This is a genomic window from Pseudomonas sp. B28(2017) (genome assembly GCF_002113025.1).
In the GTDB taxonomy this organism is placed as follows: Bacteria; Pseudomonadota; Gammaproteobacteria; order Pseudomonadales; family Pseudomonadaceae; genus Aquipseudomonas.
In genome coordinates, this window is sequence record NZ_NEJH01000009.1 from 57018 (window position 1) to 168846 (window position 111829).

At 59.5% G+C, this 111829-nt stretch carries 110 protein-coding genes and 7 pseudogenes (2 of these 117 only partly in view); 61 read left to right on the forward strand and 56 right to left on the reverse strand.

Annotation, left to right across the window (positions count from 1 at the left end; all coding sequences use genetic code 11):
* The 3 genes in view from glcF to yghX are tightly spaced (at most 54 nt apart) and all read left to right on the forward strand, a layout consistent with a single transcriptional unit that may run on beyond the window.
* Positions 1 to 167: the 3' end of a glycolate oxidase subunit GlcF gene (gene glcF / locus CAF65_RS20735; RefSeq protein WP_085717965.1), read on the forward strand. Its footprint begins 1051 nt before the window's first position; only the last 167 of its 1218 coding nucleotides appear in the window; its start codon lies beyond the left edge, outside the window; it ends in the stop codon at positions 165 to 167.
* A 19-nt stretch (positions 168 to 186) separates the two neighbouring features.
* Positions 187 to 588 carry a heme-binding protein gene (locus tag CAF65_RS20740; protein ID WP_085717966.1) on the forward strand — a complete coding sequence of 134 codons (402 nt, stop codon included), beginning with the start codon at positions 187 to 189 and terminating at the stop codon, positions 586 to 588.
* A 54-nt stretch (positions 589 to 642) separates the two neighbouring features.
* Complete coding sequence (gene yghX, locus CAF65_RS20745; protein ID WP_085717967.1) at positions 643 to 1530, forward strand: YghX family hydrolase; 888 nt, start codon at positions 643 to 645, stop codon at positions 1528 to 1530.
* A gap of 123 nt (positions 1531 to 1653) precedes the next feature.
* Here yghX and CAF65_RS20750 read toward each other — a convergent pair whose 3' ends face one another.
* The gene (locus CAF65_RS20750) at positions 1654 to 2307 is read right to left on the reverse strand and encodes a peroxiredoxin (protein WP_085717968.1); all 654 of its coding nucleotides are present in this window, start codon (positions 2305 to 2307) and stop codon (positions 1654 to 1656) included.
* 110 nt (positions 2308 to 2417) lie between these two features.
* Positions 2418 to 3362, reverse strand: coding sequence for an aldo/keto reductase (locus tag CAF65_RS20755; RefSeq protein WP_178076727.1), 945 nt, complete (start codon positions 3360 to 3362; stop codon positions 2418 to 2420).
* Between the two features lie 128 nt (positions 3363 to 3490).
* On the opposite strand from CAF65_RS20755, the gene CAF65_RS20760 reads away from it, so the two are divergent.
* The 4 genes from CAF65_RS20760 (at position 3491) to CAF65_RS20775 (ending at position 6789) form a co-directional block, all read left to right on the forward strand.
* Positions 3491 to 4279 (forward strand): alpha/beta hydrolase, encoded by a 789-nt coding sequence (locus CAF65_RS20760; protein WP_085717970.1) that lies wholly within the window; start codon positions 3491 to 3493, stop codon positions 4277 to 4279.
* Between the two features lie 133 nt (positions 4280 to 4412).
* The gene (locus CAF65_RS20765) at positions 4413 to 5042 is read left to right on the forward strand and encodes a hypothetical protein (protein ID WP_085717971.1); all 630 of its coding nucleotides are present in this window, start codon (positions 4413 to 4415) and stop codon (positions 5040 to 5042) included.
* Positions 5043 to 5061: 19 nt separating this feature from the next.
* The gene (locus CAF65_RS20770) at positions 5062 to 5727 is read left to right on the forward strand and encodes a metalloregulator ArsR/SmtB family transcription factor (protein WP_085717972.1); all 666 of its coding nucleotides are present in this window, start codon (positions 5062 to 5064) and stop codon (positions 5725 to 5727) included.
* Between the two features lie 201 nt (positions 5728 to 5928).
* Complete coding sequence (locus CAF65_RS20775) at positions 5929 to 6789, forward strand: CAP domain-containing protein (protein ID WP_085717973.1); 861 nt, start codon at positions 5929 to 5931, stop codon at positions 6787 to 6789.
* Between the two features lie 435 nt (positions 6790 to 7224).
* On the opposite strand, the gene CAF65_RS20780 is transcribed toward CAF65_RS20775, so the two are convergent.
* The gene (locus tag CAF65_RS20780) at positions 7225 to 7857 is read right to left on the reverse strand and encodes a PQQ-binding-like beta-propeller repeat protein (RefSeq protein WP_085717974.1); all 633 of its coding nucleotides are present in this window, start codon (positions 7855 to 7857) and stop codon (positions 7225 to 7227) included.
* Positions 7858 to 7892: 35 nt separating this feature from the next.
* A complete protein-coding gene (locus tag CAF65_RS20785) occupies positions 7893 to 9113 on the reverse strand; it encodes a helix-turn-helix domain-containing protein (RefSeq protein WP_085717975.1) in 1221 nt (406 codons plus the stop codon).
* Between the two features lie 84 nt (positions 9114 to 9197).
* Here CAF65_RS20785 and CAF65_RS20790 point away from each other — a divergent pair, with 84 nt between their 5' ends.
* Both CAF65_RS20790 and CAF65_RS20795 read left to right on the forward strand, forming a co-directional pair.
* Positions 9198 to 9956, forward strand: a complete 759-nt coding sequence (locus CAF65_RS20790) for a DUF899 domain-containing protein (RefSeq protein WP_085717976.1) — start codon at positions 9198 to 9200, stop codon at positions 9954 to 9956.
* 245 nt (positions 9957 to 10201) lie between these two features.
* Complete coding sequence (locus CAF65_RS20795) at positions 10202 to 10474, forward strand: DUF2790 domain-containing protein (RefSeq protein ID WP_085717977.1); 273 nt, start codon at positions 10202 to 10204, stop codon at positions 10472 to 10474.
* 62 nt (positions 10475 to 10536) lie between these two features.
* Here the strand turns inward: CAF65_RS20795 and CAF65_RS20800 are convergent, their stop codons facing one another.
* The 5 genes from CAF65_RS20800 to CAF65_RS20820 all read right to left on the reverse strand — a co-directional run bounded on the left by CAF65_RS20800 (position 10537) and on the right by CAF65_RS20820 (position 16638).
* Complete coding sequence (locus CAF65_RS20800; protein ID WP_085717978.1) at positions 10537 to 11469, reverse strand: LysR family transcriptional regulator; 933 nt, start codon at positions 11467 to 11469, stop codon at positions 10537 to 10539.
* A 64-nt stretch (positions 11470 to 11533) separates the two neighbouring features.
* Positions 11534 to 12484: an aldo/keto reductase gene (locus CAF65_RS20805; RefSeq protein ID WP_085717979.1), complete on the reverse strand. Its 951-nt coding sequence runs from the start codon at positions 12482 to 12484 to the stop codon at positions 11534 to 11536.
* Between the two features lie 23 nt (positions 12485 to 12507).
* A complete protein-coding gene (locus CAF65_RS20810) occupies positions 12508 to 13986 on the reverse strand; it encodes an efflux transporter outer membrane subunit (RefSeq protein ID WP_085717980.1) in 1479 nt (492 codons plus the stop codon).
* A gap of 19 nt (positions 13987 to 14005) precedes the next feature.
* Positions 14006 to 15502 carry a DHA2 family efflux MFS transporter permease subunit gene (locus CAF65_RS20815; protein WP_085717981.1) on the reverse strand — a complete coding sequence of 499 codons (1497 nt, stop codon included), beginning with the start codon at positions 15500 to 15502 and terminating at the stop codon, positions 14006 to 14008.
* Positions 15502 to 16638, reverse strand: a complete 1137-nt coding sequence (locus CAF65_RS20820) for an HlyD family secretion protein (RefSeq protein WP_085717982.1) — start codon at positions 16636 to 16638, stop codon at positions 15502 to 15504. The genes CAF65_RS20815 and CAF65_RS20820 overlap by 1 nt, the downstream gene beginning before the upstream one ends.
* 260 nt (positions 16639 to 16898) lie before the next feature.
* Here CAF65_RS20820 and CAF65_RS20825 point away from each other — a divergent pair, with 260 nt between their 5' ends.
* Complete coding sequence (locus CAF65_RS20825) at positions 16899 to 17525, forward strand: TetR/AcrR family transcriptional regulator (protein ID WP_085717983.1); 627 nt, start codon at positions 16899 to 16901, stop codon at positions 17523 to 17525.
* Positions 17518 to 18039, forward strand: a complete 522-nt coding sequence (gene mug, locus CAF65_RS20830) for a G/U mismatch-specific DNA glycosylase (protein WP_085717984.1) — start codon at positions 17518 to 17520, stop codon at positions 18037 to 18039. Before CAF65_RS20825 ends, mug begins: the two co-directional genes overlap by 8 nt.
* 153 nt (positions 18040 to 18192) lie before the next feature.
* Here the strand turns inward: mug and CAF65_RS20835 are convergent, their stop codons facing one another.
* Positions 18193 to 19275, reverse strand: a complete 1083-nt coding sequence (locus CAF65_RS20835) for a sterol desaturase family protein (RefSeq protein ID WP_085717985.1) — start codon at positions 19273 to 19275, stop codon at positions 18193 to 18195.
* Positions 19276 to 19352: 77 nt separating this feature from the next.
* Positions 19353 to 20015, reverse strand: a complete 663-nt coding sequence (locus CAF65_RS20840) for a hypothetical protein (RefSeq protein ID WP_085717986.1) — start codon at positions 20013 to 20015, stop codon at positions 19353 to 19355.
* A gap of 151 nt (positions 20016 to 20166) precedes the next feature.
* Here CAF65_RS20840 and CAF65_RS20845 point away from each other — a divergent pair, with 151 nt between their 5' ends.
* Both CAF65_RS20845 and CAF65_RS20850 read left to right on the forward strand, forming a co-directional pair.
* On the forward strand, positions 20167 to 20538 hold the full coding sequence (locus CAF65_RS20845; protein ID WP_085717987.1) for a DUF3302 domain-containing protein: 372 nt from the start codon (positions 20167 to 20169) through the stop codon (positions 20536 to 20538).
* A gap of 3 nt (positions 20539 to 20541) precedes the next feature.
* On the forward strand, positions 20542 to 21501 hold the full coding sequence (locus CAF65_RS20850) for an HlyD family secretion protein (protein ID WP_085717988.1): 960 nt from the start codon (positions 20542 to 20544) through the stop codon (positions 21499 to 21501).
* A 22-nt stretch (positions 21502 to 21523) separates the two neighbouring features.
* Here CAF65_RS20850 and CAF65_RS28570 read toward each other — a convergent pair.
* Both CAF65_RS28570 and CAF65_RS28575 read right to left on the reverse strand, forming a co-directional pair.
* Positions 21524 to 22012: pseudogene (locus CAF65_RS28570) on the reverse strand (methyl-accepting chemotaxis protein); the annotation flags it as partial.
* Complete coding sequence (locus CAF65_RS28575; protein ID WP_143492143.1) at positions 22012 to 22242, reverse strand: hypothetical protein; 231 nt, start codon at positions 22240 to 22242, stop codon at positions 22012 to 22014. The pseudogene CAF65_RS28570 and the gene CAF65_RS28575, both read right to left, overlap by 1 nt.
* A 276-nt stretch (positions 22243 to 22518) precedes the next feature.
* Here CAF65_RS28575 and CAF65_RS28840 point away from each other — a divergent pair.
* The 3 genes and pseudogenes from CAF65_RS28840 to CAF65_RS20870 all read left to right on the forward strand — a co-directional run.
* A pseudogene (locus CAF65_RS28840) lies at positions 22519 to 22821 on the forward strand (IS110 family transposase); the annotation flags it as partial.
* Positions 22822 to 22950: 129 nt separating this feature from the next.
* Positions 22951 to 23331 (forward strand): annotated as a pseudogene (locus CAF65_RS20865) (serine hydrolase domain-containing protein); the annotation flags it as partial.
* Positions 23332 to 23779: 448 nt separating this feature from the next.
* Positions 23780 to 24472: a formyl transferase gene (locus CAF65_RS20870; RefSeq protein ID WP_256578685.1), complete on the forward strand. Its 693-nt coding sequence runs from the start codon at positions 23780 to 23782 to the stop codon at positions 24470 to 24472.
* 356 nt (positions 24473 to 24828) lie between these two features.
* On the opposite strand, the gene CAF65_RS29105 is transcribed toward CAF65_RS20870, so the two are convergent.
* The 8 genes from CAF65_RS29105 to CAF65_RS20905 all read right to left on the reverse strand — a co-directional run bounded on the left by CAF65_RS29105 (position 24829) and on the right by CAF65_RS20905 (position 31774).
* Positions 24829 to 25266, reverse strand: coding sequence for a hypothetical protein (locus CAF65_RS29105; protein WP_158090072.1), 438 nt, complete (start codon positions 25264 to 25266; stop codon positions 24829 to 24831).
* Positions 25267 to 25650: 384 nt separating this feature from the next.
* Positions 25651 to 26670 (reverse strand): AAA family ATPase, encoded by a 1020-nt coding sequence (locus CAF65_RS28850; RefSeq protein ID WP_256578687.1) that lies wholly within the window; start codon positions 26668 to 26670, stop codon positions 25651 to 25653.
* A gap of 96 nt (positions 26671 to 26766) precedes the next feature.
* Positions 26767 to 27261 (reverse strand): hypothetical protein, encoded by a 495-nt coding sequence (locus tag CAF65_RS28855; protein ID WP_256578688.1) that lies wholly within the window; start codon positions 27259 to 27261, stop codon positions 26767 to 26769.
* A gap of 27 nt (positions 27262 to 27288) precedes the next feature.
* On the reverse strand, positions 27289 to 27810 hold the full coding sequence (locus CAF65_RS20885; RefSeq protein ID WP_085717991.1) for a 4Fe-4S single cluster domain-containing protein: 522 nt from the start codon (positions 27808 to 27810) through the stop codon (positions 27289 to 27291).
* Positions 27811 to 28443 (reverse strand): DUF2997 domain-containing protein, encoded by a 633-nt coding sequence (locus CAF65_RS20890; RefSeq protein WP_085717992.1) that lies wholly within the window; start codon positions 28441 to 28443, stop codon positions 27811 to 27813.
* Between the two features lie 2 nt (positions 28444 to 28445).
* Entirely contained in the window at positions 28446 to 29438 is a 993-nt protein-coding gene (locus CAF65_RS20895; RefSeq protein WP_085717993.1) for a hypothetical protein, read from the reverse strand.
* A 789-nt stretch (positions 29439 to 30227) separates the two neighbouring features.
* Complete coding sequence (locus CAF65_RS20900; RefSeq protein WP_085717994.1) at positions 30228 to 30713, reverse strand: hypothetical protein; 486 nt, start codon at positions 30711 to 30713, stop codon at positions 30228 to 30230.
* Positions 30714 to 31003: 290 nt separating this feature from the next.
* The gene (locus CAF65_RS20905; RefSeq protein WP_085717995.1) at positions 31004 to 31774 is read right to left on the reverse strand and encodes a DeoR/GlpR family DNA-binding transcription regulator; all 771 of its coding nucleotides are present in this window, start codon (positions 31772 to 31774) and stop codon (positions 31004 to 31006) included.
* Between the two features lie 264 nt (positions 31775 to 32038).
* On the opposite strand from CAF65_RS20905, the gene CAF65_RS20910 reads away from it, so the two are divergent.
* The gene (locus CAF65_RS20910; RefSeq protein WP_085717996.1) at positions 32039 to 33319 is read left to right on the forward strand and encodes an HAD family hydrolase; all 1281 of its coding nucleotides are present in this window, start codon (positions 32039 to 32041) and stop codon (positions 33317 to 33319) included.
* 173 nt (positions 33320 to 33492) lie between these two features.
* On the opposite strand, the pseudogene CAF65_RS28180 reads toward CAF65_RS20910, so the two are convergent.
* Positions 33493 to 33615: pseudogene (locus CAF65_RS28180) on the reverse strand (lytic transglycosylase domain-containing protein); the annotation flags it as partial.
* Positions 33616 to 33707: 92 nt separating this feature from the next.
* Here CAF65_RS28180 and CAF65_RS29110 point away from each other — a divergent pair.
* Complete coding sequence (locus tag CAF65_RS29110; protein ID WP_371919021.1) at positions 33708 to 34046, forward strand: cupin domain-containing protein; 339 nt, start codon at positions 33708 to 33710, stop codon at positions 34044 to 34046.
* On the opposite strand, the gene CAF65_RS20920 is transcribed toward CAF65_RS29110, so the two are convergent.
* From CAF65_RS20920 to CAF65_RS20950, 7 genes are all read right to left on the reverse strand, one after another.
* The gene (locus CAF65_RS20920) at positions 34043 to 35110 is read right to left on the reverse strand and encodes a GGDEF domain-containing protein (RefSeq protein WP_085717998.1); all 1068 of its coding nucleotides are present in this window, start codon (positions 35108 to 35110) and stop codon (positions 34043 to 34045) included. The two genes, CAF65_RS29110 and CAF65_RS20920, sit on opposite strands and share 4 nt — an antisense overlap.
* Positions 35111 to 35235: 125 nt before the next feature.
* Entirely contained in the window at positions 35236 to 36651 is a 1416-nt protein-coding gene (locus CAF65_RS20925; RefSeq protein ID WP_085717999.1) for a cytosine permease, read from the reverse strand.
* Between the two features lie 323 nt (positions 36652 to 36974).
* Positions 36975 to 38015 (reverse strand): ABC transporter substrate-binding protein, encoded by a 1041-nt coding sequence (locus CAF65_RS20930; RefSeq protein ID WP_085718000.1) that lies wholly within the window; start codon positions 38013 to 38015, stop codon positions 36975 to 36977.
* A gap of 35 nt (positions 38016 to 38050) precedes the next feature.
* Complete coding sequence (gene argE, locus CAF65_RS20935) at positions 38051 to 39220, reverse strand: acetylornithine deacetylase (RefSeq protein WP_085718001.1); 1170 nt, start codon at positions 39218 to 39220, stop codon at positions 38051 to 38053.
* The gene (locus tag CAF65_RS20940) at positions 39213 to 39887 is read right to left on the reverse strand and encodes a DUF1028 domain-containing protein (RefSeq protein ID WP_085718002.1); all 675 of its coding nucleotides are present in this window, start codon (positions 39885 to 39887) and stop codon (positions 39213 to 39215) included. The genes argE and CAF65_RS20940 overlap by 8 nt, the downstream gene beginning before the upstream one ends.
* A gap of 10 nt (positions 39888 to 39897) precedes the next feature.
* On the reverse strand, positions 39898 to 40308 hold the full coding sequence (locus tag CAF65_RS20945; protein ID WP_003201555.1) for a RidA family protein: 411 nt from the start codon (positions 40306 to 40308) through the stop codon (positions 39898 to 39900).
* A complete protein-coding gene (locus CAF65_RS20950) occupies positions 40308 to 41669 on the reverse strand; it encodes an NAD(P)/FAD-dependent oxidoreductase (RefSeq protein WP_178076728.1) in 1362 nt (453 codons plus the stop codon). The genes CAF65_RS20945 and CAF65_RS20950 overlap by 1 nt, the downstream gene beginning before the upstream one ends.
* 277 nt (positions 41670 to 41946) lie before the next feature.
* Here CAF65_RS20950 and CAF65_RS20955 point away from each other — a divergent pair, with 277 nt between their 5' ends.
* From CAF65_RS20955 to phnE, 6 genes are all read left to right on the forward strand, one after another.
* Positions 41947 to 43323: a pyridoxal-phosphate dependent enzyme gene (locus tag CAF65_RS20955; RefSeq protein WP_085718003.1), complete on the forward strand. Its 1377-nt coding sequence runs from the start codon at positions 41947 to 41949 to the stop codon at positions 43321 to 43323.
* Complete coding sequence (locus CAF65_RS20960) at positions 43320 to 44498, forward strand: PLP-dependent aspartate aminotransferase family protein (RefSeq protein WP_085718004.1); 1179 nt, start codon at positions 43320 to 43322, stop codon at positions 44496 to 44498. The genes CAF65_RS20955 and CAF65_RS20960 overlap by 4 nt, the downstream gene beginning before the upstream one ends.
* A gap of 213 nt (positions 44499 to 44711) precedes the next feature.
* Positions 44712 to 45563: a putative selenate ABC transporter substrate-binding protein gene (locus CAF65_RS20965; RefSeq protein WP_085718005.1), complete on the forward strand. Its 852-nt coding sequence runs from the start codon at positions 44712 to 44714 to the stop codon at positions 45561 to 45563.
* Entirely contained in the window at positions 45560 to 46357 is a 798-nt protein-coding gene (locus CAF65_RS20970; protein WP_085718006.1) for a phosphonate ABC transporter ATP-binding protein, read from the forward strand. The genes CAF65_RS20965 and CAF65_RS20970 overlap by 4 nt, the downstream gene beginning before the upstream one ends.
* Positions 46351 to 47178, forward strand: coding sequence for an ABC transporter permease (locus CAF65_RS20975; RefSeq protein WP_085718007.1), 828 nt, complete (start codon positions 46351 to 46353; stop codon positions 47176 to 47178). The genes CAF65_RS20970 and CAF65_RS20975 overlap by 7 nt, the downstream gene beginning before the upstream one ends.
* Complete coding sequence (gene phnE / locus CAF65_RS20980; protein ID WP_085718008.1) at positions 47175 to 47942, forward strand: phosphonate ABC transporter, permease protein PhnE; 768 nt, start codon at positions 47175 to 47177, stop codon at positions 47940 to 47942. Before CAF65_RS20975 ends, phnE begins: the two co-directional genes overlap by 4 nt.
* Positions 47943 to 48027: 85 nt before the next feature.
* Here phnE and CAF65_RS20985 read toward each other — a convergent pair whose 3' ends face one another.
* Entirely contained in the window at positions 48028 to 48408 is a 381-nt protein-coding gene (locus CAF65_RS20985; protein ID WP_218191727.1) for a hypothetical protein, read from the reverse strand.
* Positions 48409 to 48717: 309 nt separating this feature from the next.
* Between CAF65_RS20985 and CAF65_RS20990 the strand changes: the two genes are divergently transcribed.
* Complete coding sequence (locus CAF65_RS20990) at positions 48718 to 49068, forward strand: BON domain-containing protein (protein WP_085718010.1); 351 nt, start codon at positions 48718 to 48720, stop codon at positions 49066 to 49068.
* A gap of 133 nt (positions 49069 to 49201) precedes the next feature.
* Here the strand turns inward: CAF65_RS20990 and CAF65_RS20995 are convergent, their stop codons facing one another.
* Complete coding sequence (locus CAF65_RS20995) at positions 49202 to 50041, reverse strand: helix-turn-helix domain-containing protein (protein ID WP_085718011.1); 840 nt, start codon at positions 50039 to 50041, stop codon at positions 49202 to 49204.
* 106 nt (positions 50042 to 50147) lie between these two features.
* On the opposite strand from CAF65_RS20995, the gene CAF65_RS21000 reads away from it, so the two are divergent.
* Positions 50148 to 50462, forward strand: a complete 315-nt coding sequence (locus CAF65_RS21000) for a DUF2834 domain-containing protein (RefSeq protein ID WP_085718012.1) — start codon at positions 50148 to 50150, stop codon at positions 50460 to 50462.
* Positions 50459 to 50887, forward strand: a complete 429-nt coding sequence (locus tag CAF65_RS21005) for an MAPEG family protein (RefSeq protein WP_085718013.1) — start codon at positions 50459 to 50461, stop codon at positions 50885 to 50887. Before CAF65_RS21000 ends, CAF65_RS21005 begins: the two co-directional genes overlap by 4 nt.
* Before the next feature lie 257 nt (positions 50888 to 51144).
* Here the strand turns inward: CAF65_RS21005 and CAF65_RS21010 are convergent.
* From CAF65_RS21010 to CAF65_RS21025, 3 genes and pseudogenes are all read right to left on the reverse strand, one after another.
* Positions 51145 to 51336 (reverse strand): annotated as a pseudogene (locus CAF65_RS21010) (transposase); the annotation flags it as partial.
* A 13-nt stretch (positions 51337 to 51349) separates the two neighbouring features.
* Positions 51350 to 53860 (reverse strand): bifunctional diguanylate cyclase/phosphodiesterase, encoded by a 2511-nt coding sequence (locus tag CAF65_RS21015; protein WP_085718014.1) that lies wholly within the window; start codon positions 53858 to 53860, stop codon positions 51350 to 51352.
* A gap of 1032 nt (positions 53861 to 54892) precedes the next feature.
* Positions 54893 to 55822 (reverse strand): malate dehydrogenase, encoded by a 930-nt coding sequence (locus CAF65_RS21025; protein ID WP_085718016.1) that lies wholly within the window; start codon positions 55820 to 55822, stop codon positions 54893 to 54895.
* 1305 nt (positions 55823 to 57127) lie between these two features.
* On the opposite strand from CAF65_RS21025, the gene CAF65_RS21040 reads away from it, so the two are divergent.
* Positions 57128 to 57568, forward strand: a complete 441-nt coding sequence (locus tag CAF65_RS21040) for a DUF2628 domain-containing protein (RefSeq protein WP_085718019.1) — start codon at positions 57128 to 57130, stop codon at positions 57566 to 57568.
* A 302-nt stretch (positions 57569 to 57870) separates the two neighbouring features.
* Here the strand turns inward: CAF65_RS21040 and CAF65_RS28385 are convergent, their stop codons facing one another.
* Complete coding sequence (locus tag CAF65_RS28385; protein WP_178076726.1) at positions 57871 to 58122, reverse strand: hypothetical protein; 252 nt, start codon at positions 58120 to 58122, stop codon at positions 57871 to 57873.
* On the opposite strand from CAF65_RS28385, the pseudogene CAF65_RS28185 reads away from it, so the two are divergent.
* Positions 58045 to 58200: pseudogene (locus CAF65_RS28185) on the forward strand (IS5/IS1182 family transposase); the annotation flags it as partial. The gene CAF65_RS28385 and the pseudogene CAF65_RS28185 sit on opposite strands and share 78 nt — an antisense overlap.
* Before the next feature lie 327 nt (positions 58201 to 58527).
* Here CAF65_RS28185 and CAF65_RS21045 read toward each other — a convergent pair.
* Positions 58528 to 59487: an AraC family transcriptional regulator ligand-binding domain-containing protein gene (locus CAF65_RS21045; protein ID WP_085718108.1), complete on the reverse strand. Its 960-nt coding sequence runs from the start codon at positions 59485 to 59487 to the stop codon at positions 58528 to 58530.
* 69 nt (positions 59488 to 59556) lie between these two features.
* Here CAF65_RS21045 and CAF65_RS21050 point away from each other — a divergent pair, with 69 nt between their 5' ends.
* The 4 genes from CAF65_RS21050 (at position 59557) to CAF65_RS21060 (ending at position 61720) form a co-directional block, all read left to right on the forward strand.
* Positions 59557 to 60411: a sterol desaturase family protein gene (locus tag CAF65_RS21050; protein WP_085718020.1), complete on the forward strand. Its 855-nt coding sequence runs from the start codon at positions 59557 to 59559 to the stop codon at positions 60409 to 60411.
* Positions 60408 to 61004: an NADPH-dependent FMN reductase gene (locus CAF65_RS21055; protein WP_085718021.1), complete on the forward strand. Its 597-nt coding sequence runs from the start codon at positions 60408 to 60410 to the stop codon at positions 61002 to 61004. The genes CAF65_RS21050 and CAF65_RS21055 overlap by 4 nt, the downstream gene beginning before the upstream one ends.
* 214 nt (positions 61005 to 61218) lie before the next feature.
* Positions 61219 to 61347 carry a hypothetical protein gene (locus CAF65_RS28860; protein WP_256578693.1) on the forward strand — a complete coding sequence of 43 codons (129 nt, stop codon included), beginning with the start codon at positions 61219 to 61221 and terminating at the stop codon, positions 61345 to 61347.
* A gap of 163 nt (positions 61348 to 61510) precedes the next feature.
* A complete protein-coding gene (locus tag CAF65_RS21060; RefSeq protein WP_256578699.1) occupies positions 61511 to 61720 on the forward strand; it encodes a helix-turn-helix domain-containing protein in 210 nt (69 codons plus the stop codon).
* On the opposite strand, the gene CAF65_RS21065 is transcribed toward CAF65_RS21060, so the two are convergent.
* From CAF65_RS21065 to CAF65_RS21080, 4 genes are all read right to left on the reverse strand, one after another.
* Positions 61696 to 62601, reverse strand: coding sequence for a hypothetical protein (locus tag CAF65_RS21065; protein WP_085718023.1), 906 nt, complete (start codon positions 62599 to 62601; stop codon positions 61696 to 61698). The genes CAF65_RS21060 and CAF65_RS21065 overlap by 25 nt on opposite strands.
* 633 nt (positions 62602 to 63234) lie before the next feature.
* Positions 63235 to 64086, reverse strand: a complete 852-nt coding sequence (locus CAF65_RS21070; RefSeq protein ID WP_178076729.1) for an AraC family transcriptional regulator — start codon at positions 64084 to 64086, stop codon at positions 63235 to 63237.
* Between the two features lie 256 nt (positions 64087 to 64342).
* Positions 64343 to 64630, reverse strand: a complete 288-nt coding sequence (locus CAF65_RS21075) for a putative quinol monooxygenase (RefSeq protein ID WP_085718025.1) — start codon at positions 64628 to 64630, stop codon at positions 64343 to 64345.
* A gap of 770 nt (positions 64631 to 65400) precedes the next feature.
* A complete protein-coding gene (locus tag CAF65_RS21080; protein ID WP_085718026.1) occupies positions 65401 to 65862 on the reverse strand; it encodes a hypothetical protein in 462 nt (153 codons plus the stop codon).
* A 263-nt stretch (positions 65863 to 66125) separates the two neighbouring features.
* Between CAF65_RS21080 and CAF65_RS21085 the strand changes: the two genes are divergently transcribed.
* Entirely contained in the window at positions 66126 to 66491 is a 366-nt protein-coding gene (locus tag CAF65_RS21085; protein WP_085718027.1) for a hypothetical protein, read from the forward strand.
* A 169-nt stretch (positions 66492 to 66660) separates the two neighbouring features.
* On the forward strand, positions 66661 to 67926 hold the full coding sequence (locus tag CAF65_RS21090; protein WP_085718028.1) for an epoxide hydrolase family protein: 1266 nt from the start codon (positions 66661 to 66663) through the stop codon (positions 67924 to 67926).
* 19 nt (positions 67927 to 67945) lie between these two features.
* Here the strand turns inward: CAF65_RS21090 and CAF65_RS21095 are convergent, their stop codons facing one another.
* The gene (locus tag CAF65_RS21095) at positions 67946 to 68962 is read right to left on the reverse strand and encodes a succinylglutamate desuccinylase/aspartoacylase family protein (RefSeq protein WP_085718029.1); all 1017 of its coding nucleotides are present in this window, start codon (positions 68960 to 68962) and stop codon (positions 67946 to 67948) included.
* Between the two features lie 115 nt (positions 68963 to 69077).
* Here CAF65_RS21095 and CAF65_RS21100 point away from each other — a divergent pair, with 115 nt between their 5' ends.
* Both CAF65_RS21100 and CAF65_RS28870 read left to right on the forward strand, forming a co-directional pair.
* A complete protein-coding gene (locus CAF65_RS21100; RefSeq protein ID WP_085718030.1) occupies positions 69078 to 69281 on the forward strand; it encodes a TetR family transcriptional regulator in 204 nt (67 codons plus the stop codon).
* A 108-nt stretch (positions 69282 to 69389) separates the two neighbouring features.
* Positions 69390 to 69617 (forward strand): annotated as a pseudogene (locus tag CAF65_RS28870) (TetR family transcriptional regulator C-terminal domain-containing protein); the annotation flags it as partial.
* Here the strand turns inward: CAF65_RS28870 and CAF65_RS21110 are convergent.
* The 6 genes from CAF65_RS21110 to CAF65_RS21135 form a co-directional block, all read right to left on the reverse strand.
* Positions 69573 to 70577 carry a DMT family transporter gene (locus CAF65_RS21110; RefSeq protein WP_085718032.1) on the reverse strand — a complete coding sequence of 335 codons (1005 nt, stop codon included), beginning with the start codon at positions 70575 to 70577 and terminating at the stop codon, positions 69573 to 69575. The pseudogene CAF65_RS28870 and the gene CAF65_RS21110 sit on opposite strands and share 45 nt — an antisense overlap.
* A complete protein-coding gene (locus CAF65_RS21115; RefSeq protein WP_085718033.1) occupies positions 70577 to 71275 on the reverse strand; it encodes an ABC transporter permease in 699 nt (232 codons plus the stop codon). The genes CAF65_RS21110 and CAF65_RS21115 overlap by 1 nt, the downstream gene beginning before the upstream one ends.
* A gap of 18 nt (positions 71276 to 71293) precedes the next feature.
* Positions 71294 to 72007, reverse strand: coding sequence for an ABC transporter permease (locus tag CAF65_RS21120; protein WP_085718034.1), 714 nt, complete (start codon positions 72005 to 72007; stop codon positions 71294 to 71296).
* Positions 72008 to 72157: 150 nt separating this feature from the next.
* Entirely contained in the window at positions 72158 to 72940 is a 783-nt protein-coding gene (locus CAF65_RS21125) for a transporter substrate-binding domain-containing protein (RefSeq protein WP_085718035.1), read from the reverse strand.
* Between the two features lie 27 nt (positions 72941 to 72967).
* A complete protein-coding gene (locus tag CAF65_RS28970) occupies positions 72968 to 74971 on the reverse strand; it encodes an aminotransferase class I/II-fold pyridoxal phosphate-dependent enzyme (protein ID WP_085718036.1) in 2004 nt (667 codons plus the stop codon).
* A gap of 156 nt (positions 74972 to 75127) precedes the next feature.
* Positions 75128 to 76576: an MFS transporter gene (locus CAF65_RS21135; RefSeq protein WP_371919022.1), complete on the reverse strand. Its 1449-nt coding sequence runs from the start codon at positions 76574 to 76576 to the stop codon at positions 75128 to 75130.
* A gap of 73 nt (positions 76577 to 76649) precedes the next feature.
* On the opposite strand from CAF65_RS21135, the gene CAF65_RS21140 reads away from it, so the two are divergent.
* Both CAF65_RS21140 and CAF65_RS21145 read left to right on the forward strand, forming a co-directional pair.
* Complete coding sequence (locus tag CAF65_RS21140; protein WP_085718038.1) at positions 76650 to 77534, forward strand: LysR family transcriptional regulator; 885 nt, start codon at positions 76650 to 76652, stop codon at positions 77532 to 77534.
* 230 nt (positions 77535 to 77764) lie between these two features.
* Positions 77765 to 78184, forward strand: coding sequence for an organic hydroperoxide resistance protein (locus tag CAF65_RS21145; RefSeq protein ID WP_085718039.1), 420 nt, complete (start codon positions 77765 to 77767; stop codon positions 78182 to 78184).
* A gap of 116 nt (positions 78185 to 78300) precedes the next feature.
* Here the strand turns inward: CAF65_RS21145 and CAF65_RS21150 are convergent, their stop codons facing one another.
* Together CAF65_RS21150 and CAF65_RS21155 are read right to left on the reverse strand one after the other, a co-directional pair.
* Positions 78301 to 78753, reverse strand: coding sequence for a cupin domain-containing protein (locus CAF65_RS21150; protein WP_085718040.1), 453 nt, complete (start codon positions 78751 to 78753; stop codon positions 78301 to 78303).
* A 210-nt stretch (positions 78754 to 78963) separates the two neighbouring features.
* On the reverse strand, positions 78964 to 79491 hold the full coding sequence (locus tag CAF65_RS21155) for a helix-turn-helix domain-containing protein (RefSeq protein ID WP_085718041.1): 528 nt from the start codon (positions 79489 to 79491) through the stop codon (positions 78964 to 78966).
* Positions 79492 to 79590: 99 nt separating this feature from the next.
* Here CAF65_RS21155 and CAF65_RS21160 point away from each other — a divergent pair, with 99 nt between their 5' ends.
* A complete protein-coding gene (locus CAF65_RS21160; protein WP_085718042.1) occupies positions 79591 to 80223 on the forward strand; it encodes an isochorismatase family cysteine hydrolase in 633 nt (210 codons plus the stop codon).
* Entirely contained in the window at positions 80223 to 81788 is a 1566-nt protein-coding gene (locus CAF65_RS21165; RefSeq protein WP_085718043.1) for an aldehyde dehydrogenase (NADP(+)), read from the forward strand. Before CAF65_RS21160 ends, CAF65_RS21165 begins: the two co-directional genes overlap by 1 nt.
* Positions 81789 to 81858: 70 nt before the next feature.
* Here the strand turns inward: CAF65_RS21165 and CAF65_RS21170 are convergent, their stop codons facing one another.
* The 4 genes from CAF65_RS21170 to CAF65_RS21185 all read right to left on the reverse strand — a co-directional run bounded on the left by CAF65_RS21170 (position 81859) and on the right by CAF65_RS21185 (position 88168).
* Positions 81859 to 83277 carry an efflux transporter outer membrane subunit gene (locus CAF65_RS21170; RefSeq protein ID WP_085718044.1) on the reverse strand — a complete coding sequence of 473 codons (1419 nt, stop codon included), beginning with the start codon at positions 83275 to 83277 and terminating at the stop codon, positions 81859 to 81861.
* Positions 83277 to 86468 carry an efflux RND transporter permease subunit gene (locus tag CAF65_RS21175; protein WP_085718045.1) on the reverse strand — a complete coding sequence of 1064 codons (3192 nt, stop codon included), beginning with the start codon at positions 86466 to 86468 and terminating at the stop codon, positions 83277 to 83279. The genes CAF65_RS21170 and CAF65_RS21175 overlap by 1 nt, the downstream gene beginning before the upstream one ends.
* Positions 86469 to 86480: 12 nt before the next feature.
* Positions 86481 to 87722 carry a multidrug efflux RND transporter periplasmic adaptor subunit MexE gene (gene mexE / locus CAF65_RS21180; protein WP_085718046.1) on the reverse strand — a complete coding sequence of 414 codons (1242 nt, stop codon included), beginning with the start codon at positions 87720 to 87722 and terminating at the stop codon, positions 86481 to 86483.
* Positions 87723 to 87874: 152 nt separating this feature from the next.
* Complete coding sequence (locus CAF65_RS21185) at positions 87875 to 88168, reverse strand: LysR family transcriptional regulator (RefSeq protein WP_085718047.1); 294 nt, start codon at positions 88166 to 88168, stop codon at positions 87875 to 87877.
* 146 nt (positions 88169 to 88314) lie between these two features.
* Here CAF65_RS21185 and CAF65_RS21190 point away from each other — a divergent pair, with 146 nt between their 5' ends.
* Positions 88315 to 88878: a TetR/AcrR family transcriptional regulator gene (locus CAF65_RS21190; RefSeq protein WP_085718048.1), complete on the forward strand. Its 564-nt coding sequence runs from the start codon at positions 88315 to 88317 to the stop codon at positions 88876 to 88878.
* A 130-nt stretch (positions 88879 to 89008) separates the two neighbouring features.
* Complete coding sequence (locus tag CAF65_RS21195) at positions 89009 to 90091, forward strand: redoxin domain-containing protein (protein WP_085718049.1); 1083 nt, start codon at positions 89009 to 89011, stop codon at positions 90089 to 90091.
* Between the two features lie 148 nt (positions 90092 to 90239).
* Here CAF65_RS21195 and katG read toward each other — a convergent pair whose 3' ends face one another.
* Entirely contained in the window at positions 90240 to 92444 is a 2205-nt protein-coding gene (katG, locus tag CAF65_RS21200; protein ID WP_085718050.1) for a catalase/peroxidase HPI, read from the reverse strand.
* 331 nt (positions 92445 to 92775) lie between these two features.
* Here katG and CAF65_RS21205 point away from each other — a divergent pair, with 331 nt between their 5' ends.
* Positions 92776 to 92982, forward strand: a complete 207-nt coding sequence (locus tag CAF65_RS21205) for a hypothetical protein (protein ID WP_085718051.1) — start codon at positions 92776 to 92778, stop codon at positions 92980 to 92982.
* 62 nt (positions 92983 to 93044) lie between these two features.
* Here CAF65_RS21205 and CAF65_RS21210 read toward each other — a convergent pair whose 3' ends face one another.
* Together CAF65_RS21210 and CAF65_RS21215 are read right to left on the reverse strand one after the other, a co-directional pair.
* On the reverse strand, positions 93045 to 93242 hold the full coding sequence (locus tag CAF65_RS21210; RefSeq protein ID WP_007976534.1) for a YbdD/YjiX family protein: 198 nt from the start codon (positions 93240 to 93242) through the stop codon (positions 93045 to 93047).
* A 14-nt stretch (positions 93243 to 93256) separates the two neighbouring features.
* Positions 93257 to 95314 (reverse strand): carbon starvation CstA family protein, encoded by a 2058-nt coding sequence (locus CAF65_RS21215; protein WP_085718052.1) that lies wholly within the window; start codon positions 95312 to 95314, stop codon positions 93257 to 93259.
* A 300-nt stretch (positions 95315 to 95614) separates the two neighbouring features.
* Between CAF65_RS21215 and CAF65_RS21220 the strand changes: the two genes are divergently transcribed.
* From CAF65_RS21220 to CAF65_RS21305, 17 genes are all read left to right on the forward strand, one after another.
* A complete protein-coding gene (locus CAF65_RS21220; RefSeq protein WP_085718053.1) occupies positions 95615 to 96979 on the forward strand; it encodes a cache domain-containing protein in 1365 nt (454 codons plus the stop codon).
* 33 nt (positions 96980 to 97012) lie between these two features.
* Positions 97013 to 97645 (forward strand): response regulator transcription factor, encoded by a 633-nt coding sequence (locus tag CAF65_RS21225; protein WP_085718054.1) that lies wholly within the window; start codon positions 97013 to 97015, stop codon positions 97643 to 97645.
* A gap of 140 nt (positions 97646 to 97785) precedes the next feature.
* On the forward strand, positions 97786 to 98187 hold the full coding sequence (locus tag CAF65_RS21230) for a hypothetical protein (RefSeq protein WP_085718055.1): 402 nt from the start codon (positions 97786 to 97788) through the stop codon (positions 98185 to 98187).
* Positions 98188 to 98394: 207 nt separating this feature from the next.
* Positions 98395 to 98985 (forward strand): amino acid synthesis family protein, encoded by a 591-nt coding sequence (locus tag CAF65_RS21235; protein ID WP_085718056.1) that lies wholly within the window; start codon positions 98395 to 98397, stop codon positions 98983 to 98985.
* A 44-nt stretch (positions 98986 to 99029) separates the two neighbouring features.
* On the forward strand, positions 99030 to 99863 hold the full coding sequence (locus CAF65_RS21240; protein WP_085718057.1) for an alpha/beta fold hydrolase: 834 nt from the start codon (positions 99030 to 99032) through the stop codon (positions 99861 to 99863).
* Positions 99860 to 101341 carry an aldehyde dehydrogenase gene (locus tag CAF65_RS21245; protein WP_085718058.1) on the forward strand — a complete coding sequence of 494 codons (1482 nt, stop codon included), beginning with the start codon at positions 99860 to 99862 and terminating at the stop codon, positions 101339 to 101341. The genes CAF65_RS21240 and CAF65_RS21245 overlap by 4 nt, the downstream gene beginning before the upstream one ends.
* A 12-nt stretch (positions 101342 to 101353) precedes the next feature.
* A complete protein-coding gene (locus CAF65_RS21250) occupies positions 101354 to 101839 on the forward strand; it encodes a flavin reductase family protein (protein ID WP_085718059.1) in 486 nt (161 codons plus the stop codon).
* A 58-nt stretch (positions 101840 to 101897) separates the two neighbouring features.
* On the forward strand, positions 101898 to 103349 hold the full coding sequence (locus CAF65_RS21255; protein WP_085718060.1) for an NAD-dependent succinate-semialdehyde dehydrogenase: 1452 nt from the start codon (positions 101898 to 101900) through the stop codon (positions 103347 to 103349).
* A gap of 19 nt (positions 103350 to 103368) precedes the next feature.
* On the forward strand, positions 103369 to 103758 hold the full coding sequence (locus CAF65_RS21260; protein ID WP_085718061.1) for a carboxymuconolactone decarboxylase family protein: 390 nt from the start codon (positions 103369 to 103371) through the stop codon (positions 103756 to 103758).
* An 89-nt stretch (positions 103759 to 103847) separates the two neighbouring features.
* Positions 103848 to 104600, forward strand: coding sequence for a GntR family transcriptional regulator (locus tag CAF65_RS21265; RefSeq protein WP_085718062.1), 753 nt, complete (start codon positions 103848 to 103850; stop codon positions 104598 to 104600).
* Position 104601: 1 nt separating this feature from the next.
* The gene (locus tag CAF65_RS21270; RefSeq protein WP_085718063.1) at positions 104602 to 105165 is read left to right on the forward strand and encodes an NUDIX hydrolase; all 564 of its coding nucleotides are present in this window, start codon (positions 104602 to 104604) and stop codon (positions 105163 to 105165) included.
* Between the two features lie 949 nt (positions 105166 to 106114).
* Positions 106115 to 107467: a UDP-glucose/GDP-mannose dehydrogenase family protein gene (locus CAF65_RS21280; RefSeq protein ID WP_085718065.1), complete on the forward strand. Its 1353-nt coding sequence runs from the start codon at positions 106115 to 106117 to the stop codon at positions 107465 to 107467.
* A 141-nt stretch (positions 107468 to 107608) separates the two neighbouring features.
* The gene (locus CAF65_RS21285; protein WP_085718066.1) at positions 107609 to 108355 is read left to right on the forward strand and encodes a sugar transferase; all 747 of its coding nucleotides are present in this window, start codon (positions 107609 to 107611) and stop codon (positions 108353 to 108355) included.
* A complete protein-coding gene (locus tag CAF65_RS21290; protein WP_085718067.1) occupies positions 108356 to 109003 on the forward strand; it encodes a CpsD/CapB family tyrosine-protein kinase in 648 nt (215 codons plus the stop codon).
* Between the two features lie 22 nt (positions 109004 to 109025).
* Positions 109026 to 110057 (forward strand): polysaccharide biosynthesis/export family protein, encoded by a 1032-nt coding sequence (locus CAF65_RS21295; protein ID WP_085718068.1) that lies wholly within the window; start codon positions 109026 to 109028, stop codon positions 110055 to 110057.
* A 14-nt stretch (positions 110058 to 110071) separates the two neighbouring features.
* A complete protein-coding gene (locus CAF65_RS21300) occupies positions 110072 to 111664 on the forward strand; it encodes a Wzz/FepE/Etk N-terminal domain-containing protein (protein ID WP_085718069.1) in 1593 nt (530 codons plus the stop codon).
* Positions 111661 to 111829, forward strand: the 5' portion of a protein-coding gene (locus CAF65_RS21305; protein ID WP_085718109.1) for a glycosyltransferase family 4 protein. 926 nt of this gene lie beyond the right edge of the window; the window shows 169 of its 1095 coding nt (coding positions 1-169); it begins with the start codon at positions 111661 to 111663; the stop codon falls past the right edge of the window. Before CAF65_RS21300 ends, CAF65_RS21305 begins: the two co-directional genes overlap by 4 nt.

Consider the following 111829-nt stretch of genomic DNA (forward strand, 5'->3'; position numbering starts at 1 on the left):
AGCCCGAACTGTCGCGACAACTGCGCGACAACAAGCTCAACGCCCTGGAAAGCGGCCAGCCCGAGGTCATAGTCACGGCCAACATCGGCTGCCAGTCGCACCTCGACGGCGCGGGCCGAACCCCGGTGCGGCACTGGATCGAACTGGTTGAAGCCGCCCTGCCTTAACCGAACCCCGGAGATGCCCATGAACCGCAAAGCCGTCCTGAGCCAGACCGAAGTCAGCCAGATCATCAAAGCCGCCCGCGCCGAAGCCCAGGCCAATCAATGGGCCGTGACCATCGTGGTGGTCGATGACGGCGGCCACCCGCTGGCCCTCGAACGCCTCGACGGCTGCGCGCCGGGCAGCGCCTATATCGCTACCGAAAAGGCACGCACCTCAGCCCTCGGGCGGCGCGAATCGAAAAGCTATGAGGACATGATCAACGGTGGGCGCTACGCTTTTCTGTCAGCACCCTTGCTGACTTCGCTGGAGGGTGGCGTGCCGATTGTTTTCGATGGTCAGGTGATTGGCGCTGTCGGGGTGTCCGGCGTCAAGCCTGAGCAGGATGCGCAAATAGCAAAGGCCGGTGCGCAGAGCCTGAAATGAGATTTTGCCATCCCCACAGGGACTGCTTTGAACCAGCCGAGAGGAACTCCGCCGATGACCCGCCTCACAGCCAAAGACTTTGCTCCCGAACTGCTGGAGCTCTACGACTACTACGCCCACGGCAAGATCGACCGTCGGGAGTTTCTCGATCGCGCGGCGTTATTTACCTTCGCAGGTTTGACCGCTGGAGCCTTGCTCGCCGCGCTAAGCCCTAACTATGCTCTGGCCGAGCAGGTCGCGTTCACCGATCCGGAAATTGTTGCCGAATACGTCACCTACCCGTCGCCCAAGGGCCACGGCCAGGTTCGTGGTTATCTGGTGCGTCCGGCCAAGGCCACCAGCAAAATGCCAGCAGTGGTGGTCGTGCATGAAAACCGCGGGCTCAACCCGTACATCGAAGATGTGGCCCGGCGGCTGGCCAAGGCCGGTTTCATCGCCCTCGCCCCGGACGGCCTGAGTTCGGTCGGCGGTTATCCGGGCAATGACGACAAGGGCCGCGAGCTTCAGGCCACGGTCGACCCGGAAAAGCTGATGAACGACTTTTTCGCCGCCGTCGAGTGGATGATGAAACACCCTGCCGCCAGCGCAAAGGTCGGCATCACCGGATTCTGCTACGGCGGTGGCGTGACCAACGCCGCTGCCGTGGCCTATCCGGAACTGGGTGCCGCCGTGTCGTTTTATGGTCGTCAGCCAGCGGTCGAGGACGTGCCCCGCATCAAGGCCCCGCTGATGCTGCACTACGGCGAGCTGGATACGCGGATCAACGAGGGCTGGCCTGCCTTTGAGAAAGCGTTGAAGGCCGGGGGCAAGACCTATGAGGCCTACATTTATCCGGGCTGCAATCATGGTTTCCACAACGACTCCACGCCGCGCTTCGACGAGGCGGCGGCGAAACTGGCGTGGGAGCGGACGTTGGGGTGGTTTCGCAAGTATCTGGTTTGAATTGAAGTTCTGAGCGAGCAGGCTCGCTCCCACAGTGTCCGAGTTGAAGCACATAACTGAAGAAAACTCAGAAACCTGTGGGAGCGAGCCTGCTCGCGAAAGCGATTTCAAGGCTCGCTGCAGTTACTTCGGTTGCGCCACGGTCCGCAGATACGGCTTCAAGGTCTTGAAGCCATCCGGGTATTTCTTCTTCGCATCTTCGTCAGACACCGAGGTCGGGATGATCACGTCTTCACCCGGCCGCCAGTTCACTGGCGTGGCGACGGTGTGCTTGGCATTCAGTTGCAGGGAATCGAGCAGGCGCAGCACTTCATCGAAGTTGCGCCCGGCGCTCATCGGGTAGATCAGCATGGCCTTGACCTTCTTGTCCGGGCCGACGATGAACACCGAACGCACCGTAGCGTTATCTACCGCCGTGCGCGCGCCGCCGCTGGCATTGGGGTGGATCATGTCGTAGAGCTTGGCCACCACCAGGTTTTCGTCGCCGATCAGCGGATAGTTGACCGCGCTGCCCTGGGTTTCGGCAATGTCACCGACCCAGCGGTGGTGATCACTGACCGGGTCGACACTGAGGCCGAGGACCTTGGTGTTGCGCTTGTCGAATTCCGGCTTGAGTTTGGCCAGGTATCCCAGTTCGGTGGTGCACACCGGGGTGAAATCCTTGGGGTGGGAAAACAGGATGGCCCACCCATCGCCGATCCATTGGTGAAAGTTGAGGGTACCTTCGGTGGTTTCGGCGGTGAAATCCGGTGCTTCATCGCCAATGCGGATAGCCATGTTCGATCTCCTTGCAGTGATGGACAGGGACGCCGTCAGGGCAACGAATGCGCTTTCAACGGCAGGGTCGCGAGACAGTATAGGAGAGGTTCCGGGACTCGCCGGCCCGCCTACCCCACCAGTGCAATCAGTTGCTGACGCTGGGCATCGGTCAGCATCGGGCCGAATCCGGCCCGGGCATTTTCCGCCATGTAGCGCGGGTTGCCAGTGCCCGGAATCACGCACGTCACCGCCGAATGCGACAGCAGGAACTTCAGCGCCAGTTGCGGCCAGCTCTTGACCCCGACTTGCGCCGCCCAGCCTGGCAGCGGCTTATCCTTCAGCCTGGCGAGCAACCCACCACCGCCGAACGGCCGATTGCAGATCACCGCCACGCCAAGCTCACGGCACAAGGGCAGCAGGCGTTGCTCGGCGCCGCGATCATCCAGGGCGTAGTTGATCTGTAAGAAATCCAGAGGCTCGGCCTTGAGTACCGCCTCCACTTCTTCATAGGCCGACGCCGTGTAATGGGTGATGCCGATGTAGCGAATGCGCCCTTTTTCCTTCCAGTGGCGCAATGTCGGCAGGTGAATCTGCCAGTCCAGCAGGTTGTGGATCTGCATCAGGTCGATCCGGTCGGTCTGCAACAGGGCAAAGGATTGCTCCATCTGCGCGATGCCTTCTTCGCGCCCCCGGGTCCACACCTTGGTGGCCAGGAACGCCGGCGAGCGCGGTTCATGGATCGACAGCAGTTCGCCGACGGTCTGTTCGGCGCGACCGTACATCGGCGAGCTGTCGATCAGCTTGCCGCCCTTGTCGAACAACGCGTCCAGCACTGCGGGCAAGTCTTTGTAAGCCGGTTGCGAAGGCTCGACATCGAATCCGCGATAAGTGCCCAACCCTACGATCGGCAAGGACTCGTTGCTGGAAGGAATGGCACGGGTCTGCATGGTCTCGCCTCCTGTTCCCGTCGACGGAACGGGTTGAGCACCCGCCGGACCGAACGTGAAGACCACCGAAGCACCGGCAGCCAGCGTGAGTATTTCTCTACGGGTGTAACCCACAGGATGGCTCATAAAACGTTTCTCACCAGTCGCCCGGATCAGACCTGTTGCACCGACAACCCGGATAACCGCGCCAAGGGGCGATTGACTACACTCAGAAAGCCTTGCGGCGCCAGCCACTTTCGAACCCCGAGCAGTCAATGCCGCCCACTAACGTTAGCCGAATGTCGCGCACCCTGGTGTTACTCGTCGTCATCGTCGCTGCGTCATACCTGGCGCTGTGCGTAGCGCTGTTCGTGTTTCAGCGGGCGCTGATTTATTACCCGCAACCACGCGCCGTCGGGACAGCCGCTACCCTGCTCGAATTGCCGGTCGCCGACGCACAGGTGCTGGTTACCATCCGTCCTCACGAAGGTCCCGACGCGCTGATTTATTTTGGCGGCAATGCCGAAGATGTCTCGCGCAACTTGCCTGAGTTCACGCAAGCGTTCCCTGACCATGCACTGTATCTGCTGCATTACCGTGGTTACGGCGGGAGTTCCGGCTCGCCTTCGGAAGAGGCCATCGCCCGCGACGCCCTCACCTTGTTCGACCTGGTGCATACCACCCATCCGCATGTGGCGGTGGTCGGACGCAGCCTGGGTTCCGGGGTCGCCGTGCGCCTGGCCAGCCAGCGCCCGGTGGCACGGCTGGTGCTGATCACGCCCTACAACAGCCTCGAAGGGCTCGCCGCCCGTCAGTTCCGCTGGTTTCCGGTGCGTTGGTTGTTGAAGGACAAATACCAGTCCTGGCAGTACGCCGCCCGCATTACGGTGCCGACGGTATTGATAGCCGCCGAGCATGACGAGGTGATTCCGCGCTCGAGTACCGAGCGTTTGTATACACACTTCGCCAAAGGCGTGGCATCGCTGCAGGTGATACCGGGGACGGGGCATAACTCGATCAGCGAAAGTCCCGACTACCTCAAACGCCTGGGTGAAGGGCTGTAGAACCTGGGTGAAGCCTGGCTTTCCCATGACGAAATGCGACCGTTGATCCGAGACTTTGCGACGACCCAATAAAAACATATTTTTATGCCTATATTGATATTGTCGAACGTTCCCATTCTCAGAGGGTGCCGTCATGAATATCAAAACCCTGGCTTTGCTCCTGCTGGCTTTGTGCGCGCAACCGGTCTGGAGCCAGACGCCCACCGCCTATCCTACCGCTGCCGACAGCCCCGCGCTGACCACGCGCCTGGCCGAGCGTGACCTTTGGGTTGAACACATTTTCTGGATCAGAAACTACACGCTGGCCAATCAAACCGCCGACCATAAGCAAGCCAAAGTCGCGGCCGATCAAGTCGTCGACAACGCCACCAAAATCGCCAATAGCATCGCCCCGCTCTACGGCCAACCGGCGGCGGATCAATTGCTCAAGCTGCTTGCCGGCCATTGGGGCGCGGTGAAACACTACAGCGATGCCACGGTGGCCAAGGATGCCAAGGGCAAGCAGGCCGCCGTCACCGAGTTGACCAGCAATGCCAAGGCAATTGCGGCGTTCCTGGCCAGCGCCAACCCCAATCTGCCTGAAGCCACACTGGTCAACATGTTGTCAGCCCATGGCGGTCACCACGTTGCCCAGATCGATGAGTTTGCCGCGCACGATTACGCCGGCGAGGCCCGTACCTGGGCGATGATGCGTACGCACATCCTGGCCCTGGCCGACGCGTTGACCGGCGCGCTGGTCAAGCAATTCCCGGACAAGTTCTGATATCGCGCGAGGGCACCCCATGCTGGAAGGACTGGGCCGAACACAGCAAGACCTGCTCAATGCGCTGCTGCACCATGCGGGCGGCATGAGCATTGACGAGCTGGCTGAACATCTGGCCGTCACGCGCACGGCGATCCGCCAACACCTGGCGGCGCTGGAGCGTGACGGTCTGGTGCTGCGCGGCGACACCCGTCCGACGGGTCGTCGTCCGGAGCAGTTGTATCGGCTCACCGACCACGCGCGGGAGCAGTTCCCTCGCCACTATCAGCTACTGGCCAGCGTATTGATCGATGAAGTGGCGGGCATCATCGGTCCTGAAGCCCTGGCTTCACTGATGCGCAGCATGGGCCACAAGCTGGCTCTGGAGCGTGAACAACAGGTCGTGGATGAAGCCAGGATCGTGCAGCACATGAACCAGGCGGGCTACGAAGCCGAGGTGTTTTTTCGCTCGGCCGGCACCCCGGAAATCGTCGCGCATAACTGCGTCTTCCACCGCCTGGCCGCTGCCCACCCGGTGGTCTGCGAGCTGGACCTGGCCTTGATCGGCACGCTGGGAGGCGGTGAAGTCGAACACAGCGAATGCATGGTGCGTGGCGGGCACGTCTGTCGCTTCAGACTGCGACCGAGCGAAACCCCGGACGTCGCGACAGAGGCTGCTTCAGTCAATACCGATAAACCAGCCTAGCGCTTGCTAAAACCCATGGACTGATCCTTGTCCGGGCTGAAAATCCCCCACCCTACAGCCCCGCCGACACCCTTCGTCGGGCTCATGGCTTCGCCCGAAAATAGACAGGTCTGCAACGTGAACCTTGTTTCGAGGCGCCAGTCATAGCCCAGCGCTTTTCTCCCACTTTCTTCGTTGTCATCTCATCAGAGTTGTCCGTCCATGCGCCAAACTGTCGTTGCCTTGCGCTTTTCTTCGCTGTGCCTGTTTCCCCTGCTCCCCGTTTTTGCCAGCCCCGCCCATGCCGATGGGCAGCGGCAACTGGTCGACGCCATCAACGACTATCGCGCCCATCCGCAGCGCTGCGACCGGCGACCGACGCAACGTTTGTCCCCCCTGAAGCTCAAGTCGAACCTGGCCCTGCCCGTTGGTTATGGCGGTGGGTTGCGGGACCGGTTAAAGGCTTCCGGCTATCAGGCAACCATGGTGCGGTCGATCCGCGTGGTGGGTGCACGGGATGCCGATGAGGCATTCGATTTGTTCCAGGACGAACATTGCGCAGCACTGCTCGACAACCAATACGCCGATATCGGCGTCAGCCGCGCCGGGAGTGAGTGGCAAGTGGTGCTGGCGCGCCCGGTGCTCGACGGGCAAACCGGCGATCCACGCAGCGCCGCCCAGGCGTTACTGGCGCAGGTCAACGCAGCCCGGGCCAGGCCGCGCCTGTGTGGTCGCCAGCGCTTCGCCGCCGCGCGGCCGCTGTCCTGGAACGCCGCCCTCGGCGCCGCAGCCCAAGGCCATAGCAAGGCCATGGCCTACGGCAACTATTTCGCCCACCAGGACCCCGACGGCGACATGCCCTACGACCGTGCCAAGGCCGCCGGTTACCGAGGCCGGCAGATCGGTGAAAACATCGCCGCCGGGCAAGGTTCACCAAGCAAGGCCATGGCCGGCTGGCTCGCCAGCCCCGGGCACTGCGCCAACCTGATGAACCCGATGTTCACCCAGGTCGGTGCCGCTTACGCCACCAACGCGCGCAGCGACAACGGTGTTTACTGGACAATGCTGTTTGGCGCGCCTTGAGCCGCTGACCAACCCCACCTTGCGGGCATTAAAAAGCCCGCACTGGGCGGGCTTCGCGGGTGAGTGTAAGTAGGTGGCCGGTGCTGGTCTCCGGCTTACAAGGTTTATCAGGCCTCCCACAAAAGAGTCATGAAACTGTAATGGAACTCTTCTGCTTCACACGGCATAAGGGCTGGATCCCAGCGCGGGGATCTTTCTAACCGTGTACCCTTCGGAACGCGCCCCACGTCTCCTTGCTATCCTTTTGCGCATCAGTCTGCGTCTTCACCTACAGTTCTGAGGATAGCAAAACAGGCACGATTGCCAACCGGGCTTTTAGACCGATTTCGACCAGCAGAAAACAGCGCAGGACGGAAAAATACTATCGATACAGGGATGACTTTCAGCAAAGCTTGAGCTGACTGCAAACCTGACCACTGCCTGACAATCCGTGCCTCATGCAGGCCGACGCACCACCCTCACCTTCCCGCTATCGCCGCCACCACAGAACAACCGCTCGCCACCATCGGACTCAAGCCCCGACACGCCCACGCCTTCGGGCATCTTGAGGCTCTCCAGTACTTCACCGGTTTGCGAGTTGATGCGACGTAATTCACTCTCGTCACCCTCCCAGGTGCCATGCCACAAAGCACCGTCCACCCAGGTCACGCCGGTGACGAAACGGTTGGATTCGATTGTGCGCAGGATTTTGCCGCTCTCGGGATCGATCTGGTGAATCCTGCGTTCGCGGTACTGGCCCACCCACAACGTCCCTTCGGCCCAGGTCAACCCCGAATCGGTGCCTGCACCGGGGGCAGGAATCGTCGAGAGGATACGGCCGGTACGGGGGTCGATTTTGTGGATGCGGTCTTCGGCGATCTGAAACAGATGCTCGCCATCGAACGCAGTGCCGGCATGGGCCGCGACATCGATCGAACTCAGCACCTGGCCGCTTTCCGGGTCCAGGGCGTTGATTTTGGTGTTGCTCGCGAACCAGACCTTTTCGCCGTCCCAGGTGACGCCGCACACATGGTCGACATCGGCAAACGGGCCATATTCACGAATGATTTCAGCAGTTGCGTGTTTCATCTGGCATTCCTCGATGGGGGTTGGTGGCGTTCATCCTAGCCACCGGGCAGCGGCGCCGGGAGTAACAAGGTCGTCGCGAATCCCGGCACGGGCGGTGTCATCCAGCGCCGTGCGCGACCACGGCCAAACCACTGCACCTTGCCCTGTGCCGCCAGCGTATCGAGCGCCCGTTGCACCGTGCGCTGGCTGGTACCCAGCGCCAATGCCAGGGCGGAACTCGACCACGACTCGCCATCGGCGAGGCAGGCAACGACCGCGGCAAACTTTTCCTCGATCGGTTGCGCCAGTGTCACCACCTGCGTACAGACCGGTGACTGCAGGGCATAACCGCGCGCCGTCGCGATGACGCCGGCCAAAGGCTTGAGTGCTTGACGCAACCTGCCGATTTCCACGCGAAGCCGGGCGCGATGGGATTCATCCGAGAGCTTCAAGCGGAACGCCCGGGCGATCAGCGTTTCCCGCGCAACGTCGGCGGGCCACGTCTCGGCCAAGGCGCGGGCGAGCACGAACAGGATCGGCCGCGTCGCAAGCGACACAGACATGCCACAGCCGCGCACAACGTACCGACAGGCATCCACCACCAGAGACGTCGAAGCGAACAACGCTTCAACTTCATCGAGCAACAGTGGCCGTACTTCACCCTGGGCAACCAGGTGTGCCGCGGGTGCGTCGAGCAGATGCGCAGCCTGTTCAACCTCAGCCATCAGCGCGGCAATCCCCGTTCGACCGGCCGCCTGCCCGGCCCTCATCAATGCCTCCCGTGCCGAGTTCGATTGCAGGCGTCGAATGGCAATACCCGCCAAGACCAGTTCATGGGTTGCACGCAACGCTGGCGGCAATGGGCCGGGGTCGAGTTCGGCCAGTAACTGCTGCGCCTCATCAAGCTGGCCGAGCAACAGCAAACGGCGGATTTGCAGATAGCGTGCATGAGCGGCATTGACCCGGTCACCGTGGTGTTCAAGGGTGACCCGCGCCGTTTCGAGCGCCTTGACCGGCCACCCGAGCTCCCGTGAAGCCAGGGCGATTTCGGCCTCGGCCACCACGCATCGCGCGCGGGCCAGCACTTCCCTGGGGGCAAAGGCCCGTTGCGCACGCTTGACCAGCGCCCTGGCCCGCACCAGATCGCCCAGTTGCGCCATGGCGATACCGCGCAGGGCCAGCGCTGGCGCATCGTCGCGCAATGCCACGCGGTCCAGTGCGCCCAGCGGGTTCCCCGCCGCCAACGCCTGGGCGGCGGCCGTGATCATCGAGTCCATCGAAATCCCGCCACGCTTGTCACTCCCACCGATCGATACCCGGGTTTAGTCTAAATCACGACCTTTCACCAGGAGCGTACAACGATGAACACGCACAAAACCGCGACCCGGGACCAATGGCTGGCAGCACGCTTGCAATTGCTTGAAGCGGAAAAAGCCCTGACCCTACGCAGCGATGAAGTGGCCAGGCAACGCCAGGCATTGCCATGGGTACGCCTCGACAAGGCGTACCGCTTCGATACCGACAGCGGCAGCGCAACCCTGGCCGAGCTCTTCCAAGGGCGCTCGCAACTGCTGGTCTACCACTTCATGTTCGGCCCCGACTACACCGCCGGCTGCCCTTCCTGCTCAGCCATCGCCGATGGCTTCGACCCCCTCGTCATCCACCTGGCTAACCACGACGTGACCCTGATGGCGATATCCCGCGCGCCGTTGGCGAAACTGCAGGCCTACAAGCGCCGAATGGGCTGGACGTTCCCCTGGGTCTCGGCCGCCGACAGCGACTTCACCGCCGACTTCAATGTCTACTTCACCGAAGCGCAGCAGCGCGAAGGCTTGGTCGAATACAACTACCAGCGAGGCGGCCATGCCATGGACGCCAGTGAAATACCGGAGCCGGTGAAACAGTTCGCCGCAACCTGTGGCACCGACGCGCCGACCTACACCCGCGACCGGCCGGGGCTGAGTACGTTCGTGTTGGAAGACGGCGAGATTTATCACACCTACTCCACCTACGCCCGAGGCCTGGACGGATTGTGGGGCATGTACCAATGGCTCGACCGCGCACCCAAGGGGCGCAATGAAACGGGACCCTGGTGGCGCCGGCATGATGAGTACAGGTGAGTGCCAACGGTGTCACTGACTATAGAAGCGATCTGCTGCACATTTTGATTGGCTGATCGGCTCAACGAATTCACCGCGATTCATGAGCAATCCGGCAACAGTGTTTATCCCGCCGACCGATATTTGCGCCCCTGCCAAACGCCTAATATCGGCTCTACCCAAGTGAGCAAACCCAGTCAGAAGCAACCCGCTCACAAGGTAATAGACCCCTTGCAGGACAACGCTTCAACCACGAGGTGAACATCATGAAACTGGTAAAAATCGCACTCTTTGTCGCGCTTGGCACCACCGGCGCCCAGGCCTTTGCAGACGACAGCCACTCGACTGCCACCACCGGCCAATCACCCGTCGAAACCTACACATACGGCACCAGGCTTGATATCAAGCGCGTCATCGAAGTATCGGAAATCGCCAATGAATGCGGCCCCGTCCCGGCGCGCATGACTTATCAAGATTCACAGGGCCAACGCCGCACGATTGAGTACCAAGTAATGGGCAGCGGATGCTCGAACGGTTGAACACTGTACGGACGATGGAGGGTCGACACTCCATGCGTACAGCCTTTTCCAAAGCTCCAGGGTTATATGGCAGCACCCACGACTTTTTCATCAGACGCCAGCAACCCCGGAATGGAATGCTTCAGGAATTCCACCCAGGTTTTTATTTTTGCATCCACGAACTTGCGTGACGGGTAGATCGCAAACAGGCTCAACTCTTCAAGCCGATACCCTGGCAATACGCGCACCAGAGTCCCCGCCCGCAGCCCCTCAACGGCTGAAGCAATCGGTTGAATGCCAATCCCCATCCCGTTCTTGATCGCGAATGTCATGGCGTCAGCCGTGTTGACGTGAAAGGGGGACACAGGCGTGCTGAACGTTTCTGCCCCAAGCGGGCCTTCAAATACCCAGTTCTCGACCGGCATGACCGTGTTGACGATTCGCAGGCAATCATGGCCATCGAGTTCACTCGGCGAACCGGGAATCCCGCGTTCGCTCAGGTACGCCGGCGAAGCGCAGAGGATGCTGTAGGTGATACCCAGCCGTTGGGCGACAAACCCGGAATCAGGCAGGTCCCGCGCCAGCACAATCGACATGTCATAACCTTCCTCCAGCAGATCCGGCAGCCGATTGGTCACGGTCAGGTCAAACAGCACCGAAGGATAGGTTTCTCGGTAGCGGGCAATGGCGCCGATCACGTAATGGTTGCCAATGGCCGACATGGCATGGATTTTCAGCCGGCCTGCGGGCATGACCTGAGCCGTGCCCGCCTCTTCATCGGCCTCCCGTACTTCCTGCAGAATCCGTTCGCAGCGCTGCAAATAACGCACACCGGCTTCGGTCAATGCCAGACGCCGGGTGGTCCGATTGATCAGCCGCGTCTGCAGCCTGGCCTCCAGGCTGGAAACGGCTTTTGAAACGTTGGTCGTGGTGGTGTCCAACATCGCGGCCGCCGCGGTGAAGCTGCCGCTTTGGGCTACCGCCACGAAACACCGCAGGGTCTGGAAAACATCCATCGTTTTCACCTCAAGGGATTGGCAAACAGGGCGGTCCGGTGACGGGCCGCCCCGGCGTCAGGCACTACGGCTTGCGCGGAATGAACCCGGGGACACCGGTTTCAACCACCGAGTTGAAGCGTATACGGGTTGTGATGTCTTGTTGAATCTCGACCATGGCCCTGTGCGGCAAGGTCGAGATATCGATATTTTCCCGGATATGGCTTGGTGTTGCCGAGGTGGTCAGGAACGCCACTCCACGCTGTACCGACCAGGCCAATGCCACCTGGGCCGGTGTTTTCTGCAGGCGCCGGGCAATGCCGGTGATCACCGGGTCTTGCAGCACATTCGGCTGCATGCCATGCCCCAGTGGCGCAAACGCCAGCACGATAATCCCGTGTTCTTTGCAGAACTCAAGCAACTCCCACTCCGGCAGATAAGGGTGGGATTCGACCTGCACCACGGCAGGTTTTATCCGGGCGACGGCGACAAGTGCCTTCAGCGCCTCCAGTGTGATATCGGACAGGCCGATGGACCGCGCCCGCCCCTCATCCACCAGCCGCTCAAGCGCCCGCCACGTCTCGATCAATGTCACGCCGTTGTCGTAGATGACGTTGCCCTGCCCGTCCCTCGGGTCCTGGTTTTCGCCGGGTTGAAAGGCAAACGGCGTGTGGATCAGGTAACAATCGATGTAGTCCACTTGCAGGCGTTGGCAACTGGCTTCGAACGCGGGCTCGACGCGCTCGGGACGATGGTTGGTGTTCCACAGTTTGGTGGTGATGAACAGCTCTTCGCGCCGGACTTTACCGGCCTCCTGCATTTCCTTCAGCGCTACGCCAACCTGTGCTTCGTTACGATAGCGCTCGGCACAATCGAAATGGCGGAAACCGGCGGCCAGCGCTTCCTTTACTGCCTGGGTCGTGGTGGCGAGATCGCGGAACAAAGTACCGAATCCAACCGCCGGCATCTCGACCGCCCCGTGGTTGAGCGCAAACCGGGTATCGCGCAGCCCGTCGTGAAAGGCTTCATAGGTCATGTGTTTACTCCAGGCCGCAGCCATTATTGATACGAAGTTTTCTGCCCGTCGCCAGACGCAACGCGCTGCTCGAAGGCACCGACGCAATTGCCGCCCAGCGCAATGAACAACTGCACGGTGTCGAGGTACTGCGCGGTTTTCACGCGGATCTGTCCCAGCAGCGCCTGTTCATAGGCACGCTCCGCTTCCAGGACCTGGAGAATGCTGTTTTCGCCCTGGGCAAAGGCTTGCTGGTTCAACTGCAAACTGGTTTCAGCCGCTCGCAAGGCATCGGTCTGGGCCAGGTGTTCCTCGGCGTCATGGTTGATCGCCTGCAAGGTGTCGGCGACCTGCCCGAACGAGGTGATGACCGTCTGCTGGTAACCGGCGAGTGTCGCCTTGTAACCGTCGACAGCCGCCTGCCGTTGCGCCTTGAGCGTTCCGCCATCGAAGAGCGGCCCGGCCAGCCCGGCAGCGAAACCCCAGAGTGCCGCGCCGCCATTGCCGGAAGCCGCCTGCGCCAGGGACGCCGACAGCGTGACGTGGGGATAGAGGTTCGCCGTCGCCACCCCCACCGCTGCGCTGGCCATGTGCATCTGAGCTTCGGCTTGCAGCACATCCGGCCGGTCGTGAGCCATTTCCGAAGGCAGGCTCACCGGCATGTTCGACGGCAGGACAAACTCGCTCAAGTCAAAGTCGGGAGCGACCCAGTCCGCCGGCCCCTTGCCCGTCAGAATCGACAGTGCATGACGTGCGGCGTCACGCTGTTGAGCGAGGGGCGGCAACAACGTGCGGTCCTGCGCCAGTCGTGTTTCGGCCAGGGATACATCGATCTGCGTGGTGCTGCCATTGAGGCGGGCCATGCGCACCAGCTCAAGGTTCCTCGTGTCATTGGCCAGCAGCTTTTCCACGGCCTGGATCTGCGCGTTGGCGGAGGCCACCAGCAACGCCTGGCTGGCGACGTTGCCGGTCAGGGTCAGGTATGCCGCTTCGTACCGGTGTTTTTGCAGGTCGGCAAACGCCTGCTGTTGCTCGACCAATCGCTGGTTGCCGCCGAACACATCAAGGTCGAACCCTACCCGCGGTCCTATCGCGTAGAAATTGCTGACGGAGGGCTCCTTGGCGTTGTGCACCCGTTGACGGCCGGCTACGGCGCCGAAATCGACCTGCGGATAAAGCGCACCCTGCGCCGCTGCAACAGAGGAAGCGGCTTGCCGGATCGTGGCATCGGCCGCCACCAGGTCCAGGTTACCGTCGATAGCGCGACGAACCACCTGGTCGAGCTTCTGCGAGCGAAAGGCAGACCACCAATCGCCGCTGACCTTCCTGCCGAGGTCGATCCGTGGGTCTGCACCCTGGGCCAGACGTTGCTCGGCTTGCCGGTCATAGTGCTGCGATGTTCTCGCCGCCGGTGTTTCATAGTTCGGGCCAACGGTGCAGGCCGTCAGCAATACCGGCACCGACAACGCCGCGAGCTTCATTTGCATCCAATAGCGGTTGAGGACCAGCGCATGAGATTTCATTTGGCAAACTCCACGAAAACTAATTGGCCGCAACGGGCTTGCGAAGAAACAACACCAGCGGGCTCACCACCAGCATCACCAGCATCAGGACCTTGAACTGGTCGATCACGGCGATGAACGCGGCCTGGCCGGTGACCATTTCGTTGAGTCCGCCCAGCACCTGCAGGGGTGCCGAAGCCAGCGAATGTGCAGCGGCGCGGTACGGCGTCAGGTTGCTGGCCAGCGCCATGTGCATCGCCTGAGTGTTGTTGAAGAAGAACAACTGCACGATCGCCACCCCCAACGTGCTGCCGTAGACACGGGCCAGATTGAACAGACCGGTGCCTTCGGGGCGCAGCGTGGGGTCGAGCGTACTGAACGCGACCTTGCTCACCGCCGGCATCAGGATGCCCAGGCCCGCGCCCTGGATCGCACCGGCAACCGCCACGGGCCACTCGTCCATCAGCGGCGAATAACCGAGCATCAGCCAGTTGGCGTAAATCACCATGGCGACACCGGCCGCCACGAAAAGGCGCCGGTCGAAGCGCTCGGGCAGCCGCCCCATCAGCACAAAGGCGCCGACCAGTCCGATGCCACGGGGAATCGTCAGGGCGCCGGTGGTGTCAGGCGGGTAACCGAGAATTTCGTCCAGCATTGGCGAGGTCAGTGCCATGGTCGACAACAGCACGAAACCGAGGGCGAAAAAGATCACCGTCGACAACACGAAGTTGCGGTCCTTGAGCAGGCGCTTGTTGAGGAAATGCACGTTCGAGGTCAACACATGCACCACAAACAGGTAGATCCCCAGCGCCGACGCCACGGCTTCCAGCCAGATCTCGGGCGCGGCGAACCAGTCCAGTCGCTCACCCCGGTCGAGCAGCATTTGCAGGCTGATCATGCCGAGGGTAAAGGTGCCGAAACCGAAGAAGTCGAACGCCGGAGGTTTCGCGGCTTTCTTCTCGGCCAACAACAGCACCGCCACCAGGAAGATAAACGCCGACAGTGGCACGCTGAGGTAGAACATCGGCCGCCAGCCAAAATGCTCGGCGATCCAGCCACCGATGCTCGGGCCGCTGACGATGCCGAACAGCACAATGGCGGTCCAGTTCGCGGCAAATTTGGCCCGCTTGTCCTGCGCCAGGGTTTGCGTGGCAATCGCCATCGACAGCGGCGCCAGTACGCCACTGGCAATGCCTTGAATGATGCGCGCCCCCACGAACTCCAGCGGCGCCGTCGCGGCCGTGGCGAGCAACAAGCCAAGGACGAACAACGCCAGCGCTGCCTGATACACCAGCTTCAAGCCAAAGCGTGCGGCCAGCCACTGCGCGAGCGGCATGCTGATCGCACTGGCGGCCAGGTACGAGGTGAAAATCCACCCTGCCTGATCGTCACTCATCGACAGGCTGCCCTGGATCAACCTGAGTGCCGAATTCGGCAGTGGCAGGTTTGCCGACTGCATATAGGTCGCCAGCAGGGCGGCGAACCTGAGCGAACGCGCACCCTCCCCACCGGGGTTTACCATCGGTTGGGCGTTCATCAGAAATTACCTGCGGTCAGCAATGCCTTGAGCGGATGCCACCAGGGACTGCGAAACCGGGTGTCGATTTTCACCGTGGCGCTGGTTCCGGAGAACAGCGGCAGCGCCGGATCCACTTCGTCAAGCTCAAGCCGCACCGGCACCCGCTGCGTCACCTTGACCCAGTTACCGGTGGCATTCTCCGGTGGCAGCAGCGCGAAATCCGACCCGGCCCCCGGACTCATGCTGGTGACGTGGGCCTTGAACACGCGATCCGGGTAGGTATCGATACAAATGGTGGCTTCCTGGCCCGGACGCATGTGGGTCACGTCGGTTTCGCGGAAGTTGGCCTCAATCCAGATCTCGTGACCGGACAACAAGGCAAAGGCCGGCGCGCCGTTGTTCACGTAGTTACCCACCTGCAGGTCGTCGACCTTGGCCACGGTGCCATCCTGCGGTGCATACACCGTGGTGTACGAGAGGTACAACTGCGCCTCGTCGAGCTGTGCCCTGGCCTCGCGAACCGTAGGGTGGTTATCGGCATCGATGTCCGGATTGCCGTTCAAGGCCACCACGGTGCTGGCGATCTGTTGTTCGATGGACGCGATCCGTTGCCGCGCCACTTTCACGTCGGTGTCGGCACGTTCGTAAATCGACTTCGAAACGAACTCGGACGCGACCAGTGCTTTCTTGCGGGCAAAATCCTTTTGGTCGAAGTCGGCCGACTCTTTCGCCGATTGCAGTTCCGCCTGTTGCTGGTGATAGCTGGCCTTGAGCCCGTCGATACGCAGCCGTGCCACGCTCAGTTGTGCCTGTGCGCGGTCGACGGCGATCTGGAACGGTTTCGGGTCGATCCGGAACAGCACCTGGCCCTTATGGACCTGCTGATTGTCCTCGACGGCGATGTCTACCACTTGCCCGGAAATCCGCGCATTGATCGACGCCTTCGCCACCCGGGCGTAAGCGTTATCGGTCGAAACATAAGCCTGCCCCGACACGTAATGGGCATAGCCCAGCGCCGCGAAGAGAACGGGAACACCCACCATCAGCCAGGGACGCAACCGCTGTTTCAGCGGTTTTTGGGTGGGTGCGCCGGGCGGGGTTGGGCCAGGTTGCCCGAAGGCCTGTGAAGCCGGGATATCGAACGCTTTGGTCATGGTCGAGTACGCCTTTAGCCGGGTAATCGGGCCGGTGTCGGCAACAAGCGCCAGCGGCCCGGATGTCAATAAATGCTGGAAACAAGCAAGCCCGTGCGCGGTCAGGAGGATCGCTCCCACCACGTCGGTTTCGTCGCCGCAACACTCAGTTCGCGCTCGGCTACAACAACCCCTGGATCAAGGAATTTCTGATTCCTTAATTTTGTGCGATGGTGTAAGAATATCCCTCGACCCCTATCCTCACAAGGATTTTGTACGACATGGCACAAAATAAATCGACAGAGGGCAAAAGCCGTGGCCGCCCTCGGGCATACGACCCGCAGACAGCGTTGCAGCAAGCACTTGGTGTGTTCTGGAACACTGGCTATTCCGGCGCGTCGCTCGATAGCATCGCCACCGCCGCCGGCATGAATCGCCCCAGCCTCTATGCGGCATTCGGCGACAAGCACGCGCTCTATATCAAAGCGCTGGAGCAGTATTGGGAGTTTGCCGCGGCGTCCATGCACGAGGCGCTGACGGACCTGGACGTGCCGTTGGCCGAGGCCTTGCAGCGTTTCTACGAGGGGCAGTTATCGATTTACTTCTCGGGCGACGGTCAGCCCCGTGGTTGCTTCGCCATCGGCACGGCAACCACCGAAGCCGTCGAGGACCCGGAAATTCGCGAGGTGCTGTCCGACCGCTTGAGCCGGCTGGATGCCGATCTGGAAGTTCGCCTGCAAGCGGCGAAAAATGCTGGCGAGTTGAAAGTCGATGCCGACCCGGCGGCCCTTGCCGTGCTCGCCTCGTCTCTGCTGCACAGCATTTCGATACGTGCCCGGGCCGGTAAATCCCGAGCCGAGCTGACGGAACTGGCACGCCAGGCGATCAGAGTGATCTGCGGTGAGTGAAAAACTCGAAGATATCCTCGCCGGGCAGTTGGCCGTGATCTTCTGCGGCATCAACCCCGGAATGACTGCCGCCGCCCAGGGGCACCATTTTGCAGGGCGCGGCAACCGCTTCTGGCGCACGCTGCATCTCGCCGGGTTTACCCCCGAGCAAGTGCGACCGGAAAACGATCGGACGATCTTGAGCTACCAATGCGGATTGACCGCAGTGGTCGAACGGCCGACGGCCAGTGCGGATCAGTTGTCACTGCATGAGTTCAGCGCCATTGCCGCCGGCTTCGAACAGAAAATCGCACGCCATGCGCCGTGTTTCGTGGCGTTTCTGGGCAAGGCGGCCTATTGTGCGCTGTCCGGTCAGCGGGACATTGCCTGGGGCCTGCAACCGAAAACCTTCGGCAACGCTACGGTCTGGGTCCTGCCCAACCCCAGCGGGAGAAATCGTGGGTTCAGCCTTGAGCAACTGGTCACGGCGTACCGCGAACTGCGCCTGGCCGTCGACGAAATCCGGCGGGGGTAATCACCCCGGTGGGATCGTCGCGAGCACACCGATCAGGATGGTCAACACCAGAAAACCGCCGAGAAAAATCGTCATCTTGGCCATATGGCCTCCCACACTATGAATTGGCGGTACAGGGGCGTCGTGCGCTGCCCCCAACGGCGTACCGAAGACTTATTGTGGGCTGGCGGCTGCATCCGTTACAGAGGCAGATTGCCTTGAAAAATACGGATCAGATCGGCTTTCACGTTGTACCTTCGGGCGTTTTGCCGGGAAGCATTTACGGGCTACGTCCACAAATGGCGTGACGATCAAACCCTGCATCGTCAGGTAACGCTCGTGATCCTGCTCACCGGTGCCGAATTGAATGGGCTCGGGTCTGGACTGCGTGACATAGAGCGTGCCGAACATCCAGTCCCACAGAGACAGATTGATGCCGAAGTTCTTGTTGAAGTGGCGCGGCGCATCACTGTGATGAATCTGGTGTTGTGCCGGGCTGCTCAGCACCCGCTCAAGCACCGGCCCGAAGGAAAACCAGACATGGCTGTGTCGCAGGTTCGCCGCCAGGCTATTGAAGATGAATACCATGTAGGTCACGCCAAATAGCGTATAGCGGCTGATTTCCCCGCCGCAGGCGTACCAGAAGACACCGGCAAACGCGCTTAGACAGATGATGTCGGTGAGCTTTTCGACCACCTCTTCCAGAAAGTGCACCCGGCTGGCCGTCGCCGGCACCAGCACGGGCGCCGAATGATGGACTTTGTGGAAGGCCCACAGATAGCGCGAATGAAAAGCGCGATGGCCCCAGTAGTGGCTGAAATCCTTGACCAGGAAAACGCCCAGCCCATAGAGCAGGGTCAGCGCCAGGTTCTCCTCCACTTGCGTACGCGCGCCCCACAGGTTGGTGAAGAACGCGATGTAGTCAGCTGAACGCAAGACGTACGGATCGACCAGGCCGACGATGGGCAGCACCAGGACAACCTTGAGGATGGCCAGAACAAAGTAGTAGCGGTAGTCGAGCAGCGCCGAGCGATGCAGATACACCCGGCAGCCGCCTATGAACTGACCGAACGAGCTCGCGTCGGTCAAGCCCCGGGATTTGCGCAAGCGAAACAGGCCATAAGCGACGCCGTAAGACATGCAGAGAAAGGATAGACCGAGCCGACCGTTGAAGTCGAAAATGCCCAGGAACTGACCGGTGACCGGTTCGATCACCCACTTGAGTAAATGAAGATGGATAGTGGCAAGAACATCCATACCAGGCTGCCCGACGTAAATGGAAGGGCAAGTGTAAATGAGAACGAGTCTTTAGTGTGTTGAATTATCCCCTGTCGTTATCCACCCAGTGCAATGATTGCAAGGATCAGCACCGCCCCCGTGGTGGCCATGATCACCCCACCCTGCCATTGCGTGGCGCCCGCGTATCTGGCAAGCATCCAGCCTGCAATGAACAGCACCACGAGTCCGATCAGGTTGGACAGGCGGATGGCGAGTGCAGTCTGGTCGAGCAGTATGAACGGCACCACCAGCGGAAAGGTCGAGCACACCACCAACAGGAAAACCCCGAGCGCACCCTTGAAGTCGTTCCAGCCGAGGCCGGCGCGGGTCGGCAAGGGGGGTTGCTCAAGCAGCCGACGGCGCAACAATTCCAGGCCCTCGCTGCCGGCTGCCGTCGCGAATTGCATCGGCAACACTTGCGCAACGAGCGCCTGACCGGCTGCGGCGTCCGTGCCATTGCGCAGGTCGAGGTACAGCTTGATTCGGCGCGTGCGCTCGACCAGTGCGCGCAACAGGTACATGACCGCATCGGCCAGTCCCCAGGCGAGATTGCATCCGAGCGCGGCAAGCATCATCGTGCGTTCGGCCGCCTGGTCTGCCGTGGACACGCTGATGGTACCGGTGAACGTCATGGCCATCAGCAGGCCGAAGATCACCTCGGTAATGCGCTCGACAGGGTCAAGCACAGGCGCCCTTTCGAATTGCCCCTTGGTTTGCATGAATTCACCTCGCCAGGATGTGCCGGCACGATAGCGGTCAACGCTTCGGTCGGGCACCGGTTGCTCAAACTGGATATCCGCGTCCCCGTCAAGTGTAGTTTGAACGGCTACACTCATGCGGACACGTCACCTGCTGCAAAAGGAGTGATTCATGCTTGATTACTTCGCGCTGGGCATACTGATATTTGTCGGGCTCGTCTTGTTCTACGGGATCATCCTGCTCCACGACATCCCCTATGAAATTGCCGTCCACCGCAACCACCCTCACCAGGATGCGATCCACGCCACCGGCTGGGTCAGCCTGTTCACCTTGCATGCACTCTGGCCGTTCCTGTGGATCTGGGCGATGGCCTACCGAGAGGACCGGGGCTGGGGCTTCAGTGACGGACACTCAGCAAAAAGCCATGTGGTTCACCTCGAACAACAGGTCGCCGAACTGCAAGGGCGGATCGAGCGCCTCGAGGCGGCAACAGGCACTGCACAGAGCAGGCTGCCAACGGACAATCACGGCGAGGGCCTCTGAGCCATGGATCTTTTACTCATTCTGACGTATGCCGCACTCTGCGTTGCCATCTTCAAGATCTTCCGCATCCCCCTGAACAAATGGACGGTGCCCACAGCGGTACTGGGCGGGATCGTGATCATCGGCGCGCTGATTTTCACCATGAACTACAACCACCCCTACTCCGAGGTGGCGCGTACTTATTTCGTATCGGTTCCGGTCATACCCGTCGTCAGCGGCCAGGTGATCGATGTGCCGGTGAAAGCCAACCAGCCCCTGGAAAAAGGCGATGTGCTGTTCAGCATCGATCCCGCGCCTTTCGAATACCGGGTCAAATCCCTCAAGGCGCAACTGATTGCCGCCCAGGCCGATCGCGCCCGGATCACCGAGTTGATCAAGCGTAATTTCGGCACCCAACGGGAACTGGACATTGTGGTCGCGCGCAGCGATGACCTGAAGGCACAACTGGACAACGCGCAATACGAACTCGACAACACCACGGTCCGTGCGCCGAGCAAAGGCTTCGTCACCCATGTTTCGCTGCGTCCGGGCATGATGGCGACCAAGTTGCCGCTGCGCCCTTCGATGGTCTTCATTCCTGACGAAGGGCATTACTTCGCCGCATGGATGCGCCAGAACAGCCTGTTGCGCCTGACCGAGGGCGACGAGGCCGAAGTCGCCTTTGATGGTATCCCCGGGAGAGTATTCGAAGGCAAGGTCAAAACCGTGGTCTCGGTCATCGCCGAAGGCCAGGTTCAACCTTCGGGCACGCTGATCGGCTTCACCGGTTCACCACCGCCCGGCCGGGTCCCGGTGATCATTGAAATCACCGACCCCGACTATGCCCAGTACAGCAACCAGATGCCCGGCGGGGCCTACGGCCAGGCGGCGTTGTACAGCCAGCATTTCCACCACATCGCGATGATGCGCAAGATCCTTCTGCGCATGGCCGCATGGATGAACTACATCTTTCCGTTCCACTAATCCGACAGCGCCGGCAACTGGCTCAATCCTTGAATTGGGTCAGTTGCCGGTTCAGCGAACCGGCCTGATCGCGCAATTGCAGTGACTGGTCAAGCAGGCTGCGGATCGCTTGATCGTTCTGCTCGGAGATGCGGCTGACACCCTGGATGGCGACGGACAATTGCTCCCCCATCGCGACCTGGCTCTGGCGCGCCACTTCGCTGATGCGCGTCAGAATGTCCTGGGCATGTTGGCGGATCTGGTCGACACCTTGTGCCGAAGTGGTCAGTTGCACCACCCCCTGAAGCACTGCCTCACCGACCTGCTGCACGTTGGCCACGGTGTGGCGCACGTCCGAACCAATGGCCCCGATCATCTCGCCAATTTCCCCGGTTGAACGGCTGGTGCGCTCAGCCAGTTGCCGCACTTCATCGGCCACCACGGCAAACCCGCGCCCCTGCTCCCCTGCCCGCGCCGCTTCAATCGCCGCGTTGAGGGCCAGCAGGTTGATCTGGTCGGCAATGCTGGGGATCACCGCGATGATGTCGGCGATCTGCTGCGAGCATTTTCCAGATCGCCCACGGCGCCAGCCACCACGTCCATGGTCTGATCGATGTGGGTGATACCGGCAAGCGTCTGGCTCATGTCCCCGGAAATATGCGTGGTCAGCATTTCGGTATTGCGGGCCAGCTGTTCCACGTCCTCGGCTTGCTGGGACATTTCCGTCACCGAGTGCGCCAGCGCCATGACACCGCTGGCCATTTCTTCGGTGGCCGTGTGTTGGGAAGTGGCAGGTTCGGCAACCGCCTGAGTGGTATCCCCAAGTGCGTGGAGATCTGCATCAGCGGCGTCATGATCGATACCAGCATCACCTTCTGGCCGTTGCCCGTACTGTAGACATAGGGTTCGGTCGCCCACGATTGACGGGGGGGCAGCGGCCGGTAGTAGTACTGGTTATCGGCATTTTCGGGGGCGTAACCGCTCAACGGCTCGGCCTTCACCGTGCCATTCGCACGGTTCCAATAGGTCAGGTATCGACCGGTGACAGAACGGAGTGGTAAGAAGAACTGGGTGCATTGGCGCTGGCAATGTCCAACGTTTGTTCGTCAGACCTTTGTGGAGTAGGCGGGTCAGACCATCAATAAATCCTTTTGGGCTGAAGCTTACTACCGGCAGCAACGCGCCAAAGGGAGTACCTGCCAGGCTGCCGTACGCACACTGGCGTTTAAGTGGATTCTGTACCGGGTCTGGCAGACCAGGACGCTCTACGATGAAACCACCTATTTGAATGCCTTGAGGAAGCGTGGTTCATCGCTCCTCAAGAACCTCGATTTTGGTTGACTGACTTCCTCAGGGCGTGAAGCTGCCCTTCGCGGAGGGCAACTCACGGCTGAGTTTTCACTCTGGCGAAGAAGAGTGAATGGGATATCTTGTCGAGCTGTCGATCCGCTCAACATTCCAAGGAGGCCAATGCTCTGTTCACTCGTATCAAATGGTCAGCCACAAACGCCTGACCGATTAGAACTGACGGCCCCTTGGTGGAGTTTTACGAAAACAGTCCTGGCTACGACAGCCCTATCGTTAGTACGCGACGGCCTCATCGGACTGGACGACCCAATTCTTGATCAGCCTTTCACGTTACGCCAGCTACTGCGGCATGAGGCAGGCCTGGCCGATTACGGCGAACTTGCGCAGTATCACGCCGCTGTTACGAACAGTGAGCCAGCCTGGTCGGCAGATGAAATAATGCAACGCCTTGACGGTGCTCGACTTCGATACAGTCCCGGAACCGGTTGGCGTTACTCAAATGTTGGCTACTTGCTTGTCGGCAGGCTTATTGAACGTCTGACTGCGCAATTGCACTCCACTTGACCACCCGTTTGCATTCGACCTGACCAGTCATTTGCATTCGTTCTGACCACCGATTGCATCGGATTTCACCAGCACGCTTTGTAACCATGATCGGCAGAGAGCGGCCAGGCGCTGCTGGGGGACGTAGCAATGACGAAAGAGCAACTATGCTAGGTCTGATGCCGGAATTGATCGAGCAGATCGGGCCTTCCGTCCATACGTCGTGGCAAAACAATGGGAATGGGATCGGTCCGCTTGTGTTGAATTGGCCGTTGCTGCATCTCAAGGCAGGTCTGCCGGAGGAGGTCTGAAGTTGCGAATCGCTTTTCTGGTGAACCGGGACGTGGAGAGCAATCTCACTCTCAATTTCCTGTTGCCCGAGATTCACGAGAGCACAGTGGGAATATTCCTTTCGGAGAGAGTGGGATCGGGCAGGAAGGTGCCACGCATGCTCGGACAACTGGCATTGATCGAGCAGGACTTCTTCAATGCCTTGGCCCCTGGGTTAATCGGATCGAGCGACCAGGTCAGCAGCGGGCATCGATTCGGTTTTGCAGAACTGCAGCAACGCTTTGGAGTTCCTGTGCGGGTATTGCCCAGCTTGAGGGATACTGCGGGCCTGCAAATGCTGCAGGATGCGGGAGCGGATCTGTTCATATCAATCCGCTTTGGTCAAATCCTGAAGAATGAAGCGTTGGCAATTCCGCCACGCGGCGTCCTCAATCTTCACTCTGGCCTCTTGCCTCAATATCGAGGTGTTCTCGCGACCTTCCGGGCGCTGCTGAACGGGGACCCAGAGATCGGTTGTACTCTCCATTGGATCGACAGTCCCGGCATTGATGTTGGTCGCATCATTGAGACTGCGCGTGTGGCAGTCGAAAAGGAACGCTCCTTGCTGTGGCACATCCTTTCACTTTATCAACCAGGCGCGCATCTCATCATGAACGCAATCAGGCGCTTGGAGCGCGATGAGCCCATGACGGGGACGTCTCAAGATCCATCCGCCGGGGCCTACTACTCCTTTCCCGGCGAGGATGACCTGATGCAGTTCACGACACTGGGGTGGCGGCTCTTCGATCGCGAAGACGTTTGGGATCTTTTCGAGTCGTACGGATTTCCGTTGCGGATAAGCGCTCCTTGAGAGCTGAACGGCGGCAAGGCTTACTGAGGCCTTGTTGCTGGTGCATTGAAAAGCTCAAAACGACGCCGCAAAAGGTTGGCGTCGCTCAACGTCTGTGTTGGGTCGATCACTGCCCTTGGTGACAGACAGAAATCGGCCAGGAGCGGTCATCCGGGTGTCTACGAAACGAGGGGCGATTCAGTTGCCACCGAAAACATAAAAACTGTATGCCCGAATAGTCCCATCCGTCCATGGAACTTCCCAAAAATATGATGTCAATTTGATGGCTTACTGCAACAATGATCGTTTGGATCAGTCAGCGTCAGGCTATTTCCTGACACCCCATGGAGAGAGTGATGAGAGTCATCGTTGCGATGTTATTGATATTGAGTGGTTACGCTTATGCTGATTGCAGCAACATCGGCGACAGCGATCAACGCGCGTATTGCGAGGCCAAAGTCAATGGCCAAAGTTGCGGCAACATCCGGGACAACAACCTTCGGGCCAGTTGCGCGGCGGAAATGAACGGTCAAAGTTGCGGCAACATCAGTGATAACGATCAACGTGCCTACTGCAATGCCAAAGTCAATGGCCAAAGTTGCGGCAACATCCGGGACAACAACCTTCGGGCCAGTTGCTCGGCGGAAATGAACGGTCAAAGTTGCGGCAACATCAGCGACAACGATCAACGCGCTTACTGCAATGCCAAAGTCAACGGTCAAAGCTGCGGCAACATCCGAGACAGCAATTTGCGTAATGAGTGTGATGCCATAAAGCGTTGATCGACGAATCACGCGGGACCAGCCGCTCTTCATTGACGCTGGGCCCGCGAACGATTTAGCCAATCTGTTGCATCGACCGGTTGAATCCACAGCCAGAAGCAGCCGTTCGCGCGTGCACGCTTTGAGCCGATAGCTACCCCGCTCACCGATATCCAAATCTAGCGGTTCGGAATTCTGTTTCGAGGGAAGAAATGTTGGCCACGAAGGTCATCCTTTCTTCCCTGTGCCCACTCGGTTCTGCTGATCCGCATGGGCGTGTCGCTAGGGTTTAAGCGGTTAGGCCGGCATCGATCAGGGTGACCAGTTATTCGTTTTGCACTTGGCAGGTGCAGGCTTGCTCATGCAGTCATTTCACCGGCCAGACCATCAGCCGCGATTTGTGCAACAAAGCCTTACCCACTGAAAAATCACCGCAGATTAAAAATCAATTTGCCTGCCGCCGTTTTGAGTTTCCGTATCATTCTGACCGGCAACCATAGCCGAAGCGCTAATTGCATTTTGATTCGCCCAATCACGAAGTTTTGTAAACTCGTCTTTACGCATTTTACTCATTGGTACTAAACGCGAAATAGTAGTTTCAAAATCAACCATAGTCAGGTCGCTTACATCACCAGAGCCATTCATCCGCCGTGAGAACGCTTCAATCAGCGAGTCCCCAACCCACGCTTCGATTTCAGCACCAGAAAGCACAATGTCCTTACCAAAATTCGACTCACCTCCTAGAGCAGACAATCGATCCAAATCAAATTTTTCTGGGTCACGTTTCAATTTTTTCAGATGTATTTCAAGAATCTTCTTTCTTTCTAATGTCGACGGGAAGTCAACGAAAAATATTTCGTCGAATCGCCCCTTTCTCAACAACTCCGGAGGTAAGCTATTGATGTTGTTAGCGGTAGCAAACACAAAGACAGGCGCCGTTTTTTCCTGCATCCAAGTCAACAGTGTGCCGAATACGCGTGTAGCCGTGCCACCATCAGGTGCTCCTCCGGAAGAGCCGGAAAGTCCTTTTTCAATTTCATCGATCCATAGAATGCAGGGCGAAATGGCTTCGGCAGTACGTAGTGCGGAACGAATATTGGATTCTGAAGAGCCAACCACCCCCTGGAAGATTTTTCCCATGTCCAAACGCAATAAGGGCATGTTCCATGACGACGCTACGCATTTCGCTGTTAGAGACTTGCCGCAACCAGGAACTCCAGTTAAGAGCAAACCCTTCGGGGTTCTGACACCGAACTCCTGAGCAATCTGCCCAAAACACTGGCTACGCAAATGGAGCCACTTCTTAAGAGTTGCCAGCCCTCCAACATCCTCAAGATTTACCTTTGAGTCGATGTATTCCAAGATATCTGTTTTTCGTATAATTTGTCTTTTTTCGGAAAGCAGGTCTTTTACGGTACTTTCATTTAGACTCAGACTGGATACCAATGAACGAGACAAGCTATTGTCAATTTCTAATCCCGTGAGGCCCAAGGCGGCATCAATGAGTTTATCTTTGGTTTCGCTGGAAAGATCAATCTTAACGCTGCTGTTGCCTTACCAGGAATTAACAAAGTTATTTATTTGATACTTGACTTCATCTCTTGATGGCAAAGGAAAATCAATCAACGTGATTTCCTTTTGAAGATCATTGGCAACTTCAAAGCTGGGTGCCACGATAATGCAATTACTTCGATATCCACGTGAGCGGATATTTATGGCTAAATCTCGAAGTCGACGACGATAGACAGGATTTGAGCTTGAGGTAAGGTAGTTGTGAGCATCACAAAAAACAAAAATATTTTTGCTGCCATCCTCCTTCGCCTTTTCTTCGCAAAAGTCCAAGGCCATTTTCAAATCAAAGGTTTTATCCCCAACCACGACGCCATTTATCTGGACTCCTAGCGTCGAATTCCAAACAAACAAACGATGGCTAAGCGCCTTGGCAATTTCAGAAATCTCATTGAGTGCACGCTCTTCCTCGAAAGTTTCAATGACCAAAATCGCATAACGCGCTTTGAGGTAATCTGTTATCTGCTTGGTACGGTTCATGCCTATTATCCCTGCGCTTGAACTGAGTTATACATGCATCGGAAGACCGGTTTTGGTAACGCCAGAACTTGAAACAACAAACTCGACGACTCTTCTAGCACGAAAAAAGTCAATGTCGACTCTGTCGCTGGTTTTGATAATCTGCTTGTGCTGATAGGGATGTTTTGCGTTATGCCGATACCGACCAGCCAGCGTCAAGTCTACGGCTTTAACAACACGAATCATGGCTTCATTCTGGAATATCTCTTTTGGCGTATAGCCTGTATAAAGTATCCAGTTTTTCTCGCCATTGACGGCATGTATTAATTGCTCCAACGCTGGCGCTTGGTCGAGCGGCTCCCCCCCAGAGAGGGTAACCCCAGCGATATCCAGTGCATTTATCTTCTGTGCCAATTCATAAATAGGCATCAGCGTACTCGCTTCGCGAGCGTGGGTCCCCTGATTGAAGCACCCCTTACAATTCAGCGCACAACCCTGCACCCATAATGTCAAACGCAACCCAGGGCCGTTAACGCTGCTCAACTCCATATGGTGTACATTGATTTTCATTTATAAATTCGCGCTGAGAATTTGAAGAGTTTGCTCTTCATGGACTACGGTATATTCCGGCTTCCACTCAGTCACAAGCTCCGCAGTAGGGCTGGAAAGTAGAGATTCAAGCTCTTCAGTAAGTTTTGTGCAAATGTCGCCTTTCACGCCATGAACTTCCTCCGTAATTTCATCGCCCGTAAAGGTGACATGAATGTTGTATTCGTAGTTAGGTCCAAATTCAATCTCGAACCCTTGAAGAGTTTCTTTCACTCTTGCTGGAACGCCTGATGCGTCTATGCGCTTGATGGTTTCATCGATGGCTACGCTGATGTACGCTTTCTGAAAGCTTAAAGCCAAATCAGCCATTATCGCTTCATCGTCGGCCGAAATAGTTCCCCGTTCGATGAGAAGTTTGTAGGACCCCTCCTCAATTTGGCAAACAAATAGATTGAATTTATCAGCCGTTTGGCCACAAATAGCTCTAAATTGCTGCTTGCCCATATAGCCTATTTTGCTCAACACCTTTTTACTGAAGTCGCTGGCAAATACGGAAACCAGACCAGTCGTGGGGCTAAGGCCCATCTTGCCGAAAGCTTTGGCAATGGCTTCTTCATTAACATAAGAAAATTCAAACTTTGTACAATGAGACATTGTTAAAGCTCCAGCCTGCGACCGGGAACAACATCTTCGGCGTTCTGGATAGCAATTAATACTTCAGGGGCAACCTCAATGTTGCGCATAGGTGTCACGGATGCAAGCGCAGCCTCAGGCGCAACAATTGTTGATGTCGAGGTTGGAGTTCCAGAGTTGATAACCACCCGACGTCTTTGTGCTGTCTGTGATGCACGACTACCACAAAGGAGACTTGCATCAATCGTTTCCAACAGCCTTTTTATTACCAGGATGGGATTTGATGTGAGCTTTTCGTATAGTCCAATGCGCAACAAAACATCGATTCCATCATTGAATTGCAATTTAACGAAGTAATTTTGATTTTCATCGCCAATGATGCCAATGCGCGAGACCTGATTCAGATCCCGTGACAGCTTTTTCCAAAGATACCCATCAAACGACGCTACAATTAATTTTGTTGCTGTTGCGGCAAAAGCATTGCTACCAGCTTCAACCTCGTCAGCATCAAAATTCTGGTAGCTGACCAGAATTTTCTCCCCTACAGGAAATCCCAGAGCGGTTGCCAAATATTCATTTGTCGAAAAATCGATATCTGCGTGAAATTTTAAGCTTTTTGACAGTGCATAAAGGCTAAAGATACCTACTAACCCAAAGCCTATTGCTCTCAGCGCGTCTTCCGGTGCAAGAGCCACAAAAACTGCGAAAATAAAAACAATGATTCCGTAACCGTAGTTTATGGCCGTCTTTGTACTGAGATTTTTATTTCTATAACCCTGAAATGTTTTGCCGGGAATATATTTTTTTGAAGGTGCAAATAGCAGGGTGCCCACACCAAAAAAAACCAGACAAATAAGTCCCATTGCAGCCTGGCGCTTTTGCCCATTTTGCAACCCTTCAAGAAACGCCCACGCACCGGTAACGATGAAAACAGGTAAGGATGCCAGTACTGCAAGCCCCGTTTTCTTACCTTTGGTGGCCATCATCATTTTCCACATCGGGATAGTCTTTATCATTCACAAACCTTCTAGAGTTGGTGCACAAACGCGTAGTGAGGGGATGACTGTAGAACTACTCATTGGTCTATGCTACATGACAATCTTTGGTTTATCACGCACTAGGGTTGGTCTAAGGTAGCCATAGGTTTCGGGCTAACTTCGACCACTGCCGATTTTGAAAGTGGCGACTCGATCCAAACCGTTCAGATCACTCACTCATAGTTGGCTCCGCTACAGATTGTAGCTGCTGTGTACATCACACTCGAGCGGTAGCTCCGGCAAGGCGCCAAGCACTCGTTTGCGAATGCCAAGATCGGACTTCAAAAACTCCTCCCGTTATTGAAACTGAACGGGGAACACTATTGGCATAGTTGTTGCGCGCAAATCAGCTAACCTTGAAAAAGCCTATCAGTGCTAAAGCGCCGTGCGGGAACGATAATTCGGCAAGAGCCCCTATTTCGATTATCGTTTCCAGGTCTTACTTCAACCCGAAGTTACACTTCAGTTCAACGATACGGGCCCACGATGCTGGTGGGCCTCCGGAGTGGCTGGCCGGCCGCAAACGGCCCAGAGTGTGTAAAAACGCTTCACAAAAATTGAAGCATGCGCATCTACGTTAAATCTGAAGTTTATCGGCACGTCAGCAGATGTGGATTTCGCGTAGAAACGCGATTTCCAGTCCAATTTTGAGTGCCTGTCGCGCTCAAAAACGTTTTTACACAGCCTCGGCCAGAAGCGGACGCTCCCGAGTGTCTATTTAATCAGGGGCGATTCAGGGGCTGGGGGTATGCATAGTTGATTCCCAAGCTAATCCTCAAGCTCGAATTGCTGAAAACCTACGCGCCTGACGTAAACCCAAAAGTCATCCCTTGGCTCGTACTGCTCCATGCAAACGCTGTGATCTTGGCACAGTTCATCTTCGTCGATCAGGATACGATCCCAATCGAAATCAGGGTTCTTGGAAATGGCGTAGCTAGGGTAAGGTTTGTCGAGATCGAAGTGGATCGAGTACACGAACAACGGAGATTCCCACAGCATGTGGGTTTCGTACAACCGCATCAGTTCGGGCATCAGTACTTTACAGTGCTGTTCGGCAAACTTCAGTGCCTGGGGCAAGTCATCCCACACATCCTTGACCACTCGTTGCGCGGCGCCGAGCCTGGCGCAAGGTGGCTCGCCATTGTGGTGTTCGACGTAAATCAATCGGTTGCCGAACTGGAATTCGCATTGCCAGACACCCGAGGGAGCACGCCAATGGCCAAGCATGGATTCGGTCAGTAGATTGATGTCCATATCGGTACCACACAGATGGAAAGGTGCTCAGGTTACCCTCTCAAGCACCAGCCTGGGAATGCCGTAGGCACTTGGGCAAGTTGTCCGACATCCACTGGATCTGACCGGCAACAATGGGTCGATTTCTGCCTTTCGCGACCGGCTTAAGTCGACCCATTGCAGGCGTTCGCAGCTAATACAGTTGCGGTCAGTTTGCCAGCGCCGAGAGTCGCATCGTGCAAGATCTACCCGGTTGCGCTGCACTTGAGCATCACGCTGTGTCAATGCCTGTTGCAACCGCCAAACCATCGCTACACCAGGACAATACGTTTGAGCTTGGCGTTCAGTGCGGCAAACGCCGCTTCGGTACTGGCCTTGTGGTTGGTGATGAGCACGTCGATGCGTTCTGGCGGGCAGAAAGCGACGCGGCTCTCCACGCCTATCTTGCTGTAATCGGCGAGGATGACCACGCCTTCGGCATTGTCGGCCATGGCGCGCGCCACTTCGGCTTCGCGGTGGTCGTAGTTGCTGGCACCGCGCTGGGCGTCGATGCCGACGGGCGATAACAGCGCGAGGTCGGCCCGATAGCGGCCAATTTCCGCCACCGTGGTGCCGCCAACCGTAGCGGGAGCACGGTCGCCAAGTGAACCGCCCAGTACAATCACCTCGTTGTGCTGGCCGCCCGGCACAGCGGGATTACGCAATTGCAACGCCACGTTGAACGAGTTGGTGATCACGGTCAGCCCTCCCAGCTTGGCCAGCTCTTCGGCGAGGATGACGGTGGTGGTGCCCGCGTCGATAAACACAGTCTGTCCGTGCGACAGCAGGCTGACCGCTGCGCGCGCGAGGTCACGCTTGAATTTGACGTTGATGTTCGCCCGCTCGGCGATGGGCGCTTCGTCCTCAACGCGGATGGCGCCGCCGTGTATCCGCTTCAACTCTCCCTGTTCTTCCAGAGCGACCAGGTCGCGCCGCACCGTCTCGCGAGAAACATTCAGCTCCGTGACGATGCGGTCGGTGGTGACGCGCTGCAAGGTCGATAGTAGTGCGCGGATCCGCTGGTAACGCTCTTCTTGCCACATACCGGGTGTCCCTGCTGTTCGAGCCGCTGTCCGAGCACGCATTGTGGAGAGGTGTCAGTCGCTGTCAAGTTTGGCGCGGCCCCATGATCATTGAGCTGACACGGTCTGCGCGTCATGTTTGTGCATTATTGAGGCAATATTGTTTTTTTGTGTATTTGGAGCTAGCCTCGTGGCCGGACGGGCTCTTCCCCTCGTCCGTATTTCGAAACACGCTTTCGCTATCGCCTCGGTTGTAACCTCTCGTCTAGAAGTAGGAGCTATGCCATGCAGCGTCGCCAGTTTCTGAACACCCTCGCCACCGTTTCCGTCGTCTCTCCGCTGTTGTTGTCATCCCGTATAACGCAAGCCGCCACGCCCCCGGCCACACCGAGTGCGCTGGACCCGGCGCGCTGGTCGGCGCTTAACCAAAAGCGTCTGCAGGCGGTGATCGATGAGCACGGCGTCAAAAGCGCGTCCTACCGTCCTGACCAGCGCCCGTACGCGGTGTTCGACTGGGACAACACCTGCATCATGAACGACTGTGAAGAAGCGCTGCTGGTCTACCAGATCAATCATTTGCAGTACAAGCTGACGCCCGATGAGTTCGCTGAGGTGGTGCGTCAGGACGTGCCAAACGGCGCATTCATGAAGGACTACACCACGGTGGACGGCAAGCCGGTCAAGATGGAAGACATTGCCAGCGACGTGGAAGCGGATTACCGCTGGCTGCACGCCAACTACAAGGGGCTCGCCGGTGACAAGAGCCTGGAAGAGATCCAGGCCAGCGAGCAGCACAAGGATTTTCTCGCCAAGCTCTACTTCATGTACGACGCGATCTGCGACAGTTACCCGGTGGAGATCGGCTACAAGTGGATTCTGTATTTCTACAAGAACATGACCACGGCTGAGTTGCAGGCGATGGCCGAGGCTTCCAACAACTACGCCATCGGCGACGCGCTGCGCAAGGTCAAGTATGAGAGTTCGCGCACACTACCGGGTAAGGCCGGGGTGGTGGCCGATACCCACTTCCATGGCATTCGTATCCATGAGGAGATTCGCGGCCTGATGCACACGCTGCGCGCCAACGGCATCGACGTCTATGTCAGCACCGCCTCGATCGACGATGTGGTACGCGTGTTCGCGGGCAATCCTCATTACGGATACGGCGTGCCACCTGAGAACGTGATTGGCCTGCGCATGGCGATGGAAGGCGGCAAGTACACCACTCGCTATCAGCCGGACTGGCACTTCAACTACGGGCCGGGCAAGACCGTCGGCATCAAGAACGTGCTGGTTAAACAGAAGGGCTATGGCCCGGTGTTGGTGGCTGGCGACAGCGATGGCGATGCCTGGATGCTGCGCGACTTCAACGATACGGCGGTGGGGGTGATCGTCAACCGCATGAAGAAGGGCGAGATCGGCGCCGACAGCCAGCAGGCCGCTGCCCAACTGGGCAAGCCGGACGCCCGTTTCGTCCTGCAAGGGCGCGACGAGCACACTGGCCTGATGATTCCAGACGAGAAATCGCTCAAGTACGGTAAGGACGAGCTTAAGCTGCTGGCTTGATGGCACGGGCTCGCGGGTGGCCGGCGGCCATCCGCGAGCCGCAGTGCAACTCGCCCTGTATCTGCGGGAATGATGATTCTGCGCCGGAAAATCGGTACCGCTACCCGCCCGAGTGAGTCAGTAAGTAGCATCGAGTAAAAATTGTGAGTTGCCCCAGGTTTTCGAGGCGCGCCCTACGGTACTAGCGATGGTTGCGATAGCGTCTCGGCGTAGGGAGGCACCCCGTTGTACTCGACCACGGACGCTTCGCCGGCGTTGTAACCTGCCAACGCCAGCAGCTGGTTGCCGTTCAAGCGTTAGTCCCTGGGCGCCGGCTTGGGAAGTGGCGTTGGAGCGACCGGCAAGGCCAGCTCGATGCAGCCAAGAAGGCTCTTGCGAGCCCATCGCCATGCTCTGGAACTCACCACATCGCACCGCGCCACAGGCGCCGATCAGGTCTGGGGCGCCTGGCCCGGGCACTGCCTTTGGAGGGCCTATTCTGGGTGACTTTGTGGCGCCCGGGAAAAACACCGTGGCCGACATCTGGGAGGCAGGACCGCACCGGGAGCGTTGCCAGTGCAATTACGATGAGCTTTGCCACATTCTGGAGGGCACGGTGCGCCTGACCGATGCCGAGGGCGTCGCGCGCACGTTCGGCCCCGGTGACTCCTTCGTGGTCGCCAGTGGATTCAACGGCACCTGGGAAAACCTCACCACGGTGCGCAAGGTCTACTTCATCCTCGGCTAACGGGCCTCGACCGGTACGTCAGGCTGCTGACGTACCTGATTGCGGCCGTTGCGCTTGGCCTGGTACAGCGCGTCGTCGGCGCGGGTCACCAGGCTTTCCGGGGTGTCGCCGGGTTGTGTCCGGGCCACGCCGAACGACGCGGTGATGGTGTCCAGCACGGTGTCGGTGCCCCGGGCCTTGACCCGCAGCGCCTGGACTTTCAGGCGCAGGCGCTCGGCAAACGCGCCGGCAGCCGCCAGATCCGGACAATCCCTGAGCACCACACAGAATTCTTCACCGCCATAACGCGCGGCAAAGGCCTCGGCCGGCAACGAATCGCGCAACACTTGGGCGACATGCTGAAGCACCCGGTCGCCCAGGGGATGGCCGTACTGGTCATTGAATTGTTTGAAGTGGTCGATATCCAGCATCACCAGCGCCACGCCGGTCGCCGCGTGGCTCATTGCCTGTTCAAGCTTGCGGTTGAAGGTGGTGCGGTTGAGCAGTTCGGTCAGGCCATCGAGGGTCGCCGCCAATTGGGCGCGCTCCAGTTTGTCCCGCAGGCTTTTGATTTCGTGCTGTGCGGATTGCAACTGGGCGAGGAAATGCTCCTGCTGACTCTGCATGAGTTGGGTGCTCTTTTGCAGCTGGGTCAGGATGCCCGGCAAGCGCTCGCTGGTCGGCTCTTCAAGCATTTGCAGGTATTGGCCGAGGCTGGCCTGGAAGTTCTGATTGCCCTTCACACTGCGCGAAACATCGCGCTCCATATCGTCAACCAGATTGATCGCTTCCTGTTGCCCGGAGCGTGCGTCCGCCAGCTCATCACGGATGATGTACTCGCGAAACAGTTTGGCGGCGGACTCCGGAGGAAAGTAGTCGAAATCGTTGACGACCCGGTCCAGGTGCCGATTGAGTTCCGGCTCCTGGCCTTTGCTGTAGGTGTACCAGAGCGCGTAATGCACCGGGTTGGGCGGAATGTTGTGGCGAACCATCAGCGGCACTGCCTGCTTGAGCAATGCCGCTGCCTCGCGGGAGTCTTCTGGATACAGCGCTAGAACAGTCGCACGCGTGTCTGATTGGCTCATGGCTTCACTGTGGTTGTTTTTATCTGGCGATTGGCAAACTCGCTGAGCATAACCATACGCCCGACAAACGGCCATCCCTGGCGTTCACAACCGCTCAACCCGGTACATCTGTTCCAGATGCCCGATCAACCGTTGGTTGGCATCAATCCGGCCATGATCTGGCGCCGACGATAAGCCGTGTCACGGTTGGCCAGCCAGTAGTACAGCGGCGTGGTGACCACCAGGCCGACCAGCCACGACAGATCCGCACCGTCGATATGCACCGCCACGGGTCCGGTGTAGATCGGTGTGTTCATGAACGGAATCTGCACCACGATGCCGATGGCGTAGGCCAGCAGCGCCTGCGGATTGAAGCGGCCATAGATACCACCGTCGACGCGGAAGATCGAGGCGATGTCGTAATCACCCTTGTGGATCGCGTAGAAGTCGATGAGGTTGATCGCAGTCCAGGGCACCAGTACCACCAGCAGCGCCAGCACCAGGTCGACGAAGTGCCCGATGAAGTCCGCCGAGGCGCCGATGGCCGCCACGCAGCAACCGGCCAGAATGGTCAGCGACAGCACCGCCCGGCTCTGCGCGGTCGGAATCCAGCGGTGGGCGAAGGTTTGCAGCAAGGTAATCACCGACAGCACGGCGCCATACAGGTTCAGGGCGTTATGACTGATCACGCTGAGCAAGAACAGCACCAGCATCAACGGGCCGATCGCACCGGTCGCAAGCTTCACGGCGTCCATGGTGTCCATGCCCACTGGCGTGGCCAGCACGGCGACGGCGCCGAACACGAAGGACAGGATCGAGCCCAGCGACGAACCGAGGTAGGTCGCCCAGAAGGTCGAGCTGACTTTCACGTCCTTGGGCAGGTAACGCGAGTAGTCGGACACGTACGGCGCGAACGCGATCTGCCAGAGCGCCGCCAGCGACACCGTGGCCAGCCAACCGGAAATGTTGAAACTGCCGCGGGTCAGGAAGTCATCAGTCTGCACGTGGGTCAGGATGTAGCCGAAGCCCAGCACGATGCCCAAGCCCAGCACCCAGGTGCCGATGCGGTTGAGCACGTGGATGAAGCGGTAGCCGATGATGCCGATGATCCCCGAACCAAGGCCGCCGAGGACGATGCCGGCCGATACCGGCACGCTCTCGACCACGCCATGCAGCGACTTGCCGGCCAGGACGATGTTGGAGGCGAAGAAGCCGATGTACATCACGCCGGCAATCACCACCACCAGCAACGCGCCCAATGAACCGAACTGTGCGCGACTCTGGATCATCTGCGGAATGCCCATCTGCGGGCCTTGCGCCGAGTGCAACGCCATCAGCACACCGCCGACCAGATGGCCAACGATGATGGCGACAATGCCCCAGACCAGGTTCAGGTGGAACAACTGCACGCCGAGCGCGCCGGTGACGATAGGCAACGGCGCGATATTGCCGCCGAACCACAGGGTGAACAGATCTTTGACCTTTCCGTGGCGATCCTCAGGGGGGACGTACCCGATCGTGTGTTTCTCGATGAGCGGGGCGGATGAAGCGGTGGTGGACATGACGAACTCCAAGGCAAGGATGAGTACGTGTTCGTACTTCGGCGTGCGCCAACGGGACGGCGCATTTCTTGTTGGGAGCGATCATGGACAAAGAGCGGAGGGAGGAAAATTAGTTAATTTGTGCCTTTAAACATTAAAAAAAATTGCGCAATAATGGCAACATATCAGCAGGAAAAACCTGCTTTCACAAAAAACAAAGCACAGCACGTCACCCCTCCCGATATCAGAGAGGGGCAACGGCAAAGCATGGACCCGAGGTATTGCACTGTGCTTTTTGTGGGAGCGAGCCTGCTCGCTCCCACAGAGGGGCTGCGGTGCCGGTGTCAGCGCGCGGCCCAGGCGTTGAAGCGCTGTTCAAGCTCCTCGCCATGGTCAACCCAGAACTCAGCATCCACTGCCCGCGCTCCGGCCAGGTTGGCCTCGGCGGTCGGCAGTTGCTCTTGCACGTCCTTGGGCAGCAATGGCAGGGTCTGACGATGCACCGGCCCGTAAGGGATGTTTTCCGAGAACACTTTTTGCGTCTGCGGCTGACTGGCAAATGCGATGAAGTTTTCCGCCAACGCCTTGTTCGGCGTGCCCTTGACCACCGCCCAGTACTCCGGGTCGTACAGGCTCTGCGGCCAGACGATGCTCAGTTTCATGCCTTCCTTTTGCGCCGAGGCAATCCGGCCGTTGTAGGCCGCGCTCATCACCACGTCACCGGCCACCAGCCATTGCGCCGGTTGTGCGCCCGCCTCCCACCACTGGATGTTCGGCTTGATCTGGTCGAGCTTGGCAAAGGCCCGCGTCACGCCTTGCGGGGTGCTCAAGACCTTGTACACATCGTCAGCCTTGACGCCGTCGGCCAGCAAGGCGATTTCCAGGGTGTACTTGGCGCTCTTGCGCAGCCCGCGCTTGCCCGGGAAGTCGGCGACGTTCCAGAAGTCCGCCCAGGATTGCGGCGCCTTGGCCTGCTTGCTCTGGTCATAGGCCATGACCATCGACCAGACATAAGTGGCCACCCCGCATTCGGTCAGCGCACCCGGCACGAAGTTCGCCGAATCACCGAAGCGTCCCGCATCGAGCTTCTCGAACAACCCCTCCTCGCAGCCACGCAACAACTCGGGGCTTTCGACTTCCACCACATCCCAGCTGGTATGGCCGGCCGAGACCATGGCCTTGATTTTCGATAGCTCGCCGTTGTACTCCCCGGCGATGATGTTGCCCGCACCGCTGGCGTTAAAGGGCTGGAAATAGGCCTTATCCTGGGCCTGTTTGGTAGCACCACCGAAGGAAATCACGGTGAGGTCCTGGGGGGTCGCCCACACACTGGCACTCAACAACGCCAGGGCAAACGGAACACTGCAACGCAAGGATCTGGACATGGATCGCTTCCTCGGGCCTGAATGGCCCTTTGTTGTTATGGGTGTTCGGATTCACTCAAGTAAGCCGCCAGGCGATCCATCAGGCGGTCACAGGCCGCCATCTGTTCGACGCTGACAAATTCATCGGGCTTGTGCCCTTGATCCATGCTGCCGGGTCCGCAGACCACCGACGGTATGCCGGCCTGATCGAACAGCCCGCCTTCGGTGCCAAAGGCCACGGTGCTGAAATCATCGCTGCCGCACAGCTCGGCAATCAGCCGGGCAGCCGCGCTGTCGGCGGGTGTCGCCAGGCCGGGATAGGCCGAAAGCTTTTCAAAACGAATGGATGTGCCGGCTTTCACCGCCTGCATCGCCGGCAGCAAAGTTTGCTCGGCGTAGTTTTGCAGCTCCGCGGCAACTGCTTCCGGAGCAAAGTCCGGCAAGGCGCGCACTTCGAAATCAAAACGGCAATTCTCCGGCACGATGTTCAACGCCGTCCCACCGGAAATCACACCCACCTGCACCGTCGAATACGCCGGATCGAAGCGCTCGTCGTGGTACTGCGGTTCAGCCAGGCGCGTGCCGATTTCACCCAGCCGACCGATCAGCCGTGCGGCCTGCTCGATAGCGTTCACCCCATAAGGTGCGTAAGCCGAATGGCACGGTGCACCGTGTACGTGGCAACGCATCGCCAGCTTGCCCTTGTGGCCGAGCACCGGCTTGAGCTCGGTCGGCTCGCCGATCAGGCACAACGCCGGTGCCGGGATGCGCTGTGGCAGCACTTCCAGCAACCCGCGAACGCCAAGGCAACCGACCTCCTCGTCGTAGGAAAACGCCAGGTGTACCGGGCGCTTCAAAGGGCTTTCCAGAAACATCGGCACGGCCGCCAACACAGAAGCCAGATAGCCTTTCATGTCCGCGGTGCCGCGCCCGTAAAGCTTGCCGTGCGCCTCGCTCAGGCAGAACGGCTCGACCGTCCAGGCCTGGCCGTCCACCGGCACCACGTCAGTGTGCCCGGACAGCACGATGCCGCCGGCCACGCTCGGGCCGACCGTGGCCAACAAGTTGGCCTTGGTCCGCTCGGCGTTGTAGATCAGTTCGCAATCCACGCCCAGTTCGCGCAGGTAGTCACGCACGAACTCGATCAGCTCCAGGTTCGAATCGCGGCTGACCGTGGCGAACCCGATCAATCGCGCGAGCATGGCGCGGCTGCGCAACTCACTCATCGCCGGGCACTCCGTACGCGGGAGCCAGGGTCGGATTGAGGGCGCGGGTCAGGTAGTCCTGCAATTGCGGCTCGTAGGCCGTCCACAATTTGCCCAGCTCGCCAATCGGGTTTTCATCGGCCCAATCCACCCGCAGGTCGACAATCGGCCAGGTCAGGTCACCGACCACCGACAACGCCGCCGAGTGCACCGCGCCGGCTTCGCCCCCCGCCTCCTGCCCGGCCTTCAAGGCGTTCATCAGCCGTGTGGCGAGGCAGCCTTCGCTGTTTTCGAACGCCGCGACCATCGCCTCGATCACCCCACTGTTGGCCAGCAGGTTGCCAGCCGCCACACATTGGTCGCCGGCCAGGGCGTTGTTGATGCCCAGCGCATGGTTGCCGCTGAACACCGCCGTGCGTCCCTGGGCATCGACCACCGCCACCTGGCGGTACTGGCTGTAGCCATTGCGGGTCAATGAGTGGTCCAGCGCCTGGGGCGGCGCCGAGCCGTTGGCCAGTTCATCGAGGATCTGCGGGCCGAGGGCCGGCAGCGTGATGTTCTGGCTCGACACCGCACCGACACCGGCCCGCAACCACGGGCAACGCGCGCCGACGGCAATGCTCGAAGAGCTGATGGCAATGCCCAGCTGGCCGGTCTCGGCGCAGCGACCAACGATGGAAAAGGTCATGGCGAATTCCTTATTCAGGGATGACAGCGATCACATCGATTTCCATCAGCCACTGCGGCTGGCCGAGGGCGCTGACCACCAGGCCGGTGGAAATCGGGAACACACCCTTGAGCCACTTGCCGACTTCCTGGTACACCGGCTCGCGATAGCGCGGGTCGATCAGATAGGTGGTGGTCTTGACGATGTGGCTCAGGTCGCTGCCGGCCTCTTCGAGCAGTTGCTTGACGTTGCGCATGGCCTGTTCAGCCTGGGCACGCGGATCACCGAGGCCCACCAGTTGGCCATTGAAATCGGTACCGACCTGACCACGGACATACACGGTGTTGCCGGCGCGCACGGCCTGGCACAGGTCGTTGTCGAGCGTCTGGTTCGGGTAGGTGTCTTTGGTGTTGAACATGCGGATGCGGGTATGAGTAGGCATTAACGAACTCCCATGAGGCTGGCTTTCTGAAGAGGTGCACGGGCGGCGTCGGCTTGACGCTGGGTCGCATCCCGATAGTTGAAGTAAGTGCGCTGTTTAACGATGTGATCGGCGATGTGCTTGGCGTCGTGCCAAACGCCCCAGATAAACGCGGAGCCACGACGGGACTGCCACGGCAAACCAACGAAATACACACCGGGCTCGGCCGACACGCCGCGCTGATGCTGCGGTTTGCCGTTTTCCTTGAAGGCATCGACCTTCAGCCAGCTGTAATCGGTGGAGTAACCGGTGGCCCAGATGATCGTGGTGACGCCGGCCTTGACCAGGTCAAGCTCAAGAATCGGCTTGGTCACGCAGTCCGGATCGGCCAGCATGGCGCGGGCTTCGGGTTCCAGCGGCAGGTCCAGGCCGTTGCGTTCGATATAGGCGTCGGCCTTGTCCAGCAGCGCGAGGTAGTTTTCATCGCCGCGCCGAATGTTGTCGGCGAGGTTATTTTCGAAGCTCACCACCGCGCCGTTGAACCCTTGAGTCAGACCGACCAGGGTCATGCCCTGATGGGCCAGCCGGCGGAAGTCCACGGTGTGGCCGCCACGGGCACCGCTCACGGCGATGGTCACGTGCTCCTTGCCCGGTTGCATGGCCTCGGCATCCCACTCGCCGAGCACCCCCAGCCACCAGCAGAAATCACGGTTGCGGTAGGCGCGCGGCGGACGATCGTGGGCGCCGACCGAGAGGTAGACCTGCTTGCCGGAGCGTTGCAGCTCATCGGCGATCTGCACGCCCGAAGAACCGGCGCCCACCACCAGCACGGCGCCTTCGGCCAGTTGTTGTGGGTTGTAGTATTGGGCGGAGTGAATCTGGGTGATGCCGGCGATTTGCGGAGCAATCGGCGGAATGACCGGACGCTGGAACGGGCCGGTGGCGACCACTACGTGGCGGGCTTCGATCACGCCATCGGAGGTTTCAACAGTGAAACCCGGACGATCGGCATTACGCTCTACTTTCTTCACGTCAACGCCAGTGCGGATCGGTGCGTTGAACTTGCGGGCATAAGCTTCGAAGTACTCAGCCACCTGCTCTTTTGCGGCGAAGGCATCCGGGTCCAGGCCGTCGAATTCCAGGCCCGGGAAGCGGTCGTGCCAGGCAGGACCGTTGGCCACCAGCGAATCCCAGCGGCCGGTGCGCCAGGCTTCGGCGATACGGTTGCGCTCCAGCACGAGGTGGGGCACACCTAGCTTGCTCAGGTGTTCACTCATGGCCACGCCGGCCTGGCCGGCGCCAACAACAAGCGTATCAATTTCGGTTTTATCAACTGTCATGGCTGTGCACTTCTGAAAGGTGGTTTGATTCAGGTCGGTCATGGCTGCCGCCTCGATTCTGATCACTGTTGTTCTTCTGCTGCGGCTATCGGTGTCAGGGTGTTGGCCGCATTCTGTTCGGAGCCGGGAAATAGCGAAATTATGTTTTTTGTGGTCGCTGGCGAGGAAAAAGCGTCGAGGCAACCGGCTGGCCGCATGAGGTTGCGGCAGGCCCGATCCCGGCCTATGGTCCTAGCGATGCAATGCCTGCGATCGATGCCTGATGGCACACCGCAGGCCACTGTCCACCCAGCGCGTATTTGTGCAAGGAAGTGACGACATGCCTGACAACTCCCGCCCTGCCGTGCTCGAACTGATCGGCAATACACCTCTGGTACGGGTCAGCCGGTTCGATACCGGCCCGTGCACGCTGTTTCTCAAACTCGAATCCCAGAACCCCGGCGGTTCGATCAAGGACCGCATCGGTCTGGCGATGATCGATGCCGCCGAACGCGATGGCCGCCTGCGCCCCGGTGGCACCATCGTCGAAGCCACCGCCGGCAACACCGGCCTCGGCCTGGCCTTGGTCGGCCGCGCCAAGGGTTACCGGGTGGTGCTGGTGGTACCGGACAAGATGTCCACCGAGAAGGTCCTGCACCTCAAGGCCATGGGCGCCGAGGTGCACATCACCCGCTCCGATGTCGGCAAGGGCCATCCCGAGTACTACCAGGATGTCGCCGCGCGGCTGGCCGCGGATATTCCCGATGCGTTCTTCGCCGACCAGTTCAACAACCCGGCCAACCCGCTGGCCCACGAATACAGCACCGCGCCGGAGATCTGGGCACAGACCCAGCATGATCTGGACGCCATCGTCGTCGGCGTCGGTTCCGCCGGGACCCTGACCGGGCTGACGCGCTTTTTCAAACGCGTGCAGCCGGATCTGGAAATGGTCCTGGCCGACCCGGTCGGTTCGGTGATGGCCGAGTACAGCCGCAGCGGCACCCTCGGCACGCCCGGTTCGTGGGCGGTGGAAGGCATAGGCGAAGACTTCATTCCGTCGATTGCCGACCTGTCCAGCGTGCGCCACGCCTATTCGATCAGCGATGAAGAAAGCTTCGACCACGCCCGCCAACTGCTGCGTGCCGAAGGCATTCTCGGCGGTTCCTCGACCGGCACCCTGCTGGCCGCCGCACTGCGTTACTGCCGCGAGCAGACCACGCCGAAACGGGTGGTGAGCTTCGTCTGCGACACTGGTACGCGTTACCTGTCGAAGATCTACAACGACCAGTGGATGAACGATCAGGGCCTGCTGCAACGCAAGCAATACGGTGACCTGCGCGACCTGATCGCGCGGCGCTTCGAGGACGGCCGGGTGATCAGCGTCGGTCCCGACGACACCCTGCTCACCGCCTTCCAGCGCATGCGCCTGGCGGATGTGTCGCAACTGCCGGTGCTGGTGAACGGCAAACATCTGGTCGGCGTGATCGACGAGTCCGACATCCTGCTGGGGGTGCATGAAGACGTTGCGCACTTCCGTAAAGCCGTGGCCAGTGCCATGACCGACAAGCTGCAAACCCTGTCCCCCGACGCCACGCTGGCTGACCTGGAGGCAGAGCTGGGCCGTGGGCTGGTAGCGATCATTCAGGATGCCTCGGGTTTCCACGGCCTGATTACCCGAACCGACATGCTCAACCACCTGCGGAGATCCCTGCCATGAGTCAGCACGATGAAAATTCCCCGCCACGGGGCTTCGCTACCCGCGTGATCCATGCCGGGCAAACGCCGGACCCGTCGACCGGGGCGTTGATGCCGCCGATCTATGCCAACTCCACCTACCTGCAGCAGAGCCCCGGGGTGCACAAAGGCCTCGACTACGGGCGTTCGCACAACCCGACGCGCTGGGCGCTGGAACGCTGTGTGGCCGACCTGGAAGGCGGTACCCGAGCCTTTGCGTTCGCCTCGGGCCTGGCGACCATTTCCACCGTGCTGGAACTGCTCGACGCCGGCTCGCACATCGTCTCCGGCAACGACCTTTACGGCGGTACCTTCCGTCTGTTCGACAAGGTGCGCCAGCGCAGCGCCGGGCACCGCTTCAGCTTCGTCGACCTGACCGACCTGGCGGCGTTCGAGGCGTCCCTGCAAGACGACACACGGATGGTCATGGTCGAGACCCCGAGCAATCCGCTGCTGCGCCTTACCGACCTGGCCGCCATCGCCCGCACCTGCCGCGCGCGCGGCATCATCTGCGTGGCCGACAACACCTTCGCCAGCCCGTGGATCCAGCGCCCGCTGGAACTGGGTTTCGACATCGTGCTGCACTCGACCACCAAATACCTGAACGGCCACTCCGACGTGATCGGCGGCATCGCCGTGGTCGGGCACAACGCCGAACTGGCCGAGCGCCTGGGCTTTCTGCAAAACGCCGTCGGTGCCATCGCCGGTCCGTTCGATGCCTTCCTCACCCTGCGTGGCGTAAAGACCCTGGCGCTGCGCATGGAACGTCATTGCAGTAATGCGCTGGACTTGGCGCAATGGCTGGAGCGTCAGCCGCAAGTCTCACGGGTTTACTACCCCGGCCTGCCATCGCACCCGCAGCACGAACTGGCCCAACGGCAAATGCGCGGTTTCGGCGGGATGATTTCCCTCGACCTCAACAGCGACCTGGCGGGCACCAAACGCTTCCTCGAGAACGTGCGGATCTTCGCCCTGGCCGAGAGCCTGGGCGGCGTGGAAAGCCTGATCGAACATCCGGCGATCATGACCCACGCCACCATTCCACCCGATACCCGCGCAGAACTGGGCATCGGCGACGGGCTGGTGCGATTGTCGGTGGGCGTCGAGGATGTCGAGGACCTGCGTGCCGATCTGGCGCAGGCGTTGGCAAGGATGTAAATCACCTGAATGGTGGGACACCGCAAACCCTGTAGGAGCGAGCATGCTCGTTCCTACAGGTTTTTTAGGCCCTCACTCTTGTTGCAAGGCTGGTCAAGCACGCAAGAGTCCCTATAATCGCGCCGTTTTCGTCTACCCTCACGAAGCGTCGTGCAGCAATCAGCTTGTGCGGGGCGCATCGACATTTTTCCGCTATTGAACCGGAGAACTTCCATGCTCAAACGTACCCTGGCATTGGCCGTCGGCCTGACCCTATCCTTTTCCGCCCTGCTGGCACAGGCTGCCGACACCCTCAAGGTCAGCGCCATTCCTGACGAAGCCCCGACCGAATTGCTGCGAAAGTTCAAGCCTCTTGGCGAATATCTGGAGCAGCAGTTGGACATGAAAGTCGAGTTCGTGCCGGTTTCCGACTACCCGGCGGTGGTCGAGGCACTGGCCACCGACCGCATCGACATGGCCTGGCTGGGTGGCTTCACGTTCGTGCAGGCGCGACTGAAAACCGGCAATGCCATTCCACTGGTACAGCGTGAGCAGGATGCCCAGTTCACCAGCAAATTCATCACCGCCGACCCGGCCGTCAAGTCGCTGACCGACCTCAAGGGCAAGTCCTTTGCCTTCGGTTCGGTTTCTTCCACTTCCGGCAGTTTGATGCCGCGTTATTTCATGCTGCAAGACGGCATCAAGCCGGAAACCTACTTCAGCCGTGTCGGCTACTCCGGCGCCCACGACGCCACGGTCGCCTGGGTTCAGGCAGGCAAGGTGGACGCCGGTGTACTCAATGCCAGCGTCTGGGAAAAACTGGTCACGGCCGGCAAGGTCGACACCGACAAGGTCAAGGTCTTCGCCACCACGCCGGCCTACTACGATTACAACTGGACCGTGCGCGGCACGCTCGACCCGGCTCTCGCCAACAAGATCAAGGTAGCCTTGCTCGCGCTCGACCCGGCCAAGCCGGAGCAAAAAGCGATTCTGGATCTGCAGGCCGCCAGCCGCTTCATCGAGACCAAACCTGAGAACTACAAGGGCATCGAGGAAGCTGCGCGCGCTGCCGACCTGCTGAAATGACATTACATCTGAACCGGGTCAGCCTCACCCACGGCAATGGCGTGCGTGCGCTGCATGAGGTCGACCTGCACATCGCTGCCGGTGAGCAGGTCGCCATCATCGGTCCGTCCGGTGCCGGCAAGTCGAGCCTGCTCAGCCTGCTGGCAACCGCCCTGCGCCCCGGCAGCGGTACGGTCGAGGTGCTTGGCGAGCAAGCCTGGCAGCTCGGCGCCCGACAGCGCCAGCGATTGCGCGCACGCATCGGCCTGGTGCATCAGGCGCCGCCACTGCCACCGCGGCAACGGGTGGTCACGGCGGTGCTGGCCGGAAAGCTGGGGCAATGGGGGTTTGCCAAAAGCCTGTTGAGCCTGCTGCATCCGGTGGATGTTGCGGGAGCGCAGGCGGCACTGCTCAAGCTGGACCTCAGTGACAAGCTGTTCGCCCAGTGCCAGCAATTGTCCGGCGGTCAACTGCAGCGCGTGGGCATTGCCCGCGTGCTGTACCAGGCCCCCGAGGTGCTGCTGGCCGATGAACCGGTGTCGGCGATGGACCCCGTACTGGCCGGGCACACCCTGTCGATCCTCTGCCGCCACGCCCTGGAACACAAGGTGACACTGGTCGCCAGCCTGCATGCCGTGGAACTGGCACTGACGCACTTTTCGCGCATCATCGGCCTGCGCGATGGCCAGGTCCTGTTCGACCTTCCCGCCAGCGACGTCGACCACCCGTTGCTCGACAAGCTCTACGCCAACGAGCAACTGCAATCGCCGCCCGTCCCAGTGACGCCCTTGAGTGTGCAGATTCCCCGATGCTGACGCGTGATATGCAGGACCCGGCCACCCTGCCTCGTCTGTTGCTCAGTCTGTTGGCGCTTGCCCTGCTGTGGCCTGGCATCCACTTCAGCGAACTGGACCTGGGTGTGCTGCTCAAGGCCGACAGTCAGAGTGAGATGGGCCGTTTTGTTGCGGCCTTCTGGCCACCCGCCCATGGCGAAGAATTCCTCCAGTTGCTATGGCAAGCCACGCTGCAGACATTGGCCATCGCCACCGCCGGCATGGCCCTGGCCTTGCTGTTGGCCGTGCCCGCCAGCCTGCTGGCCAGCCGGGCGCTGTCGCTGTCGGCCGCCTCGCGCAGCGGTCGCCCGAGCGCCCTGGGCCGGCTGTTGCGCTGGCCGGTGCGCGGGCTGCTGATCTTCCTGCGCAGCGTGCCGGAAATCGTCTGGGCCTTGCTGTTCGTGCGCGCAGTCGGCCTTGGCCCGACGGCCGGGGTGCTGGCCATTGCCATCACCTACAGCGGCATGCTGGGCAAGGTCTACGCGGAGATCTTCGAGTCGGTCGACCAACGCCCCGCCCACTCACTGCTGCAGGCCGGCAGTGGCCGGTTGGCGGCCTTCTGCTACGGCATCCTGCCCAATGTCGGGGCGGAATTGCTGTCGTACACGGTGTATCGCTGGGAATGTGCGATCCGTGCGTCCGTGGTGATGGGGTTCGTTGGCGCCGGCGGGCTGGGCCAGCAGATTGACTTGTCGTTGCGCATGTTCGCCGGCGGTGAAGTGGCGAGCATGTTGCTGACCTTTCTCCTGTTGGTGCTATTCGCCGATCAGATCAGCCGCCTGCTGCGCTGGAGGTTCGCATGAATCGCCTGGTCAACCTGCTGCTGATCCTGGGCATCGGCGCAGCGGTCGTCGCCTCGTTCAGCTACCTGGGCATCGATCTCGGCGAGCTGACCGGCAGCGGTAACTTGCAGCAGATGGGCGCCTACGTGCTGCGGTTTCTCAGCCCGGACCTGAGCGCCGGCCATCTGCAAGCCATTGGCCGTGGCGCCGTGGAAACCATGGCCATGTCGGCCCTTGGCACCTTGCTCGCCGCGGTGTTCGGGATGCTGCTGGCATTGCCGGCGGCCGGGCGTTTCGGTTGGCCGTTGCAGAGCGCGTCGCGCCTTGTGCTCAATGCCCTTCGCGCCATTCCCGAACTGGTGTGGGCCGCGCTGATGGTGCTGGCGGCGGGTCTTGGCCCGAACGCCGGTACCCTGGCACTGGCCATGCATACCACCGGCGTGTTGGGCCGCCTGTTCGCCGAAGCACTGGAAAACACCCCAGCGGAACCGGCCGAAGCCATCCGCTTGCAGGGCGGCAATGTCGTCTGGGCCTTCTGTTACGGCACCCTGCCCAATCTGTTTCCACAGCTGCTGGCGTACATCCTCTACCGCTGGGAAAACAACATCCGCATGGCCAGCGTGCTCGGCTTTGTCGGTGCCGGCGGTTTGGGGCAGATGCTCTATGTCAGCCTCAGCCTGTTCCAGGAGGCCCAGGCCAGTACGGTGATCCTGGCCATGTTGCTGCTGGTGTTCGCCGTTGATGGGCTGAGCAGCTGGAGTCGTCAGCGTTGGGTCAAGGCGTGATGGGTAACCGCTGTGGTAACCCAACAGCGGCATTCGGCCTGGAGCCAGTATATACGCGGCCTTTAGGCATTCGGTGCGCGACCTGTCAAGCGACACTCGCCTCATTGGCAGGATTCAAATAGCAGGCCATCTCCCGTTCGACAACGTCAATCTCATTCAGCCCCCAGTTTGTCAGGGGCGCGGAAAGTTTGCCGGTCGACGCAAAACTCGCCGCCAGCAGACGGGTCATCAGCGTCTTTGCCAAGTCCAGTTGCTTCTGAAGCTCCTGAGCCGCGCGATCAGCCTTGTCCAGGCGCTGTTGCAGGGCATCGCGCCCGGCAGTGATCTGTTCGATACTGGCCATCATTTCATGTGGGTCGACCATCACTGCCGCTTTTTCTTCCAAAGATTTATCACTCATCAATGTGCTCGTTCGCTCAGGTTCAAGGTCAGGCGTGCGCAGGCCTTGCCTCTCTGATATCGGCACGAGAGTTTATTCCTATAGTTTTCTATCGCACGGCTGCGCAAGGCGCCGACCAACGGTAGCGTAACCCATCAGCGAACCCAGCCTGGTTGCGAACAGGCATCTCAACTGGCACAGAGCGACCAAGGCGGACGTTCACGGGGACAGCGCTCTGACCGCAGGCAACGGCCGTACTATAATTAATGTCTGTCAATGTTTGCGTGGCGAGCGCTCCAAAACGAATCAGGTATCCATAGCGTTCACCTGACAGGCAGTGGGCAGCACAGCAAACGGGATGGGCAGTACGTCTGATTACACGAGGAGGGTTCAGCCATGAAAATTCACTCCTTCCAGCATTACTCTCATGGTCTGGAAATGGCCGTTCACGATGCATGGATTACCGCCAAGGTGAAGTCTGCCCTGGCATTTTCCGATCCGACCCTTAGCCTGCATATCAATGTCAAAACCCATGCGGGCATAGTGGGGTTAAGCGGCCGCGTCAACACTCATAGACAGTGTGAACAGGCCATTGGTCTGGCCCGTTCGGTTCATGGTGTCGTCGAAGTCGATGCCAGCGACTTGCAGACCCATGTGTTCACGCCAGGGAGTTTTCCAGAAGCGCCCAACGCCGAAGAGAGCACGGAGCGCCGGCCACAATCGTCAACAAAGATGGACGACAAATGATAATGGCAACGTTGTAGGCGCCGCGCTCCCGGTCGGGAACCGAGGGCGGAGGGAAGCTGAATGCCTGTGTGCCCCAGAGTGAATCGCCCATGGTTTCGTGGACATTTCCGACTGGCTGCTTATGGCTGTGGATTCAACCGGTCGATGCAACAGATTGGCCGTGATCCGCATTCCAATGTTCGTAGGCTTGCATCATCCTTTGCTTGGTCGATAAATCGGCAGGTATCAAATGTTCGATTCGCAGTGACTCTACGGTGATGTCCAGGGGCATGCCGAAGGTCGTGAAGGTGGAGAGAAAGCTCAACTCGCCATCTGCGGTGCACACACGCGTCAGCAGCACAGGGCTGGCAGTCGGTGCCTGCAAGGCAATACCCGGAGGCGGAAGACTGTTCAGGCGCTCTGCGAGCGTAGGATTGCTGACTGACTCCCTGGAGGCGCGTTGCCACGCAGCAGCACGGATCTCCTGTGCATTGGCCAACCGATCACCCAAGCCGCCGGGGCTGAGCAGTGTTTCCAGAAGGTTGAGGCGTGATGCCACGTCCTGTGCCACGCCCGCCATCGCCAACAGCAGTCCCGTGCTCACGTTGGCGGCAGTGATATCCCAGTTGCTGTCGATAACGATGGCAGGCGCCGGATTGTTCGCATGCAAGATATGATCGATGGCCGCGTGAACCACATCCAAGGCAGGGGCATCGAGCGGCGTTGCTGCGTAACGTGGCGCGTATCCAGCGGCAAGAAATACTTCGTTGCAGTGATCCAGCGGTGCACCTAGGGCCGAAAGTATGGCGTGCAAGGTACTGGTGCTCGCTTTGGCGCGGCCGGTTTCGACGCAGCTGAGGTGGCGCTGCGAAACCCCGGCCATGAGTGCAAGATCGAGCTGGCTGAGCCCTGCCTGCCGACGCAGGTGGCGCACGTGCTGGCCCGCCGTTATGGCCGGCGGGGGATGTTTATGATGGAACAGGTGATTACTCATGCTTCGCCTCTGACATCCTTGTGCCTGGCCTCAATGACCTCACAGGTCATTGAGGGTCAACAACCCTACCACTACTGTGCCAAGAAACCCTAGCAAGGACAGGACTATGGCATTTCGCCTCATTGCTCTGGCATCGTTGGTGCCCTTTTCGATGTATACCGGCTGGACGATGCTGATTGCCGAACAGTCGCTAGTGGCCTTTGGGCTTGAGTTGATTTCGCGACCTGATACTGCCCAGTTGGTCATCGACTTGTACCTTATGGCAGCACTGGCCTGCATCTGGATGGCAAAAGACAACCGATCGCGAGATGGTTCACTCATTGACCTGCTTCCCTACCTGATACTGACTGCTGTATTCGTTTCCGTGGGGCCGCTGTTGTACCTCGTGGTCAAAGGCTTTAATAGGGAGCGCCAGGCATGACCAGTGCTTTGACCGTCTACGCACTCTGCGTGGTTGTGCTGTTTCTCAAGATGTTCGCGGTCTCCTGTTACCAGGGCCTCTTCCGCATACGCTTCAGGGCATTCACGAACACAGAGGACGCCGCTGTTTTCAATCGAATCGCTTGTGAAAAGGAGCTTCCGCAAGTGACTCGCGCGGCAAGGGCCTGGGCGAACGACCTGGAAAGCATCCCGGCATTCTTCGCGCTGGGTGGGCTCGCCGTTGCCATGAATGCACCTGCATCCGTTACGGTAGGGTTGAGCGTTCTGTTCACCCTCGCCAGAGTCCTGCACACGTTGGCATACCTGAAGGGCGTCCAGCCTTGGCGCACCGTTTTCTATGGTGTTGGGATCCTGTGTCTCTTGGGCTTCTGCGCGACGATCGCCATTAATGTGGTGATGTCATGATCGGACGGGCCATGGCTTTGCCTTCGTTGAGTGTACGTCCGCTATGGCTCCAGGCTGTGTGAAAACGTTTTAGAGCAGGTTTGACGTACCAGCGTGCAAAAAAGGCGCTTTAACCAGCCAATGAGCAGGCAGTTTGGGCGGACCGACTTGTTCAACAGAATCGGCCAATAGCGTAGATGACGGGAACGCTATTGCTCTATGGGTGAGCTATGGGTCGTTTGCAGCCTATCTGCGACAGGCAGAAATCGGCTGTGGATTCAACCGGTCGACGCAACAGATTGGCTAAATCGTTCAGCGGGCGTTTCGTAGTTCAGTGTTTTCCGAGGACAGCTGTTCAGCTGCCTTGCCACTTCATTGAGCGTGGCTTGCGAGTGCTCCGCCAGGTCGGTCCCTTTCGGGAAGTACTGCCTTAACAACCCGTTGGTGTTCTCATTCGATCCCCGTTCCCAGGCACCTACGAAGTTAAGGCGATTTAGTCTTGGTCCTTGGGAAATCAGTGCTCGCCATTAATCTTTCGCGAACATACTCCTCAAATTGTTCGGCTGGCAGTGGCGGGGAAAACAGGAAGCCCTGGTAGGTCTGGCAGCCATGCTTGACCAGAAAGGTACGCTGAGCTTCTGTCTCCACACCTTCTGCAATCACCGAAAGCCCCAATATCTGGCTCAGGCTCACAATCGCGCAGGCGATGGCGGCGTCGTTGGGATCAACCAGCACATCTCTGATGAAGGACTGGTCGATCTTGAGTTGATCCAGCGGAAGGCTCTTCAGGTATGACAGTGACGAGTAGCCGGTTCCGAAATCATCCAGTGAAAGGCCTATGCCGATCTCTTTCAACTCGATCATTTTGGCGACAGTACCTTCCATATCCTCTATCAGCAGGCCTTCGGTCAGTTCCAGTTTCAATTTCTTCGGATCGGCCCCTGTGTGTCTCAGTACTTGCAGTACCTCCTCGACGAAGTCCGGATGGTGAAACTGGCGGGCGCTGACATTCACAGCCATACCCAGTCGGGCGGTTTCCGAATGCTTTGCCCAGGCAACCAGCCGAGTGCAGGCTGCCTGCAGCGCCCAACGGCCTAACGGCAGAATCAACCCCGTTTCCTCTGCCAATGGAATGAACTCGCCTGGAAACACGACTCCGCGCTCAGGATTCTGCCATCTCATCAGTGCCTCTGCGCCAATGATACGGCCCTCACTATTCACCTGCGGCTGGTAATGAAGAAGGAATTCGTTGTCCTGCAAGCCTTGGCGCAAGTCTACTTCCAGTCTGGCGCGTGCCGTGGCAACCGCCTGCATTTCCGGATCGAAGAAGCGCATGGTATTGCGGCCCGCCGCCTTGGCGCGATACATCGCCAGGTCAGCGCGCTTCATAATATCGTCCGCTGTGCTCAGCTGCCCCTGGAACAGCGCAATGCCGAGGCTGGGGGTGCTGTGGTGCTCATATCCATCCAACTGGTAGGAAATGTTCAGAGAGTTGAGAATCTTTTCACCAATAGCCTTGGCCTGGATAGCTGCTTCTGGAGGATTCTCATTAAGGCCATCCATCAGGACGACGAATTCGTCTCCGCCCAGGCGAGCCACGGTGTCGCTCTCGCGTATGCAGCCGCAAAGGCGCAGAGCAACTTGTTGCAGCAACATGTCGCCTCTGTCATGCCCCAGCGTGTCGTTCAGTGCCTTGAAGTTATCCAGGTCAATGAGAATTATCCCGCTCGTATGCAGGCTACGGGAGCTGCCCGCCAGCAGATGCTGTAACCGGTCCAACATGAGCCGCCTGTTGGCCAGCCCGGTCAACTGATCGTAGAAGGCCAAACGCTGGACCTCTTGCTCAGCGGTCTTACGGTGGGTGATGTCAGTATTGATCGACAGAACGGATTGCGGCTGGCCATCATCGTCTCGCACCAGGGTTCGATGACTTTCGAGCGTGATGGTGCAGCCATCCCGGCGTCGAAGTGTAACTTCGTCCGCCCAGTCACCCGTTTCTATCAGGCTGTTGGTGGCCGCATTGAAAGCGGCGCTACCCTGGTAGATCAACTCCTGCGCCGATTTGCCGAGTGCCTCCTCCTTTGACAGACCGTAGAGACGCTCGGCACTCTTGTTCCAGTACAGGATGCGGTTATCCATCCCGTGAACGACAATGGCGTCCTGGGCCTTGTCCAGCAGCGATGCTTGCTGGCGGGCCTGCTTCTCGCTTTCGCGCAGCACTGCCAGATAACCTTCCCTTTCGGCTGCTTGCGACTCCATTTCGCGCCTGATCTTGCCCCCGTAGATAACGGCCGCACTGACCATCAGTAGCACGAACACCATGATCGCGTATTCGACCCGGCGCAGTTCTTCGACCGACTCAAGCTCCTCCTCCAGGAGCTTGCTTTGAATCAGGCCAACGCGATCGCGCACGGTACTGAGTGAGGCGAGCAACAGGGCAAACTTCCTGTCCATCGTTGCCATGCGTTTGCCGGCATTATCCGACTGCCCCTCCCTGAAGTAGGAAAAGATCAGCAAGGCCTCGTTCACCATTTCGACCATCGCGGCATCAATTGCACCCACCTCATCCTTCAATGCAAGGGTAAAGGCTTGTATATCTGCACTGTGTTCAGCCTCATTGGCGATCCGTACTTCCAACTGTTTTTTGGCCATTGCCAAATGCTCGCTGAAGGCGCGCAAGGCTTCATTCATGTTCCGCGATTCGGCTTCAACATTATGTGTATCGAACACATTATTGCCCGGCGCATTGACTGTGGAAGCGAGGCTGCCCAGCGTTGAATAGCTCGACAGCTGTTGGACCCACGACTGGTTTGCCTTGATGGAGCGGTGATAGGTATCGACGATCAGGTGATTCAATAGCACGCTCAGCACAACAACCAGCACGTCGAATCCCGCAAGAAAAAAGTACATGCGGTGCCATTTGGTCGAGCGCGGCTTATTTGAACGGGTGGGTATGGCTTGCTTTGCGGCGCTTTTATTCCTGAAAAAATCCATTTCACAATCTCCAAACATAATCCTTCTAAATTGACCAATAGAAGCGGTATTCGGAAACCCATTAACCTTTTGTGCCGACACCTGAACCTGAGAACACACCACACGTAGCATTAGCCAAAATTTTTCTCTGTTCTGGATTCACGCTGGTTTTCGTGAGTGAAGCTCCCGAGACAAGCAATAGCTACCGAAGCTATACGTCTTAAGTGTCACGCCAACCAACTATTCGACACTAAGCAATGCATTTGGCGATGCTAATTTCATGGTGAAATTTTTTACTCTCGGAAGCAGTCTCTTAACATTTCGACGATAAAACGAAATCATTTTCATTTGTCGTGTTTGACATCATCTTTTCAGGTTAGTCCAAACCCTGCACCTGCAGGTGCAGGGTTTGCTCCATGCCTTCCCGAGTGTCGTTGCGGATTTGCACCCCTGAACTGGATGCTTCACGCAGAATAGTCGGGTGACATAGGGCACGTTGCGGGTCATTTCCGCGCAGCCTGCCGGACTGCCTGATCAGTTTCGACAGCAGACCAAGCATAGCCACTAATTTGCCATTATTCTGTTCGCCGACTGCTCCAGGTCGGTAGCAGCCCTTGATGGTCGGCAGCTTTCGGCCCAGGCTGTGTGAAAACGTTTTAGAGCAGGTTTGACAGTCAGAACTGGAACGAAAATCGCGTTTCTACGCAAATTTCCGATCGGTGATGAACTAAACGCCGACAGATTTTACGTAGCAATGCAGACTACAAAACGGTGCATGCGTTTCACACAGCCTGGGCCAAAAGCGACCATCGAATGTCCACTTATTCAGGGGCGACTCACAAACAGGATTGGCCATATAGGGTATAGGGACAGTCGAAACACGCATCGGTCGACCGCGCCAGCTGTATACCGGTTTGAAGAAACGCGACTATCCGGCCTGTTCAGCCCCATAAAAGATCATAGTGCCACTACCTGACGCCAGGTAACACCATGACCCCGAGCGCTAGGGACAGGCGCTCCACTCCCTGTAGCGCCCCCCTCATATAGCCCCGCTCACAAAGCATTCATTTCAGCAATATCACGCACCACCTGATCTGCAGAGCGGTCGAACATCGCCTGCTCCTGCGCATCCAGAGACAACTCGATCACCCGCGCAACCCCATCCTCTGCCAGCACACAGGGGACACCCATGGCAATACCTGTTCGCCCGTACTCGCCCTCGAGAATCGCGACCGTCGGCAAAATGCGGTTTCGCCCATTGGCGATAGCATCCACCATCTCTGCAATTGCCACGCCCGGCGCATCGCAGGCGCTCCCCACCTTCTTCAAACCCAGAATCTCGCCGCCACCCTGTCGTGTGCGCTCTACAATCCGCTCTATCTGCTGATTGGACAGGAAGTGAGACAGCGGCACCGAACCGACCGTACAGTATCGCATCAGCGGCACCATGCTATCGCCATGCCCTCCCAGCACCAGCGCCGTGATATCCCGAGCAGAAAACCCTGTCTCCTCGGCAATGAAACACTTCATGCGCGCTGTATCCAGTACCCCCGCCTGCCCGAACACCCTGTTACGTCCCAGCCCACTGAGACACCAAGCCCGATAGGTCAGCACATCGACCGGGTTCGACACCACCAACACCGTCGCCGCCGGAGCATGACGATTAATGTCCAGCATGATGCTATCGAGAATTGGCAGATTGATACTCAATACATCCTGACGCGACTGACCAGGCTTGCGGGGCACACCCGCCGTAATCACCACCAGGTCAGAATTTTGCAGCAATTCGGCATTGGGCCCGCCGTAAACCCTGGTATCAGAACCTGACTCAACTGCCGCCTGCCAGACGTCCAACGCCTTGCCCTGTGCCAACTCACCCTGCACATCAATCAACATCAACTCACGACAGAACTCTTCCCGGGCGATGATCTGAGCCGCCGCCTCACCCACCACACCGGCACCCACAATTGATAGTTTGTTCACCTCACACCTCCCTGCGGCTCGCGCCACCAGCAACACGTCCGCCTATACAGAGAAGTATTACCCGCTAATGCTAAAAGACCACCCGAAGGTGGCCTGTAGTTGTTTTACCTGCTTTTCGCCCTTCCCATGCGGCATTAGCGGACTGCTCCAGATCTATCGCAGCCCTTTGCAATCGTCCGCAATGGGTCGACTTAAGCCGGTCACGACCGGCTGAGACCGGCCGGAAGCGACAATCTCTCATTCTCTTCCGTGTAGGGAGCACAACCTGGACAAAAGCACTACCTACCATACACTTTGCAAACAAAGGCACGTTTTTGTTTTCTGGCTAGCTAGCCTAGGTTAGGCCTATGAATCCTCGCTATCACGAGATACACCGGGCCGAGATCAAACGACGGCTGTATCGCTACGCCGATCAACAGTGGGATGCTCTTCTTGGTGCATTCGCCACAAGCATTATCCTTGCGGGCTTTGGGGTCAGTTTCTTTTTTTCGCCCATACCAGGAAGCTGGATTATAGGATTCGTATTCTTTTCCTTGAGTGCACTTTTTTTCGCCATGTATAAGTGGTTGCTTCGTACCCTGAGAAAGCGGGAAATAGACAGCGGATGGCTCAATACATCTGATCAATTAATTTTCATACTGCTTACTTGTCTGGCTATATTTTTATCTGACACTAATGAATGGATCTATTTTTTCGTCTTTCTTTGCGCAAGTGCATACAGTACTTGGCGTCTACGACAGAACCTGCGAACTCATTTGATGCGCTACTATTTTCGCGAAGCGCGCGAGTACATTCGAGAGGTAGAACGGTACAGCCCTCGCCCTAAACGCTCAACCGTGCTGAAAGCGCCACCATAGGGAAGGAGTACTTTGGTTCGCAAGCTGACCTTTTTGACCGGCAGCAACAGGCCGATTCTGTTGAAAAAGTCGACCATGGTTTGCGCAGCAGAAAAGTACGCGTCCGAGATTGAAATCTTTACTTTCGGCAGAGGCTTCCGGACTCAGATTTCACGTAGCAGTGTGCAAAAAAGGCGTTTTAACCAGTCAATGACCAGGCTGTTTGGGCGAACCGACTTTTTCAACAGAATCGGCCAATAGCAGACCTCGGGCGCGCTGCTAGACTCCGCAATGAGGCCAAAGACAATGCCGCCATCCCTACTCGCCTCATTTCGTGTTTCTGGCGCGACACTCTAGCAAAACAGGGAGTTACGCTTGAGCAAGGAACGTTATGCGACAGAAACTACGGAAAATACTACGCTACTTCTGCCGTCTACTTATAGTTAGCCACCATCAACAAGGAAGCCTCATGGAATCTCATAATCCCTACTCCCCACCCACCGCAGTGGTTCTCGAACTCAACGAACAACCAACTGACGAAATGATAGAAAACCTACCGATTTCTGCAGCTTGGAAAGAGCGCTTCAAGGCAATCGCTCATGCAGGCGGGCCAAAGCTACCCAACCTCAAAAATCTTCCAAAGCCGGAGCGAAGAAAAGCCTTCTCTTTTAACATATTGGCGTATCTCTTCGGCCCAATATATTACCTATCCAAAGGAATGTGGAAGAAATCAATCACATACTTAATCTTGTCAGTTGCCATTGTTATAGCCCTAAGCCTTCTTCTAGATTCGCTCGGATACCCCGAATTATCCAATGCCCTTAAATATGGAGTAAGTACATTTTATGCACTCCGCGCAAACATAGACTTTTACAAAAAAACCGTCCTACATAGCAACGGATGGTGGTAACAGCTAACAATGCGCTCAACCACCGCTTACTTCGTTTGAAAACTGGGCGCATATTCATTTCTTCTACTCTAATCGGCCTCTCCAAGACGGCAGCCCTGGGTTTATTTCAGCCGAGTCCAGCAGACAGGCTTTGTCCGGCAGCTGCCTCTCGTCAACGTCAGTTTCCGGCCGATTCTGTTGAAAAAGTCGAGCATGGTTTCCGCAGCAGAAAAGTATGCGTCCGAGATTGAAATCTTTACTTTCGGCAGACGCTTCCGGACTCAGGTTTCACGTAGCAGTGTGCAAATAGGTGTTTTAACCAGTCAATGACCAGGCTGTTTGGGCGAACTGACTTTTTCAACAGAATCGGTCGGATGCAGCCCTTCACGACAGGCAGAAATCGGCCAGAAGCTGTCCTTGTACCCCTTGATGTCGGTAGCCACCGTAAAACGCTTATGGTCAGCCATCTCTTTGCCGCGATCCCACGTCAGCGATTGCATCCGTTTCGGGTAATCAAGCGTCAGTTTAGCTATACGAAAGTGCGCTTTCGCGGCCTGATGAAAAGCGCCGCGCAACAGGCCACGCTATTTGCCCTGTCAAATCTGTGGATGATGCGAAAACGACTGGTGGTTGTGGGAGAGGTGCGCCTGTAATGCGGGTAAAGCGCCTTGAAATGGCGTCGTTCAAGGGGGATACGATGAGTTAAGAACAGGGACGGTCTGATTTCTGACCAAGCCAGCGTTTTTTTAACCTCAACCAAGGAGGGCATCAAAAATCGCTGACCACTTCAGACCTTCCCTAGCGGTTACTGAAGTCGTATATAACCTGAATGCCACGTTGCCCTCTTGCTGATCACGTCGCGCACACCTCTTGCCAATCATTCAGCCACACACCATCAGCACAAAAAACATCAAAAAAATGATTCTTCACGGAGCCCTGGGAAACACAGAAACAAGAACGCCGATTTTTTTGATGATGTTTCAACTCTGCTTCCAGCGTTTGCGTGCATGCAGATACGCAGCGAGATCCCCATAGCCCAATTGGTCGGCAACTTCCGCGCGGTTTGTTCCCAGAAACTCAAGATGTTGCTCCAGTTCGGCTCTCACCAGATCAAGTAACCGACGAAAAGTCATACCTTGTTCTTCTAGCCGACGACGTAATGTACGCGGGCTCTGGTGCAGAGCCTCTGCCTGATTTTCCAGGCTGGGCACCACGCCACGCGCCAGGCTTTGCCGCATGCCGGCCGCTACTTTGCCGGTCCAGCCGTTGAGCTGGAAATGTCGTGCGATCCGTCGGTCCAGCTCACTGCGCAACAACTCCGCCATCCCGTCGTGTCGCGTCAGCAAGGGCAACCGCAAGATGGCTGGGTCGTAATACAGGCAGTTTTGCGCGCACTCAAACGCGATGTTATCCCCGAACCACCGGGTGTATTCGGCGTGGTAGGTTGGTCGCGGATGGGCGAACTGAGCCCGCACCGGTTGGACTGGTTCGCCCGTGGCTTTGCGCAGTTGGGTCAAGGCCATCACGGAGTAATGCTCCACCACGTAGCGGGCCAGTTTGACGGGGGCGTCGATACGCAGCTCTACGCCCAGGCCATGGGTATCGCTAATCAACTTGATGCTGTCCATGTCGGAGGCCAGCCCTGCATAGTCGCTCCAGCACTGGATGGCTGCGTTGACGTCCGGGCAATACATGCAGATGTATGTCAGCTCGTGGCAGTCCTGCGGGGTGAACTCAGCGAAAAGGTGCAGGCCAATGGCGGGATCTTGTTGTGCCGCCGCCGTCCACAATTGCTCAAGCTCAAGCAGGCTGTAATCGCGCCGGTTACTGCGTGTCTGCTTATGCAGTACACGTTCCAGGACCTGTCCGAGCCGACCACGATGAAAGCGACGGGCTGGCTGGTTGGCCTCTTCGCGAGTGATTTTGTCCATTTCGCAAATGTTGTCCGGAAGGCTCATGGTTTCTTATTACTCAGGTAATGCCCAAATCGGGCCTGACTCGAGATTGCCATGAATACAATAATGCTCGCCAACAATCCAATTCTGGTCGTCGCCGGGATTTTTCTGGGTTTCATCTTGCTGGAAATTGCGTGCGCCTGTTTCCGCCAACCCAAAGGCCAACGCCGCGATGTGCTGATTGAGGTCATCGGTTCGTCGCTCCTGCTGGGTGTCACCTTTCCATTGGTGATGTTCTTCAGCAATTTGTTACTCGACGCGCTAGCCCCTCAATTTAAGAACAGCCTGGCCAACCTTCACTGGGTGGCGGGCCTTGGGTTGTTTCTGGTGTTCGATGACTTGACCCAGTACTGGTGGCATCGCCTGACTCATCGGCTGCCGTTTCTCTATGCCCTGCATCGCGCCCACCATTCGGCGCCCTACATGAGCATTCGTATCGTGTACCGCAATAACAGCTTTTACTACCTGCTGATGCCGGGCATCTGGCTGTCTGGAGCGCTCATCTACCTGGGGCTGGCACCGGTGTATTACGGTTACCTGATAGTCAAGATGACGGTGATTTTCGCCGCACACAGCAGTGTCGCCTGGGACGAGAAGCTCTACCGCATTCCGGCCTTGCGCCCGCTGATGTGGGTCCTCGAACGGACTATTTCGACCCCCGCCACCCATGCGGCCCATCATGGTTTGAACGCCAATGACGGCGTGACTCACTACAAGGGGAACTTCGGCAACCTGCTGTTCTTCTGGGACGTGCTCTTCGGTACGGCCAAGATCACTCGGCGTCGCCCCTCAACCTATGGCATAGAGGATTTGCATCCGGTGAAGTGGCAGCAGGAGTTGTTCTGGCCACTGGTGCGTTCGCGAAAGCGCGCAGCACAAAATGATCCCAAGCAAGAGGTGGTGCAATGAGCCTGAATATCGTGTTGATCGCAGGATCCAGCCAACTCAAAAGTCAGTCTGCCAAGGTTGCGAATTATCTCGGTCAACGGTTACTTACCCTCAGACTGTGCAAGCAGATAGCAGTGCTCGATCTCGGGAGCGATCCCCTGCCCCTCTGGCCAAGCGAAGACTCAAGCGACGCCTGGGAAAAATATTCGGCCAATTTGATTCAGGCGGATGCACTGGTAGTGGTAGCTCCGGAATGGAACGGGATGGCCTGTCCCGCCATCAAGAACTTCTTCGTGTATGCAACCCATAAGGAGTTGGGACATAAGCCAGCCTTGCTGGTCGGGGTATCTGCAGGTGTTGGTGGCGCCTACCCGCTCTCGGAGCTTCGGGCATCGAGCTATAAAAACTGTCGGATTTGCTACCTGCCAGAGCAGTTGATTGTTCGAAAGGTGGAACAGTTATTTAACCCGGGACCTGGCGCGAATCCAAAAGAAGACAGTATCCGGGCTCGTGCGGACTGGACGCTGGAAATACTGGCCGAGTACGCAACCGCAATGAAAAACATCCGATCGCGTATAGAGATCGACGCCGTGTCGTTCGCAAACGGTATGTAGTCGGGAGGCATTGATTCACGACCTGATCCTCGTTGCGCCAGTAGAGCCCTCGTGTCGCCGCCATTCTGCTCGATCAGAGGCAAGAAACCGGTAAGGGCGCGCACCCTGACGTACAGATCAGCTCGATTCATGCTGTATCAAAATGCCGAGTGATTAGAACGGCTGCGTGCAATCGTGGCTGGAAATAATGAATACACATCAGAGGTAGTTTCAGATGATAGGCAGCTATCAGGACATCCTTTTCATCGAACAGGCTCCACAGCCGAATGAAGGTGTAGCGAGCACCTATGCCCTGCTGGAGCGCAGTGCCAGGCAATACACCTTTGCCAACGAGGCGCTCTAAGCGCCTTAGCTGCCTTTCTCGAAAGACAGCTTCACGCCCTGAGGAAGTCAGTCAACCTAAATCAAGGTTCTTGAGAAACGGTGAACCACGCGTCCTCAAGGCATTCAAATAGGTGGTTTCATCGTAGGGCGTCCTGGTCTGCCAGCACCGGTACAGAACCCGAATCCACTTAAACGCGAGTGCGCGTACAGCCGCCTGTTCGTTCAAGGCGTTGCGGCACTTATTGCGCGAAATACAACTGAGCGTGGTCACTGTCGCCAATGAAGTCGGCTACTCCAACTCCAGTCACTTCGCCCATGTATTTCGTAAACACACCGGTCCTTCCCCAAGCGACTACCGGCGCCAGCGTCAGGACTCTGCTGGCCGCAGATAGGGTTCGATAAAGCCGCAGCCAAGGATCTCGTTCAGGCGTTGCGCATCGTTCATTCGGCGAAACAGTCCAATAGTCTTCCACGGCGCGTGACCATCGACATTGGGCGCTCCCAATCCGGCCAACAGGTCGGCGATCAGTATTGATCGGGTCTCAAAAGAGATGCGTGTCAGCCCGGTGCTATTGCCGACGCCGGCATGGGCATGAGCCCCGGAAAAGGCGATCAGGCTCCCCGGAGCGATATCGACGGCAATCCCCTCCTGCGGGTCGATCGCTTCCAGCAGATGCGGAATGGCTTCGTCGGCATCCACGGCATTGCGGCCGTCTCGATGGGATCGCTGCAAAATGGCGCGCATATCGAAATCTGCGCTCGAATTACCCAGCGGTCGCTGCCAGAGGCCTGGATACAAGGCGACGGTACGCCCTGCCGCGATGGGATAGATGGGCGCCCACCAGTTGGTTTGTGCATAGATATTCGACCCCCAGGTATCGCGGTGAAACGCGATGGTGGCCGTCGTGCGTGCACGCGGCGTCGACTGCCCTGGCTCGCAATGCGGCTGAAAACGCAAATGCAGGCGATCGCACGCCAGGGTATCGGGGGCGATGCCAAGGCTTCGCATGACGTCCTGCCAGCGTTGCTGGACCTCAGCCGAGCCTGCGAAGTCGTTCTGAATTTTCGCAAAGCGCTCAGTCTGCTCAGGGTGGCTCAAATGACGATGGATCAGTTGCGGCGACCAGGGGTGCAGCGCGTCTTCGAGGAAAGCACGCGTATATTCCACCAGCGCCGTCATGGGCTGCAGGTCAGTGAAGCGAATAATCTCGCCAGCATAGATCCGGTTATGCAATTGGCGAGCGGTGCTCGGTATGGCAAGCGAGCTGTACATGACTGGAAGTCCCCTGAAGGTGCGCCCCTGACTTTAGATCCACGCCGATTGTGGCGAAAGTGGCAGGTGGGGCGAAAAAGCGCGGATCAGGCCCTGGGGACGTGAGCAACAGGCGACCTTCAAGCCATGAATGGGGCGCTTATGGCAGTTCTTAACAGGCAGTTAACGGCCGATTCTGTTGAAAAAGTCGGTCTTCCAAAACTGCCTGATCATTGACCGGTGAAAACGCCTTTTTTTCACGCTGCTACCTGAGGTCTGCGTCTGGAAACCTCTGCCGAAAGTAAAGATTTCAATCTCGGACTCGTACTTTTCGGCTGCGAAAACCATGGCCGACTTTTTCAACAGAATCGGCCAAAGACAGCCGTTCGGAGCGTCTATAAGTTTAGGTGCTATCCAGTTAGCCTCGCTCGCTGTTTCGCCCCCCCTAACAGGTGTTGGCGCCGACGCCAGATTGACCTTGGTGCCGGAATCCGTTGACCCAGCCTACTACGCACAAAACGAGGGTCAGCGCGGCTTTCGATGGTTCAACCAGGGTCAGGCAGAATCGGCCGCCCGGGTCAAAATTTCGTCGGTGCCTACAACCACGCCCAACAACGCCCTGTCGCGGCAGCGTAGGGCCTGGACCTGGTCGCGCTACAGTTCTGCCGCGAAGGTCTTGGCTTTCTTCGGCGTGACACCGTACCGTTGCTTGTAGACCTTGATGAAGTGGGAGGTATTTTCATATCCCACCTCCGCAGCCGCGTCGGTGACGGAATAATTTTTAGCCGTCAACAGCTGATGCGCGATGTCGACTTTTTTTTCGATGATCCAGCGGTTCGGGGTGGTGTTGTAGCTGCGCCTGAAGTCGCGGATAAAGGTCGACACGCTGCGTCCCGTCAGCAGGGCATAGTCTTCAATCTTCAGCTTGTGCGAATAGTACTGCTCCATGAAGTCGGTGATAAGGCGGCGTTTGCGACTGCCGCCGCAGGACAGCTCGCGCAGGAAACGGAAGGACTTGTCCTGGATGGCGATCAGGTGCAGTAGTTCGAGCAGTTTCAATTCCAGCAGCGCGTCGGAGCCCTCCGCACCCTTGTAGACATAATTCAGCGAATCGATGTAGCGCTGAATCTGTTCGTTAGCGTGCAGGGTATAAGTGCCGTGCACGTCTTTCTGCAGGCCGTCCGTGTGCGAATTGCCTGTACCGGCCACGCGCGACAGGTATTTGGCGATCAGCTTATCGTCGAAAAACAACAGCACCGCCTCGAAGATATCGCCGCCAGTGACGTAGTCCGAAACCGTATAAACGCCTTTGGAGAGGAAAATCAAATGATTCTCGTCGACTACATTGGCCATGGCGTCATAGTCGCGAATAATCTGCTTGCCCTGCTTGATGTAGACGATTAACGGCGTGGCGATATAGATCGCCTTGTTTTCCAGGTTCGTTTCAAGCGTTTTATGGAGGATGGACGAGCTACCGTCAGCGAGGATAGGCTTTACGTTGCGCATCGAGTAAAGCGCCGCCGGTACTACTTCGAGTGTCATTGTTATGGCTTCTCAACAAATTGGCCGCCCCATTTGGACAACACGGTATCCAGCAGCGCGGCACGCTGCCGCCCAAGCGTGTAGGACGTTCTGGACGGAAGAGGATCCAGGAAAATAGCAGAAAATACGTAACAGCAAGTAGCGCGTGTCTGCCCGAGATGGCGCCGGATGGCGCGACCGGACTCGGCGCACCACGCGCCTTGCCGCTGACGTTACGGCATCAAACTTCGCTGAAGTAGCCGCTGACCGGCGCACTGCTCAGATGCTCGACGATAACCTTCCACTGACCGCTCGAGATCATCTGGTCGACGTGGGTGCCGTGCATTTCACGCGAATCCCAGGCTTCCACCAGCGTGAACGCGAGCGGATCTTCCAAATGGTTGAGGATCTTGACCGTTTGGCAACCGTCCACCTTCGGTAGATTGATCTTCACGTCGTTCATGATGTCCTTGAACGATTGCAGTTTTTCTTCTTTTACATTAAAGCTGATGATGAGACTGACAGACATATTACTTCTCCAGTTGGGTTTGACTACAAAAAACATCGTCGATTACAGGAACCGTAGATTGACCAGGTGGCGCAAACAAAATGCGCAGGATACGAAAAGAATGTTCAGACTTTCACTTACCGTTCCGTTCCCGTATCTAACATGGCCAGGCCGACCACCGGAACCACTAAGCTATTGATCCATTGCTTGGCCCGGATTGCATCAATAAAATCTTTTCCATCAACATGACGCGCAGTGCTGCGTCGAAAACCATCTTTCGTTAGAGATCATTGCGTAAAGTTCTTTTTTGTGTCGATTCGACATGACGCAAAGAATGCGCTATGGAAGCAACTACTATATATATAGTTAAAAAATGAAAATGATTGAAAATTATTAAAAATGCACGATTCCAGTCACTCTTGCGTTTTTATTGCGCGACGGCCGATGGCATGTGCCGCCTGCGGGAACGGGGAGTCAGGCGTGGTTCAAAAACGGCCTGTCTTGGGTAACGCGGGTGAGCGGAATACTTCCACCGAAGCAATGGAATTTTAATGATCTGGGAGTCGAGGTGGGGAGGCCGGCTAGATGATTCTCAGATTTATTTTAGTCACTCTAAACGTCCGCTCCTGGCCGCTCTCTGCCGGTCATGTTTACAAAGCCTGCTGGTTAAATCCGATGCAATCGGTGGTCAAGTGCAGTGCAATTTCGCGCCTGACGACCAAACCAGTACTGCCCACGCAAAAAACCCTTCCTGCGCGTCAACACAGGAAGGTTTTTTTGTTTGCGGCTGATCAGTCTTTGGCCTGGCTCAACTTGGTGTACAGCTCGGTCGGTACTTTCTTGCCGTTGGAGATGAACTGGTTGGTGCGGTACTTGTACGTCTCACCCTCGGACAGGAAGCCGTCGCCGTTGGTGTCTATCGCCTTGAATTCCTCAGTGCCATTGGGCGCCACCGCCAGCAGTTCCTTGAGCGACACGCGGCCGTCATGATCGGCGTCGGTGCGTGCAAAGGACGCATCGCCGCACTTGCCTTCACCGCACTTGCCCTCGGCCTGGTTTTTTTGCGCGCTGGCTTCGCTGGCACCGCACTTGCCTTCGCCACATTTGCCTTCGCTGGTCTTTTCCGCAGAGGCCAGTTGATAGCCTTGAGGCAAGGCTTCGGCGGAAAACGCGGTTGAAGCGAAGTTGATACCGCCGACCAGTGCAACAGCGAGCAGGCCAATACGGGTTTTGTTCGACTGGATACGAGACATGTTGATACTCCGGATCAATGGCGTGGCTGGACCACTATTGGTCGTACCACAAGGGTTAATGAAGCTGTGTGCGATCTGCGTTGGGCATCTCGCTTTGGCAGGTCTATTTGGCCCCCGTGGTGTATCCCGGCTGTATCGGTGAAGAGTGGGTTTTGTATGGCCGTATGAAGATGTCGTGCCTTGATACACGGTGATACAAGAAACCTCTCAAGCTTCTATCCTTCGTTGACGAAGTAGACCTTACAACTCAAGGAGCTTAAGAGATGAGCGGTAAGCACGTGGCAGCAGGTTTCAGCTTGCTCTTCGCACTCAATGGGGTATGCCTGGCGGCGGGCACCATTGCCTTTCAGGGCAGTATTGTCGAACCGGGATGCACGTCCCGCGTGGGCACGGATGCCACATTGGCGCTCTATGGGTGCCCTGCACACAGTCGCGAAATGAGCATTGAGGCAAGGGTCATCCAGCCGACCGTGAGCGTCCGCGCTGTCGGTCAGACAAGCGTCAAGGTCAAACTGCTCGCTGACAGTGGGCGGGAAAGTCGTTATTTCGATCAGCAGTATGTGTTGGTGGGCGATGCAGGTTCGCCGGTCCGCTCCGGAAACTACCTGATTACCCTTGGCATGCCCTGATAACGGAGTCGGGGTCAGCGGCGCCCGGCCGACAGTCGTCCCGGTGCAGTCTTGTGCGAAAACCTTCTTGCGTGTCCCGTGCAACGAGATCAGTCTCTGGAGCTGTATCGACCTGCGCCCCTGCGCTCCAGGCACGGATGAACGCGTACCCCTCAGCGAGGAAATGAAGATGAAATCTGCTTTCGTCGTTCTGCTGATGACCCTCGCACTCTGCAGCTCGCCCCTCGTGAGCGCCGGTCCCGCTGCTGACGCCGTTGTGCCCTTCCATGTCGATATTTCGGATCAACAACTCACTGATCTGCGCAGCCGCATCGCGGCAACGCGCTGGCCGGACAAGGAGACGGTGGCCGATCGATCCCAGGGTGCGCAGCTTGAGAAACTGAAGGAGCTGGTTCGCTACTGGGGCACGAACTATGACTGGCGCAAGGCCCAGGCGCAGCTCAATGCCTTGCCCCAGTACACGACCACCCTCGATGGGGTCTCGATCCACTTCATCTGGGTGCGCTCGCCTGCGCCGAATGCATTGCCGATGATCCTGACCCACGGTTGGCCAGGCTCGGTGCTGGAGTTCATCAAGGTGGTCGGCCCACTCACCGATCCGGCCACTCATGGGGGCAATGGCGCAGATGCTTTCGACGTGGTGATTCCATCTATTCCTGGCTACGGCTTTTCCGGCAAACCGACTGAGCCCGGGTGGGACCCGGACCATGTGGCCCGGATCTGGGGGCAATTGATGCAGCGACTGGGGTACAGCCGCTACGTCGCCCAAGGTGGCGACTGGGGTGGCCCCATCACGAGCGCCATGGCGCGTCAGTCATTACCCGGGTTACTGGGCATTCACCTCAACTTGCCGGCGACGGTGCCGCCGGAGGCAACCGCCGCACTCGCTGCCGGAGGTCCTGCGCCTGCCGGGTATTCCGAGCAGGAACGCGCGACCTACGACGCGCTGGCCGCCTCCATCAAACAGGGAAACCTGGCCTACAGCGCGATGATGGCTGCGCGGCCGCAATTGATTGGCTACGGCGTAACGGATTCCCCGGCATTCCTCGCGGCGTTCATGCTGGGTCACCCCGGATTTGCCAAGTGGACCTATGGCGCCGACCCACAGCAATCGCCAGGCAAGGATGAGGTGCTGGACGACATCACGTTGTACTGGTTGACGAACAGCGGCGCCTCGACCAGCCGGCTCTATTGGGAAAACAAGGGCCGCAGCCCGCTTTTTTCTGCGGCACAAAAGACCGGCGACATCACACTGCCGGTGGCCGTCACGGTGTTCCCCGATGACGTCTATTTTCCGCCGGAGAGCTGGGCCCGACGCGCCTATCGCAACCTGATCTACTTCCATCAGGCGGCCAAGGGCGGCCATTTCGCAGCATGGGAACAGCCGGAGCTGTTTACCGAAGAGCTGCGCACGGCGTTTCGGCCGCTGCGCTGAACCACCGGCCGGCTTCGCATCAATTGGGGTCGAGCAACCCGCCACTCCAGTTGCGCGACACCCGGCTGCCGGTGAATTTCGCCACGCCCATGCCCTGGGATATCAGGCGGTCGCGATAGCGCGTCACCAGGCGCCCCGCTTGCTCGGCGTGCAGCACCACTTCGGAGGATGGGTCGCCCGGGGTCCTGAGAATCCGTGCAAAGCGCTGCCCTTCTTCGACGAAATCCCCCAGCTCTTTTTCGAAGATCAGCACGCCGGGTTGCGGCGCGATGATGGTTTCCATGTGACCCATTTCCACCGCCTCGACAGGCCAGTCGGCAGGCGCCACTGACTCATCGATGACGCCACAACTGCACAGCCAGTTGTACAGCCCTTCGGCATCCGATTGCGCGAAACGGTCGCTGACATCGCCCTGCCCGCGCAGCTCCAGTGTTGCCGCCATGCGCTGCCCGGTGACGCCTTCGTGCAACCACGGGGCAATGATGGTCTCTTCGAAGGAGCCATCGCCGCCGTCATCCCAGATGATCGCGACATCCATCTTCATCGCCGCCGCCAGTTCACGGCCACGGGGCCAGAAACTGCGGTGCACGTAGAGGTATGGCAAAGCCTCGTCATCGGTGTGCAGGTCGAGCATCACATCGGCCGGGGCGGCCAGTTGCACCAGTTGTTTCTGCCATTGCTGGACGCAGGTCGACGGTCGCTCCATGGCCGCCGACTGGTCGAACGCGCGATTGAAGTTATGCCCGGTGGCGTCATGGAAACGCCCGAGAATCCGCCCTTGGCGAAACTGCCCGATGCCCAGCGGATTGGCCTGCGGTACGACGGTGATGTTGCCTTTGAGCCGGCCTTGGGTCTCGACGACCTGAAGCCGTTGCATCAGCAGGTGCAGGACCAGCATCCCGGCGATTTCATCGGCGTGCACGCCGGCCTGCAGGTGCACGTTCGGCCCGCTGCCATCGCCGGCATAACGCCAGGCGCCGACCTGCACGGCATCACCATTGTTGTTGCGAACACTGAATGAAATATCCTGCGGCATTGGCTTTCCCTCCCGTCATGAACGTTGAAAACGTTGTATCGCTGCTGTCGAGGCTGGTGATTGAACAGACGTTCAACTAAGCTCGGCAACGTGGAACCCATCCAAGGACAGCCTCGTGACAACCGATGCCCCGAAAAACCGCCGCGCTGAACCCGATGACCGCCGCGAAATGCTGGTCGCCGCCACCCTGCGCTGCCTGGGCCGCGACGGTCACGCCGGGATATCCGTGCGCCGCATTGCCACCGAGGCCGGGGTGTCCGTGGGTTTGCTCAACCATCACTTCGGCAGCATCGAGGCCCTGATCGCGGAAACCTACTAGCGGCTCGCGAGCGAACTGACCACGGCCCTGCAGCAGGAAATCGAGCAGGCCGAAACACCCGCGCAAAAGATCGATGCCTTTCTGGTCGGCTCGTTCTCGCCCAGGGTCATGGACCCGAAACTGCTCGGTGTGTGGGTGGTGTTCTGGAGCCTGATCCGCCACTCCGATCACGTCAGCCAGTCCCACGAAAAAAGCTACCGCGCCTACCTTGATCTGATCCGCCAGTTGCTCGACGGGCTGGCGGCCAGCGAAGGCTTCGTGATTCACGACACCCGTCTGGCGGCCATCGGCTTATCGGCGATGCTCGACGGTCTCTGGCTCGAGTGGTGCCTCAACCCCGAGACCTTCAGCGCCGCCAACGGGCTCCATATCTGCCGTTGCTGGATAAAGGGGCTGCGTCACGGAGCATTCGGCACCGACGACGTCCTGTGACGAATGCCGGCCGAAGATCATCGCCAGGGTGCCACTGACGGCGATCAGCCCGGCACCGATCATCAGCGACGTATCCATCAGCGTGCCCCAGACCAGGCTCGACAGCGCAAACGCCCAGATCAGCCCGGTGTATTCGAACGGCGCGAGCAAGGTCGCGGTGGCGCGGCGGAAACTGGCGAACAACAGGAACTGGCCGATGCCACCCACCAGTCCGGCGCCGAGCATCCCCAGCCAGGCGGGCGTCGGCGACGGCGTGTGAGTCCATGGCAACGCGACCGTCATGCACATCACGAACACCACGTTGGTGATCAGCATCTGCTCCAGCACTGACGTCTGCTCATCCACCTGGCGCAACTGGATGTAGGTGAACGCCCAGCACATCGCCGCCAGCAGGGTCAGGACGATCGGCAACGGGTCGGTCATGTTGTCAGGGCGACAGGCAATGACCACCCCGACAAAACCGACGATCAGGCTGAACCACTGCCAGCCGCTGGCACGCTCCTTGAGAATCACCGCCGCCAGCACCGTGACCATGATCGGCGCGGAAAAATACAGGGTGGTCATCTCGGCCAGGGTCAGGTCCCTGGCCGCCGTGTAGTACAGCACCCAAGCCACGATCGAGAGCAAACCGCGCACCACCAGCAAGCGCCGGCTCGGCGAGTGCCAGGCCCGCTGAATCAGACGCAGGCGCCCGGCCAGCAACACCGCGGCGACCACCACCAGGCTGCGCCAGAACAGGATGGTCACCACAGAATAATCGGCCACCAACCATTTGATGACCGCATCCTGCAAGGCCAGGAACGCGTAGCCCAGGGTGCACAGGCCAATGCCCTGCAGCGAACGGTCGACCGTTGGCGAACTCATCAGGCTGACCTGCGCACGGGCGTCCCGCGCCGCTCGGCAAAGGCAAACAGCGCTTCGATCAGGAACGTCAGGCAGACGTACACACCGGCCACCAGCAACAAGGGTTCGTACACCTGCAGGGTTTGTGCGCGGACCACGTTGGCGGCGCCGAGCAGATCGATCACGGCGATGGTCGAGGCCAGCGCCGTGGACTTGAGCAGCATCACGGTTTCCCCGGCCAGGGTCGGCAACAACAGGCGCATCGCCCGGGGCAAGCGCACCCGCAGCAAGGACTGGCGCGCGGTCATGCCAAACGCCGAGGCCGCTTCCATTTCGCCCTTCGGCACCGCCAGCAGGCCACCGCGAATCACTTCGCCGACATAAGCCCCGACCGATACCACCAGGGCGAACACGATGTACCAGTAGCCGTCGCGCAGGTATGGCCAGAGGAAACTGCCGCGAATCAGCGGGAACTGGGCAAACAGGCTGCCCAGGCCGTAGTAGAAAATGTAGATCTGGATCAGCAACGGCGTGCCGCGGGTCACGCTGGTGTAGAACAGGCTGACCTTGGCGATCACCTTGTTTTTCGAGATCCGCGCCAGCGCCACCAGGATTGCCAGGACAAAACCGAACACACTGGAGATCAACAGGATCGCGAGGGTGGTTTGCAGCCCCCGGCCCAACAGTGCCGCGTATTCAACTATCCACGCTGGAATCATTTCATTCTCTCTGCCGGTTCAGTCAACAAGAGGCATCCAGCGACGAATGCGTCGCTCCAACCGTCCCGAAAGATAGTTCGACGCCATCGTCACCGCGTAATACAACGCGGCAGCAGTGAGGTAGAACAACAGATAGTGGCGCGTCGACCCCGCGCCTTGCTTGGCGGTGTACAGCAGCTCGTTGGTGCCGACCACGCTGATCAGCGCACTGTCCTTGATCAGGTTGATCCACAGGTTGGCCATCCCGGCCATGGCATAAGGTGCCATGATCGGCAGCGTGACCCGACGGAACAGACCGAAACCGTTCAGGCCGAACGCCTTGGCCGCTTCGATCTGGCCGAAGGGGATCGCCTGGATCGCCGCGCGGAAAATTTCCGAGGCGTAGGCGCCCTGCACCAGCCCCAGCACCACGATGGCTGCCAGCGGACCGCTGACATTCACCACGCCGTAGCCAAGTCGGAGCATCAGCGAATTGAGGAGCATGGAGCCGACGTAGTACAGCAACAGAATCAACAGCAACTCCGGAACCGCCCGAAACAACGTGGTGTAGCCGCGCATCAGAGCTGCAATCGGCTTCGGCGCGCCAAGCTTGAGGCACGCCACCACCAGCCCGATGGCCAGCCCGAGCACAAAGGCCCCGGCGGAAATCTGCAGGGTCATCCAGAGCCCCTTCAACAGCGCACTGCCCCATCCCTGTTCGGTGAAATTGATCAGATCGAACATTGCCGGCATTTCGTTCTCCAGTAAAAACACCACCGGACCTTGTAGGAGCGAGCCTGCTCGCGAAAAACGTCAACAATGACGCGGTCACTCAGAAGCACCGCGGCGCACTGGCGTCCATTGCGAGCAAGCTCGCTCCTACAGGGGATTGCGTTCAGTTCATCAGAACGCAGGTTTCACACTGGTGCCGAAGTAGCTTTGGGAGAGGTCGTCGTAGTCCTTGCTCGCCAGCAATTGCTGGATGGCCTTGTCGAGCCTGGCCTTGAGTTCGGTGTCGTCCTTGCGCAAGCCGGCCCCCACGCCTTTACCGAAGATCGGGTCATAAGGCACGTTGCCGAGGTAGGCCAGGTCCTTGGCATCCGGGGTCTTGACGAACGCGGCCATGGCGGTGCCATCGGCCATCATCAGGTCGATGCGGCCGGCAATCAGGTCGGCGTTGGCCGAGTCCTGGGTGTCGTAGTACTTAACGTCGGCGATTTTTTCGTAGTAGGTCTTCAGGTAACTGGCGCTCACGGTCGAGTTCTGCACGCCGATGATCTTGCCCTTGAGGTCATCCGGGTACTTCTTCACCGACGACTCTTTCGGGCCGACGACGGCAATCGCCGAATCGTAGTAGGCCTTGCTGAAGGCGATCTGTTTTTCGCGTTCTTCGGTCACCGACATCGAGGAAAAAATCACGTCGATCTTCTTCGCCAGCAGCGACGGAATGATGCCGTCCCACGCCACTTCCTTGATCTCGCAATCGGCTTTCATTTCGCTGCACAGCTTATGGATCAGGTCGACTTCAAAACCCTTCCATTCACCGTTGGCCTGCTTCTCTGTGTACGGCGGATAGGGTTCGGCTGCCACCGCGAACCTGATCGGCTGCGCCTGTGCCGCACTCATGCCGGCCAGCAATACACAGGCCGCACCGGTCAACCAGTTTGCAAAACGTCGATTTCCCATGTTGTTTTCCCGTCTTTTTATGATGAGTTAGCGAGTCTGATGAGCATTGACGAATTGTCGGCAACGCTCGCTGCGTGGGTGTACGAACACTTCGTCCGGCGAACCGGTTTCCTCGATCAGCCCTTGATGCAGGAAGGCGACTTTGGAAGAGACATCGCGTGCGAACGCCATTTCATGAGTCACGAGGATCATGGTCCGGCCTTCTTCGGCGAGGGAGCGGATCACCCGCAGCACTTCCCCGACCAGCTCCGGGTCGAGTGCCGAGGTGGGTTCATCGAACAGCATGACCTTGGGCCGCATGGCCAGGGCCCGGGCGATGGCCACCCGTTGTTGCTGTCCCCCGGAGAGAAACGCCGGGTACTCGTTGCGCTTGGCCGCCAGCCCGACGCGTTCGAGCAGGGCTTCGGCCCGTTCCGTGGCCTCCGCACGGCTTTCACGCAGGACCTGGGTCGGCGCTTCGATGAGGTTCTCCAGCACCGTGCGATGGGGCCAGAGGTTGAAGTTCTGGAACACCATGCCCAGGCTGGACCTTATGCGCACCAGCTGTTTGGCGTCCGACACCAGCGGTGCGCCGGGACGATTCTGGTTGAGGTGAATGCTTTCGCCATCGACCAGGATGCGTCCCTGGTCCGGCACTTCGAGCATGTTGATGCAGCGCAGCAAGGTACTTTTGCCCGAGCCGCTGGCACCGATCAGGGAGATCACTTCACCCTCGCGGGCGGTCAGGGAAACGCCCTTGAGCACTTCGATATTGCCGAAGCGTTTGTGCAGGCGATCGACCTCGATCATCGTCTTGGCCGCGGCAGGTTCGACGGTTGCGGTACTGGTCACCGTGCCGATCACCGGTCTCGGCGCTTCGCCGTCGAGCACCCGCACAAAATCGCGAATGCGCCGGCAGGCCTGGGCCAGTCGCTCTTCACTCAGGGTGAACGAAAGCCGTACAAACCCCTGGGCCGGCTCACCGAACGCCGCCGCATCCAGCACCGAGACACCGGCTTCGCGCAGCAGGCGCCAGGCGAATTCCAGCGACGTCAGGCCGGTGCCACGCACGTCCACCAGCACGAACATGCCGGCATCGGGGTTGAGCACGCTGATGCCCGGGCAATCGGCCAGGCCGGACACCACCAGATCGCGGCGCCGACGATAGATCTCGCGCATGCCGTGGGTGACTTCATCAAAGGACTGCACGGCCTTGAGCGCTGCTTCCATGACAAACCCGGGCAGGCCGTACAGCATGCTCAGCACCAGGGTTTCGACATGATTGACCAGGGCTTCGTTGGCCACGACCCAGCCGATGCGCCAACCGGTCATGGCATGGGATTTCGACAGGCTGCCGATCACCACGCAGCGCTCGGCCATGCCCGGCAACGCCGCCAGGCAGAGGTGTTCGCGCTCGTAGGCGAGGCTCTCGTAGACCTCGTCGACCACCACCCACAGGTCATGGGCGATGGCGAGGTCGGCGATGGCTTGCAGCTCTTCGCGGCCCAGCACCACGCCAGTGGGATTGTTCGGGTTGGAGAAGAAAATTGCCCGGGTACGTGGGGTAATCGCCTTGGCCAACACGGCGGCATCGAGGCGAAAACCCGAGTCCGCCGCACAGGGCACCCGCACCAGCGTGGCGCCGGACGCCTTGAGCGTCGCTTCGTAGGTCACGTACATCGGATCGAAGGCGATCACTTCGTCGCCGGCACCGAGCAGGCACATCGAGGTGGCAAACAAGGCGTTCTGCGCACCTGCCGTCAGAATGACGTTCGACGCCTGCAGTTCGCGGTCGCTCAGTTGGCTGTAGCGGCCGGCGATGGCCTCGCGCAAGGCCTCGCGGCCAGCGATTTCGGTGTAGTGGGTATCCCCTTCGCGCAAGGCGTGGATGGCGGCGTCGGTAATGAAATCGGGGGTGGGGAAATCCGGGTCACCGACGCTGAGGATGATCACGTCCTCTCCGTTGCGCTGTGCCGCATTGGCCGCGTAGTGAATATCCCAGGCGGCAACGCCCTGGCCACTGATCCGCTCAACAAAGGGTGAAAACCGCATGCCAGTGCCTCGTTCGAGTTGAAGAAACGCAAGCCCGCAACCAGCCGGGGGAAGGTGACCCCAACATAGTCGAGACTGAACAGTCGTTCAACAGAAAACTCGTGAGGCTTCGCGTTCAGCGCAAACAGGTCGTTTTCACGACAGTCGCGCCGTTTTTCAGCACGAGGTTGCCAGGCGCCGTGACACCCATTGACTGAGCGTGCCAATGACCAGCGCAACGACAACCAGCGCCGCCGCGACGGCGAACGTGACCCGCATCCCCTGCACAACCGCTTCCGGTGGTGCTTGCACAATGTTGCTGCTGGCTGTGGCGAAGGCGAACACCGCGCCCATCACGCAAGCGCCGGTGATCAACCCCAGGTTGCGTGACAGACCGAGCAGACCGGAGATCACGCCACGTTGCTGCGGCGCAATGTCCGACATCACAGCGGTATTGTTCGCCGCCTGGAACAGCGCATAGCCGGCCGTGAGCACCATCAGCGGCGCGAGGTAGCCGAGTACGCCGACGCTCGTCGGCACGGCCGGCAGGATGGCAGCGCCGGCCAACATGGCAATCAGCCCGGCCGCGCTCGAACGCTGCGCGCCCAGTCGGTCGACCAACCACCCGGAGGGCACACCGGCCAATGCCGCCACCAGCGGGCCGGCCGACATCACCAGTCCGACACTCGCCGCCTTCAAACCCAGCGCCCCCGACAGATAGAAGGGGCCGACCACCAGGGTGGCCATGACAACCGTGGTCACCAGGGTGCTCATGGCGAACCCCGCGCTCAGCAGCGGATTGCGCAACATCGTCAGTTTGACCAGCGGCGACGCGGCCGTCTGCTCGACGAACACGAACAGAATCAAGCCGATCACCGCGACCAGCAGCAGCGCCGTATTGAGCGGACCGAAGCTGCCGTGCCCAAGGGTCATGGCCAGCGTGTAGGCCAGCAGGGTCAGGACCAATACCAGCGTGCCGAGTGCGTCGAAATCTGGCCGAGTGGACGTCATCTCGTGGCGATCCTGCGGCAAAAAGCGCCAGGCGAACCCGAGCGCCAAGACACCCAAGGGTACATTGAGCAGAAAAATCCCCTGCCAGCCCACCTTTGCGATCAACACGCCGCCAAGCGTCGGCCCCAGGGAAGTGCCGACTGCCGACATCGTGCCGAGCACGCCCATCGCGCTGCCCATCTTTTCCTTGGGCACTGCCGCGCTCACCAGTGCCATGGACAACGCCATCATGGTGGCCGCGCCGACGCCCTGTATGGCCCGGGCAGCAATCAGCAGCCACAGACTGGACGCCATTGCGCACAGGATCGAGGCAAGGGTAGACAGCGCAATGCCGATCAGCAGCAACCGCCGCCGCCCAATGAGATCGCCGAGCCGGCCAACGCTGACGATCAACACCGTGATGCTCAGCAAGTAGGCGAGCACCACCCACTGCACGGCCTGGAACGACGCTGAAAACGCCTCGGCCAATACCGGTAGTGCAACGTTGGCAATGCTGGTGCCCAGGGACGACAGCAACATGGATAACGACAGGCTGGCCAAGGCTCCCCGAATCGATATGGACTTCATTCTCTCGCGACTCCGCAAATAGGTTGTCCCGAGCCTAATCCCGGCCATAACATGGCGGAAGACGCAACATTTGCAGTTTATATGTGCATACAACGCCTCCACTCCCACAGGAACTGATCCAATGCCAGACCTGAATCTGCTGATCACCCTCAATGTGCTGCTGGAGGAAGGCAGCGTGGCCCGGGCGGCGCAGCGATTGCACTTGAGCCCGTCAGCCATGAGCCGGGCGCTGGCACGATTGCGCGAAACCACGGGCGATCCGCTGCTGGTGCGCGCCGGGCGCGGGCTGGTTCCCACGCCTCGGGCGCTGGAGTTGCGTGAGCGCGTCGGTGTGCTCGTGCAGGACGCCGAAGCCGTCCTGCGCCCCGCCGAGGCGCTCGATCTCGCTCAACTGACCCGCACATTCACCCTGCGCACCAGCGACGGCTTCGTGGAGAATTTCGGACCGCAACTGATCGCCCGCATCAACGAAGAGGCGCCCGGTGTCCGCTTGAATTTCGTGCAGAAGCTGAACAAGGACAGCACCTTGCTGCGCGAAGGCTCGGTGGACCTGGAAACCGGTGTGATCGGCGAATCGACCAGCCCGGAAGTACGTACCCGGATGCTGTTTCGCGATCGGTTCATTGGCGTCGTGCGCAAGGGGCACCCACTGACTCAAGGTGCAATGACAGCTGTGCGCTATGCCGACGCCCGGCACGTTCTGGTTTCACGCCGGGGTCACGAAAAAGGCGTCATGGACGACGCCTTGAATGAGCTGGGATTGAAGCGGGACATCATCACCATCGTCGCCGGTTTCTCGTCTGCGATTGCATTGGCGCGGGCTTCAGACCTGGTCGCCAGCGTACCGCAGCGGCACGTCGGCAACCTCTGCCAGGGGATGCATTGCTTTGCCCTGCCGTTCCCCACGCCACCTATCACTGTGTCGATGCTGTGGCACCCGCGCATGGACGCCGACCCGGCCCATCGCTGGCTACGCGGTTGTGTGTGGGAGGTTTGCAGTCAATAACGCCACCGGAAAACTGAGTGTGGAACGCCCGGCTTGATCGCCACATCCTCCCCGGTCGAAGGCATTCAAGCGATTTGTATCGAACTGTATTCCCCCCGGCCACCTTACACAGCGATACAAATCCGCCAGGTTCAGGACATATGTGCAGTACATGGAAATGAAAAAGTTGGGCGCATCGGAAACGCAGGTTTTCCGAGCATTCCAGCGACCCACTGACAGGAAAAACCACCATGATCAATGCAATCGATACCGTGCTGTACACCGGCAAGACCCACACCACCGGCGGCCGCGATGGTCAGGCGCGCAGCACCGATGGACGTCTGGACATCAAGCTTTCGCCTCCCGGCTCTTCAGGTGCCGGCACCAATCCTGAGCAACTGCTGGCGGCGGGTTGGTCGGCTTGTTTCATCGGGGCGATGGGCAAGGCGGCCGTCGCGCTGAAGGTGACCTTGCCGAGCGACGTTGCGGTGGATGCCGAAATCGATCTGGGCAAGTCCGAAAACGCTTTCTTCCTTCAAGCCCGTCTGAATGTCAGCCTGCCGGGCCTGGACCCGACCATCGCACGCACCGTGGTGGAAATGGCGCATCAGACTTGCCCGTACTCCAAAGCGACGCGCGGCAACATCGACGTCGAAATCAATCTGGTTTGACCGATGCAAAAAAGCCTGGCCTGACGTCTTGATACCGGTCAGGCCAGGCTTTTTGAACACCGCAATTGCTGTAGGAGCGAGCTTGCTCGCTCCTACAATAGACCTCTGCCATTCACCTACTCCTTCAGGATCAGCAGCGGTTCGCCTTTCTTCACGATGTAGGTCGCCAGTTCCGAGGCCTTGCCTCCACCCACGTTCTTCGCCACATGGGCGACGCCTTCAGGGATGTACAACGAATCGCCGGCCTTGAGCGTCACCGGTGCCCGCCCTTCCAGTTGATACTCGAAGGTGCCGCTGATCACGTGTGCCACCTCGACGCCCGGGTGAGCATGCTTGGGCGAAGTCACGCCGGAATCGAAGTCCACGAGTACTTGAAGGACTTCGCGATCGACGGCGCCAAGGTCTTCGCGTACCAGGTCGGTGCGATGCAGGCCCTGCTGCCAGCTTTTCATCGCCGGGGCCGGCTGTGCTTCCTGGGCTTGAGCCAGGCTCGCTGCGGTGGCGAGCCCTGCGGCGGCCAGGATCATGCCAAGCTTGCCGAGGGTGTGACGGGGATGAGTACGCAACATTGTCTTTCCTCCAGTTGAACCACGCCAGGCCGCGCCGAAAGTGGCGCGATGCCGGTGGTGCCATTTGAAGGCCGCCGTGTATCGCCCGGGTGTCGGGAAACGCCGGTTTTGTATGCCTGGGTAACGGCGGGCATCGCCGATACCTATTGATACAAACCCATGGATACAAACCTACGGATACAAACCCGCCGCTGCCGGCACGTCGCGGGTCTACTGCCCCGCCGTTCCCGGATCGGCCCCGCGACTGCCCTTGAACGCATCGCGCCGGGCGTTGCGTTCGGCGACATAGGCTGCACTTGGTTGACTGATCAGGTCTGCGCGGCGCAAGGGCTGCCCGCAATGCACGCACAACGGCCCGAGTCCGGCCGACTCGCCGCAGCTGCGGTGGGTATACACCACCGCCAACCCTTCCTCGGGCGATTTGCACCAGGTTTCGCCCCAGGCCCGCAGCGCCAGGATCACCGAGTAGAACGCATCGCCTTTTTCCGTGAGGTGATATTCGTAGCGTTTTGGCCGTTCGCTGTAGGCCCGACGCGCGATGATTCCGTCCGCTTCCATGCTCTTCAAACGCGCCGCGACCATTTGCGGCGTACCGCCGGTCTGCGCCTGGATGTCGTCAAAACGATGGCTGCCCATGAACAGTTCGCGCAGCACCAGCACCGTCCAGCGGTCGCCCACGACGGATTCGGCCCGGGAAATCGGACACAGGGTTTCAGAAACGGTTTTTTTCACCGACATGCGGTATTGCCTCTTTCCTAGTTACTATGATTATCATATCTACGTGAATTCCGAGCAACTACACTTCACCATCCACCGGTTATTTTGCGGAGAACCGTCATGTCCAACGCTACCTACCCTTTTGATCGGACTGCTTATCTGCTGGTTGATCCTTACAACGATTTTCTTGCTGACAAGGGCAAGGTCTACCCCCACATCGAACCGATCGCCGAGCAAGTCGGCTTGCTCGACAACCTGCGCACCCTCGACCGCGCAGTGCGTGCCTGCGGCATTCAGGTGGTCATCGTACCGCACCGGCGCTGGGAAAAAGGCGACTACGAAAGCTGGGACCACCCTACCCCGAACCAATGCAAGATCATGCATGGGCATCACTTCGCACGCGGCGAATGGGGCGGCGAATGGCACCCCGATTTCGCACCGAAGGACGGCGACATCATTGCCCAGGAACATTGGGGCTCCAGCGGCTTTGCCAACACCGATCTCGATCTGCGCCTCAAGCAAAAAGGCATCACCCATGTGATCGTTGTGGGACTGCTGGCCAATACGTGTATCGAATCGACCGCCCGCTATGCCTCGGAACTCGGTTACCACGTGACACTAGTGCGTGATGCGACCGCCGCCTTCAAGCCGGAAATGATGCACGCCGCCCATGAGCTGAACGGTCCCACCTTCGCTCACGCCATCGTGACCACCGATGAACTCGTTGCCGCGCTGGCACAGGCAGGTGCGTGATGCAGTTGACTGGCAACCTGCTGATCGGCGCCAGGGATGTCGCCTCCAGCGAAGGCACCCTGCACGCGCTCAACCCCGCGACCAACCAACCGATTGAACCGGCGTTTGCGCTGGGCAGCGTGGCCGACGTCGACTGCGCCGCGGTCCTCGCCGACGAGGCGTTCGATGTTTACAGTCATACCTCGCTCGCCGTCCGGGCGGCGTTTCTCGAGTGCATCGCCGACAACCTCGACAGGGTCCGCGAGGCGCTGGCGGCACGGGCCGCCCTTGAAACCGGCCTGCCCGAGGCGCAACTGCAAGGCGAGGCAATCAAGGCGGCCACCCAGTTCCGCCAGTTCGCCGATGTCGTGCGCAAGGGGCGTTTCCTGCAACTGGCCATCGACCCCGCACAACCCGAGCGCCAGCCACGCCCGCGCATGGACCATCGCCTGCAAAAAATCGCCATCGGCCCGGTGGCGATCTTCGGTGCGAGCAACTTTCCCATTGCCTATTCGGTGGCCGGTGGCGATACCGCCTCGGCGCTGGCAGCCGGCGCGACCGTGATTCTCAAGGCACACAACGCACATCCCGGAGCCTCGGAAATACAGGCCCGCGCCATTCGTGAAGCGGTACAGGCATGTGGACTGCCCGAAGGCGTGTTCTCGATGGTGCGGGGCAGCGGCAATGCCATCGGCGAGGCGCTGGTCGATCATCCGCTGATCAAGGCCGTAACCTTCACCGGTTCCGAACAGGGTGGCATGGCGCTGTATCGACGCGCGCAACAACGCCCCGAGCCGATTCCGGTCTTCGCCGAAATGACCAGCGTCAACCCGACTTTCATCCTGCCCCGGGCACTCGCCGAACGGGGTGCGCAGATCGGCGATGGTTTTGCCGAACGTATGCTGGTCAACGTCGGGCAAGCCTGCCTCAAACCGGCGATCCTGATTGCCATCGAAGGTGCAGGGTTTGCAGCACTGCGCCACGCCATGAGCAAACGCGTGAGCGAGGCTCCGGCACGCACGATGCTGACACCGGGCATCCATGGCGCGTACCTGAAGGGCCTCGGCAACATGGAGAACGCCGGCGCCCGCCTCGTCGCCGTTGGCTCGACATCCACCGCTGAAGTCGATGGCCGCTCGGCGCTGTTCGAAGTCGATGGCCAGCGCTTTCTCGCCGAACAGGCGCTTGCACAGGAGGTATTCGGCCCGTCCGCGCTGCTGGTGAAGGTCAGGGATGAAGAAGAACTGTTACGGGTAGCGCGCTCATTCAAGGGGCAACTCAGTGCGACCCTGCATCTTGAACAGGACGATTGGCCCCTGGCCCGTCGCGTGCTGCCAACCCTGGAACGACGAACCGGGCGCATCGTGGTCAACGCCTTCGCCCATCCGCAGGAAGTGTGTTTTGCCACCGTGCATGGCGGGCCGTTTCCGGCCACTTCGGACAGCCGCTTTACCTCAGTGGGCATGACCTCCATCGAACGCTTCCTGCGCCCGGTGGCCTACCAGGGCTTTCCGGATGCCCTGCTGCCAGAGCCCCTGCGCGAGGGCAATCCCTTGGGGCTGCCGCGCCTTGTGAACGGTCATTAAACGAAAAATGCCATTGCGTTAACTTGTAGGAGCGAGCTTGCTCGCTCCTACAACCACAACAACAGGCCAGTCAGTTGTTTTTCGCCAGCCGGGTTTCACCGCTGTCCCAACCGCCGCCCAGGGATTTGTAGATCGCAACAATGGCCCGGTACTGGTCGGTTTCACCCAGTGCCTGGGCATCCTCGGCGTTCAACCGTTCACGTTGGGCGTCCAGCAACACCAGATAATCCACCACCCCTTCCTTGTATTGCGTCGCCGCCAGGTCGGCCGCCGCACGACTCGATTCGCTTTGCTTGATCAGCGACAGCAAGCGTTGCTGGCGTTTGCCGTAGTCGCTGAAGGCATTTTCCGACTCTTCCAGTGCGAGCAGTACCTGTTGCTCATAAGTCGCCAATGCCCCCTCGGCGTCAGCGTTTGCGCCACGGATTCGCGCTCGCACACTGCCCAGGTCAAACGCGGCCCAGGTGATGCTCGGCCCCAGGCTCCAGGCGCGGGCGGCACTGGAGCCGATTTGTGAACCACGCCCCGCCGTGAACCCCAGGAACCCGCTCAAACTCACCCGTGGAAACAGGTCTGCGGTGGCCACACCGACATCGGCCGTCGAAGCCGCCAACCGGCGCTCTGCCGCGAGCACATCCGGGCGCCGGTGCAACAGCTCGCCAGGGTCGCCAATCGGCAACGCCTTGGCGATGGCCGGCAAGTCCTTTGGACTCAAGTCGATGCTCAGCGTGTCCGGGCGTTCACCCAGCAGCGTTGCGATGCGATTTTTGTGATGCACCTGCTCCGCTTGCAGTTGCGGCACGCTGGCCTCGACGGCCGCCAACCGGGCATCGGCACGCACCACGTCGAGTTCGTTACCTACGCCGGCGTCGCGCAGGCTCACCGTCACGGTGCGCGATTCACTCTGGTTCTTGAGGTTGGCCAGGGCGATTTTTTCCCGCAGTTGCGCACCGCGCAGCTGACCATAGGCATCCACCAGTTCGGCGATCATGCTCACCCGCAGCTGGTAAAGGTCCGCCGCCGTGGCGTCTTCCCGGGCATCGCTGGATTCCAGTTCGCGCTGGATGCGCCCGAACAGGTCGATCTCCCAGGCCATGTCCAGGCCCAGATCGTAGCGTTCGGTGTTGACCCGGTGCTCGGTCAGACCCGGCACCTGCGACTTGCCCTGCAGACTGCTGACCCGACTGGTGACCACCGGCAGGTTGTCGTTGCTGACGTCGTCGCGGATGGCCCGGGCGGCTTTCCAGCGGGCGAAGGCCACGCGCAGATCGCGGTTGCCATCAAGCGCTTTGCCGACCAGCTGGTTCAGTGTGGGGTCATCGAACTGCTGCCACCACAGCGTTTCGAAACGTGTTTGATCGTAGTTGGCCCCTTGTGCCGAGACGACATGGGCAGGCGCCGTGTCCGGGGTTTTGTAATCCGGCCCGACCGTGCATGCCGCCAACGCGGTGACCAACAGACTCGGTAAAAACAGCTTGAATGCATTCATCAGTGTGCCTCCGAATCATTAACGTTGAGCGAGTGAACCCGGGCCGCCTTGCGTGCGGTTTTACGTTCGATGTAGCGACGAATCAGGACGAAGAACACCGGCGTCAGCAGCAACCCGAAGAAGGTCACCCCGAGCATCCCGGAGAACACGGCGACCCCCATGGCACGACGCATTTCCGAACCGGCTCCGGTGGACGTCACCAACGGGATCACCCCCATGATGAAAGCGATTGAGGTCATCAGGATCGGCCGCAGACGCATGCGGCAGGCATCCAGCACGGCGTCCAGCGGCGACAGGCCCTGGTCCTGCCGGTCCTTGGCGAACTCGACGATCAGGATCGCGTTCTTGCACGCCAGGCCCACCAGTACGATCAAGCCGATCTGAGTGAAGATGTTGTTATCGCCCTTGGAAATGATCACCCCGGCAATCGCTGACAATAGCGTCATCGGTACGATCAGGATCACCGCCAGCGGCAGGCTCCAGCTTTCATACAGTGCCGCCAACACCAGGAACGCCAGCAGGACGCAGAGCGGGAACACCAGCAACGCGGTATCGCCGGACAAGATCTGCTGGTAGGTCAGGTCGGTCCATTCGTAGGTCATGCCGTTGGGCAGTTCTTCCTTGAGCAGTTTCTCGATGGCTTTCTGGGCCTGGCCGGAGCTGAAACCGGGTGCCGCCGCGCCGTTGATTTCCGCACTGATGAAGCCGTTGTAGTGCATGACTCGATCAGGCCCCGACGTCGGGCTGACCTTGATGAATGTGGCGAGCGGGATCATTTCTCCATGGTCGTTACGCACCTTCAACTGGCCGATCTGCTCCGGCTCCAGACGGAACTGCTGGTCGGCCTGAACGTTGACCTGATAGGTGCGGCCGAAACGGTTGAAGTCGTTGGCATACAGCGACCCCAGGTACACCTGCAAGGTATCGAAGATATCGCTGACGGCGACGCCGTGAGTCTTGGCTTTTTCCCGGTCGATCGCGGCGTCGACCTGCGGTACGTTCACCGTGAAACTGGTGAACAGGTTGGCCAGCTCCGGAACGCTGCGGCTCTTGGCGATGACGTTCATGGTCTCTTTATACAGGGCTTCATACCCCAGGTTACCGCGGTCTTCGATCTGCAGTTTGAACCCGCCGATGGTGCCCAACCCTTGAACAGGCGGTGGCGGGAACACGGCGATATAAGCGTCCTGAATGCTGCCGAATTTGGCGTTCAGTGACGCGGAAATCGCCTTTGCCGACAGACTCGGGTCTTTGCGTTCATCGAAGGGCCGCAAGCCGATGAAGGCGATACCTGCGTTCGGGCTGTTGGTGAAACCATTGATTGACAGCCCCGGGAACGCCACCGCGCTGTCGAAACCCGGCTCGCTCATGGCGATGGTGCTCATGCGACGGATCACCGACTCCGAGCGATCAAGGCTGGCGGCGTCCGGCAGTTGCGCGAAAGTCACCAGGTATTTTTTATCCTGGGTCGGCACGAAACCGGTCGGCGTGGTACTGAAGCCCATGTACGTCATGGCGATCAGCCCGGCATACACCAGCAAGGCCACGCTGCTGCCACGAATGACCTTGGCGACGGCAACCACATAGCCATGGCTGGCCTTTTCGAATACACGGTTGAAGGGTTTGAACAGCCAGCCACCGAACAGACGATCCAGCACTTTGGAGAAACGGTCTTTCGGCGCGCCGTGGGCCTTGAGCAATACCGCGGCCAATGCCGGCGACAGGGTCAAGGAGTTGAACGCCGAGATCACCGTCGAGATGGCAATGGTCAGGGCGAACTGCTTGTAGAACTGCCCGGTCAAGCCCGAGATAAACGCTGCCGGCACGAACACCGCGCACAACACCAGTGCCGTGGCGATGATCGGGCCGGTCACCTCGCCCATGGCTTTCTTGGTGGCCTCGATCGGCTCGAGGCCCAACTCGATGTTGCGCTCGACGTTCTCCACCACCACGATCGCATCATCGACCACGATACCGATCGCCAGCACCAGGCCGAACAGCGACAGGGCATTGAGCGAGAAACCGAACAAATGCATCACGGCAAACGTGCCGATCAACGACACCGGCACGGCGACCAGTGGAATGATCGAGGCGCGCCAGGTTTGCAGGAACAGGATCACCACCAGCACCACCAGAATCAGTGCTTCGAACAGCGTGTGAACCACTGCTTCTATCGAACTGCGGACGAAGATGGTCGGATCGTAGACGATCTCGTAGTCCATGCCCTCCGGGAAGCTCTGCTTCAGCTCGGCCATCTTCGCCCGCACCTGGTCGGAGACGTCGATCGCATTGGAACCCGGCCGCTGGAAGATTGGCATCGCCACCGCTTCCTGGTTATTGAGCAGTGCGCGCAGGGCGTACTGGTTGGAGCCAAGCTCAATCCGCGCAATGTCCTTGAGGCGAGTGATCTCGCCGTCCGGACCACTGCGGACAATCACGTTCTCGAACTCCTCCTCGGTGACGAGCCGCCCCTGGGAGTTGATCGACATCTGGAAGCTCGTGGCGTTGGGCGCAGGCGGTGCACCCAGTTGGCCGGCAGCAACCTGACGGTTCTGTTCGCGGACCGCGTTGACGACGTCGGTTGCAGTGAGGTTGCGTGAAGCGGTCTTGTTCGGATCGAGCCAGATACGCAGCGAGTAGTCGCCGATACCGAACATCTTCACGTCACCGATACCGTTCAGGCGCGACAGCTCATCCTTGACGTTGAGGATCGCGTAGTTGGACAGGTACAGCATGTCGTAACGCTTGTCCGGCGAGGTCAGGTGCACCACCATCGTCAGCTCGGGCGATGCCTTGTCCACGGTGATACCGATCCGCGTCACTTCTTCGGGAAGTTTTGGCTCGGTGCGCGTGACACGGTTCTGTACCTGCACCTGGGCGTTGTCCAGGTCGGTGCCCAGGGCGAAGGTCACCGTGAGGGTGAGCCGGCCATCGGCCGTGGACTGCGAATACATGTACAGCATGTTCTCGACGCCGGTGATGGCTTGTTCGAGTGGCGCGGCAACGGTTTCGCCAATCACCTTGGGGTTGGCGCCCGGGTAGTTGGCGTGAATGACGACGGTCGGAGGCACCACCTCGGGGTATTCGCTGATCGGCAACTGGAACAGCGCGATGGCACCGGCGATCAGGATCAGCAGCGACAGCACGGCAGCGAAGATCGGCCGCGTGATAAAGAACTGTGAGAACTTCATGGCTGTGTTCCTTTATCCGCGAGGCGAAACGACGGCATCGGTTTTCACCAGCGCCGGTGACGGAGCGACGGGCTGATTGCCCGCCTCGATGGCCTGACGTTGACGGGCCAGGGTGGCCACGGTTTCTGCATCGGCCATTGGCGCATCCTGAGGCGCGACCACCGCGCCGGGACGAACCCGTTGCAGACCGTTGATGACGATCCGGTCTTCTTTTTGCAAACCGCTGCGCACAATGCGCAACCCTTCGAGCTTCGGCCCCAGATCGACGCTGCGGTACACGGCCTTGTTGTCCTGGTCGATCACCAGCACGAACCTCTTGCCCAGGTCGGTGCCCACTGCCTCGTCCTTGATCAGCAGGCCGGCATAGGCCGCGCTGCCCACCAGTTTCAACCGGGCATACAGCCCCGGGGTGTATTGGCCGTCGGCGTTGTCGAACACTGCGCGACCACGAATAGTGCCCGTCTTGGGATTGACCTGGTTGTCGACAAAGTTCATCTGCCCCAGGTGGCTGTTGCCCTCCTCGTTCGATAAGCCCATGTACACCGGCGTGGACTGACTGCGCCGGCCTTCACGGGAGAGCTGGCCGTACTTGAGGAACAGGCGCTCGTCGGCATCGAAATAGGCGTAGACCTTGTCGGTTGAGACCACGCTGGTCAGTGCCGAGGTGTCGGCGGTGACGATGTTGCCGGCGGTGATTTCGGCACGGCTGACCCGGCCGCTGATCGGCGCGGTGACGCGGGTGAAGCTCAGGTTCAGGCGTGCCAGATCGAGTTGTGCCTGCACGGCATCAACGGCGGCCTTGGCCTCCTGAGCGGTGGTATTGCGCGTATCGGCCAGTTCCGCGGAGATGGCATTGCTGCTCAGCAGACGCTGCCCGCGTTGTGCTTCGTTGCCAGTTCGAACCAGCGTGGCGCGAGTTTGCTGCAACTGCGCTTCAAGGCGATGCACTTCGTGTTCGAACGGCCGTGGGTCAATCTGGAACAGCAAATCCCCTTTCTTGACCGATTCACCATCCGTGAAGGCGACACGATCGATCTGCCCCGAAACCCGCGGGCGAACCACGACGGTTTCCGGCGCTTCCAGACGGGCGGTGACTTCGTCCCACTCGGTAATGGGTTGCTCAAGCACTTTGGCGACGGTGACAGATGGCGCACCAGGCGCCTTGGCGGCATCGGGTGCGTGACCGCAGGCCGTGATCGCCGCCAGGGTCAGGACAACAAGTGGATAACGCAAAGGTTTGAGTGACTGTTCCATGGGGGGTGTCCGCCAGACGGTTTAGGGGTTGGAGAATTCTCGGCCTCACAGGGGGCAACGACGAATTGAACAGAGTGAACTTGGTTATCATCATTAATGATGACCATCATGTTTAACGACAAAAAAACGATTACTCAGATCAAGTGCATGAATTAACTGGTTTTTTTACTGGAAGCAGTCAGGCTGACGACGGCACAAATGGAATCCAGTGCGGGCCCAAGCGCTTGCGCCACCTGCAAGGCTCGGGTGGTCGGTTCCATTTTGTGGCCAATGCGTTTAAACAGAGGGTCGTTGAACAGCGTGCGCAGGCGACTCAATGCGCCGCTGACCGCCGGTTGCCCCAGGCAAAGTCTTTCTGCGGCCCGAGTGACGTTGCGTTCCTGAATGAGCACCTCGAAAACCACCAGCAGATTGAGGTCGATACTGCGCAGATCATTACGTTTCATGGGCCAGCACCTTGTGAGGTGTTTTGACTTGAGCCACGGGCTCGGGACCGGCAAAGCCATTGCCGCGAATTTATATTATGATCATCATAAATACCAGCCCCTGAGCAAAATTTGCCAGGGCGCTCATCGGATGACAGGACCCACTCATGAAAGTGACGAAAGACCAGGCAGCAGCCAACAAGGAAGCGATCCTCGGCGCGGCCTCGAAGATGTACCGGGAAAAAGGCATCGACGGCATTGGCATTGGCGAGCTTTCCCGCTCGGTGGGCCTGACCCATGGCGGCTTTTACGGACAGTTCCCCGGTGGCAAGGAGCAGTTGGCGTCGGAGGCTGTGAGCCGCACGTTCGAAACCAACATCGAAGACTGGCGAGCGGCCAAATCCATCCCCGAATTGCTCAAGGGTTACCTGACACAGGCCCACCTGACCAATTGGACCGAAGGCTGCCCGATCCCCGCCCTGGGGGCCGATGTCGCACGCAACGGCGGTGCCGTCAGCCACTCGTTCACCAAAGGCGTGCAGACCCTGATCGAAACGCTGATGCCACTGGTCGACGGCGAAACCGATGAGCAAAAGCACCAGGAAGCCTTGCGCATCCTGTCATCGATCACCGGGGCAATACTGATCGCCAGGGCCCTGGACAACCCTCGACTGTCGGAGCAGTTCCTGCAATCGGTGATCGAGGCCTGGTCTGCCGATGCCGAGGTATGACTAGCCTGGATGAAGAGCCGCCATCAGCGCTCCAGGCAGCTTCAACCAGACTGGACTAGCTTTACCTGCAAGCTCGAGTGCCTGGAGTTCTTCCTGCCAGCGATCCACTGCCAACCGGCAAGGAGTTGTGATGCGCGCCACAGCATTTTCAGTCGGTCAGCCAGCCCCTTGGTTCCATTGCCGCACTCAACTAAGAGAACGCTTTTGTTTCGACACGATTGCCGGTCGATATGTCGTGCTTTGTTTTTTTGGGTCCGCGGCTGATCCTGCATCAACTAAAGTCCTGGAAGGTATCCAGGCCCATCGCCAGCGGTTCAATGATGATCAAGTCTGCTTCTTTGGTGTTTCTGTAGATCCGGATGATGAGAAGCTCAAGCGGGTGGAAAGCTCGATACCTGGCATGCGCTTCATCTGGGATTTCGATCGGTCAGTCTGCAAGCTCTACGGTACATTGCAACCAGACGGCAGCATCAGGCAAGTCACCTATGTGCTGGATCCTGCGCTGCGTGTCCTGGCCGTCGTCCCGATAGAAATACCGGTTGATAACCATGTCCCCTCGTTGATGCGCTTTCTGGATAGATTGCCCGCACCGGCTCCGCCACGCGCCGCCACTCCACACGCACCGGTCCTGGTGGTTCCCCGTATATTCGAGCCCTCGCTGTGTAAAGCACTGATAAGTTATTACGACGAACGCGGCGGAGAGGAATCCGGGTTCATGACAGAGCAGTCGGGTAAAACCGTCCAGATCACTGACCATAACCACAAACGACGTCGCGACTGCGCTATTGAAGACGAGGCTCTATCCAAAGCCTGTGCATTGCGTATAGCCAACCGTCTGCTTCCAGAGTTACATAAAGCGTTCCAGTTCAATGCCACTCGAATGGAGCGCTATCTGGTGGCCTGCTACAACAGCGAGGAAGGCGGGCATTTCCGGCCCCATAGGGATAACACCACAAAGGGTACGGCGCATCGCCGTTTTGCCGTTTCCCTGTTTCTCAATTCGGGAGAGTACGAAGGTGGTTTTCTGCATTTCCCAGAGTATGGAAAAGTACTTTACAACGCTCCAACAGGAGGGGCTGTGGTGTTTTCGTGTTCACTTTTGCACGAAGCCACTCCTGTAACCCAAGGTCGCCGTTATATGTTTCTCCCGTTTTTATACGATGATGCTGCTCGTGCCATTCGAGAACAGAACCTCTCATTTATTGAAAGCTGACCCGCGCTCGACACCATTGAGCTTTCATCAAGGCCCGGGCCATGATCGCCAAGGTTCATGGTCGCCGGAGGCCCTCCGCTGATGTAGGAGCCGGAGGGCGAGCCGAGCTACTTTTTTGCCGGCAATACCAACGTTACGACAACCTCCCCTATTTCAGATCGAATCGGTCCAGGTTCATCACTTTGGTCCACGCGGCGACGAAGTCCTTGACGAACTTCTGCTGCGCATCGGCGCAGGCATAGACTTCGGCCAGCGCACGCAACTGCGCGTTCGAACCGAAGACCAGGTCAACCCGGGTGCCCGTCCACTTCACTGCACCGGTTTTGCGATCACGCCCTTCATACTCTTGCTGGGCATCCGACACGGGCTTCCACTCCACGCCCATATCCAGCAGGTTGGTGAAGAAGTCGTTGGTCAGCGTCTCCGGCCGTTGAGTGAACACGCCATGCCGGGTCTGCCCGACATTGGTGTTCAACACCCGCAGCCCACCCAGCAATACCGTCATTTCCGGCGCACTGAGCGTCAGCAGTTGTGCCTTGTCGATCAGCAATTTTTCGGCCGGCACACGGTACTGTTGCTTCAGGTAATTACGGAAGCCGTCGGCAATCGGTTCAAGGAAACCGAAGGAATCGACATCGGTCTGTTCCTGACTGGCATCCATGCGTCCCGGGCTGAATGGCACCGTCACACTGTGGCCGGCGTTTTTCGCAGCCTGTTCGACACCCGCGCCACCGGCGAGCACGATCAGGTCGGCCAGGGAGATTTTCTTGCCACCGGTTTGCGCGCTATTGAACTCCTTCTGGATGCCTTCGAGTTTGGCCAGCACATTGGCCAGTTGCGCCGGCTGGTTGGCCTCCCAGGACTTTTGCGGTGCCAGGCGCAGACGCCCACCATTGGCACCGCCGCGTTTGTCGGAGCCACGGAAGCTGGAAGCCGCTGCCCACGCCGTCGATACAAGCTGCGAGACCGACAGGCCGGACGCCAGCACCTTGCTTTTCAGGCCTGCCACGTCGCTGTCATTGACCAGCGGATGATCGACGGCAGGAATCGGGTCTTGCCACAGCAGCTCTTCGTTCGGCATTTCCGGGCCGAGGTAGCGCGAGAGCGGGCCCATGTCACGGTGAATCAGCTTGTACCAGGCACGGGCGAAGGCGTCGGCCAACTGGTCCGGATTGGCCAGGAAGCGCCGGGAAATCGGTTCATAGATCGGGTCGAAGCGTAGCGACAGGTCCGTGGTCAGCATGGTCGGATCACGCCGTTTTGACGGGTCAAAGGCATCCGGAATGGTGCCGGCGCCAGCACCGCCTTTCGGCTTCCACTGGTTGGCCCCCGCCGGGCTCTTGGTCAGCTCCCACTCATAGCCGAACAGGTTCTCCAGGTAGTTGTTGCTCCACTGGGTTGGCGTGGTCGTCCAGGTCACTTCCAGGCCGCTGGAGATGGTGTCGCCACCTTTACCGGTACCGAACGTACTCTTCCAGCCCAGGCCCTGCAGTTCGAGGCCGGCGGCTTCGGGCTCAGGTCCGACATGATCGACGGGACCGGCACCGTGGGTTTTGCCAAAGGCGTGACCGCCCGCGATCAGCGCGACGGTTTCCTCGTCATTCATTGCCATGCGCGCAAAGGTTTCACGGATGTCTATCCCGGCGGCAACCGGATCAGAATTGCCTTCAGGGCCCTCCGGGTTTACGTAAATCAGGCCCATCTGCACGGCTGCGAGGGGAGTTTCCAGAGTGCGCTCTACGGGATTTTGCCCGGCATCCTTGCCATAACGCACGTCGCCACCCAGCCACTTGCTTTCCGAGCCCCAGTAAACGTCTTCGTCCGGTTCCCAGACATCCGGGCGGCCACCGGAAAAACCAAAGGTCTTGAAGCCCATGGACTCCAGTGCGACGTTACCGGCGAGGACGATCAGGTCGGCCCAGGAGATTTTGTTACCGTACTTTTGCTTGATCGGCCAAAGCAACCGACGGGCCTTGTCGAGGCTGACGTTGTCCGGCCAGCTGTTGAGCGGTGCAAAGCGTTGCTGGCCGGAACCGGCGCCGCCCCGGCCGTCACCGGTGCGATAGGTACCAGCGGCGTGCCAGGACATGCGGATAAAGAAAGGCCCATAGTGACCGAAGTCCGCCGGCCACCAGTCCTGGGAATCGGTCATCAGCGCAGTCAGGTCTTTTTTCAACGCCTGGAAGTCCAGGCTCTTGAAGGCTTCGGCGTAGTTGAAGTCGCCCCCCAACGGGTCAGACTTGGGCGAGTGCTGACTCAGGATCTTCAGGTTCAGTTGGTTCGGCCACCAGTCGCGGTTCGTCGTGCCACCGCCAGCGGCGTGATTGAACGGGCATTTCGATTCAGTTGACATGGCATCTCCTCTTTATTTTGTTTTCAGCTAACCACCTTTGAGCGTGGATCCGGATCACCGATTGATGAAATAGCTTTTCGGTATGGGATCCATAGCCTCAAGGCTATGACAGCCCCGTGATCAGTCGCTCCAGAACATCCATTAAAGTACCGGTCCGGGAAACTGTCGCTGCCACCGGGGAGATAGCTGATAAACAGTTCAAATCAGCACGAAGCTGCAGCAGCTCGCAAGAGCATCGGCAAGATCATGAACACCTGCCACAATGCACTATTGTTATTTGCTACAAGGATGTTGGCGATTGGAAGGATCGTTTGCCGCAAGAGGTTTCGCCATGCTCCTCAAAATCATTGTCATCTGGACATTGCTGTCGATCATCGTCGCCGCCGTGTTCTGTCGCCTGATGCATAACGCCAAGGTTGCCGACCGTGCGCTCAAGATCGCCAGGCCGGATCCTCAGCCCCATGGTCAAAAGGTGGACAGCACTTCCATGACCCCGGATAAAAGTGGTGGTGACGATTCGGATTGCCACGCGGCCTGAAACCTTCAGGACGCTCCTGCGCGCAATAAAAAACCGGCCTTTCAGCCGGTTTTTTGTTTCGCTCAACAGCACTTCGGTCCGGCTTTACTGCCGTAACGGGCCTCCTGGCGCTCGCGGAAGAACGCCTCGTAGTCCATCACCGGTTTGTCCGGGTGTTTGGTCTGCATGTGCTCGACGTAGTTGTCGTAGTCGGGCATGCCGACCATCAGGCGCGCAGCCTGACCGAGGTATTTACCCAGGCGACTCAGGTCATTGAACATGCTGCCCTCCTCGCCTATGCATTCGGCACGGCCTGGAATGGCGCTTCTTTATCCGTACGTTCCTTGCTGCCCCAGGCGGAGATACCAACCTTGAGCGCATAGAACAGGATGCTGAACACCACGAACAGGAACAGCGCGGTCAGCGTTGCGTTGGTGTAGGCGTTGAAGATCACGTGCTGCATCTGGTCGATGCTCTTGGCCGGGGCCAGCACCTGACCGGTGGCCAGCGCATCGCTGTATTTCTTGGCCAGGGCCAGGAAGCCGATCGCCGGGTTGGCATCGAACAGCTTGATGAAGCCGGCGGTGGTGGTGCAGATCAGCAGCCACACGGCGGGCAGCATGGTGACCCAGACGTAGCGTTGGCGTTTCATCTTGATCAGTACCACGGTGCCGAGCATCAGCGCGATACCGGCCAGCATCTGGTTGGAGATACCGAACAGCGGCCACAGGGTGTTGATGCCGCCCAATGGGTCAATCACGCCCTGGTACAGCAGATAACCCCACATGGCCACGCAACCGGCGGTGGCAATCAGGTTGGCAGTCCAGGATTCGGTGCGGCGCAGGGCCGGCACGAACGAGCCGAGCAGGTCCTGGAGCATGAAGCGCCCGGCACGGGTACCGGCGTCGACAGCAGTGAGGATGAACAGCGCTTCGAACAGGATCGCGAAGTGGTACCAGAACGCCATGGTATTCTCGCCCGGCAACACGTGGTGCAGGATCTGCGCGATCCCCACCGCCAGGGTCGGCGCACCACCGGCACGGGCCAGGATGGTGGTCTCACCGATGTCGTGAGCCACCGCTTGCAGGGCTTCCGGGGTAATCGCGAAGCCCCAGTTGCTGACCGCTTGCGCAACGGCAACCGCATCGGCACCCACCACGGCAGCCGGGCTGTTCATGGCGAAGTACACGCCCGGATCGATCACCGACGCGGCGACCATGGCCATGATGGCCACGAACGATTCCATCAGCATGCCGCCGTAACCGATGTAACGGGCATGCCCTTCACTGGCGAGCAGCTTCGGCGTGGTGCCGGAAGCGATCAGCGCATGGAAGCCCGACACCGCGCCACAGGCGATGGTGATGAACAGGAACGGGAACAGACCGCCCTTCCATACCGGGCCGGTTCCATCAATGAACTGGGTCAGGGCCGGCATTTTCAGCTCGGGCATGGTCACCAGGATGCCGATGGCCAGGGCGACAATGGTGCCGATTTTCAGGAAGGTGGAGAGGTAGTCACGCGGTGCCAGGATCAGCCACACCGGCAACACCGCCGCGACAAAACCGTAGCCGATCAGCATCCAGGTGATCTGCACACCGGTAAAGGTAAAGGCCTTGGCCCACACCGGGTCCGCGGCAATCTGCCCGCCCAGCCAGATCGAACCGAGCAGCAGCACCACGCCGATCACCGAGATTTCGCCGATGCGGCCCGGGCGGATGTAGCGCATGTAAATGCCCATGAACATCGCGATCGGAATGGTCGCCATCACCGTAAACATGCCCCACGGGCTATCGGCCAGCGCCTTCACCACGATCAGCGCCAGCACCGCGAGGATGATGATCATGATCAGGAAGCAACCGAACAGTGCGATGGTGCCGGGGATGCGGCCCATTTCTTCACGGACCATGTCGCCCAGGGACCGGCCGTTACGGCGGGTGGACATGAACAGGACCATGAAGTCCTGCACCGCACCGGCCAGCACCACGCCGGCAATCAGCCACAGCGTGCCGGGCAGGTAGCCCATCTGCGCCGCCAGTACCGGGCCGACCAGCGGGCCTGCACCGGCGATGGCCGCGAAGTGGTGACCGAAGAGTACGTGTTTGTTGGTCGGTACGTAGTCCAGACCGTCATTGTTGAGCACAGCCGGAGTCGCCCGATTAGGGTCGAGCTGCATCACTTTATTGGCGATGAACAGGCTGTAATAGCGGTAGGCAACGAGGTAGATGGCGACGGCTGCGACTACGATCCACAGGGCGTTGATCGCTTCACCGCGGCGCAGGGCCACGACACTCAGCGCAATCGCTCCCAGGACAGCCACGGCAAACCAGGCGAGGTGTTTAGCCAGACGGGGCATAGAGGGTCTCCTGCCGACAGCTCGTGACTGCGGCGGTAATTTTTATAATTGTGTCCGCGATGCGGAGCTGGCCCAATATCTGCGCATGCCGTCCACAAATAAATCCGCGTTACTACGTACGTGGCATCTACGTAGTTCTACGTAGATGCCACCGACCTCCTGTGGGAGCGGGCAAGCCCACACAGGTTTTGTATTTCAACTGAATGGCATCCCGGCCACCGGTCATTCCGTCCAGCAACGCTACAGGCCCGTCGTATCTTTGGCATATGATGCCGAGCCTTCGCGCGGGCAGGAGTCAACATGCAGCTCAAACACAAGATCGTCGCCCTCGGGATTCTGCCGCTGGTGCTGGCCATTGCCGTCATCTGCGCGCTGGTGATTTCCCTCAACCGCCAATTGGGCGATCAGCAGGCGCAACTGATCGAAGACAGCATTCTGGCGAGCAAGCGCGCGGAACTGAAAAACTACGTGGAAATGGCGCAAAGCCTGATCGCGCCGCTGTATGACGACGGCCACGGCGATGCCCATGCCCAGCAACGAGTGCTGGAAGAACTGCGTAAACTCAGCTTCGGCATCAACGGCTATTTCTTCGTCTACGACCACGAAGGCCGCAGCCTGATGCATGCACGGCAGTCGGAGCTGGTGGGGCAATACCTGTGGGACATGAAAGACCCCCACGGCCTGCCGGTGATTCAAGCACTGCTCAAAAGCGCGCAATCGGGCGAAGGCTTTCAACGCTACGCCTGGAACAAACCCTCCTCCGGCCAGGTGACCGACAAGCTCGCCTACGTGGTGATGCTCGATCGCTGGGGCTGGATGCTCGGCACCGGCATCTACCTTGAAGACGTCGAACGCGCCACCCAGCAGGCCCGTGCCGAAGTGGCCATGGGCATCCGCAAGACCATGATGGCGATTGCCGTGGTTGCCCTCGTCGCGGTGCTGTTCGTCTTCGCCACGGGCATGACCCTCAATGTCAGCGAACATCGCCTGGCGGACAAAAAACTGCAGCGCCTGACCCAACGCATCGTCAGCCTGCAGGAGGAAGAACGATCACGGGTGTCCCGCGAGCTGCACGACGGCATCAGCCAGGTGCTGGTCTCGATCAAGTTCCAGTTCGAACTGGCAAGCCATCTGCTGGAAAGCGGACAAGCCCACGACAAGGGCCTGAACACGCTGAAAGACGCCACCGAGCGCCTGGGCGATGCCATCGGTGAAGTCCGCAGCCTCTCCCACGACCTGCGCTCATCCTTGCTCGACACCCTCGGCCTACCGGCGGCCATCGGCCAATTGGCCACGGAATTCGAGCAGCGCAGCGGGCTGACCGTGACCTATGACGAAAATGAATTCGACTGCCAACTGGTCGACGGTGCCGCCGTCGCATTGTTCCGCATCGTGCAGGAAGGCCTGACCAATATCGAACGCCACGCCCGGGCGAAGCACGTGTCCATTACCCTGCGCGGTTGCGAACAATCGGTGCGGCTGACGGTGGTCGATGACGGTATCGGCTTCAACGTTGCCCAGGTCGAGCGTCGCCAGGCCGGCATTGGCTTGCGTAACATCCGCGAACGCGTCGAACATTTTGGCGGGCGCTTCGATTTGATTTCGATGCCGGGCAGAAGTGAGCTGGACGTACTGCTGCCAATGAAACCAGGCGCAAAAGGCTGACCCGGCCCAAAACTACAAGAGTGAATACCTGCGATGAACCTGCCCTCTCCGATCCGCGTCGCCCTGGTCGACGATCACTCCCTGGTCCGCGACGGCATCAAGGCGCTACTGGCCGTGATGTCGCCCCTGGAAGTGGTCGGCGAAGCGGAAAACGGCGCCGAAGCCATCGCGATGGTCGGACGCTGCCAGCCCGATCTGCTGCTGGTCGACATCAGCCTGCCGGACATGAACGGCCTGGAGCTGACCCGCGTGCTGCGCAGCCAGTACCCGTCGCTCAAGGTGCTGGTGCTGAGCATGTACGACAATTACGAGTACGTCAGTGAATCAGTGCGCTCCGGCGCCAGCGGCTACGTGCTCAAGAACGCCCCGTCACGTGAAATCATCGCCGCCATCGAAGCCATCAGCAGTGGCGGAACCTTCTACAGTGCGGAAATAGCCCAGCGACTGATCGCCGACAGGAACACCGACAACGAACTGACCCCGAGGGAAAGCCAGGTGCTGTCGAAGATGGCGCAAGGCCTGAACAACAAGGAAATGGCCCGGGAACTGGATATCAGCGTGCGCACAGTGGAGACACACCGCTTGAGCATTCGCCGCAAGCTCAACATCGACAAGCCGGCGGCACTGGTCAAGTACGCCATCGATCATGGGCTTATTTCCAGATAACACCCCCGCTCCCACAAAGATCACTAAATCATCCATTGACTGCGTCGATAGTCACCATTGATTCAATGAAGTTCTCTTAAAAAATCCACGGCGTAACATCTGCTCCATACCAACCCATCAGCACCCCGGAGCACACCATCATGAAACGCCAGACCCTCCTCGGCATCGCTTTCTCGGTTTTCGCAGTTAACGCTTTTGCCGCAACTTCTGCTCAACCTGTGGTCGCTGAAGGCGGCTCGGATCGTCTGATTGAAAGCCGTGTGGCCGAGGGTGGCTCCGATCGTCTGATCGAGAATCGTGTGGCTGAAGGTGGCTCGGATCGTCTGCTGGAGAAACGTGTTGCCGAAGGCGGTTCCGACAAGCTGCTGCAGAACCGCGTCGCTGAAGGCGGTTCCGACAAGCTGCTGCAGAACCGCGTCGCTGAAGGCGGTTCCGACAAGCTGCTGCAGAACCGCGTTGCCGAAGGTGGTTCCGACAAGCTGCTGCAGAACCGCGTCGCCGAAGGTGGTTCTGACCGCCTGATCGAAAGCCGCGCTGTCTGAATGCAATGCTTTAGCGCAGGACTCAACGAAACCCGGCCTCACCCGCCGGGTTTTTTACGTCTTTTATAAATCCTTCCCACCACGCATAGCGCCTCGCCGCACGCTTTTTATCACCATCCAGCCAGAAACTCCGTTCGGGGACTTGTGCTTCCGGTATTATGGTATACCATCAGACGCACAGACACCCAAACCTCTACGGAGCAGCTCATGAGTTTCGAAATCCGCAAGATCGTCAGCTATGTCGAAGAAACCTTTATTGAAGGCGGCAAAGCCACCGATAAGCCCGTGACCATGGCCGGTCTGGCCGTGGTGATGAAAAACCCCTGGCTGGGCAACGGTTTTGTCGAAGACCTGAAACCACAGATCCGCGCCAACTGCTCCGACCTCGGTGCACTGATGGTTGAGCGCCTGGTGGGCATCATCGGCGGCGCCGAGAAGATCGAGGCTTACGGCAAGGCGGCCGTGGTCGGCGCCGATGGCGAAATCGAACACGCTTCGGCGGTGATCCACACCCTGCGCTTCGGCAACCATTACCGCGAAGCGGTCAAGGCCAAGAGCTACCTGAGCTTCACCAACAAGCGCGGCGGCCCGGGCACCTCGATCCAGATCCCGATGATGCACAAGGACGACGAAGGCCTGCGCTCGCACTACATCACCCTGGAAATGCAGATCGAAGACGCACCACGGGCCGACGAAATCGTCGTGGTCCTGGGTTGCGCCGACGGCGGCCGCCTGCACCCGCGCATCGGCAACCGCTACATCGATCTGGAAGAACTGGCAGCCGAAAAAGCCCAGTAACCGGCCAGCAGAACGACAACAAGAAGGCATTGCAGGAGCGCTCCATGATTCGGCTCACCGCTGAACTCACCCCGGCTGGCACCAGTTACCTGGCGACCGGCCAAGGCCAGCCCGTGGTCTTGATCCACGGCGTGGGCCTGAACAAAGAAATGTGGGGCGGCCAGATCGTTGGCCTGGCCACGAAGTACCGCGTCATCGCCTACGACATGCTCGGCCATGGCGCCAGTCCGCGACCTTCGATCGGCACGCAGCTGCTCGGCTATGCCGACCAGTTGCTGGAGCTGCTCGACCACCTGCAATTGCCAAAGGCAACGGTGATCGGCTTTTCCATGGGCGGGCTGGTGGCGCGGGCCTTTGCCCTGCACTACCCGCAACGCCTGGAAGGCCTGGTGGTGCTCAACAGCGTGTTCAACCGCAGCGCCGAACAGCGTGCCGGGGTCATCGCCCGCACCAGCCAGGCCGCCGAACACGGGCCGGACGCGAACGCCGAAGCGGCCCTGTCGCGCTGGTTCAGCCGCGAATACCAGGCCGCGAACCCGGCGCAGATCGCCGCGATTCGCCAGACCCTGGCCGGTAACGACCCGCAGGGTTACCTGACCACCTATGAACTGTTTGCCACCCAGGACATGTACCGTGCCGACGACCTGGGCCGCATCAAGGTGCCGACGCTGATCGCCACCGGCGAACTGGACCCGGGCTCGACCCCGGAAATGGCCAGGCAACTGGCCGATCACATTCCCGGTGCGACCGTTGCCGTACTCGCCGAGCAACGGCATATGATGCCCGTAGAATCGCCGCGCCTGGTCAACCAGCTGTTGCTGGAGTTTCTTCAGGCCGCGCACTCCAATCAAAACCAGATCAAGGGGATCGTTGCATGACTCTCGCACGTTTCCAGATGTGCATCGGCGGTGAATGGGTCGATGCCCTGTCCGGCAAGACCTTTGAAAGCCTCAACCCGGCGCTGGCCGAGCCCTGGGCGCAATTGCCCGATGCCGGTGAAGCCGATGTCGAACGCGCCGTGCAAGCTGCGCAGACAGCTTTCGACAGCCCGGCCTGGCGCGGCTTGACGGCCACCGCTCGCGGCAAATTGCTGCGACGCCTGGGCGACCTGATCGCCGAGAACAAAGAACAACTGGCGCAACTGGAAAGTCGCGACAACGGCAAGCTGATCCGCGAAACCCGTGGCCAGGTCGGCTATCTGCCGGAGTTCTTCCACTACACCGCAGGCCTGGCCGACAAACTCGAAGGCGGCACCCTGCCGCTGGACAAGCCGGACCTGTTTGCCTACACCGTGCACGAAGCCATGGGCGTGGTGGCCGCGATCATTCCGTGGAACAGCCCGCTGTACCTGACGGCGATCAAACTGGCCCCGGCGCTTGCTGCTGGCAACACCATCGTGATCAAACCCTCGGAACACGCCTCGGCGACCATTCTCGAACTGGCGCGCCTGGCGCTTGAAGCAGGGATCCCGCCGGGGGTGGTCAACGTTGTCACCGGTTATGGCCCAAGCACCGGTGCCGCCCTCACCCGCCATCCGCTGGTGCGCAAGATCGCCTTCACCGGCGGCGCGGCCACTGCGCGGCATGTGGTGCGCAGCAGTGCGGAGAACTTCGCCAAGCTGTCGCTGGAACTGGGCGGCAAATCGCCGAACATCATCTTCGCCGACGCCGACCTCGACAGCGCGATCAACGGCGCCATCGCCGGGATCTATGCCGCTTCCGGGCAAAGCTGCGTTTCCGGTTCGCGCTTGCTGGTGCAGGACGAAATCTACGACGAATTCGTCGGCCGCCTGGTTGAACGCGCCCAGCGCATCCGCATTGGTAACCCGCAGGACGACAGCAGCGAAATGGGCCCGATGGCCACCGCGCAGCAATTGGCCGTGGTCGAAGGCCTGGTGGCCGATGCCATTGCCGAAGGTGCACGCCTGCGCCTGGGCGGCAAGCGTCCGGCCAATCTGGGCGACGGCTGGTTCTACGAACCGACGCTGTTCGAGTGCGACCGCAATTCGATGAAAATCATGCAGGAAGAAGTCTTTGGCCCAGTGGCTTCGGTCATCCGTTTCAAGGACGAAGCCGAAGCGCTGGCGATTGCCAACGACTCGCAGTTCGGCCTCGCCGCCGGCATCTGGACCCGCGACCTGGGCCGCGCCCATCGCCTGGCCCGGGACGTGCGTTCGGGGATCATCTGGGTCAACACCTACCGCGCGGTCTCGGCCATGGCGCCGATCGGCGGCTTCAAGAACAGTGGCTATGGACGCGAAAGCGGCATCGATTCAGTGCTGGCCTACACCGAGTTGAAAACGGTGTGGATCAACCTGTCCCAGGCACCGATGCCTGATCCCTTCGTGATGCGCTAGGAGTCCTGGAAAATGATCGAACCCGGCATTTACAAAGACGTGATGAGTTCGTTTCCGTCCGGGGTCACGGTGGTCACCACCCTGGACCCGGCCGGCGGCATCGTCGGCATCACCGCCAGCGCCTTCAGTGCGCTGTCGATCGACCCGGCACTGGTGCTGTTCTGCCCCAACTACGGCTCCGACACCTACCCGGTGTTGCGCGACAGCAAGCAGTTCGCGATTCACCTGCTGTCCGCCGACCAGACTGCCGAAGCCTATGCCTTCGCCGGTAAAGGCAAGGACAAGGCCAAAGGCATCGAGTGGCACTTGAGCGAACTGGGCAACCCGATCCTGGCCAAGGCCACGGCGATCATCGAGTGTGAACTGTGGCGCGAATACGACGGCGGCGATCACGCGATCATCGTCGGCGCGGTGAAGAACCTGATCCTGCCCGAGCAACCAGTGACGCCAATGATCTACCACAAAGGCAAGCTGGGGCCACTGCCCGCGCTGACCTGACGGTTGCACACAAAACCCACAGGTACCGCGGTGCATATTCTTTTTTTCAGGAGCCAGCATGAGCCCAGCAGCTTCGCAATTGTTCCGTCAGCAAGCCTACATCAATGGCCAGTGGCTGGACGCGCCGGATGGCGCCTGTCAGGACATCTTCAACCCGGCAACCGGTGAACTGATCGGCCAGGTACCGAACCTCGGCGCCGAGCATGCGCACCTGGCCATCGACGCCGCCAACAACGCCTGGCCGGCCTGGCGCGCACTGACCGCCAAAGAGCGCAGCAATACGCTCAAGCGCTGGCACACGCTGATGCTGGAAAACGCCGACGCCCTGGCCGAAATCCTCACCCTCGAACAAGGCAAGCCACTGGCCGAAGCCAAGGGCGAGATCCTCTACGCCGCGAGCTTCATCGAGTGGTTCGCCGAAGAGGCCAAGCGCATCTATGGCGACACCATTCCCAGCCACAAGGGCGATGCGCGCATCGTGGTCAGCAAGGAGCCGATTGGCGTCGTCGCAGCCATCACGCCGTGGAACTTCCCGGCGGCGATGATCACCCGCAAGGCCGGCCCGGCACTGGCGGCCGGTTGCCCGTGCATCGTCAAGCCGGCTCCGGAAACACCGTTCTCGGCACTGGCCATGGCCGCACTGGCGGAACAGGCTGGCATTCCAGCAGGTATCTTCAACGTGATTACCGGCGACGCCATCGCCATCGGCGGTGAGCTGACCGGTAGCAGCCTGGTGCGCAAACTGTCGTTCACCGGTTCCACCGCCATCGGCAAACTGCTGATGGCCCAGTGCGCGCCGACCCTGAAAAAAGTCTCGCTGGAACTGGGCGGCAACGCGCCGTTCATTGTCTTCGACGACGCCGATCTGGAACGTGCCGTCGACGGCGCGCTGATCGCCAAATTCCGCAATGCCGGGCAGACCTGCGTCTGCGTCAACCGCTTCCTGGTGCAGGCTGGCATCCACGACGCTTTTGTGACGCGCCTGGCCGAGCGGGTTTCGCAGCTCAAGGTCGGCAGCGGCTTCGACGCCGGTGTCACCCAGGGGCCGTTGATCAACGAGCGTGCCGTGGCCAAGGTCGAAGACCACGTGCAAGACGCGCTGGCCCACGGTGCACAACTGTTGTGCGGCGGTGAACGCCATGCGCTGGGCAATGGGTTCTTCCAGCCGACCGTGCTCACAGGCGTCACCACGCAGATGAAAGTCGCCCGCGATGAAACCTTTGGTCCACTGGCCGCCGTGTTCCGCTTCGACACCGAGGCCCAGGCCGTCGAGATGGCCAACGACACCGAATTCGGCCTGGCCGCCTACTGCTACACCCGCGACCTGGGCCGCGCCTGGCGCATGAGCGAGGCGCTGGAATACGGCATGGTCGGGATCAACGAAGGGCTGATTTCCACCGAAGTCGCGCCGTTCGGCGGCATCAAATCCTCAGGCTTGGGCCGTGAAGGGTCGAAGTACGGCATTGAGGACTACCTGGAACTCAAATACACCTTGATGGGCGGCCTCTGAGCCCACGGGAGCTACGCAAATGAACAACGAAAAATACGAAAAAGGTCTGAGGATCCGCACCCAGGTGCTGGGCGAGGCCTACGTCAAACGCTCCATCGAGAACGCCGACGACTTCGCCCGTCCCTTGCAGGAAATGGTCACCGAGTATTGTTGGGGTCACGTCTGGGGCCGAGAGGGTTTGTCGCTCAAGGAGCGCAGCATGATCAACCTGGCGATGATCTCGGCCCTCAACCGGCCCCATGAACTCAAGCTGCATGTGCGCGGCGCCTTGCGTAACGGCCTGAGTCGTGAGCAAATACGCGAAATATTGCTTCAGGTCGGCATTTATTGCGGTGTCCCCGCTGCCGTAGACAGTTTCCGGCTCGCCCGTGAAGCCTTCGCCGAAGCCGATGCCGAGGCCTCCAGTTAACCCTTGGCTGTTTGATCTGACCGAGCACAGGGATTCCCGTAATCGCAGTGCTCCTTTTTGCATGGACAGCCACAATCAGAGCGGACCCCATGAAACGCCTGCCACTCGACGACAGCTTCAAGGTCAATCGCAACCCCGTCACCCTGCGCGAAATCGTGCTGGATAAATTGCGAAGCGCCATCATGAACTTCCAGCTCCTGCCGGGAGACCGTCTGGTCGAACGCGATCTGTGCGATCGCCTGGGCGTCAGCCGTACCTCGGTGCGCGAAGCCCTGCGTCACCTTGAATCCGAAGGCCTGGTGGAATTCGCCGATGCCAAGGGCCCGCGTGTCGCCATCATTACCCTGGCCGATGCCGTGGACATCTACGAGCTGCGCTGCGTGCTCGAAGGGCTGATCGTGCAGTTGTTCACCCTGCGCGCCAAGGCCAAGGACATCAAGGCCCTGGAAAAAGCCCTTGAAGAAAACCGCAAGGCACTCAAGGACGGCGAACTGCAACAGGTCATCGACTCGGTTCAGGGCTTCTACGACGTGCTGCTCGAAGGTTCGGGCAACCATGTCGCGGCCACTCAGTTGCGCCAATTGCAGGCACGCATCAGCTACCTGCGCGCGACCTCGGTGTCCCAGGAAAACCGTCGCGGCGCCAGCAACCAGGAAATGGAACGCATGGTCGAAGCGATCAAGAGCGGAGACCCGCTGGCCGCCCACCAGGCTTGCGTCGACCACGTGCGTGCGGCGGCTGCCGTGGCCCTGGACTACCTCAAGCGCAAGCAGGAAGAAACCGGCGCCACGCCGCAGATCACCCTGCCCATCGCGTTGAAAGAACCACGCATAGGCCGCTGAGATGTTCAGCCCGAGCTTTTGCCCCAGGTGCGGCAGCGCTGATCTCGGTCAGCAGGTGCCGCCGGGCGATACGCACGAGCGCCTGATGTGCCGCGGCTGCGGTTACATCCATTACGTCAATCCGAAAATCATTGCCGGCTGCATCATCGAACAGGACGGCAAGTACCTCTTGTGCCAGCGCGCCATCCCGCCACGCCCCGGCACCTGGACCCTGCCGGCGGGCTTCATGGAAACCGGCGAGACCACCGAGCAGGCGGCCTTGCGCGAAGTCTGGGAAGAAAGCGGCGTGCGCGCGGAAATCGTCTCGCCCTACTCGATTTTCAGCGTGCCGCAGATCAGCGAGGTGTACATCATCTTCCGCGCCATCGCGTTGGAGATCACCGGCCAGTATGGTCCGGAAACCCTCGACTACAAATTCTTCGCGCCCGAGGACATTCCCTGGGACAGCATCTACTACCCGGCGATCCGGCAGATCCTCGAGCGTTATATCGATGAGCGTCAGGCTGGGGTCTATGGCATCTACATGGGCAATGACGACAGCGGGAAGATTCACTTTATTCGCTGATGGGTGTCCTGTCTTTTGTTGTCCGGGTACATATCCATTTCTATGGTAAAGGCCACTTATGGTTCCGCCCTGACGGCGGGTCACTTGGAAAAGCCCCAAGTAACCAAGGGCTCTTGCCCCTGACGTTCGGCCTCTCGAGGGGGCAAGAAGATCAAAAGCCAAAGCCAAAGCCTGCTGGCCGGCCTGATCGCAATTGAACGCGCTTCCCTGTAGGAGCGAGCCTGCTCCCACAGAAGAGCAGAGCAGAGCAAGTCGGCGAACACCCGCTCTGCTCCTCACCACTCAACAGGCCGAGCGTTAGCTCGCCTGCCGTTCTTGATCTTGATCCACCCGCCCCCTCGGCAGGCTGAGCGGAGGTGTTCATCCGGGGATGGGCGCGCAGCGCCGTTCGACGCAGTCGAACTCATTGCATGCAGGTCGCGCGCAGCCGACCGGAGGGCAATGCCCCCGGATGAATACCGGAGCGAAGGAACCCCGAGCCCTGGCGAGGGGCCGGACGTTCGGGGCGAGCGTTTTTTTTGCTTACTTTTTTTGAGGCGCTTGTCAAAAAAGTGAGTCGCCGTAAGGGCGAAACCGCCAGCCGCCGTTACCGAAAAAAACGGATATGTACTCAGTCAGGCCGCCTTCGCAAGCAAGCTGAACTGGCCAACGGATTGACGGCCGCTTTTAGATAACAGCACTACGCCATCCATCGTTAAAAACTGTCGGACTTTGCAGCTAATTCGTTATTAACCCGGTGACTCAAACCTGACACACTCAGCTACAACCCTTGTATTTCAAGGCCCACGACCGCCTGGCGGTTTTTTGAGATTTTCGCCGAACAAACAAAATCGGGGGGGCTTGCCCATTTGACATACCGGCCTGCCGACACGATTCGCCGAAGCTGGTCTATACCCCCTTTTGACAGTCTTGAGTTGTAAATCTCCACCGTCTTACGAGGCACGCAAATATGGACGTGAGCGTATTTGGTACAGGCTATGTTGGCCTGATACAAGCAGCGGCACTGGCCGATGTCGGACATCGCGTCCTGTGTGTCGACATCGATCCGAACAAGATCCGGCAACTGCAACAAGCCGTGCCACCGATCAGTGAGCCGGGGTTGCCCGGCACCCTTGAAGAAAACATCAAGGCCGGTCGCCTGCTCTTCACCACCCAGGCCAGCGATGCGGTGGAGCACGCCGAGCTGATTTTCATTGCCGTCGGTACGCCCGCCGACGAAGACGGTTCAGCCGACCTCAGCCATGTGCTGAACGTGGCCCGGCAGATCGCCAGTTTCATGGAGGCCGACCGCACCCTGATCATCAAGTCCACAGTGCCGGTCGGTACCGCGGATCAGGTCAGCGCTACTGCCGTTGAAGAGCTGCAGCGCCGCGGCAAAGGTTCGCTGAAGGTACGGGTGGTGTCCAACCCGGAGTTTCTCAAGGAAGGCAGTGCCCTGGCCGATTGCATGCGCCCGGACCGGATCATCGTCGGCACCGGTGACGATCAGGCCCGTGATCAGATGAGCGAGCTCTACGCGCCATTCTGCCGCAACCACGACAAATTGATGTTCATGGACAACCGCAGCGCCGAGCTGACCAAGTACGCGGCGAACGCAATGCTGGCCACGCGCATCAGTTTCATGAACGAACTGGCCAACCTCACCGAGTTGTTGGGGGCCGATATCGAAGCCGTGCGCAAAGGCATCGGTTCGGACCCGCGCATCGGTTACCACTTCATCTACCCCGGTTGCGGCTTCGGCGGTTCGTGCTTCCCCAAGGACCTGCGCGCCCTGTTGCACACCGCCGAACATGCCGGAATGCCCCTGAAATTGCTGCGTAGCGTGACCGAGGTCAACGACCATCAGCGGCATATTCTGTTCAGCAAACTCAAGGCGCAATTTCCCGGTGGACTGGCCGGCAAGTCCATCGCCGTGTGGGGCCTGGCGTTCAAGCCCAACACCGATGACATGCGCGAAGCACCCAGCCGCTACCTGATGGAAGCACTCTGGGCCGAAGGCGCGAGCGTGCAGGCCTACGACCCGGAAGCCATGTCCGAATGCCGGCGCATTTACGGTTACCGAGATGACCTGCACCTGTGCGCCACCCGCGATGACACACTCGAAGACGCTGACGCCCTGGTGATCTGCACCGAGTGGAAGAACTTCCGCGTGGTCGACTTCGACATGTTGGCGAGCAAACTGCGTCAACGGGTGATCGTGGACGGACGCAACCTGTACAGCCCGGAACAGGCGGCCGCCGCCGGCCTGCACTACAGCGGCATTGGCTTGCGTCACATCGTGCCCGAGGCCGTACGTCCATGAAGACTCTCGTCACGGGAGCGGCCGGTTTCCAGCCGTGTATCGAACTGGATGAGGGACTGGGGCGCTTCGTTGCCTGGTTCCGCACTGACTACTGACTACCTGTCGCCCACGCCGCAAGCGGCTGAACACTGCGGAGGATTTATGTCCGGACACGAAAAAAGTGTGCCTGTTACCCATATGCGCAGGGACAAGCGCCTGGACCCCGAACAGCGCATGCGCATGGATGCCGCCATCCACATGCAGGGCTGTGGCTGGTTGACCGGTCGCGAAGGTGGCCGGCCGTGGACCCTGTCGCGCACCAACCGCGTCCTGGCCTGCTGCGTCGCGCTGCTGGTCCTGGTGCTGATTTCCCCGGTGCTGCTGGGGCTGGCGCTGGCCATCAAGCTCACCAGCCCGGGGCCGGTGATGTTCGTGCAGAAACGCACCGGTTATCGCGGCCGCATGTTCGGCATGTACAAGTTCCGCACCATGGTCGCCAACGCCGAGGAGCTCAAGGAGTCCCTGCGGCACCTGAACAAGCACGGCGCCGACGCCATCGATTTCAAGATCGACAAGGACCCGCGCATCACCGGTATTGGCGCCTTCCTGCGGCGCACCAGTCTCGACGAGCTGCCGAACCTGATCAACGTGGTGACCGGCGACATGCGGCTGGTAGGTCCCAGGCCGACTTCGTTCAATGCCTACCGCTACAAGAACAAACACCTCGCGCGCCTGAGCATCTACCCCGGCATGACCGGCCTGTGGCAAATCTCCGGGCGCAGCAACATCGATTTCGACCAGCGCGTCGAACTGGACCTCACCTACATTGCCCAGCAAAGCCTGCTGCTTGATTTGAAGATTCTGCTGAAAACCCCGTTCAAGGTTTTCAGCGGCCATGGAGCGAGTTGAATGGACGGTTCAACGGCCAAAAGCCTCAGTATTACCAGCCCGAGCGAGTCCAACCTGACATCGACCGTACTCGACCAGAACCTGCGGATCCTTCTCCTGACCGCCGCCAACCCCGGCGCGGGCACCACCACCAGCGCCCTGGCGCTGGCCAGTCAACTGGCGAAGATGAGCAGCGGCCTGGTGCTGCTGGTGGATGCCAGCCAGTCGGCGACCAACCTCACACAACAGTTGGGATTGAACAAGGAACGGGGGTTTCGCGACTTGTTGTTCAACACCCAGAGCCCGCCCTTGTTACAAGACTGCGTGGTGGATGTCTCCAGCCTGCCTTTTCACGTTCTGCCATTCGGCCGCTACTCCCGTGGCAACGAACACCTGACACCCGAGCGCCTGAGCCCGCTGCTCGATCAACTCGGCATCCGCTACCGCTTCGTGGTGATCGACGGCGACGCGGTGTATTCGGCCACCGACACCCTGGTCATCAGCACCCAGGTGGACGGCGTGGTCCTGGTCGTGCGCTCGGAAGACACCCGCTGGGAAGTGGCCCAGGCCGCGGTCCAGCGCCTGAGCCAGGCCGGGGCAAAAATGGTCGGCAGCGTGTTCAACCGACGCAAGTACTACATGCCCGAATGGCTGTACAGAAACCTGTGAGCAATCAGACAAGGATGACGCCATGAACGCCAGGATGCTTGTTCTGCTTTTGCTGCCCCTTGCAGGTTGCTCCAGCACTTCCTCCGACGAATCCCAAAGCATGCCGGTGCAAATCCTCACGGCCCCACCGGCCATCGCCCAGGCCACTGACGTGCCCAAGGTCGAGCAGACCCTGCGCCCACAGGATGTGCTGGACGTGATCTTCCACATCAGCACCAGTGGCTCGGCCGCCTATCGCGTGCAGTCCGGGGACACGATCGCGCTGAACTTCACCGCCGCCAGCCAGTTCAACGGCAACCAACTGGTGCTGCCCGATGGCACCATCGAACTGCCGGGGGCCCACACCACGGTGAAAGTCGAGGGCCTGACCCGCGATGAAGCACGGGACGCGATTCAGCGCGCCTACGATCGCAAACAGCTGTTCCAGCCCAACCGCAATCAGCTGTCAGTGATGGTGGTGAACCCGCTGGCCAGTGAGTGGAGCCTCAAGTCCGCGCTCAACCACCCCGCCACCGGCATGAGCCGGGAAATCACCGTGGGCACCGACGGCTACGCCAGTTTCCCGGAAATCGGCGCCGTGCCGCTGCAAGGCATGACCCTCAACCAGCTGGAGGCCTACCTCAATAAACGCTACGCCACCCTGCCGGGGCGCATGACCGTGGACGTGCTGCTCAAGTCCACCGCCGGCAACGAAATCTATGTACTGGGTGAAGTCGGCCAGCCGGGCTCCTACCCGATCCGCCGCCCGGTGTCGGTGCTCGAAGCCCTGAGCATGGCCCGCGGTTCCAACGTCAAGGCACGCCTGGACTCGGTGATGATCATGCGGCGCAGCGGCAACCAGGTGGTCGCGCACCGTTACGACGTGGAAAAAGCCTTGTCCGGCGACGCCAGCCAGATCGCCTACCTGCAAGCGGACGACATGCTGTACGTGCCCAAGACCAAACTGGCCAGCGCCGGTGAGCTCGCGCGGCAACTGGCGGATGTCGTGTTGTTCCAGGGCATGGGCCTCAGCTTCAGCTACCGCGTCGACAACAAAGACGACAGCAGCAACTGACTCTCAGGTGACCCATGAATCCAAAGGAAAACTACCTGCATGAGTTCTTCAGGATCTTCTTCGCCAACAAGCAGCTGGTGAAGCGAGTCTTCCTGGTCTTTGCTGTGATCGCCGTGATCTTGCCGCTGTTGCTCAAGCAGAGTTTCGATATCACCGCCCAGGTGATCGTGCAGTCCAAGAAAATCTCCCAGGGGGATGCCACCAGCACCCTCAACCAGGAAAACGCTTCCTTCATTCCGCCGTCGCTGGCGGACATGGAGACCGAGAGCAATATCCTGCGTTCGCCGGCCTTGATCCGCCAGACCATCGGCCAGTTACGCGAAAAGGGTGAGTACACGCTGCCCGTGAGCGCCTTCAACAAACTGCTGCTGCAGCCGTTCAAACGGTTTGTGAGCAACCCCGTTCGCGAGCACGTGATCAACCCGGTTCGCGGCCTGCTCGGTCTGCAGACCGATCCGGTACGCGACACCGTGCTTGATGCCCTCACGCAGCAAGCGTCCGCTGCCCTGAAGGTGGAAACCTTGCCGGGCTCCAACGTGATCTCGATCGTCTACCGCTTCCCTGACCCGGCCCAGGGCACCCGATTCGTCACCGCCCTGCTGCAAAATTACCTGGTCAGCCGCCAGGAAATGCAATCCATCGACCTGCCGCAGAGCTTCTACGAAACCAAGAAGTTGCAGTACCAGGTGCGTCTCGATGGCCTGGAAGCCAATCGCCTGGCCTTGCTCGAAAGCATCGGCTCGTCCGACCCCAAGGAAGAAATCACATTCCGCCTCAATGCGATCAACACCGAGGAGCAGGCGCTCAACCTGTATCAGGACCGACTGCTGCAAAGCCAGCGCTGGCTCGATTACCTGAAAACCAGCCTGGCGACCGCCAACAACGCCAGATTCACCGACTACACCTTCCCCTACACCTTCACCACCACGCTCGACAACGTCGCTTTCGAAGACCGCGAGATCAAGCAACTGGGTGAACAACTGACAACCCAGGTCAGCCGCTACAAGGACGACCTGGCGGTCTTTCAGCCCGGCAGTGAGCCGATGCAAATGGCCCGCGATCAAATCATCCGGACCCGCGGGCAATTCCTGAAGATTGTCAGCAACCGGATTCAGGAGCGCACCAGCGACCTGGCGACGATCAGCTCGGTCATCGAGCAGAAAACCGCGCGCATTGCCGAGTTCAAGAATCGCATCCACCAGTTGCAGGAAACCCGGAGCAAGCTGCGGCAGATGGACACCGAAATCAACGCGCTGCACAAGGCGTTCGGCACCTATGCCCAGCGTTTCGCCGAAAGCAGCACGGCGCGCGCGCTGGACAACGACCTGTCCAACGCACGGGTGCTCAGCCCGCCGTTCGAACCGACCGAAGCGGCGTTCCCCAAGCCGATGCTGATCATTCCGTTCGGGCTGTTCACCGGTCTGCTGCTGGCGATTGCCCTGGTCTATGTACGTGAGTTCTTCGACCACCGCTTCAAGCACCCTGCGCAAATCACCCATGAACTGGGCTTGCCGGTGCTGCTGGTGATCAACGATCAAAGCACCCGGCCGAACAACCCGCACAAGAAATGGACTGTGCCGGCCCTCGTGCATTGGGTGCGCAATTGAACGCGCCGCTCGGCACCACCCACGACCTGCCGATCATTCATTTGCTCAGCAGTGGCGGCTTCTATGGGGCCGAACGGATGCTGCTGGATCATTGCCTGGCGACGCCGGGGCAGCACCAGGTGCTGTTTCTCGATGCGCCGCCAGAACTGATCGCGCGTTTTCGCG

What these genes read in the sequence shown, in the direction of transcription:
- CAF65_RS20740 (WP_085717966.1), top strand. Translation starts at nt 187, where the DNA reads ATGAACCGCAAAGCCGTCCTGAGCCAGACCGAAGTCAGCCAGATCATC.
- yghX (WP_085717967.1), top strand. Translation starts at nt 643, where the DNA reads ATGACCCGCCTCACAGCCAAAGACTTTGCTCCCGAACTGCTGGAGCTC.
- CAF65_RS20750 (WP_085717968.1), bottom strand. Translation starts at nt 2,307, where the DNA reads ATGGCTATCCGCATTGGCGATGAAGCACCGGATTTCACCGCCGAAACC.
- CAF65_RS20755 (WP_178076727.1), bottom strand. Translation starts at nt 3,362, where the DNA reads ATGAGCCATCCTGTGGGTTACACCCGTAGAGAAATACTCACGCTGGCT.
- CAF65_RS20760 (WP_085717970.1), top strand. Translation starts at nt 3,491, where the DNA reads ATGCCGCCCACTAACGTTAGCCGAATGTCGCGCACCCTGGTGTTACTC.
- CAF65_RS20765 (WP_085717971.1), top strand. Translation starts at nt 4,413, where the DNA reads ATGAATATCAAAACCCTGGCTTTGCTCCTGCTGGCTTTGTGCGCGCAA.
- CAF65_RS20770 (WP_085717972.1), top strand. Translation starts at nt 5,062, where the DNA reads ATGCTGGAAGGACTGGGCCGAACACAGCAAGACCTGCTCAATGCGCTG.
- CAF65_RS20775 (WP_085717973.1), top strand. Translation starts at nt 5,929, where the DNA reads ATGCGCCAAACTGTCGTTGCCTTGCGCTTTTCTTCGCTGTGCCTGTTT.
- CAF65_RS20780 (WP_085717974.1), bottom strand. Translation starts at nt 7,857, where the DNA reads ATGAAACACGCAACTGCTGAAATCATTCGTGAATATGGCCCGTTTGCC.
- CAF65_RS20785 (WP_085717975.1), bottom strand. Translation starts at nt 9,113, where the DNA reads ATGGACTCGATGATCACGGCCGCCGCCCAGGCGTTGGCGGCGGGGAAC.
- CAF65_RS20790 (WP_085717976.1), top strand. Translation starts at nt 9,198, where the DNA reads ATGAACACGCACAAAACCGCGACCCGGGACCAATGGCTGGCAGCACGC.
- CAF65_RS20795 (WP_085717977.1), top strand. Translation starts at nt 10,202, where the DNA reads ATGAAACTGGTAAAAATCGCACTCTTTGTCGCGCTTGGCACCACCGGC.
- CAF65_RS20800 (WP_085717978.1), bottom strand. Translation starts at nt 11,469, where the DNA reads ATGGATGTTTTCCAGACCCTGCGGTGTTTCGTGGCGGTAGCCCAAAGC.
- CAF65_RS20805 (WP_085717979.1), bottom strand. Translation starts at nt 12,484, where the DNA reads ATGACCTATGAAGCCTTTCACGACGGGCTGCGCGATACCCGGTTTGCG.
- CAF65_RS20810 (WP_085717980.1), bottom strand. Translation starts at nt 13,986, where the DNA reads ATGAAATCTCATGCGCTGGTCCTCAACCGCTATTGGATGCAAATGAAG.
- CAF65_RS20815 (WP_085717981.1), bottom strand. Translation starts at nt 15,502, where the DNA reads ATGAACGCCCAACCGATGGTAAACCCCGGTGGGGAGGGTGCGCGTTCG.
- CAF65_RS20820 (WP_085717982.1), bottom strand. Translation starts at nt 16,638, where the DNA reads ATGACCAAAGCGTTCGATATCCCGGCTTCACAGGCCTTCGGGCAACCT.
- CAF65_RS20825 (WP_085717983.1), top strand. Translation starts at nt 16,899, where the DNA reads ATGGCACAAAATAAATCGACAGAGGGCAAAAGCCGTGGCCGCCCTCGG.
- CAF65_RS20835 (WP_085717985.1), bottom strand. Translation starts at nt 19,275, where the DNA reads ATGGATGTTCTTGCCACTATCCATCTTCATTTACTCAAGTGGGTGATC.
- CAF65_RS20840 (WP_085717986.1), bottom strand. Translation starts at nt 20,015, where the DNA reads ATGCAAACCAAGGGGCAATTCGAAAGGGCGCCTGTGCTTGACCCTGTC.
- CAF65_RS20845 (WP_085717987.1), top strand. Translation starts at nt 20,167, where the DNA reads ATGCTTGATTACTTCGCGCTGGGCATACTGATATTTGTCGGGCTCGTC.
- CAF65_RS20850 (WP_085717988.1), top strand. Translation starts at nt 20,542, where the DNA reads ATGGATCTTTTACTCATTCTGACGTATGCCGCACTCTGCGTTGCCATC.
- CAF65_RS28575 (WP_143492143.1), bottom strand. Translation starts at nt 22,242, where the DNA reads ATGGCCAGCGGTGTCATGGCGCTGGCGCACTCGGTGACGGAAATGTCC.
- CAF65_RS20870 (WP_256578685.1), top strand. Translation starts at nt 23,780, where the DNA reads ATGCTCGGACAACTGGCATTGATCGAGCAGGACTTCTTCAATGCCTTG.
- CAF65_RS29105 (WP_158090072.1), bottom strand. Translation starts at nt 25,266, where the DNA reads ATGAAGAGCGGCTGGTCCCGCGTGATTCGTCGATCAACGCTTTATGGC.
- CAF65_RS28855 (WP_256578688.1), bottom strand. Translation starts at nt 27,261, where the DNA reads ATGAACCGTACCAAGCAGATAACAGATTACCTCAAAGCGCGTTATGCG.
- CAF65_RS20885 (WP_085717991.1), bottom strand. Translation starts at nt 27,810, where the DNA reads ATGAAAATCAATGTACACCATATGGAGTTGAGCAGCGTTAACGGCCCT.
- CAF65_RS20890 (WP_085717992.1), bottom strand. Translation starts at nt 28,443, where the DNA reads ATGTCTCATTGTACAAAGTTTGAATTTTCTTATGTTAATGAAGAAGCC.
- CAF65_RS20895 (WP_085717993.1), bottom strand. Translation starts at nt 29,438, where the DNA reads ATGATAAAGACTATCCCGATGTGGAAAATGATGATGGCCACCAAAGGT.
- CAF65_RS20900 (WP_085717994.1), bottom strand. Translation starts at nt 30,713, where the DNA reads ATGGACATCAATCTACTGACCGAATCCATGCTTGGCCATTGGCGTGCT.
- CAF65_RS20905 (WP_085717995.1), bottom strand. Translation starts at nt 31,774, where the DNA reads ATGTGGCAAGAAGAGCGTTACCAGCGGATCCGCGCACTACTATCGACC.
- CAF65_RS20910 (WP_085717996.1), top strand. Translation starts at nt 32,039, where the DNA reads ATGCAGCGTCGCCAGTTTCTGAACACCCTCGCCACCGTTTCCGTCGTC.
- CAF65_RS29110 (WP_371919021.1), top strand. Translation starts at nt 33,708, where the DNA reads ATGCTCTGGAACTCACCACATCGCACCGCGCCACAGGCGCCGATCAGG.
- CAF65_RS20920 (WP_085717998.1), bottom strand. Translation starts at nt 35,110, where the DNA reads ATGAGCCAATCAGACACGCGTGCGACTGTTCTAGCGCTGTATCCAGAA.
- CAF65_RS20925 (WP_085717999.1), bottom strand. Translation starts at nt 36,651, where the DNA reads ATGTCCACCACCGCTTCATCCGCCCCGCTCATCGAGAAACACACGATC.
- CAF65_RS20930 (WP_085718000.1), bottom strand. Translation starts at nt 38,015, where the DNA reads ATGTCCAGATCCTTGCGTTGCAGTGTTCCGTTTGCCCTGGCGTTGTTG.
- argE (WP_085718001.1), bottom strand. Translation starts at nt 39,220, where the DNA reads ATGAGTGAGTTGCGCAGCCGCGCCATGCTCGCGCGATTGATCGGGTTC.
- CAF65_RS20940 (WP_085718002.1), bottom strand. Translation starts at nt 39,887, where the DNA reads ATGACCTTTTCCATCGTTGGTCGCTGCGCCGAGACCGGCCAGCTGGGC.
- CAF65_RS20945 (WP_003201555.1), bottom strand. Translation starts at nt 40,308, where the DNA reads ATGCCTACTCATACCCGCATCCGCATGTTCAACACCAAAGACACCTAC.
- CAF65_RS20950 (WP_178076728.1), bottom strand. Translation starts at nt 41,669, where the DNA reads ATGACCGACCTGAATCAAACCACCTTTCAGAAGTGCACAGCCATGACA.
- CAF65_RS20955 (WP_085718003.1), top strand. Translation starts at nt 41,947, where the DNA reads ATGCCTGACAACTCCCGCCCTGCCGTGCTCGAACTGATCGGCAATACA.
- CAF65_RS20960 (WP_085718004.1), top strand. Translation starts at nt 43,320, where the DNA reads ATGAGTCAGCACGATGAAAATTCCCCGCCACGGGGCTTCGCTACCCGC.
- CAF65_RS20965 (WP_085718005.1), top strand. Translation starts at nt 44,712, where the DNA reads ATGCTCAAACGTACCCTGGCATTGGCCGTCGGCCTGACCCTATCCTTT.
- CAF65_RS20970 (WP_085718006.1), top strand. Translation starts at nt 45,560, where the DNA reads ATGACATTACATCTGAACCGGGTCAGCCTCACCCACGGCAATGGCGTG.
- CAF65_RS20975 (WP_085718007.1), top strand. Translation starts at nt 46,351, where the DNA reads ATGCTGACGCGTGATATGCAGGACCCGGCCACCCTGCCTCGTCTGTTG.
- phnE (WP_085718008.1), top strand. Translation starts at nt 47,175, where the DNA reads ATGAATCGCCTGGTCAACCTGCTGCTGATCCTGGGCATCGGCGCAGCG.
- CAF65_RS20990 (WP_085718010.1), top strand. Translation starts at nt 48,718, where the DNA reads ATGAAAATTCACTCCTTCCAGCATTACTCTCATGGTCTGGAAATGGCC.
- CAF65_RS20995 (WP_085718011.1), bottom strand. Translation starts at nt 50,041, where the DNA reads ATGAGTAATCACCTGTTCCATCATAAACATCCCCCGCCGGCCATAACG.
- CAF65_RS21000 (WP_085718012.1), top strand. Translation starts at nt 50,148, where the DNA reads ATGGCATTTCGCCTCATTGCTCTGGCATCGTTGGTGCCCTTTTCGATG.
- CAF65_RS21005 (WP_085718013.1), top strand. Translation starts at nt 50,459, where the DNA reads ATGACCAGTGCTTTGACCGTCTACGCACTCTGCGTGGTTGTGCTGTTT.
- CAF65_RS21015 (WP_085718014.1), bottom strand. Translation starts at nt 53,860, where the DNA reads ATGGATTTTTTCAGGAATAAAAGCGCCGCAAAGCAAGCCATACCCACC.
- CAF65_RS21040 (WP_085718019.1), top strand. Translation starts at nt 57,128, where the DNA reads ATGGAATCTCATAATCCCTACTCCCCACCCACCGCAGTGGTTCTCGAA.
- CAF65_RS21050 (WP_085718020.1), top strand. Translation starts at nt 59,557, where the DNA reads ATGAATACAATAATGCTCGCCAACAATCCAATTCTGGTCGTCGCCGGG.
- CAF65_RS21055 (WP_085718021.1), top strand. Translation starts at nt 60,408, where the DNA reads ATGAGCCTGAATATCGTGTTGATCGCAGGATCCAGCCAACTCAAAAGT.
- CAF65_RS28860 (WP_256578693.1), top strand. Translation starts at nt 61,219, where the DNA reads ATGATAGGCAGCTATCAGGACATCCTTTTCATCGAACAGGCTCCACAG.
- CAF65_RS21065 (WP_085718023.1), bottom strand. Translation starts at nt 62,601, where the DNA reads ATGTACAGCTCGCTTGCCATACCGAGCACCGCTCGCCAATTGCATAAC.
- CAF65_RS21070 (WP_178076729.1), bottom strand. Translation starts at nt 64,086, where the DNA reads ATGCGCAACGTAAAGCCTATCCTCGCTGACGGTAGCTCGTCCATCCTC.
- CAF65_RS21075 (WP_085718025.1), bottom strand. Translation starts at nt 64,630, where the DNA reads ATGTCTGTCAGTCTCATCATCAGCTTTAATGTAAAAGAAGAAAAACTG.
- CAF65_RS21080 (WP_085718026.1), bottom strand. Translation starts at nt 65,862, where the DNA reads ATGTCTCGTATCCAGTCGAACAAAACCCGTATTGGCCTGCTCGCTGTT.
- CAF65_RS21085 (WP_085718027.1), top strand. Translation starts at nt 66,126, where the DNA reads ATGAGCGGTAAGCACGTGGCAGCAGGTTTCAGCTTGCTCTTCGCACTC.
- CAF65_RS21090 (WP_085718028.1), top strand. Translation starts at nt 66,661, where the DNA reads ATGAAATCTGCTTTCGTCGTTCTGCTGATGACCCTCGCACTCTGCAGC.
- CAF65_RS21095 (WP_085718029.1), bottom strand. Translation starts at nt 68,962, where the DNA reads ATGCCGCAGGATATTTCATTCAGTGTTCGCAACAACAATGGTGATGCC.
- CAF65_RS21110 (WP_085718032.1), bottom strand. Translation starts at nt 70,577, where the DNA reads ATGAGTTCGCCAACGGTCGACCGTTCGCTGCAGGGCATTGGCCTGTGC.
- CAF65_RS21115 (WP_085718033.1), bottom strand. Translation starts at nt 71,275, where the DNA reads ATGATTCCAGCGTGGATAGTTGAATACGCGGCACTGTTGGGCCGGGGG.
- CAF65_RS21120 (WP_085718034.1), bottom strand. Translation starts at nt 72,007, where the DNA reads ATGCCGGCAATGTTCGATCTGATCAATTTCACCGAACAGGGATGGGGC.
- CAF65_RS21125 (WP_085718035.1), bottom strand. Translation starts at nt 72,940, where the DNA reads ATGGGAAATCGACGTTTTGCAAACTGGTTGACCGGTGCGGCCTGTGTA.
- CAF65_RS28970 (WP_085718036.1), bottom strand. Translation starts at nt 74,971, where the DNA reads ATGCGGTTTTCACCCTTTGTTGAGCGGATCAGTGGCCAGGGCGTTGCC.
- CAF65_RS21135 (WP_371919022.1), bottom strand. Translation starts at nt 76,576, where the DNA reads ATGGCCGGGATTAGGCTCGGGACAACCTATTTGCGGAGTCGCGAGAGA.
- CAF65_RS21140 (WP_085718038.1), top strand. Translation starts at nt 76,650, where the DNA reads ATGCCAGACCTGAATCTGCTGATCACCCTCAATGTGCTGCTGGAGGAA.
- CAF65_RS21145 (WP_085718039.1), top strand. Translation starts at nt 77,765, where the DNA reads ATGATCAATGCAATCGATACCGTGCTGTACACCGGCAAGACCCACACC.
- CAF65_RS21150 (WP_085718040.1), bottom strand. Translation starts at nt 78,753, where the DNA reads ATGTTGCGTACTCATCCCCGTCACACCCTCGGCAAGCTTGGCATGATC.
- CAF65_RS21155 (WP_085718041.1), bottom strand. Translation starts at nt 79,491, where the DNA reads ATGTCGGTGAAAAAAACCGTTTCTGAAACCCTGTGTCCGATTTCCCGG.
- CAF65_RS21160 (WP_085718042.1), top strand. Translation starts at nt 79,591, where the DNA reads ATGTCCAACGCTACCTACCCTTTTGATCGGACTGCTTATCTGCTGGTT.
- CAF65_RS21165 (WP_085718043.1), top strand. Translation starts at nt 80,223, where the DNA reads ATGCAGTTGACTGGCAACCTGCTGATCGGCGCCAGGGATGTCGCCTCC.
- CAF65_RS21170 (WP_085718044.1), bottom strand. Translation starts at nt 83,277, where the DNA reads ATGAATGCATTCAAGCTGTTTTTACCGAGTCTGTTGGTCACCGCGTTG.
- CAF65_RS21175 (WP_085718045.1), bottom strand. Translation starts at nt 86,468, where the DNA reads ATGAAGTTCTCACAGTTCTTTATCACGCGGCCGATCTTCGCTGCCGTG.
- mexE (WP_085718046.1), bottom strand. Translation starts at nt 87,722, where the DNA reads ATGGAACAGTCACTCAAACCTTTGCGTTATCCACTTGTTGTCCTGACC.
- CAF65_RS21185 (WP_085718047.1), bottom strand. Translation starts at nt 88,168, where the DNA reads ATGAAACGTAATGATCTGCGCAGTATCGACCTCAATCTGCTGGTGGTT.
- CAF65_RS21190 (WP_085718048.1), top strand. Translation starts at nt 88,315, where the DNA reads ATGAAAGTGACGAAAGACCAGGCAGCAGCCAACAAGGAAGCGATCCTC.
- CAF65_RS21195 (WP_085718049.1), top strand. Translation starts at nt 89,009, where the DNA reads ATGCGCGCCACAGCATTTTCAGTCGGTCAGCCAGCCCCTTGGTTCCAT.
- katG (WP_085718050.1), bottom strand. Translation starts at nt 92,444, where the DNA reads ATGTCAACTGAATCGAAATGCCCGTTCAATCACGCCGCTGGCGGTGGC.
- CAF65_RS21205 (WP_085718051.1), top strand. Translation starts at nt 92,776, where the DNA reads ATGCTCCTCAAAATCATTGTCATCTGGACATTGCTGTCGATCATCGTC.
- CAF65_RS21210 (WP_007976534.1), bottom strand. Translation starts at nt 93,242, where the DNA reads ATGTTCAATGACCTGAGTCGCCTGGGTAAATACCTCGGTCAGGCTGCG.
- CAF65_RS21215 (WP_085718052.1), bottom strand. Translation starts at nt 95,314, where the DNA reads ATGCCCCGTCTGGCTAAACACCTCGCCTGGTTTGCCGTGGCTGTCCTG.
- CAF65_RS21220 (WP_085718053.1), top strand. Translation starts at nt 95,615, where the DNA reads ATGCAGCTCAAACACAAGATCGTCGCCCTCGGGATTCTGCCGCTGGTG.
- CAF65_RS21225 (WP_085718054.1), top strand. Translation starts at nt 97,013, where the DNA reads ATGAACCTGCCCTCTCCGATCCGCGTCGCCCTGGTCGACGATCACTCC.
- CAF65_RS21230 (WP_085718055.1), top strand. Translation starts at nt 97,786, where the DNA reads ATGAAACGCCAGACCCTCCTCGGCATCGCTTTCTCGGTTTTCGCAGTT.
- CAF65_RS21235 (WP_085718056.1), top strand. Translation starts at nt 98,395, where the DNA reads ATGAGTTTCGAAATCCGCAAGATCGTCAGCTATGTCGAAGAAACCTTT.
- CAF65_RS21240 (WP_085718057.1), top strand. Translation starts at nt 99,030, where the DNA reads ATGATTCGGCTCACCGCTGAACTCACCCCGGCTGGCACCAGTTACCTG.
- CAF65_RS21245 (WP_085718058.1), top strand. Translation starts at nt 99,860, where the DNA reads ATGACTCTCGCACGTTTCCAGATGTGCATCGGCGGTGAATGGGTCGAT.
- CAF65_RS21250 (WP_085718059.1), top strand. Translation starts at nt 101,354, where the DNA reads ATGATCGAACCCGGCATTTACAAAGACGTGATGAGTTCGTTTCCGTCC.
- CAF65_RS21255 (WP_085718060.1), top strand. Translation starts at nt 101,898, where the DNA reads ATGAGCCCAGCAGCTTCGCAATTGTTCCGTCAGCAAGCCTACATCAAT.
- CAF65_RS21260 (WP_085718061.1), top strand. Translation starts at nt 103,369, where the DNA reads ATGAACAACGAAAAATACGAAAAAGGTCTGAGGATCCGCACCCAGGTG.
- CAF65_RS21265 (WP_085718062.1), top strand. Translation starts at nt 103,848, where the DNA reads ATGAAACGCCTGCCACTCGACGACAGCTTCAAGGTCAATCGCAACCCC.
- CAF65_RS21270 (WP_085718063.1), top strand. Translation starts at nt 104,602, where the DNA reads ATGTTCAGCCCGAGCTTTTGCCCCAGGTGCGGCAGCGCTGATCTCGGT.
- CAF65_RS21280 (WP_085718065.1), top strand. Translation starts at nt 106,115, where the DNA reads ATGGACGTGAGCGTATTTGGTACAGGCTATGTTGGCCTGATACAAGCA.
- CAF65_RS21285 (WP_085718066.1), top strand. Translation starts at nt 107,609, where the DNA reads ATGTCCGGACACGAAAAAAGTGTGCCTGTTACCCATATGCGCAGGGAC.
- CAF65_RS21290 (WP_085718067.1), top strand. Translation starts at nt 108,356, where the DNA reads ATGGACGGTTCAACGGCCAAAAGCCTCAGTATTACCAGCCCGAGCGAG.
- CAF65_RS21295 (WP_085718068.1), top strand. Translation starts at nt 109,026, where the DNA reads ATGAACGCCAGGATGCTTGTTCTGCTTTTGCTGCCCCTTGCAGGTTGC.
- CAF65_RS21300 (WP_085718069.1), top strand. Translation starts at nt 110,072, where the DNA reads ATGAATCCAAAGGAAAACTACCTGCATGAGTTCTTCAGGATCTTCTTC.